We start from the raw sequence: 110,864 nt of genomic DNA, 5'->3' as shown, positions 1-110,864 counted from the left end.
GCGCCTCGGCGGGCTGGGCTCGCGCCAGCGCGAGGACCTGCGCCAGTTCCTCGACAGCCGGTGGCCCGAGTCCGAGCCCCGCGCCGGCCGCAGCCGGCTCGTCGTGCTGGCCGGTCCCACCGCCGTGGGCAAGGGCACCGTGGCCGCGTACATCAAGGACCACCACCCCGAGATCCTGCTGTCGGTGTCGGCCACGACGCGGGCGCCGCGCCCGGGCGAGGTCGACGGCGAGCACTACTTCTTCGTCGACGACGCCGAGTTCGACCGCATGATCGCCGACGGCGAACTGCTCGAACACGCGACCGTCCACAACGCGTATCGCTACGGCACACCGCGCGGCCCGATCGAGAACGCCCTCGCCGAAGGGCGCACGGTGCTCCTCGAGATCGACCTCCAGGGCGCGCGCCAGGTGCGCGAGGCGGATCCGTCGGCCACCCTCGTGTTCCTCCTGCCGCCGAGCTGGGACGAGCTCGTGCAGCGCCTCGTCGGCCGTGGCACGGAGGACGCCGCAGAGCGCGCCCGGCGCCTGCGCACCGCGAAGACCGAGTTGGCCTCGCAAGGCGAGTTCGACTACCGCGTCGTGAACGACGACGTCGCCCATGCTGCCGACGAGGTCGCCCGTCTCGCGCGCTGAGGGCGTCCCGTCACGTAGAATGGTGGGATGCCTCGGCACCCCGAGGCTCCGCAGACTCTCTTTTCCATCCGATCCAGGAGGTTTCGCCATGGCCGGAACGAACCAGGGCATCATCGAGCCCCCCATCGACAGCCTGCTCGAGAAGGTCGACTCGAAGTATCAGCTCGTGATCTTCGCGTCCAAGCGCGCGCGCCAGATCAACGACTACTACTCCGACCTCCACGAGGGCAACCTGTTCGACAACGTCGGCCCGCTCGTCGACTCGACCGTCGAGGACAAGCCGCTCACCATCGCGATGCACGAGATCCACGAGGACAAGCTGCGCCTGCGTCGCGCGGAGTAATCCGTCACATCCTCGATGCCCCCGAAGACGGCTGTGTCCGTCGTCGGGGGCATACTGGTGTCCGCCTCTCGGCGCCCGGACATCACGACGACCGGAGCCACGACAACTGGAGTACCGATGACCGACCTGCGTCTGTTCACATCCGAATCCGTCACCGAGGGTCACCCCGACAAGATCTGCGACCAGATCTCGGATTCGATCCTGGACGCGATCCTGGACGCCGACCCGAACGGGCGCGTGGCCGTCGAGACGCTCGTCACCACCGGTCTCGTCCACGTCGCCGGCGAGGTCTCGACCTCCGCGTACGTCGAGATCCCGGCGATCGTCCGCAACGTCGTCAACCGCATCGGCTACACCTCCAGCGAGACCGGATTCGACGGCGACTCGTGCGGCGTGAGCGTCTCGATCGGCGCGCAGTCCTCCGACATCGCCGCCGGTGTCGACAAGGCGTTCGAGCGCCGCGAGGACGGCTCCGAAGATCCGCACGACCTTCAGGGCGCCGGCGACCAGGGCATCATGTTCGGCTACGCGACGACCGAGACGCCGCAACTCATGCCGATGGCCGCGTGGACGGCGCACCGCATGGCCGAGCGCCTCGCCGAGGTGCGCCGCTCCGGCGCGCTGCCGTTCCTGCGACCCGACGGCAAGACCCAGGTCACGCTCGGCTACGACGGCGTGATGCCCAAGACCGTCGAGTCCATCGTCCTGTCGACCCAGCACCACCCCGACATCTCGCAGAAGGCGCTGCGCGCCGCCGTGCGTGCCGAGGTCATCGATCCCGTGCTCGAGGCGACCGGTCTCGAGCTGCCGGACGTGGAGTACTACATCAACCCGGCCGGTCCGTTCGTCATCGGCGGCCCCAAGGGCGACGCCGGCCTCACCGGCCGCAAGATCATCATCGACACGTACGGCGGCGCGTCGCGCCACGGCGGCGGCGCGTTCAGCGGCAAAGACCCGTCGAAGGTGGACCGCTCGGCCGCCTACGCCATGCGATGGGTCGCCAAGAACGCCGTCGCCGCAGGCCTCGCGGACCGTCTCGAGGTGCAGGTCGCGTATGCCATCGGCAAGGCGAAGCCCGTCGGGCTCTATGTCGAGACGTTCGGCACCGGCCGCGTGGCCGACGACGCGATCACCCAGGCGATCCTCGACGTGTTCGACCTGCGCCCGAAGGCGATCATCGACCAGCTCGACCTCCTGCGGCCGATCTACGCGCAGACCGCGGCGTACGGCCACTTCGGCCGTGAGCTTGCCGACTTCACGTGGGAGCGCACCGACCGCGCCGACGCGTTGCGCGCGGCAGCCGGGCTCTGACGCCGCCGCGTGACCGCGGTGCACGACGACGAACCCGGCTCCGGCGATCGGTCGCGGCGCCCCCGCCGGGTCGCACGCGTGCTGATCGACTCGCCGCTGCCGCAGCTCGACCGTCTGTTCGACTACGCGATCCCCGAAGAGCTCGCCCCCGACGCCGTGCCCGGCGTGCGCGTGCGTGTGCCCCTGCGCAGCGCCGGGCGGATGGTCGACGCGCTCCTCGTCGAGGTGGGGGAGCCGAATGCCTCCGACCGCCCGCTCTCGCAGCTCGAGGCCGTCGTGTCGCCGGTGCCGGTGCTCACGCCGCCGCTGTACGCGCTGGCCCGCCGCGCCGCCGACCGGGCCGCCGGGTCGGCGGGCGACGTCCTGCGCCTCGCGATCCCGAAGCGCATGGTGCGTGCCGAGAAGGCGTGGCTCGCCAGCGACCCGCCGGCGCGCCCGGTGATCCACGACGCGGATCGTGCGTGGGCCGACGGCGTCCTGGCCGTCTATCCGGGCCTCGCCGACGCCCTCGACCGCGGCGAACGCCTCGCGCTGGACGCGCCGCCCGTACCCGCGACGCTCGACGACGGCACCGTCGTCGGGTCCTGGGCGATCCTCCTCGCCGCGGCCGCGACGCACACCATCGCGGCGGGGCGCAGCGCCCTGATCGCCGTGCCGGATCACCGCGACCGTGCGCAGCTCGAAGCCGCGCTGGCTGCCCGCATCCCGGCCGATGCGCTGGTCCGCGACGACGCGAAGCAGAGCGGCCCGATCCGGTACGCCGCGTTCCTGCGCACCCTCGCCGAGGCCCCGTGCGTCGTGATCGGCAATCGCTCGACGGTGTACGCGCCCGTGTCCGACCTCGGACTGGTCGCGCTGTGGGACGACGGCGACCCGCTGCTGGCCGAACCGCTCAGCCCCGGCGTCCACGCCCGCGACGCCGCACTGCTCCGGCAGGAGCTGCACGGCGGGGCCCTCGTGTTCGCGGGGCACACCCGCACCACCGACGTCGAGCGCCTTGTGGCCGTGGGCTGGGTGCACGACCTGCCCGCGGCACGGCGCGTGAGCCCACGCGTCGTGCTGAGCGCGAACCGTGAGGGGGAGTCGCGTGCCGCGCGGGTGCCGTCGTCGGCGTTCGCCGCCGCGCGCGAGGCGCTCACCCTCGGGCCCGTCCTGGTGCAGGTCGCGCGCCCGGGGTACGCCCCCGTGCTCGTGTGCGCGACCTGCCGCCACCCCGCGCGCTGCGCGCATTGCGGCGGGGCGCTCCACGCGGCCCGCCAGGGCGCCGTGCCCACCTGCGCGTGGTGCGGCCGCGCGGCGAACGCGTGGGCGTGCCCCGAGTGCCGCTCGACACTGCTCCGCATGGCCTCGTCCGGCAGCGAGCGCACCGCCGACGAACTCGGGCGCGCCTTCCCGGGCACGCGCGTGATCGTCGCCGACGGCGATCACCCGGTGACCGAGGTCGATGCTCGCCCCGCGCTCGTGGTCGCGACACGCGGCGCCGAGCCGCTCGCCACAGGCGGGTATCGCGCGGTGATCCTGCTGGACGGGGATCGGATGCTGATGGCCGACGACCTGCGCATCGGCGAGTCGTGTCTGCGCTGGTGGTCGAATGCGGCGGCCCTGGCCGCTCCCGGTGCCCCCGTGCACCTCGTCGGCGTCGGTGGAGAGGTCGCGCGCGCTCTCGCGACATGGACGCAGGCCGCGTACGCGCGCGCCGAGCTCGCCGACCGTGCCCCGCTGCGCATGCCGCCGACCGTCCGCGTGGCGTCCCTCGACGGCCCGCGTCGCGCGGTCGAGAACGCCGTCGCCGCGTTGCGCACCGCCGTCCCCGAGCTGGACGGCGACGCCGTGCTCGGCCCGATCGCACAGGAGGAGTCGGTCCGCGCTCTGGTGCGGTTCGACTACAGCCTCGGCTCCCGCGTGACCGAGAGCCTGCGCGCGTCGGTGGTGAGTCAGGCGATGAAGGGACGCCGCCCCGCGAAGGGTCGCACAGCCGGACCCGCCCATACACTGAAGGTTCGGGTCGACGTGCCCGATCTCGATCTCTGACCCTCGACCTCCAGGAACGTCATGCGTCTCGTCTTCGCCGGCACACCGGCGCCGGCTGTGCCGTCGCTGCGCCGGCTCGCGGCATCCGCTCACGACATCGCCGCGGTGATCACCCGCCAGGACGCCCCCTTCGGGCGCAAGCGGGTGCTGACGCCGTCGCCCGTCGCGGCTGCCGCCGAGGAGCTCGGGCTGGCGGTGATCCGCGCGGACCGGCTCGATGCCGCCGTCACGGCCGAGATCGCTGCCCTCGAACCCGACCTCGGCGTGATCGTCGCCTACGGCGGACTCGTGCGCGAGCCGCTCCTGTCGACGCCTGCCCACGGCTGGATCAACCTGCACTTCTCGCTGCTGCCCCGCTGGCGCGGCGCCGCGCCGGTGCAGCACGCGCTCATCGCCGGCGACGCTCGCACCGGGGCAAGCGTCTTCCAGCTCGTGCCCGAACTCGACGCGGGCGACGTGTTCGGCGAGCTCGCCGTCGACGTCCCGGCCGACGCCACCGCGGGCGATCTCCTCGCCGCGCTGGCCGACGACGGCGCGGGACTGCTCTGCGACGTCGTCGATTCGATCGCCGCCGGCACCGCCGTCGCGCGCACCCAGCAGGGAGAGACCACGTACGCGTCGAAGCTCGGCGACGCCGACGGCCGCATCCGCTGGGACGAGCCGGCCGGGGCTGTGCTCGACCGCATCCGCGGCGTCACGCCCGAGCCTGGCGCGCACACCACCATCGACGGGGCCCGGTTCAAGATTCTCGCCGTCGCGACCGCTCCCGGCGACGCTCCTTCGCTCGCGCCGGGAGCGCTCGCGCTGCACGGCAAGCATGTCATCGTCGGGACCGCATCCTCACCGATCGTGCTCGCGACCGTCCAGCCCGCCGGCAAGGGCGCGATGCGCGCGGCCGACTGGTGGCGAGGGCTCCGCGAGGCGACCCCGGTGGCGGGATCGTGAGCCGCACAGTCGCGGCGCGCCGCGTCGCGTACGACACCCTCCGGGCCGTCCACGAGTCGGACGCGTACGCCAACCTGCTGCTGCCGACGGCGATCTCCCGCGCCGGACTCACGACGGCCGACGCCGCGCTCGCTACCGAGCTCACCTACGGCACTCTCCGGCGCCAAGGCACGTACGACGCGGTGATCGCGATCGCCGCCGATCGCCCGGTCTCCGACATCGATCCGGCCGTTCTCGACGCCCTGCGGCTCGGCGTGCACCAGCTGCTGTCGACGCGGGTGGCCTCCCACGCCGCGGTGAACGAGTCCGTCGAGCTCGCTCGGGGGGCGGGCGGACGCGGCGCCGCCGGGTTCGCGAACGCCGTCCTGCGGCGGGTGTCGCGCGATACTCCGGGCGACTGGATGACCCACGTCGCCGCGAGCGCGCGCTCCGACGACGAGCAGCTCGGCCTGCTGTTCTCGCACCCCGTGTGGGTGGTGCGCGCCTTCCGGCGGGCGCTGGCGGCGGAGGGTCGCGTCGAAGAGCTCGAGGCGTTGCTCACCGCCGACAACGCGTCGCCCCGCGTCACGATGGCGGCCCTTCCCGATCTGGCGGGCGTCCCCGACGACGCGCGCCGCACACCGTTCTCGCCGATCGGCTTCCGCCTCGGCGGCGGCGATCCCGATTCACTGGTGCGCGGTTCGCGCGGCCGCATCCGCGTCCAGGACGAGGGCTCGCAGCTCGCCGCACTCGCGCTGACGCGCGCCCTGCCGGTCGCCGAGGGCGAGCGCTGGCTCGATCTGTGCGCGGGTCCCGGTGGCAAGACCGCCGTGCTCGCCGCCGAGGCGCGGGTGGGCGGGGCCATCCTCGAGGCGAACGAGATCTCGCCGGCACGCGCCGGGCTCGTCCGTCAGGCTCTCGCCGGCGTGCCGCTCGAGGTGTCGGTCTCGGAGGAGGACGGCCGAGTCCGCGCGCAGGAGGCGCCCGAGACCTACGACCGCATCCTCGTCGACGCCCCCTGCACCGGGCTCGGCGCGCTGCGCCGTCGTCCCGAGGCGCGATGGCGCAAGGCACCCAGCGATGTGCCGGCCCTCACCGAGCTGCAGCGCGAACTCCTCACCGAGGCCGTCGGCGCCCTCAAACCCGGAGGTGTCGTCGCGTACGTGACGTGCTCGCCGCACCTCGCCGAGACTTCCGGCGTCGTCGCCGACATCCGGCGCGAATGGGGCGCAGCGCTCGAGGAGATCTCCGCCCGCGACGTGATCACGTCCCTGTCGGACGCGGACCCCGTCCTGCCGCCGCAGACCGACGGCAGCGGGCGCGCTCAACTGTGGCCCCACCGTCACAACACCGACGCGATGTCGATCTCGCTGCTGCGTCGAGTCTGAGTCGTCGAGTCGGGTGGGGACCGCAGCATCCGTCTCCGCTGTGTCGTCACTCCCGCAGCCGGATGCCGTGGGGCATCTGCTCGAACTCGACGCGCAGTGCGACGAGCGCGGCGCTGTGCGCGCGGGCGAGGTCGCGCGCGTCGACGATGACCTCGGCGCCCTCGGGGAGAGCGTCCGCGATCTCGCGCAGCACGGCGACGACGCGCTCCGTGCCGGCCAGGCCGAGCTCTCCCGCGAGTCTCAGCACACGCCCCTGGTCGGTGTCCTCGACGGTGAACGCGGGCACCGCCACGCTCTCGTGCGATTCGAGCAGGTGCATGCCGAACCGCTCGCCGAGCGTCTCGAGGAGCGCGATGGCGCGCACCGAGTTGCCGTGCGCATCCAGGCGCGGGCTGAACGCCGCGATGCCGAACTGCGACGGGGCGACGGCGAGGAGTCCGCCGCTGACGCCGCTCTTCGCCGGCAGGCCCACGCGCAGCAGCCACTCGCCGGAGTAGTCGTACATGCCGCAGCTGGCCATGATCGACAGCACATCGCGGGCGACGGCCTCGGAGACGACCCGCTCGCCGGTCACGGGATTGACTCCGCCGAAGGCGAGCGTCGCCGACATCACGGCGAGGTCGCGCACCGTCACGAGCAGCGAGCACTGCCGGAAGTACGTCTCGACCGCGATCTCGACCGACCCCTCGATGACGCCGTGCGAACGCAGCAGGTACGCCAGCGCGCGGTTGCGATCGCCCGTCGCGGATTCCGAGGCGTACACCTGCTCGTCGACCCACAGCGACCGCCCGGCGAACGCGGAGAGCCCGTCGACGATGCGCGTCATGCGGTCGTCGACCCTGTCGCCGGGAATCAGGGCGGACGTCGCGATCGCTCCGGCATTGACCATGGGGTTCGCCGGCCGCCCGGTGCCGGGTTCGAGGCTGATCGCGTTGAACGGCTCGCCGCTGGGCTCCACGCCCACCTTGCGCAGCACCGAGTCGCGACCGCGGTCGGCGAGGGCGAGCGCCAGCACGAACGGCTTCGAGATCGACTGGATCGTGAACTCGTGTGCGACGTCGCCGACCGCGCGCACCCGCCCGCGCGGTCCGACGACGGCCAGCGCCAGACGGTCGGGATCCGCGGCGGCGAGTTCGGGGATGTAGCCCGCCGGGGCGCCGTCGTCATGCGGTCGGATGTCTTCGAGGACGTCGTGCAGCAGCGCCGTGATCGGATCCACGGCTCGACCATAATGGACGCGTGCCACCGATCGACGACACCGCCCGCCAGACCGGCATCCGCATCAATCCCAGCATCCTCGCCGCCGACTTCGTCAACATGCAGGCCGAGCTCGCCCGCATCGCGACGGCGGACTTCGTCCACGTCGACGTCATGGACAACCACTTCGTGCCCAACCTGACATTCGGTCCGCAGATGGTCGAGCGCATCCAGGCGACCAGCCCCGTGCCTCTGGACGTGCACCTGATGATCACGAATCCCGACCGCTGGGCACCCGGGTACGCCGAGCTCGGAGCGGCCTCCGTCACCTTCCACCTCGAAGCCGCGAAGGAGCCGGTCGCGCTCGCCCGCCGGCTGCGCGGCATCGGCGCGCGCGCCGGGGTCGCCGTCAGGCCCACGACCCCCGTCGAGGGCCTGTTCGACCTTCTCGACGACTTCGACCAGATCCTCGTGATGACCGTCGAGCCCGGGTTCGGCGGTCAGTCGTTCATGCCCGAGACCCTGCCGAAGCTGCGGCGCCTCGCCGACGAGGCCCGTCGGCGGGGATCCTCGGTGTGGTTGCAGGTGGACGGCGGGATCGGCGAGTCGACGATCGCGCAGGCCGCGGAGGCGGGCGCCGACACCTTCGTCGCCGGCTCCGCCGTGTTCGGCGCGGGCGACCCCTCGAACGCCATCGCGGGTCTTCGCGCGACCGCCGCCGAGCACCACGTGCACTGAGCCTCGCGTCACGCGGCGCCGAGGCATCCGCTCGGTTCGATACCCTGGCATGGTGAAGACGTTCGACACGCTGTACGCCGAGCTCGCTGCGAAAGCGGCTGAGCGCCCCGAGGGCTCGGGAACCGTCGCGCAGCTGGACGCGGGCGTACACGCGATCGGCAAGAAGATCGTGGAGGAGGCCGCCGAAGTCTGGATGGCGGCCGAGTACGAGTCGACGGATGCCGCAGCCGAGGAGATCTCGCAGCTGCTGTACCACCTGCAGGTGCTGATGCTCGCGAAGGGGCTGGGCCTCGAGGACGTCTACCGACATCTCTGAGCGCGCGCTGCCACCTGTCCTCGAACCCGAAAGCCCCGCTGCCATGCTGCGAATCGCCGTGCCGAACAAGGGCTCGCTCGCCGAGACCGCCTCTGAGATGCTCCACGAGGCGGGCTACATCGGTCGTCGCGACCCCAAGGACCTCCACGTCATCGACCCTCAGAACGAGGTCGAGTTCTTCTATCTCCGCCCGAAGGACATCGCCACCTACGTCGGCTCAGGCGCGCTGGACGTCGGCATCACCGGCCGCGATCTGCTGCTCGACGCGCGCATGCCGGGCGCTCGCGAGATCGAGGCGCTCGGCTTCGGCGACTCGACATTCCGCTTCGCCGGCCCTCCCGGACGCTTCACGTCCGTCCAGGATCTCAACGGCTCGCGCGTCGCGACCGCATACCCCGGCCTGGTCGACGCGTTCCTCGACGAGCACGGCGTCGCCGTGGACCTGGTGCCGCTCGACGGCGCGGTCGAGTCCGCGGTACGCCTGGGAGTGGCGGATGCCGTCGCCGACGTCGTGTCGACCGGCACCACGCTGCGCCAGGCGGGTCTGGAGATCTTCGGTCCGGTGCTGCTGCAGTCCGAGGCCGTGCTGATCACGTCGCCCACCCAGGCGGAGGGGACCGACACGTTGCTGCGGCGCCTCCGCGGCGTGATGGTGGCCCGGCGGTACGTGATGGTCGACTACGACCTGCCCGCCGACCTCGTCGACGACGCGGTCAAGATCGCCCCGGGCATCGAGTCCCCGACGATCGCCCCGTTGCGCGACCCGGCGTGGGTCGCGGTGCGCGTCATGGTCGCCCGCAAGGGTGTGAACCAGGTCATGGACGCGCTGTACGCGATCGGCGCCCGCGCGATCCTCGTCACCGCGATCCACAACGCGAGACTCTGATGAGTCTGGTCTGCCGCGTCATCCCGTGCCTCGACGTCGCCGCGGGGCGAGTCGTCAAGGGCGTGAACTTCCAGAACCTGCGCGACATGGGCGATCCCGTCGAACTCGCGCGGGAGTACTTCCGCCAGGGCGCCGACGAGATCACGTTCCTCGACGTCACCGCCACGGTCGACGAGCGCTCGACGACGTACGACGTCGTCCGGCGCACGGCCGAAGAGGTCTTCATTCCGCTCACCGTGGGTGGGGGAGTGCGGTCGGCCGACGACGTCGCACGGCTGCTGTCGGTCGGCGCCGACAAGATCGGAGTGAACTCGGCGGCTATCGCACGTCCCGCGCTCCTCGACGAGATCGCCGACCGGTTCGGTGCGCAGGTGCTCGTGCTGTCGCTCGACGTCAAGCGCTCGCCCTCGACCGACTCCGGCTTCGTCGTCACCACGCACGGCGGCCGCACCGAGACGACCCTCGACGCGCTCGAATGGGCGCGCGAAGCCATCGAGCGCGGTGCGGGGGAGCTCCTCGTCAATTCGATCGACGCGGACGGCACCAAGCAGGGCTTCGACCTCGAGCTCGTCGGCCTCATGCGCGAGGTCGCCAGCGTGCCGGTCATCGCGTCGGGCGGCGCCGGCCGCGCCGAGGACTTCGGACCCGCCATCGAGGCGGGCGCGGACGCCGTGCTCGCAGCATCCGTCTTCCACTCCGGCCAGCTCACCGTCGGCGACGTGAAGGCCGCGATGCAGGCAGAGGGGATCGCCGTGCGGGAGGTGGCGGCGTGATCGGGACGCTCGACGAGCGCATCGCGCGCGTGACCTTCAACGGCGACGGCCTCGTCGCCGCGATCATCCAGCAGTGGGACACCCGCGAAGTCCTCATGCTCGGATGGATGGATGCCGAAGCCCTCCGCCGCACGCTCACCGACGGCCGCGTCACCTTCTGGTCGCGCTCCCGGCAGGAGTACTGGCGCAAGGGGGATACGTCGGGGCACATCCAGCTGGTGCGCGGAGCCAGCCTCGACTGCGACGGCGACACCATCCTCGTCGAGGTCGAGCAGGTAGGCGCCGCGTGCCACACCGGCACCCGCACGTGCTTCGACGGTCGCGACCTCGGCGCCGTGCGCGGCCCGGAGCCGGACGCGTGATCCGCAGGGCGCGACTGCTCTCCGTCGTGATCGTCGTGCTATGCGGCGCGCTCGGCGTGATCTCGTCGACGCAGACGTGGCTCACGGTCGAACTGCAGGACGCCGCCCATCACGTCCTCGACGTGCCGGGCGCGTCGGCGGTGCCGGTTCTGGCGCCGCTGAGCCTCGCCGTGCTGGCGCTCGGCGCCGCGCTGTCCATCGTCGGGCCCGCACTGCGCTACGTGTTCGGCGCGCTCGCGTTCTTCATCGGGACCGTGCTCGCCTGGCTGACCGCTCGGGTCGTGTTCGAGCACCCGGTCTCGGCCGTCGCATCGGTCGTCACCGAGTCGACCGGCATCGCCGGAGAGGACTCCGTCGCGAAGCTCGTCGCGTCGATCGCTGCGACCGCGTGGCCGGCCGTCACCCTCGTCGTGGGGGTCGTGCTCGTCGCGGCCGGCGTGTTCGTGCTCGCGACGGCGCACTCCTGGTCGCGCACCGGCCGTCGCTACCGCACCGACGAGGCCGCGAAGGCCGCCCCCGCGACCGGATCCACGGCGCGCTCCGGCGACGGCCCGCGCCCCCACGACGCCGCCGGATCGCGCGCCATCGACGACTGGGACGACCTGTCGCGTGGCGAGGATCCGACCGCCTGACCGCTAGACTGGCGGCATCCCGCCCAGGTTCCACGAGGAGACATCCATGAGCAACAACATCGGCGACCCCGGCCACGGACACTCGCCCGCAGCCTGGACGGCCGTCGTGATCATGCTCATCGCGGTCTCGATCGGCACCTTCTTCTTCTTCCTCGACATGCCGATCTTCGTGTGGGCGTCGGCGGTGCTCCTTGTCATCGGCCTTCTCGTGGGCTGGATCATGAAGCGCGCCGGCTACGGCGTGGGCGGCTCCAAGGTCGCCGCGAAAGAGCACTGAGCATGCTCGCCGACCTCACGGCCGGCGCGGTTGAGGATGCCGAGGCACGCGCCTCGGTGCGACCCCTGGCAGAGGTGGAGTCCGCGGCGCTGGCGCAGCGTCCCACCCTGGACGTCGTCACCGCGCTCGCCCCGTCCGACCGCGTGAAGATCATCGCCGAGGTCAAGCGCGCGAGCCCGTCGCGCGGCGACCTCGCCGCCATTCCCGACCCGGCCCTGCAGGCACGTCGCTACGAGGAGGGCGGCGCGTCGGCGATCTCCGTCCTCACCGAGGGCCGAAAGTTCAAGGGCAGCCTCGCCGACCTCGAGGCCGTCAAGGCCGCCGTGACGCTCCCGGTGCTGCGCAAGGACTTCATCGCGACCGAATACCAGGTGCTCGAGGCCCGCGCGTCCGGCGCCGACCTGGTCCTCCTCATCGTCGCCGCGCTCGAGCAGGACGTCCTCGCCCGCCTCCACGCGTTCGTCCGCGAGCTGGGAATGACGGCGCTCGTCGAGACCCACTCGGCCGACGAGGTCGATCGCGCCGCGGATCTCGGCGCACAGCTCATCGGTGTCAACGCCCGCGACCTGTCGACCTTCCAGCTCGACCGCGACCTCTTCGGCCGCCTCGCGGAGCGCATCCCGGCGGGGGCGATCAAGATCGCCGAGTCCGCCGTGCTCGTGCCCGAGGACGTCGCCCACTACCGTCGTGCCGGCGCGGACGTCGTGCTCGTGGGCGAGGCCCTGGTCACGAACGATCCCGTATCCACCCTGCGCGCATTCCTGGAGGCAGGCGCATGAGTCTTCGTGAGGCTCCCGGACCACTGTTCGGCGAGTTCGGCGGGCGGTACATGCCCGAGTCCCTCATCGCCGCGATCGACGAGTTGACGGCGGAGTACGAGGCGGCGAAGGCCGATCCGGCGTTCCAGGCCGAGTTCGTGCGGCTGCTGCACTCCTACGCCGGCCGCCCGTCGCCGATCACCGAGGTGGCCCGGTTCGCCGAGCACGCGGGCGGCGCGCGGGTATTCCTCAAGAGGGAAGACCTCAACCACACCGGGTCGCACAAGATCAACAACGTGCTCGGCCAGGCGCTGCTCACCCAGCGCCTGGGCAAGACCCGGGTGATCGCAGAGACGGGCGCCGGCCAGCACGGCGTCGCGACCGCGACCGCCGCGGCGCTCTTCGGCTTCGAGTGCACGATCTACATGGGCGAAGTCGACACCGAGCGCCAGGCGCTCAACGTCGCCCGCATGCGACTGCTCGGCGCCGAGGTGATCCCGGTCAAGACCGGCTCGCGCACGCTCAAGGACGCGATCAACGACGCCTACCGCGACTGGGTCGCGAGCGTCGAGACGACGAACTACATCTTCGGCACCGCAGCGGGCCCGCACCCGTTCCCCGCGATGGTCCGCGACTTCCAGAAGGTCATCTCCGAAGAGGCGCGCGCCCAGCTCCTCGAGGAGGCGGGCCGCCTGCCGGACGCCGTCCTCGCGTGCGTCGGCGGGGGCTCGAACGCGATCGGAATGTTCGACGCCTTCCTCGACGACGAGGGCGTCAAGCTCTATGGCGTCGAGGCCGCCGGCGACGGCGTCGACACGCCGCGGCACGCCGCATCGATAGAACGCGGGCGCCCCGGCGTGCTGCACGGCGCGAAGACCTTCGTCCTCCAGGACGAGGACGGCCAGACGATCGAGTCCCACTCGATCTCGGCGGGCCTCGACTACCCGGGCGTCGGCCCCGAGCACGCGTGGCTCGCCTCGATCGGCCGCGCCGAGTACATCCCCGCGACCGACGACGAGGCGATGCAGGCGCTGCGCCTCCTCTCCGAGACCGAGGGGATCATCCCCGCGATCGAATCGGCCCACGCCCTCGCCGGCGCGCTGCGCATCGGCCGCGAGCTCGGCCCGGATGCCATCCTCGCCGTATGCCTCTCGGGCCGCGGCGACAAGGACATGGACACCGCCGCGCGCTACTTCGACCTTTACGACACGGGGACGGATGCTGCGGCCGCCGCCTCGGCGCCCCACGACGACGCCGCCCACGGCGAAGGGGAGAAGCTATGACCTCGCGCGTCGCCGCGGCGATCGACGCCGCCCGCGCCGAAGGGCGCGGCGCGTTCGTCGGCTACCTCCCGCTCGGCTTCCCCGACCTCGAGGCGAGCATCGACGCGGCGGTCGCCCTGGCCGAGAACGGCGCCGACATCCTCGAACTCGGCCCGCCGTACTCCGATCCGGTGATGGACGGCACAGTCATCCAGGAGGCGACGCAGGCGGCCCTCGCCGGCGGATTCCGCCTCCGAGACACCTTCACAGCCGTGCGCGAGATCACGCGCCGCGTCGACGTGCCCGTGCTCGTCATGACCTACTGGAACCCCGTGCTGCAGTACGGTGTCGACCGCTACGCCGACGACCTGCTCGCCGCCGGAGGAGCAGGCCTCATCACGCCCGACATCACACCGGAGGCGGCGCCCGAGTGGATCGCCGCCAGCGAGCGCACCGGCCTCGACCGGGTCTTCCTCGCCGCGCCGACCTCGACAGACGAGCGGCTCGAGCTCATCGCACAGAACTCCACCGGCTTCGTCTACACCGTCTCGACCATGGGCATCACGGGGGAGCGCGCGCAGTTGGATGCTGCGGCCCGCACTCTCGTCGCCCGCCTGCGTGAGCACGGAGTCGAGCACGCGTGCGTGGGCATCGGCATCTCCAACGCCGAGCAGGTCGCCGGCGTGCTCGAGTACGCCGACGGCGCGATCGTCGGCACGGCGCTCGTGCGCGCGCTGCGCGAGCGGGGCCTCGAGGGCCTCGCCGCGACCGCGCGCGGCCTCGCCGCGGGAACCGCCCGCGACGCGAACTAGACTTCTGAGGTCGGCGGCCGCCGCCGCCACGCCCCGCACGGATCCAGCAAGGACACGGTTCTCCCATGATCAACGCCGCCCTGAGCGTCGTCGCCAGCATCCCGAGCCCGTCGATCAGCTACTTCGACATCGGCCCCCTGCGGATCCACATCTACGCGCTGTGCATAATCACGGGCATCATCGTCGCGGTGCTGTGGACCAACGCCCGCCTCACCAAGCGCGGCGCCGAGCCGTGGGTCGTCATCGACATCGCCCTCCTCGCCGTCCCGCTCGCGATCATCACGGCGCGCATCTACCACGTGCTCACCCACTGGAACTTCTACTTCGGCGAGGGCGCGAACCCCTGGTCGGCGCTCTTCATCTGGGAGGGCGGCATCGCCATCTACGGCGCTCTCATCGGCGGCGCCGTCGGTGCCTGGCTCGGGTGCCGGTGGACCGGCATCCGCTTCTGGACGTTCGCCGACGCCCTCGCCCCGAGCCTCCTCCTCGCCCAGGCGATCGGCCGCTTCGGCAATTGGTTCAACCAGGAGCTGTTCGGTCTTCCCACCGATGTGCCGTGGGGCCTCGAGATCGACTACCCGAACCCGGCGTGGCCGATCGGTCTGCCCGAGGGCACGCTCTTCCACCCGACCTTCCTCTACGAGGTCCTCTGGAACACGCTCGGCGTGCTCTTCCTCGTGTGGGCGGGTCGGCGCTTCACGCTGCAGTGGGGCCGCCTCTTCGGCCTCTACCTCGTCTGGTACAGCGCCGGCCGCATCGTTTGGGAATCGATCCGCATCGACCCGAGCGACATCTTCCTCGGACTTCGCACCAACGTCTGGGCCGCGATCTTCGGAGTGATCATCGGTCTGGCGATCTTCTTCGTGCAGAAGAGCCGTCACCCCGGCCTCGAGCCGTCGCCCTATGTGTCCGGCCGCGAGTGGAAGGCCGGACAGGCTGTACAATCTCAGGAGACCGACGACTTCGTCGACGTCAGCGAACCCCCGACGTCCGAAGCCGAAGGGGTCAGCGCCACAAGCACTCCTGCCAACAAGTAACGCAGCTCTCCCCCGCAGAGCGCGCCCAGGGCCGACGTCGTCCCATCTTGACTATCAACGTGAGGACGGTAGGTATGGCTTCGAGCCCCCGTTCCGTCGCCTCTGCGGAGGCGAACTTCCCCGCTGCGTCCGGCCGTGCCGGATTCCCGCAGAAGCAGGGGATGTACAACCCTGCCTTCGAGAAGGACGCCTGCGGCCTGGCCATGGTGGCGACCCTCCGCGGTGAGGCCGGGCACGACATCATCGATCTGGCCCTGACCGCGCTGCGCAATCTCGAGCACCGCGGTGCGATCGGCTCCGATGCCGGCACCGGCGACGGCGCAGGCATCCTGACGCAGATGCCCGACACCTTCCTGCGCGCCGTGGCGGGCTTCGATCTGCCCCCCGTGGGCGAGTACGCCGCCGGCCTGGTGTTCCTGCCGCGCGACGCCGAGGCGCGCGAGACCCAGAAGAGCGGGATCGAGCGGATCGCAGCATCCGAGGGGCTCACCGTGCTCGGCTGGCGCGAGGTCCCGACCGCCGAGGAGAACCTGGGAAAGCTCGCCTTCGAGGCGCGCCCGGTCTTCGAGCAGCTCTTCATCTCGCGCCCGGCCACGGGCGACGCCGCCGCGCTGTCGGGCATCGCCCTCGACCGCCGCGCCTACCGCCTGCGCTCTCGCGCGCGCACCGAGCTCGACGCCTACTTCGTCTCGCTGTCGTCGCGCACGCTCGGCTACAAGGGCATGGTCACCACGCTCCAGCTCGAGCCGTTCTACCCGGACCTGCAGGACGAGCGCTTCGCCTCCGAGCTCGCGGTCGTGCACTCGCGCTACTCGACGAACACGTTCCCGTCGTGGCCGCTCGCGCAGCCGCTGCGCATGCTCGCGCACAACGGCGAGATCAACACCGTCAATGGCAACCGCAACTGGATGCGCGCGCGTCAGTCGCAGCTCGAGTCCGAGCTGCTGGGCGACATCCAGCCGCTGCTGCCGATCTGCACGGCCGGTGCGAGCGACTCCGCCTCGTTCGACGAGGTGCTCGAGCTGCTCACCCTCACGGGCCGCAGCCTCCCGCACGCCATCATGATGATGGTCCCCGAGGCCTACGAGAAGCAGGCCGACATCGACCCGAAGCTGCGGGCGTTCTACGAGTTCCACTCGATGCAGATGGAGCCCTGGGACGGTCCGGCCGCGCTGATCTTCACCGACGGAACGCTCGTCGGCGCGACGCTCGACCGCAACGGCCTACGGCCCGGTCGCTGGACCGAGACCACCGACGGCCTGATCGTCATCGGCAGCGAGACCGGCGTGCTCGACTTCGAGCCCGCGCGCATCAAGCGCCGCGGCCGCCTCCGCCCCGGCCGCATGTTCCTCGTCGACACGGCCCAGCGCCGCATCATCGAGGACGACGAGATCAAGGCGCAGCTCGCCGATCAGGAGCCGTGGCAGGAGTGGCTCGACTCGGGCCGCGTGCGCCTCGCCGACCTCCCGGAGCGCGAGCACATCGTGCACCCGATCGCCTCGATCACCCGGCGTCAGCGCACGTTCGGGTACACCGAGGAAGAGGTCAAGATCCTCCTCACCCCGATGGGTCAGACCGGTGCCGAGCCACTCGGTGCCATGGGCTCCGACACGCCCGTCGCCGTGCTGAGCGAACGTCCGCGCCTGCTGTTCGACTACTTCACGCAGCAGTTCGCACAGGTCACCAACCCGCCGCTGGACTCCATCCGCGAGGAGGTCGTCACGTCGCTCGGCCTGGGCCTGGGCCCCGAGCGAAACCTCCTCGAGTGGGGCCCCGAGCACACGCGCGTCGTGACGCTCGACTTCCCGGTGATCGACAACGACGAGCTCGCCAAGATCCAGCACATCGACACGGCGCTTCCCGGCCGCACCTCGGTCACGATCCGTGGGCTGTACCGCGTCGAGGCCGGCCACAAGGGCATGAAGAAGCGCCTCGAGCAGATGTGCCAGGAGGTCGACCAGGCCATCGAGGACGGCGCCGAGTTCATCGTGCTGTCGGATCGCGACTCCAACAAGGACCTCGCGCCGATCCCCTCGCTGCTCATGCTCGCGGCTGTGCACCACCACCTCATCCGCAAGCAGACTCGCATGAAGTGCGGCCTGGTGGTCGAGGCCGGCGACGTGCGCGAGGTGCACCACATCGCGACGCTCATCGGGTACGGGGCATCCGCCGTCAATCCGTATCTCGCGATGGAGACCGTCGAGTACCTGGTGCGCGCCGGCTTCATCACCGGGATCGCGCCCGAGAAGGCCGTCAAGAACCTGATCTACGCGCTCGGCAAGGGTGTGCTCAAGATCATGTCGAAGATGGGCATCTCGACCGTGTCGTCGTATGCGGGCGCCCAGGTGTTCGAGGCCGTCGGCCTCTCTCAGGACTTCGTCGACACCTACTTCACCGGCACCGAGTCGAAGCTCGGCGGCGTCGGTCTGGACGTCATCGCGGCAGAGAACGCCGCCCGGCACGCGTATGCGTACCCGGAGGATGCCGCAGTCCGGGCGCACGAGCGCCTCTGGACGGGCGGCGAGTATCAGTGGCGCCGCGATGGGTCGCCGCACCTGTTCAACCCCGACACGGTGTTCCGCCTGCAGCACTCGACGCGCACGCGCCGGTACGACATCTTCCGCGAATACACGAAGCTCGTCGACGACCAGGCGAGCGAGGTGAAGACGCTCCGCGGTCTGTTCGCCCTGAAGACCGAGGGGCGCACGCCCGTGCCGATCGACGAGGTCGAATCGGTCGCATCGATCGTCAAGCGCTTCTCGACGGGTGCCATGAGCTACGGCTCGATCTCGCGCGAGGCCCACGAGACGCTCGCCATCGCGATGAACCGCATCGGCGGCAAGTCGAACACGGGCGAGGGCGGCGAGGACGCGGACCGCCTCCTCGACCCCGAGCGTCGCAGCTCCATCAAGCAGGTCGCCTCTGGTCGCTTCGGCGTCACGAGCCTGTACCTGACCGAGGCGGACGACATCCAGATCAAGCTCGCCCAGGGCGCCAAGCCTGGCGAGGGCGGTCAGCTGCCGCCGACCAAGGTCTATCCGTGGGTCGCCCGCACGCGTCACGCGACCGCCGGCGTGGGCCTCATCTCGCCGCCGCCGCACCACGACATCTACTCGATCGAAGACCTCAAGCAGCTGATCTTCGACCTCAAGCGCGCCAACCCCGCAGCGCGGGTGCACGTGAAGCTGGTGAGCCAGTCGGGCATCGGCGCGGTCGCCGCGGGCACCGCCAAGGCGCTGGCCGACGTCATCCTCGTGTCGGGTCACGACGGCGGCACCGGCGCCAGCCCGCTGAACTCGCTGAAGCATGCCGGCACGCCGTGGGAGCTGGGACTCGCCGAGACGCAGCAGACGCTCATGCTCAACGGCATGCGCGACCGCGTCGTCGTGCAGGTCGACGGCCAGCTCAAGACCGGCCGCGACGTCATCATCGGCGCGCTGCTGGGCGCCGAGGAATTCGGCTTCGCCACGGCGCCGCTCGTGGTCTCGGGCTGCATCATGATGCGGGTCTGCCACCTCGACACGTGCCCCGTGGGCGTCGCGACGCAGAACCCCGTGCTGCGCGAGCGCTTCAACGGCAAGCCGGAGTTCGTCGTGAACTTCATGGAGTTCATCGCCGAAGAGGTGCGCGAGTACCTTGCGGCACTGGGCCTGCGCTCGCTCGATGAGGCGATCGGCCGCAGCGATCTGCTCGACGTCGACGGCGCAGTGAACCACTGGAAGGCGAACGGCCTGGACCTCCGCCCCGTGCTCGACGGCCCGGTCTTCGCCGAGGACGAGCCGCGCCGCAACACCACCGCGCAGCTGCACGAGCTCGACGAGCACTTCGACGTCGGCCTCATCGAGCGCGCGCAGAGCGTCATCGCGAACGGCGGCGAGATCACGGTCGACCTGCCGATCCGCAACACCGAGCGCGCCGTCGGGACACTCCTCGGCCACCACGTGACCAAGGCGCGCGGCGAGAACGGCCTGCGGTCGGGAAGCATCGTCGTCAACCTCACGGGCTCGGCCGGCCAGTCGTTCGGCGCGTTCATGCCCGCGGGCATCACACTGCGCCTCGAGGGCGATTCGAACGACTACGTCGGCAAGGGTCTCTCGGGGGGCCAGATCGTCGTCCGGCCGCCGCGCGGCGCCACATTCGACGCGTCCAAGAACGTCATCGCGGGCAACGTGATCGGCTACGGCGCGACGCTCGGGACGATGTTCCTGCGCGGCGTCGTGGGCGAGCGCTTCTTCGTCCGCAACTCGGGCGCGACGGCCGTCGTCGAAGGCGTGGGCGACCACGCGCTCGAGTACATGACCGGCGGGCTCGCGGTCATCCTCGGCGCTACCGGTCGCAACCTCGGGGCTGGGATGTCGGGCGGCACCGCCTACGTCTACAAGCTCGACCGAAAGCTCGTGAACCGCGAGGCGCTCGCGTCCGGCGAGCTCGAGCTCGGCGAGCTGGGCTCCGGCGACGCCGAGATCCTCCGCGACCTGCTCGAGCAGCACGTCGCCGAGACCGAATCGACCCTCGCCCAGGCTCTCCTCGACGACTTCGAGACCGAGCTGGCGAACTTCGTCCGGGTCCTGCCGCGCGACTACGCCGCGGTGCTGCAGACCCGCCAGGCAGCGGTTGCCGAGGGGCTCGACCCCGACGGCGACGTCGTCTGGAACCGCATCCTGGAGGTGACGGGTGGCTGACCCGAAGGGCTTTCTGAAGGTCACCGAGCGCGAGCTGCCCCCGCGGCGGCCCGTGCCGGTGCGCATCATGGACTGGAAAGAGGTCTATGAGCCGGGTGACGCGGCGGTGCTGCGCCGGCAGGCCGGACGCTGCATGGACTGCGGCGTGCCGTTCTGCCACAAGGGCTGTCCGCTCGGCAACCTCATCCCGGAGTGGAACGACCTGACGTGGCGCGGAGAAGGCCGCGCCGCCAGTGAGCGTCTGCACGCGACGAACAACTTCCCGGAGTTCACCGGGCGGCTGTGCCCCGCGCCGTGCGAGAGCTCCTGCGTGCTGGGAATCAACCAGCCGGCCGTGACCATCAAGCAGGTCGAGGTCTCGATCGCCGACGAGGCGTTCGGCAACGGCTGGATCGAGCCGGAGCCCCCGGGGCGGCTCACCGGCAAGACCGTGGCCGTCGTCGGCTCGGGACCCGCGGGTCTCGCCGCCGCGCAGCAGCTCACACGCGCAGGCCACACCGTCGCCGTGTTCGAGCGCGACGACCGCATCGGCGGCCTGCTGCGCTACGGCATTCCGGACTTCAAGATGGAGAAGAAGCACCTCGAGGCGCGTCTTCGCCAGATGCAGGATGAGGGGACGCGCTTCCGCGCCGGCGTCGAGATCGGCAAGGACATCTCCTGGGCAGACCTTCGCGCGCGCTACGACGCGGTCGTCATCGCCACCGGATCGACGGTGCCGCGCGAGCTCGCGATCCCCGGCCGCGACCTGGCCGGGGTGCATTTCGCCATGGAGTACCTTGTCGAGTCGAACAAGGCCGTCGCAGGCGACGCGGTGCCCAACCAGATCAGTGCCGAGGGCAAGCATGTCGTCGTCATCGGCGGCGGCGACACCGGCGCCGACTGCATCGGCACGGCGCACCGCCACGGTGCGCTGAGTGTGACGAACCTCGCGATCGGCCGCCGCCCTCCCGGCGAGCGGCCGGAGCACCAGCCGTGGCCGATGGACCCGCTCGTGTTCGAGGTGCAGTCCGCGCACGAAGAGGGAGGCGAGCGTGCCTACCTCGCCTCGACCGTCGAGTTCCTCGGGAACGACGCCGGCGAGGTGCGCGCGCTGCGCGTGGCCGAGACCGAGTTCGTCGACGGCCGCCGCGTGCCCAAGAGCGGCACCGAGCGGGAGATCCCCGCGGACCTCGTGCTGATCGCGATGGGCTTCACCGGCCCGGAGCGCGCCCTGCTCGAAGACCAGCTCGGCGCCCGCTTCACCGACCGAGGCAACGTCCGCCGCGAGGACGACTACCAGACGACCGCCCCTGGCGTGTTCGTGGCCGGCGACGCCGGCCGCGGCCAGTCGCTCATCGTGTGGGCGATCGCCGAAGGACGCGCCGTCGCAGCCGGCGTCGACCGCTTCCTCATGGGTGAGACGGAGCTGCCCGCTCCGGTCCGCCCGACCGATGTCGCCATCGGCCTGCAGCCCGCGTAGGCTGGCCGAGGCACTCGCCACCTTCAACCCACCCGGAGAAACCACGGATGAGACGCGCCAAGATCGTCGCCACCCTTGGGCCCGCCACGTCGTCGTATGAGATGGTCCGCGCGATCATCGATGCCGGCGTGGACGTCGCCCGCTTCAATCTGAGCCACGGGGACTACTCGGTCCACGACAACAACTTCGCCAACGTGCGCAAGGCCGCGGAGGACGCAGGACGCGCGGTCGCGATCCTCGTCGACCTGCAGGGTCCGAAGATCCGCCTCGGCAAGTTCGAGAACGGACCACACGAGCTGGCGGTCGGCGACATCTTCAAGATCACCACCGAAGACATCCTCGGCACCAAGGAGATCGTCGGCACGACGTTCAAGGGTCTCCCGAACGACGTCAAGCCGGGCGACTTCCTCCTCATCGACGACGGCAAGGTCCGCGTCGAGGTGACCGAGACGGATGGCACCGTCGTCACCACCAAGGTGGTCGTCGCGGGTCCCGTCTCGAACAACAAGGGCATCAATCTCCCCGGCGTCGCGGTCAACGTCCCCGCGCTGTCGGAGAAGGACGAGGCGGACCTCCGCTGGGGTCTGCGCGCCGGTGCCGACATCATCGCCCTGTCGTTCGTGCGCGACGCGAAGGACGTCCAGCGCGTCCACGTCATCATGGCCGAGGAGGGGCGCCATGTCCCCGTCATCGCCAAGATCGAGAAGCCGCAGGCCGTCGACAACCTCGAGGAGATCATCGACGCGTTCGACGGCATCATGGTCGCCCGCGGCGACCTCGGCGTCGAGCTGCCCCTCGAGGCGGTGCCGATCGTGCAGAAGCGCGCGGTCGAGCTGTGCCGCCGCATGGCCAAGCCCGTCATCGTCGCGACCCAGATGCTCGAATCGATGATCGACAACCCGGTGCCCACCCGCGCCGAGACGAGCGACGTCGCCAACGCCGTCCTCGACGGCGCGGACGCGGTCATGCTCTCGGGCGAGACCAGCGTCGGCAAGTACCCGGTCGTCGTCGTCGAGACCATGGCGCGAATCGTCGACTCGACCGAGGAGCACGGCCTGGACCGCATCCAGCCGCTCACCACCAAGCCCCGCACGCAGGGTGGCGCGATCACGCTCGCGGCGATGGAGGTGGCCGAGTTCGTCGACGCGAAGTTCCTCTGCATCTTCACCGAGTCGGGGGACACCGCGCGCCGCATGTCGCGCCTGCGCCCCCGCATCCCCATGATCGGATTCGCTCCGGAGCCGGCGATCCGTCGCCGCATGGCCATCACCTGGGGGGTGCAGTCGACGCTCGTCGAGCACGTCGCACACACCGACCTGATGTTCATCCAGGTCGACGACTACCTGCTGTCGAACGACCTCGCGAAGGTCGGTGACAAGGTTGTGGTCATCTCGGGGTCCCCTCCCGGAATCATCGGCTCGACGAACGACATCCGCATCCACAAGGTGGGCGACGCGGTGCACGGCAAGGCGCCGATCTACAAGACACGGGACTGACGCTTCTCTCCTCCGTACGGCTGCGACCACTACTGTGGTCGCAGCCGTACGGATCTTTTCGAGAAAGGTGTGACGCCGATGTTCTTTGGTGACTTCTGGTGGTTCCTGTTGTGGAGCTTCTACTTCATCGCGTATCTGTACGTGGTGATCGTGATCATCACGGACCTGTTCCGCGACGACAATCTCAACGGCTGGCTGAAGGCGCTGTGGATCATCGCCCTCGTGTTCCTGCCGTTCCTCACCGCGTTGATCTACATCATCGCCCGCGGCAAGGGCATGGCGGCGCGTGCGCAGACCGCGCGCGGGGGAGTGGTCGCCGAGGCCGACGATTACCGCCCTGCGGCGTCGTCGAGTCCCGCCGAGGACATCGCGAAGGCGAAGGCGCTCCTCGACGCCGGCACCATCTCGCAGGGAGAGTTCGACGCACTCAAGAGCAAGGCGCTCGGCAACCAGTACTTCGGCGCGTAGCCCTTCGACAGCGCACGAGCGGATGCCTCGGATTCGAGGCATCCGCTCGTGCGCTGTCGCGGCGTGTCGACGTCAGCTGATCTTCTTCCGGTAGATCGCCATCGACGCGATGTACGCGACGACGAGGATGCCGACCAGCCACGCCATGGCGACCCAGATTTCGGTGCCGACCGGCTCGCCGGCGAACAGTGCGCGCATCGAGTCGACGATCGAGGTGACGGGCTGGTTCTCGGCGAACCACTGCACCGGTCCCGGCATGCTCTCGGTCGGGACGAACGCCGAGCTGATGAACGGCAGGAAGATGAGCGGGTACGAGAACGCGCTCGCACCGTCCACCGTCTTCGCCGTGAGGCCCGGGATCACCGCGAGCCACGTCAGCGCCAGCGTGAACAGCACCAGCATGCCGATCACACCCATCCAGGCAGCGAAGCTCGCACCGGTGCGGAAGCCCATCAGCAGTGCCACGCCGATGACGAGCGCCAGCGAGACGAGGATGGACACCAGCGACGTCAGCACGTGCGCCCAGAGCACTCCCGATCGCGCGATCGGCAGCGACTGGAACCGCTCGAAGATGCCGCTCTGCATGTCCAGGAACAGCCGGTACGCCGTGTAGGCGATGCCCGACGCGATCGTGATGAGCAGGATCCCTGGGAGCATGTAGTCGATGTACGACCCCTTCGCCCCGCCGGTGTCGATCGCCCCGCTGAAGACGTAGACGAACAGCAGCATCAGCGCGATCGGGGTGACCGCGGTGGTGATGATGGTGTCGGGGCTGCGGAGGATGTGCCGCAGCGACCGGCTGGTGAGAACGGCGGTGTCGCCGATGATGTGCGTGGTCATCGTCCTTCCTTCCGTGTCGTGGCGGCGCGCTTTCGCCCGGAAGCGTCGGTGGCGTCGCCGGGTTCTGTGGTGTCGTCCTCGCCGGTCAGTGCGAAGAACACGTCCTCGAGGCTGGGCTGCTTCTCGACGTACTCGACCTTCGCCGGCGGCAGCAGCTGCTTGAGCTCGCCGAGCGTGCCCTTGACGATGATGCGGCCCTTGTGCAGGATCGCGATGCGGTCGGCGAGTTGCTCCGCCTCTTCGAGGTACTGCGTGGTCAGCAGCACGGTCGTGCCGCCCCGCGCCAGCTCCCGGACCGCGTCCCAGACCTCCAGGCGGGCGGCGGGATCGAGCCCGGTCGTGGGCTCGTCGAGGAAGATCACCGGCGGGTCGCCGATGAGGCTCATCGCTATGTCGAGCCGGCGCCGCATACCGCCGGAATACGTCGACACCTTGCGGGTGCCGGCATCCGTCAGTGAGAAGCGGGCGAGCAGCCCGTCCGCGATCGCGCCGGGGTCGGGCAGGTGGCGCAGCTGCGAGATGAGCACGAGGTTCTCCCGTCCGCTCAGCACCTCGTCGACCGCGGCGAACTGCCCCGTGAGGCTGATCGTCTCGCGCACCTTCTGCGCCTGAGCGGCGACGTCGAACCCTGCGATCGCGGCGGTGCCGGCATCCTGCTTCAGCAGCGTCGAAAGAATGCGGACGACCGTGGTCTTGCCCGCGCCGTTCGAGCCGAGCAGCGCGAAGATGCTGCCTCGCGCCACGTCGAAGTCGACGCCCTTGAGCACATGCAGGTCCTTGTAGGACTTCTCGAGTCCCCGCACCCGGATGGCGGTGTCGGTGGTCATTTCTGGTCTCCTCGTTCCGCGTCGTCGATCGCCTTGTTGAGGCGCGCGCGCTCCTTGTCGATCCACTGCTTGCCGGAGTATGCGGCGGTGAACTCCTCCGCGAACGCCGACGCGTCCTCGCCGACGATGTCGCGCACGGGGGTGCCGTCGGCGGCCGCGCGCTCCCAGAGGTCGGCGGAGTCGCCGAGCATCTGCATCATCGTCACGCCGTCGGTCATCCCGCCGACGGTCATGAAGTAACGGTCGAGTGCCTTGGCGGCGCCGCGGTAAGGCTCGGGCAGCGCCTCGATGCGCGTTTTGTACTGCCGGTACTGCTTCTTCTGCTCGAGCGAGCCGGTGACGACTTCGTACCACTTGGCGGCCATGATCAGTCCTCTTCCTGGGGGTTGGCGTTGCTGTCTACGTGTTCGCGGTGGAGCTGCTCGATGCGCTCTGCGAGGAAGCTCCACGTCCTCCAGAACTCCGCGAGCTGGTCGCGGCCCTGCGCGTTGAGGGAGTACACCTTGCGCGGCGGCCCCTTCTCCGACGGAACCTTCTCGACGTCGACGAGGCCGCGCTGCTCGACCCTGACCAGCAGGGCGTAGACGGTGCCCTCGGCGATGTCGGAGAAGCCCTGGTCCCGCAGCCACGAGGTGATCTCGTAGCCGTACGCGGGGCGGGAGGAGAGGATCGCGAGCACGATTCCCTCGAGCGTGCCCTTGAGCATCTCGGTCTCCTGCTTTCCCATGGCGCACCTCCTTCTCTACTACTCAGTGATGTTGACTACCACTAGAAAGTAACACTAGGTACCGCTACTTAGCAACACCGAATACAAGGATTCTTCGGGTGAAGACGACGAAGAGCGGATGCCTCGAATCGAGGCATCCGCTCTGAGGGATGTCGGGGAGTGCCGGTGGTGGGAGTCGAACCCACACGCCCTTGCGGGCAACCGAGTTTGAGTCGGTCGCGTCTGCCATTCCGCCACACCGGCCCGCGCGCCGTACCGCACGTCCGCGATTGACCATACCGTAGGATTCAATGGTGACTGAGCAGGAGCAGACCGCCGCATCGACGGCATCCACCCCCCGCCGCGTCGTGGTCGCCGAAGACGAGTCGCTCATCCGGCTCGACATCGTCGAGATCCTCCGCGACAACGGATTCGACGTCGTCGGCGAAGCCGGAGACGGAGAGACCGCGGTGGCCCTTGCCACCGAGCTGCGTCCCGACCTCGTGATCATGGACGTCAAGATGCCGCAACTGGACGGCATCTCGGCCGCCGAGAAGCTCAGCAAGAACCACATCGCCCCGGTCGTGCTGCTGACCGCCTTCAGCCAGAAAGAGCTCGTGGAGCGTGCGAGCGAGGCCGGTGCCCTCGCGTATGTGGTCAAGCCGTTCACGCCGAACGACCTGCTTCCGGCCATCGAGATCGCGTTGGCCCGCTACGAGCAGATCATCACGCTCGAGGCCGAGGTCGCCGACATGGTCGAGCGGTTCGAGACCCGCAAGCTCGTCGACCGCGCGAAGGGCCTCCTCAACGAGAAGATGGGCCTTTCCGAGCCCGAGGCGTTCCGCTGGATCCAGAAGGCGTCGATGGACCGCCGCCTCACCATGCAGGACGTCGCCAAGGCGATCATCGAGCAGCTGGCGCCCAAGAAGGGCTGATCCCAGGACTTGCAGAGAAGCGGATGCCTCGAGCCGAGGCATCCGCTTCTTCCTTTCCCGCCGGATGTCAGACCGGCGGCAGGTCCTTGATGTGGTTCGTGATGCGCACGGTCGAGCACCGGCGACCGTTCTCGTCGGTGACGACGATCTCGTGCACGGCGAGGGTGCGACCGAGGTGGACGGGCGTGCAGACGCCGGTCACGATGCCGGAGGTCGCCGAGCGCGTGTGCGTCGCGTTGATGTCGACGCCGACCGCGAGGCGGCCTGGACCCGCGTAGAGGTTCGCGGCCATCGAGCCGAGCGATTCGCCCAGCACCACGTACGCGCCACCGTGGAGGAGGCCGACCGGCTGGGTGTTGCCCTCGACCGGCATCGTGGCCACCGCGCGCTCGACGGAGAACTCGGTGAAGACGATGCCCATCTTCTCGGCGAGCGCGCCCATGCCACGGTTCGCGGCCCACGCGAGGCCGTCGACGGGGGAGGGGGAGTGCTCGGGCATGCATCGCCTTCGGGGGTGCTCAGGGCGGGAGATTCGGTGTCGTCGGCCCTGACTAGGCTTGCAGGGTGACGGACTCCGCAAAGCCTACCCTTCTCGTCGTCGACGGCCATTCTCTGGCATATCGGGCCTTCTACGCCCTTCCCGTCGACAACTTCTCGACGAAGGACGGGCAGCACACGAACGGGATCTACGGGTTCCTCGCGATGCTGATCAACCTGATCAAGGCGGAGAAGCCGACCCATCTCGCGGTGGCCTTCGACACCTCCCGGCAGTCGTTCCGCACGCGCGAGTACACCGAGTACAAGGCCAACCGCTCCGAGACACCGTCCGAGTTCAAGGGGCAGATCCCGCTCTTGCAGGACTGCCTCGCCGCCATGAGCATCCAGGTGCTCCAGCAGGAAGACATCGAGGCCGACGACATCCTCGCGACCCTTGCCACGCAGGGCGCCGCCGAGGGGTTCCACGTGCTGGTCTGCTCGGGCGACCGCGACACGATCCAGCTCGTCAACGACGACATCACGCTGCTCTACCCGAACGTGCAGGGCGTCTCCCAGCTCAAGCGCTACGACCGCCAGGCGGTGATCGACCGTTACGGCGTGCCGCCCGAGCAGTATCCCGACATCGCGGCGCTCGTGGGCGAGACCAGTGACAACCTGCCCGGTGTGCCCAAGGTCGGCGAGAAGACCGCCGTGAAGTGGCTCACCCAGTTCGGCTCGCTCGACGCGCTGCTCGAGGGAGCCGACTCCATCAAGGGCGTCGTCGGCGGCAACCTGCGCGACCACGTCGACGACGTGCGCCGCAACCGCCGCCTCAACCGGCTGCTCACGGACGTCGAGCTGCCGCTCGCACCCACCGACCTCGAGGTGCAGCCGATGGACGCGCAGGCGGTGCGCGACATCTTCTCGCGACTCGAGTTCAAGACCCTCATCCCGCGCGTGGCCGAGCTCGCAGGCATCGAGCAGCAGATGGCGGCGGTCACGTCGGCGGCGGCCGAACTGGCGCCCGTCGCGAAGGAGCTGGCTCCGGCGGAGTTCGCCGCGTGGCTCGACGGCGCGACCGGCGAGCTCGGCGTGACGATCACGGTCGAGGGCGGCCTTCCGGCTCGCATCGGGGTCGCCACGACGGATGCCGCGGCCGAGGCGTCCTGGACCCCCGAACTGGCGGCGGCGATCGAGCCGTGGCTCACCTCGGACGCACCGAAGGTCTTCGCCGACGCGAAGCCGCAGGTGAAGGCGCTCCGCCGGGCGGGGCTGCGCCTCGGCGGACTCGCGTTCGACGTGATCCTCGCCGGCTGGCTGCTGCGCCCGAGCTTCCCGGACAAGAACCTCGCGCACCTCGTCGACCGCTACCTCGACGAGAAGCTTCCCGAGTCCGATCCGTCGCAGCTCGTTCCCGAGACGGAGGGGGCGACGACCGGTCAGCTCTCGTGGTACCTCGTGCGTGTCGCGGCCGCCGTCCGTGCGGACCTCCCCGAGAGTGTGGGCGCTGTCCTCATCGACATCGAACTGCCGACCCTGCACACCCTTGCCGACATGGAGCTCGCAGGTGTCGCGGTGTCGCACGCGACGCTGTCGCAGTTCTCCGGCGAACTCGGCGCCCGCGCCGATGCGCTCGCGCAGGAGGCCTACGCGGCGATCGGCCGTGAGGTGAACCTCGGCTCGCCGAAGCAGCTGCAGGAGGTGCTGTTCGAAGAGCTGCAGCTGCCGAAGACCCGCAAGACCAAGACGGGTTACTCGACGGATGCCGCGGTCCTGGCCGATCTGCAGGAGACCAACCCCCACCCGTTCCTCGACCTGCTCCTCCAGCACCGCGAGGCGACGAAGCTCCGGCAGATCATCGAGTCGCTCGACAGCGCCATCGGCGGCGACCGGACGAGTGGATCCGACGGCCGCATCCACACGACCTACGTCCAGACCGGCAGCCAGACCGGGCGCTTGTCGAGCACCGATCCGAACCTGCAGAACATCCCGATCCGCACCGAGGAGAGCCGCCGCATCCGGTCGGCGTTCACCGTCGGCGAGGGCTACGAGACGCTGCTCACGGCGGACTACTCGCAGATCGAGATGCGTATCATGGCGCACCTCTCCGAGGACCCGGGGCTCATCGAGGCCTTCAACTCCGGAGAGGACACGCACCGATTCGTCGGCTCGCGCGTCTTCGGCGTCGCCCCGGAAGACGTGACCCCGGCGATGCGCACGAAGGTCAAGGCGATGTCGTACGGTCTCGTCTACGGGCTGTCGGCGTTCGGCCTGTCGAAGCAGCTGCGCATCGAGCAGGCCGAGGCGAAGCAGCTCATGATGGAGTACTTCGCCCGTTTCGGCGCCGTGCGCGACTACCTGCGGTCATCGGTCGAGCAGGCGCGCATCGACGGCTACACCGAGACGATCTTCGGCCGCCGGCGTCCGTTCCCCGACCTCGCCAGTCCCAACCGGGTCCTCCGTGAGAACGCGGAGCGAGCCGCACTCAACGCGCCGATCCAGGGCAGTGCGGCCGACATCATGAAGATCGCACTCTTCCACATCCACGACGACTTCGCCGCACAGCAGCTCGGCTCGCGCGTGCTGCTGCAGATCCACGACGAGCTCGTGATCGAAGTGGCACCGGGGGAGTGGGGGGCGGCCGAGCAGATCGTACGCAGCCGCATGGGCGACGCCGCGAAACTGTCGGTGCCGCTCGACGTGCAGATCGGTCGCGGCGACGATTGGGACGTCGCCGGGCACTGATCGAGGAACCGGCGAAGCGTCTCCCGGCACCGGGATCCTCGTTTGTCGGCACCGCGTCCCATGCCTAGGCTCGGTGCTATGACAGACGAAACCCGCACGCCCACGCAGATCGACAAGATCGCTGATGCGTGGGTCGACACCCTCGCCGAACTCGAGCCGACGCTCGCGACCTACATCGGTCGTTTCGAGTACAACGACCAGTTCGGCGACTACAGCCCGGCCGGTCAGGAGCGGTTGGTCCAGGAAGGCCGCAAGACCCTCGCCGCGCTCGACGCCGCGACCGCCGACGACGATGTCGACGTCGTGACGAAGGAGGACCTCTCCCGCGAGATCCAGCTGGAGCTCGACCTGCACGACGCGAGGTGGCACCTTCGCGATCTCAACGTCATCGCCTCGCACGCGCAGAACATCCGCTCCGCGTTCGACCTCATGCCCACGGCGACGAGCGACGACTGGTCCGTCATCGCGAAACGTCTCGGCGCCGTCTCGGGCGCGGTCGGCGGTTACATCCAGACGCTCCGCGAGGGCATCTCGCAGGGCGTGGTGCCGGCTCGCCGGCAGGTCACCGAGGTGGCGACGCAGATCGCCCGCTATACCGCCGACGGCGGCTTCTTCGCGAGCTTCGCCGCCGACGCCGCGCCGGAGGAAGGGCAGCTTCCCGCCTCCCTCGCGCGCGACCTCGCCGACAACGCCAATGCCGCCCGCGTCGCCTACGACGAGCTGTCGGCGTTCCTGACGACAGAGCTCGCTCCCGCCGCCACGGAGAAGGATGCGGTGGGCCGCGAGCTGTACGCGCTGCACTCGCGGCGCTTCCTCGGCGCCACGATCGACCTCGATGAGACGTACGAGTGGGGTGTCGAGGAGCTCGCGCGCATGGTCGCCGAGCAGGAGGCCATCGCGGACGAGATCAAGGCGGGGGCCACCGTCGAGGAGGCTGTCGCGTTCCTCGAGCAGGACGCGAGCCGCAAGCTCTACGGCACCGACGCGCTGCAGAAGTGGATGCAGGAGACCAGCGACCGCGCCGTCGCCGAGCTCGGCCAGACGCACTTCGACATCGCGGAGCCGATCCGCAAGCTCGAGTGCATGATCGCGCCAACCAAGGAAGGCGGGATCTACTACACCGGCCCGACCGACGACTTCTCGCGTCCCGGCCGCATGTGGTGGTCGGTGCCCGAGGGCGTCGAGGACTTCGACACCTGGCGCGAGCTCACGACGGTGTACCACGAGGGCGTCCCGGGCCACCACCTGCAGATCGCCCAGGCGGTGTACAACCGCGCGCAGCTCAACACCTATCGCCGGCTCCTGGGCGGCACCTCGGGTCACGCCGAGGGCTGGGCGCTCTATGCCGAGCGCCTCATGGAACAGCTGGGCTACCTGTCCGACCCCGCCGACCGCCTGGGCATGCTCGACGGCCAGCGGATGCGCGCCGCCCGCGTCGTGCTCGACATCGGCGTGCACCTCGAGAAGCCGCGCCCCGATGGGCGGGGCCCGTGGGACGCCGACTTCGCCCTGGAGTTCATGCTGCGCAACGTCAACATGCCCGACGAGTTCGTGAAGTTCGAGGTCAACCGCTATCTGGGCTGGCCCGGCCAGGCGCCGTCGTACAAGGTCGGCCAGCGCATCTGGGAGCAGCTTCGCGACGAGGTCGCCGAGCGTGAGGGCGACGCCTTCTCGATCAAGCAGTTCCACAAGCGCGCGCTCGACCTCGGCGGCGTCGGCCTCGACACCCTCCGCTCCGCGCTCTCGCGCTGATCAGTCGCCGGGGTCGTGGCGCAGCAGCGCCACGACCTCGGCGTCGGTCGTCTGACGGAAGTCGTCGTAGTACTGCCCCACGGCCCAGAAGTCGGCCTCGCGGTACGGGCACACGAACGTGTCGACGGCGTCCGCCGGCGGCTCCCACCGCTCCGGGGCGACGGGAACCGCCAGCACGATCTGGCCCGGGTCGCGGGCGCGCAGCGCGCGGCACGCCGCGATGGCGGTCGCGCCGGTCGCGACGCCGTCGTCGACCACGATGGCGGTGCGGCCGGAGAGATCCACGGACGCCGAGCCGAAGGCATCCGTCCGCCGGGCCAGCTCGTCGCGCTCGGCCGCCTCGACGCGCTCGAGATCGCGCGACGACATGCCCGCCCACCGCATCGCGCCCGGAGTGACGATGCGCACGCCCTCGGCGATCGCCCCGACCGCGTACTCCTTGTGACCCGACGCGCCCAGCTTGCGCACGACGACCGCGTCGAGAGCGAGCCCGAGCGCCCCGGCGACCGCCGCGGCGACGACCACGCCGCCTCTCGGGATGCCGAGGACCACGGCATCCGTTCCCCGCCATTCTTCGAGCTCAGCAGCGAGCTCGCGCCCGGCGGCCCGGCGATCCGCGAAAGGGATCATGCCTCCACGCTACGCTCGCGTGGCGCGACCGTCTCGGGAATGCCGGTGCCACCCGACCGGTTCATGCAGATGCATAGAAGGAGAAGCACTTATGACCTCTGTCGATCCCGCCACGATCGAACTCGGACTCGACACCTTCGGCGACGTGACCCGCGACGCCTCCGGCGAGCTGATCAGCGGCGCCCAGACGATCCGCAACGTCGTCGAGCAGGCCGTTCTCGCCGACCGTGTCGGCCTGTCGTTCTTCGGGGTGGGGGAGCACCACCGCCGCGAGTTCGCCGTGTCGAGCCCCGAGATCGTGCTCGCGGCCGCGGCGGCGCGCACCGAGCGCATCCACCTCGGCACCGCGGTCACCGTGCTGTCGAGCGACGACCCCGTGCGTGTCTTCGAGCGGTTCTCGACCCTGGACGCGGTCTCGAAGGGGCGCGCCGAGGTCATCCTCGGCCGCGGATCGTTCATCGAGTCGTTCCCCCTGTTCGGGTACGACCTGCGCGACTACGAGGCGCTGTTCGAGGAGAAGCTCGACCTCTTCTCCCAGCTGCTGACGGAGAAGCCTGTCACCTGGAGCGGGACGCTCCGTGCATCGCTCGACGCCGCTGACGTGTTCCCGAAGACCGAGACCGGCCTGCGCGCCTGGGTCGGCGTGGGCGGAACCCCCGAGTCGGCCGTGCGCGCCGCGCGCTACGGGTACGGGCTCATGCTCGCGATCATCGGCGGACCCGCCGGGCGCTTCGCGCCCTTCGCCGAGCTGTACCGTCGGTCGCTCGACACCTTCGAGCAGCCGCAGCTGCCGGTCGGGGTGCACTCGCCGGGCCACGTCGCCGAGACCGATCAGCAAGCCTGGGACGAGGCGTACGACGGCTTCGAAGCGATGAACAACTCCATCGGCCGCGAGCGCGGCTGGCCGACGTACAGCCGGCTCCGCTTCCAGCACGATGTCGGGCCCGAGGGCGCGCTGTACGTCGGCTCTCCCGAGACGGTCGCCCGCAAGATCGCCGCCACTGTTCAGACGCTGGGTGCCTCGCGCTTCGACATGAAGTTCTCGACCGGCACGCTCTCGCACGAGAAGATGATGCGCTCCATCGAGCTGTTCGGCACCGAGGTGGCGCCCCGCGTGCGCGACATGCTGTCCTGAGCGCCACGTGGGCTGCGGCATCCGTACCATGACGCTATGACGGATGCCGCCACCCGCGCCTCGTCGACGCTCTCCGAGCGCCTCGACCGGTTGCCGCTCACCCGCAAGCACCTGCGCGTGCTCACCGGTTCGGGGATCGGATGGGCCCTGGATGCGATGGACGTCGGCCTCATCTCGTTCATCATCGCGGCACTGGCCGCGCAGTGGAGGCTCACCCCGACCGAGGCGAGCTGGATCGCCTCGGTCGGCTTCGTGGGCATGGCGATCGGCGCCAGCGTCGGCGGTCTGCTCGCCGACCGGTTCGGGCGCCGCCAGGTGTTCGCCCTCACGTTGCTCGTGTACGGGCTCGCGACCGGCGCCAGTGCGCTCGTGGGCGGGCTCGCCGCGCTCCTGGTGCTGCGGTTCCTCGTGGGTCTGGGATTGGGCGCCGAACTACCGGTCGCAAGCACCTACGTGAGCGAATTCGCTCCCGCGCGCATGCGGGGTCGACTGATCGTGATCCTCGAGGCCTTCTGGGCGGTCGGCTGGACCGTCGCCGCGCTCATCGGCTACTTCGTGATCCCCGCCTCCGAGGACGGCTGGCGCTGGGCCTTCGTGCTCGGCGCCGTCCCCGCGGTGTACGCCCTCATCGTGCGGTGGGGCCTGCCCGAGTCGGCGCGCTGGCTCGAGCGACGAGGGCACGTCGGCCAGGCGGAGTCCGTCGTGCGCGCGTTCGAAGACGCGGCCGGCGTGCCTCCCCTCGCCTCCACGGGCCGGACGACGGCGCCACCCGCCGCCGCGACCTCGCTGGGGCAACGACTTCGCACACTGTGGTCTCCCGAGTTCCGTGTCCGCACCGCGTGCCTCTGGCTGGTGTGGTTCTGCGTCAACTTCTCGTACTACGGCGCGTTCATCTGGATCCCGTCGATCCTCGTCGCCCAGGGGTATGACCTCGTGCGATCCTTCGGCTTCACCCTGATCATCACGCTGGCGCAGCTGCCCGGATACGCGGTCGCGGCCTGGCTCATCGAGGTGTGGGGGCGTCGCGCGACGCTTTCGGTCTTCCTGGTGGGCTCGGCGGTGTCGGCGATCTTCTTCGGCACCGCATCCGGACCCGGCGCCATCATCGTGGCCGGCATGGCGCTGTCGTTCTTCAACCTCGGCGCATGGGGCGCGCTGTACGCCGTGACTCCGGAGATGTACCCGACGTCGCTGCGCGCCACCGGCTCGGGCTGGGCGGCCGGGGTCGGGCGTATCGCGTCGATCGTGGCACCCCTTGTCGTGCCGCCGCTGCTCGTGGCCGGCGGCGCACCCGTGCTGTTCGTCGTGTTCGCGGTCTTCTTCGCCGTGGCTGCGGCCGCAGCGTGGGGACTCGTGGATCGGCGGGGGATCGCGCTCGACGACCGCTGAGTCGGGCCGGACGCGCTCCCTGCCGGTCGTAGGCTTGAGCGCGTGGCATCCGTTCGATACGTCGCAATCGGCGACTCGTTCACCGAGGGCGTGGGCGACGAGCTGCCCGACGGACACGTGCGCGGCTGGGCCGACCTCGTCGCGCAGGGTTGGGCGAACACCACCGGCGAGGGTGTCGAGTACGCCAACCTCGCGATCCGCGGCAAGCTCGTCTGGCCGATCGTCGAGCAGCAGCTCGAGCCGGCGCTCGCGCTGAAGCCGACGCACCTCTCGTTCAACGGCGGCGGCAACGACATGCTGCGGCCTCGCACGAGCGTCGCGCACGTGCTGGCGGCCTTCGAGACGGTGCTGCGCCGCTGCGACGAGGAGGGCGTCCAGCTGATCGTGCTCTCCGGGGCCAACCCGACTGCGCAGCTGCCGCTGAAGCGCGTGATCCAGCGGCGCGGCGACCTGCTGTCGTACGCCGTCGAGGCGCGTCTGGCCGAGCGCACCGACGTCGTGCAGGCGTACAACTGGTTCGACGAGGAGCTGGCGACGCCGCCGTACTGGTCGGACGACCGCCTGCACATGAACTCGCGCGGGCACCATCGCGTCGCCGCGCGCGTGCTGAGCTCGCTCGGCGTCGAGCCGGTGCCGGAGTGGTGGTCGCAGCCGCCGCTGCCCCCGATGGGACCGCGCGGCGCGGCCTACTACCGCGAGCACGTCGGCCCGTGGGTGAGGCGCCGCTTGGCGGGCACCTCGTCGGGCGACGGACGCGAGCCGAAATTCGGTCAGTGGACCGAGATCTTGCCGACCGCCCACTGAGCAGCCATCATGGCGGGGTCATGCGGACTCGCGCATACTCCGACCGCGATCGACGATCCACCGCAGCAGCTCGTCCCGAACGCCCCGCTGCCAGCGTCCGCTCATGCCGCGCCGCCCTTCACCGCGTAGGTCAGCTCGGCGAAGGCGCCCGCCTGTCGAACGGCGGTCAGCTCCAGACGGTCGGCACCGAGGCTACGGGGGAGGAGGGGCTTTCCCGACGGCAAGGTCGCCGGGGCGATCGAGACGCGGATCTCGTCGAGCAGTCCCGCGTCGGCGAACTGGCCCGCGAGGTCGCCACCACCCACGATCCACACGTCGCGGTCGCCGGCCGCCTCCCGGATCATCGGCCACGTCTCGCGGACGTCGCCCGCGGCGAACCGGATGTCGACGCCCGGCACGACTGGCTGATCCTTGCTTGTGAACACCCACGTGGGGCGGTCGCCGTAGTAAGAGGGCCACTTCTCGGGGTGTGCGACCAGGTCCTCGTGCTCGAGCACCCACCGGTAGGTCGACGAACCCTGCACGAGCACGCCGATGCCCGAAAGGAATCTCTGGAAGTCCTCGTCGCCTCCTTCGCCGCCAGGTGCGGCGAAAAGCCACTCGAGCGAGTCGTGATCGTCGGCGAGAAAGCCGTTGAGCGTGGAGGCGGTGTAGTAGACGACGCGGGCCATGCGGTCACGCTAGCGCGCACGTCGGACACATGCCTTGACAAGATATTCAACCATACGGTACTGTACCAATTGGTTGAGTACAGGAGGCGCGATGACCGATGCACTGAGCCGCACCTTCGCGGCACTCGCCGACCCGACGCGTCGCGCGATGCTCGCGCGGCTCAGCGAAGGCGAGGCGACGGTGGGCGAACTCGCCGAGCCGTTCGAGATGACCTTCGCCGCGGTATCGAAGCACCTGCGCGTCCTCGAGGGGGCGGGGCTCGTCACCCGGGGCCGCAACGCCCAGTACCGCCCGGCCCGGCTCGACGCCCGGCCCCTGGCGACGGCGTCCGAATGGATCGGCGGGTACGCGCAGTTCTGGGAGGACAGCCTCGGTGCCCTCGATCACTACCTCAACGCCCTGCAGCAGTTCGGGGCGCCCCGCACACCGACCGGCGGCACCGCCGCACCCACCGAGAAGGAGAACGACCATGACTGAGTACTTCACCGTCACGCGCACCCTGCGGGCGCCGCGCGAACTGGTGTTCGAGACCTTGACGAAGCCCGAGCACTTCGCCGTGTGGTTCGGTACGGCCGCCGTCGAGGTGCCGCAGGACAGCCTCATGATGGACGTGCGGCCGGGGGGCGTCTTCCGCGCTGTGATGCTGCTGCCCGACGGCAACCGCATCGACTGGGCGGGGGAGTACAAGGTGGTCGAGCCGCCGTCGCACCTCGCGATGACGCTGACCGACCAGCCCGGCGACGACGCGGGCCTCCCGGTGCTGTTCGACCTCGAGGAGTCCGGCGACGGCACGGTTCTCACGATCCGCCAGGACCGCAGCGACTTCTCCGACGAGCAGGTCGCCGCGACCATCGCGGGCTACAACTCGTTCATCGACGATATCGAGGGCGTGCTGGAGCGCCTTCAGACCGTCTGAGCGCCGTCACAGAGCGCCCGGCCGGCGCAGCGCCCTCATCGCGAGCACGCTGCCCGCCCGGGCGCTCTCGCGCGGGTCGGCACCCTCCAGCGCCGCCACGATGAAACCCGCTGCGAAGGCGTCGCCCGCACCGGTCGAGTCGACGACGTCGTCCACCCTTTCGACGGGCACCTCCGTCGTCGCCCCGTCGGCGGAGACCAGCACGGGCTCGGCGCCCCGTTTGACCACGTACACCCCAGTGCGCTCCACGCCGAGTTCGCGGGCCAGACGCGCCTCGTCATCGTTCGCGAACACGACTTCAGGGCGAAGCTCCGCGAGGACGCGCCGGAGCCTCTCACCGCCGAGCGCGCGCATCGTCGCCACGCTCGACAGGTCGAGGCTCACCTGGGCACCCCGCGCGGACGCCCGGGTCGCAGCATCCGTCACCGCCCGCGTCGAGCGCACCGTCGCGAAGCCGTACAGCGGCACGTGGACCCAATCGGCGTCGGCGAGCCACGCCGGGTCGATGTCGTCGAGCTCGGCCGCGGCGCCACGGTCGGTGATCATGGTGCGCTCGCCCACGGCGTCCACGAGCACGACGATCGAGCCGGTGCGACCGTGCCGCTGCACCTTGGCGTCGACGCCGGCGGCCTCGAGTTCTCCGACGAGCGCGAGGGCGAGGGTGTCTTGGCCGACACGGCCGATGAAGCGGGACGGATGCCGCACCGCAGCCGCCACCGCCACGTTCGCGGCGCTTCCTCCCCGCGTCAGGCGCACCTCGGCGGGGTTGTCCGTGCCGCGCTCGAGCGCCGTGCCACCGAGGACGATCAGGTCGGCGACGAGATCGCCGATCACGACGAGCATCAGGAGTCGCCGGCGAGCGCCTGCGCGATGCGCGCGCCCAGGTCGACGTTCCCGCGGTAGACGGACACGTTGACGTCCAGGCTGCGCCCGCCCGTCTCGCGCTGGAAGAAGTCGAGCAGGAACGGCGTCGTGGAGTGCCCTGAGATGCCCTTGGCCTCGGCCGCAGCGAGCGCTCTCGAAAGCACGTCGTCATGCAGCGCCGGGTCGAGCTGGCGATCCGCGGCCACCGGATTGGCGACCAGCAGCGTCGACGTGATGCCCAGGGCATCGCGCGTGCGGGCGATCGCGGCGATCTCGGCGGGGGAGTCCACCGAGTACTCGACGTCGTGGCCGGAGTCGCCTATGTAGAAGCCGGGATAGTCCGTGGTGCGGTAGCCCACCACGGCGAGGTTCAAGGTCTCGAGCCGCTCGAGGGTCAGCGCGATGTCCAGGATCGATTTGACGCCCGCACTCACCACCACGAGCGGGAGGCCCGCGAGAGTCGGCAGGTCGGCGGACTCGTCGAAGGTCCGCGCGGCGCCCCGGTGCACCCCGCCGAGTCCTCCGGTCGAGAAGACCCGTACACCCGCCCTCGCCGCGAGGTGCGCCGTTGCGGCGACAGTGGTGCCGGCGCTCAGCCCCTTGACCACCGCCACCGGCACATCGCGCACACTCGCCTTCACGACGCCCTCGATCGTCGAGAGGCGCTCGATCTCATCAGGCGAAAGACCGACGGTAGGCCGGCCGTCCACGATGCCGATCGTCGCCGGGACGACGCCCAGCGCCCGTACGCGGGCCTCGGCTTCGAGGGCGACCACGACATTGCGGGGCCGCGGCAGGCCGTGCGTGATAATCGTGGACTCGAGTGCGAGCACAGGATCGCCCGCTGCGACGGCGTCGCGCACCTCCGGAGCGATGACGAGGGGATCGGACACGGGCATCCTTTCGATCCGGGCAGCTCTTCCTCCCCGGACAGGGACACAGTATCGAGCGAATGCCGCCATCTCACGGATGCGGGCTCGAGTCGCGCGGCTCCGGCGCTCAGCCGCGTGGGAGACGCGGCGGCCTCGGCGGCTCCATTCCCAGACGGATGCGTGTGCGCTTGCGCTCGACGACGATGAAGGTGCTGCCGAGCGCCCACAGCGGCACCTGCATGAGGAACGCCAGGCGGAACGCGTCGAGGTTGTACGTCGCCGGCGTGCCGGCGCCCTGCAGGTCGAGCGCGAGACCTATGAGGAGGATCGCGACCAGCGCCGCGAGGAAGCCGCCGGCATTGGTCACCCCCGTCGCTGTGCTGAGTCGATGCGACGGGTTGTGGGTGCGGGCATGGTCGAACGCGATCATCGAGGCCGGTCCGCCGGTCGCAAGGGCGACGGCGAGCGCGATCAGCAGCCACAGCGGAGCAGGACCGGGGTACGCGATGACGGCGAGCCAGGCGAGCGCCTGTACGGCGACGGTGGGCAGCACCAATGCGCGTGAGCGCAGATGCGGGTTACGCCGCGACAGCTCGCCCATGATCGGCCCGAGCGCCATGCCCACGACGACGTACAGCGACATGATCGACGCGGCTCCGGCTGTGCTGAGGCCTTCACCGGCGGTGAGGAACGGCATGCCCCACAGGAGGACGAAGGCGGTGCCCGCGAACGGCGTCGTGAAGTGCGACCAGAACGCCAGGCGCGTCCCCGGGTGCGCCCAGGCCGCGCGGATGCCGACGCCGGTGTCGACCGACGACGTCACGACCCGGATCGCGCCGGTGTCGGTGTCGACCGACACGTCTTCGTCGCGGTCCGCCGGGTGGTTGCGGATCAGGAGGAACACGAGGATCGCGAACAGCACGCCGAGTCCGGAGATGCTGCCGAACGTGATCGTCCAGGACGTGGCGTGCAGCAGCGCCGCGAGCGGGATCAGCGCCACCAGCTGGCCGGCCTGCCCCACGATGCCGGTCAGCTGCACCATGATCGGGCCGCGCTGCGCGGGAAACCACGTCGCGATGAGTCGCAGCACCCCGGGGAAGATCGCGGCGTCTCCGGCTCCCAGCAACATGCGCGCGAGGATCGCCACCCCGACACTGGGCGAGATCGCCATGGTGAGCTGTCCCACCGCCATCAGCAGCATCCCGACCGTCATGATCGGCCGGGCACCATACCGGTCGAGCAGCACGCCGATCGGGATCTGCATGCCGCCGTACACCGCGAGCTGCACCACCGCGAAGAGCGACAGCGTGGCGGCGTCGGCGTCGAAACGCGCCGCCGCGTCGACGCCCACCGCGCTCAGGGACGAGCGGTTCGTGATCGCGAGGACGTATCCGGCGACGCCGACCGTCCAGATGATCCAGGCATATGCTCGCGGTCCCGTCGTGCGAGGACGGGACAGACTGTGCACCCTTCCACAGTAGTCACCGAGACGGATGCTGCCGCCCGCCGCCGCCCCACAGGCGGGCGGACACCGGGCGCCGCGCGTACGCGTTGCGGCAGCATCCGTGTCATGTCAACCCCCTCCCGCGAGGGGCCGTCCCTGCGGGACCGTACGGGTGGGACTTCTCGTCCCGAAGCAGGGGAGGGCTCATCGCCGCGCCCCGGAAAGGACACCTCGCATGAGTATCGGAGCAGGCATCGCCCTCTTCGCCATCGGAGCGATCCTCGCGTTCGCGGTGAACGTGGAGGTCGACTGGGTGAATCTCGACATGATCGGCTACATCCTCATGGGTGCGGGAGCCGTCATCTTCGTGGTCGGCATCGTTCTGCTGGCGCGCCGTCGGCGTTCTGAGTCCGTCACGCGCACCGCCGTCGACCCGAACGTCAACGAGCAGGTCACGCGCCGGAGCACGAGCACGACCGACGACGCCGCCGGCCTCTGAACCATCGTCCGGCCGCGGACGCTCCGGCGTCCGCGGCCGATTCGTCAGTGCCCGGCGCTCGATGGCTCGATCCGGGTGCGAGGCCCTTCAATTCCCCGCAGCTCGACCGGATCGCCCAACCGGGTGGCGTGCTCAGCAGTCCGCGAGACGGCGTCGGGGGAGGCCATCACGATGAGGGGGCTGACGGGTCGAGCACCGCGTAAGATGGGCGTCCGCCCGTTCGAGTGGGCGCGCGCCCATAAGGAGGAGTCGTGCCGACTGGAAAAGCGCTTGACGACGCGCGCACCCTCCTGCTGGACGCGGGACGTCGCGTGCTGTCGTCGGACGGCGCGTCCGCACTGACCTCCCGGGCGGTGACAGACACCTCTGGCGTCGCGAAGGGGGTGTTGCACCGCCATTTCGCCGACTTCGACGACTATCTCAGCGCGCTCGTCGCCGAGGAGAGTCGGCGGATCGAGAGCATCGAGCCTCTCGTCGCGGACTCAGCCTCCGCGGCGGTGACAGATGTGCTCGAACAGGCGTTCACTCCGACGACGCTGGGCCTTGCGAGCATCCTGATCAGCCGCGGGGGATTGCGCCGCAGACTGCAACGCGACAGATCCCCTGAGGTCCCGCTGTTCGCCGACACCACGTCGGTGGTGGCCGACGTCCTCGCCTCGGAGCGTGAGGTCGGCTGGATTCCCGAAGACGCCGACATTCCCGCGCTGGCGCTCAGCCTGGTGGGGAGTGCGCACCTCCTCTACGTGAGCGCAGGAGACCTGAGGCCGACGCGCGATGCCCTCGACCGGATCGTGCAGTCGATCCTGCCTTAACCGGGATGGAGCAGTTCCCCCAACCGGCTCCGCCGCCCTCTGCGGGTGGATCGGGGGAGACCATGTCCGCGTCACCGACGGTCATGAGCGTCGGTGACGCGATCGCGCGAATCTCAGCTTCCGTGCGATGCGCCGTCGGCGGCGCCATGGACTTCCTCGTACATGCGAAGCTCACCGAGTGCGACGTAACCGGTCTCGGCGGCGGATGCGGGGGCTGTCTGATCGGTCGTGCCAGGAGTCGAAGAGACCCGTCGGCACATCAACCTCGTGCTCGTCCTGCCGGCGCCGGCATCGAACGAGGCGGCGCGTGGTGGTCGATGCCTGCGACCACCTCACGCCGCCCGCTCCGCTGCCGCTCCGGCTACTCGCGTTCCACCGGCAGCCACAGCTCGCACGTCGCGGAGCTGAAGTCGGGGGATCGATCGAGCACCGCCACGATGGAGGGGCCCGGCCGAAGGCGCCAGGGGTTCGACGGGAACCAGTCGCTCGCCGTCGCCGCCCAGGTGGACTGCAGTGCGGCGGGATAGGGCCCTTCCGTGCGGAAGACCGCCCACGTACCTGCCGGGACGTCGATCACGTCCAGATCGTCGGGAGGAGACTCGTCACCACCCACCGCGACACCGTGAAGATAGGTCAGCTGCGTGCCCTCGGCATAATCGGGATCGACGTCGGCGCTGACCTGCAGGAGCCCGGCCGGCTCGGTGCTGCTCAGGCTCTTGAGCCGGGCGTGCTCGATGACGGGGAGCGCGGCGATGTGCGCCTGGATATGCGGATTGACCCCCTCGTGGATGAGGGGCACGCGTGCGGCATGGCCGACGAGCTGGAAAGCAGGCCTTTCGACGATACGGGTGTCCATGGGTGTATTCCCTTCTACGGTCAGGCGGAACCTGAGCTGCGGTTGCGATCGAAGGGGACCGCCGTCGCGGCGCACGTCAGCGGGGCTGACGCCATGGACCGACCGGAACGCGCGACCGAACGCCTCCGTGGAGCCGTAGCCGTAGCGCACAGCGATGTCGAGCATCTCGCCGTCGCCGAGCAGGTCGCCTGCGGCGACGGACATACGCCGACGTCGGATGTACTCCGACAACGGCATGCCAGCGAGCGACGCGAACATGCGGCGCACGTGGTACTCGGTGGTGCCGAGGTTTCCGACGACATCGGCGAGATCGACGACATCGGCCAGGTCGGCCTCGACGAGCTCGATCACCCGGTTGAGAATCGCGATCACGGTCCCTCCTTCGACATTCAGCCTCGTCGGGCGCGCAAGGTCGCGCCCGACTATCGCGGTTCGATTCGATCGTGCCGCACCTGATGTCAGAAGGGCGGGTTCTCCTGCGGATCTGCGATCTGGTCGAGAGGAGCTCTGACGCGCTCGCGCAGATCCGCGAACGGGTTCCGGGTCCGATACCCAGTGCGGAACTCGACCTCGATGCTGCCGTCCTCTCGCCGCCGATGTCGGAGCAGCGTGGTGCCTGTGAGGGCATGGTCGGGGTCGCACAGGGGACCGAGGTTCGAGATGTCGGTCTCGCCGCGGCTCGGGCCGTGAGACGCGCAGTGGTGATCGATATCAGCGTCGATCGCCAGGTTGTCGCAACCGTCGCGCGCGCACACCGTCCCACCACCGCATCGTTCCCGATCCGTCGTCGTACCAACCTGCCGGCGTGTCAGCCACTGGCGCTCCATTGGCTTGTCTTGACTTCTACAGATGACGCGCCACTCCGTGACGCAAAGCCCATCCAACCGTCCGCTGCGGCGTGACTGTGCGCATGCGCTGTTCCGTATTCAGGCGTTCACACTGCTGACGGCCGACGCGCCGACGACGAAGAGGACCCAGAACGCGGTGGTGAGGACGATGATCCCAAGGGTGATGTACCCCGTGACCAGCCCGGCCACCGTCAGCCACCGGGGCAATCGCAGGTGCTGCCGCTGTAGCAGGCGCACCCGAGCGGCGACGCTGGTTCGTCCGGCTCATCATCCTCGTACCGCGAGATCTTGTGGTACTTGGTGCCCACCGTGAGGGTCACGACCAGCGGTGTCGTGTTTGCCTGCAGCGCTGCACGATCGAAGGGCGTCTGCTCGATGACTTCTTCGCCGCCGAAGGCGAACAGGAGCGCGTCGCCCTTCACGCCGGCGGCCGTTCCGAACCGGAGGGATACCCGCCGTCTGTCCTCACCGCAGGTCGCGAAAACATCAGGCAACGAATCCACGGTGTACGGTTCGCCGTGCGCGTTCTCCCCGGCGACCCTCATCGTTGCCCAGTAGTCGGCGGCCATGCCGAACGAGGGTTCGTCAGGTTCGCATCCGATGGATTCCAGGTGCGCACGGTACGCAGCGATGATGAGTACGGGGTCTGGCTGTGGTTCGGGAACGACCCAGTAGGTGACGTGGGAGCAGATCCAGTAGTACGAGTCGTGGATCTTCCAGCTGTCCTCACCGGCGTCGCATGAGTCCGACGCTGCCGCGGTGATAGGCGGCTGCATCGCAGCACGCTCGAGGAGCGCTTGCTCCTCTTCCACTCCGGCAGCACGCGCTGCCACGGTTGCGGGGTCCTGGGATCCGGAAGGCGGGAACTCCTTACCTGCTCCGAGACACCCGGTTAGCAGTAGGCTCAACGCAGCGAGGCTCGCAGCTGCAGCGGCGGTTCTACCTCGGACCATGACCTTGAGCATAGGGTTGCCGGCGTCACGAGGACCTCCACCGCAGTCGCTCAATCCCATGGGGACTCGTGCGCCCGGCCATTATCGGCATCGCCCCTTCCACCGGCGCGCATCCAGCCTTTGACGGTCCGCCCGCGGCCGTGTTCGAAGTGATCACACACGAAGCGAAGTGCGCCTAAGCGGACCCTCCTCGAGCGTCCGCTCGCTAGCGTGGGTGCATGACGCGGGTGTGGCTGACGGAGTGGGAGTGGGCATGCTGCGGCGACGCGTTCGCGGTCGGCGACGAGGTCGACTTCGGCATCGAATCGCGACACCCAGATCCCTCGCTCGATGAGCTGCTCGGTCCCTCGCTGGTCACGACCGTGGACGCGGTCGAGTCACATCATGAAGAGGAGTTTGCCGATCGCGTTCATGGTCGCGTGATCGCTGTCCATGCCGTGACGCACGAAGTCGCGGAACGTCGCTCGCTGCGCCGCCCAGGTCACGGCGCGCCGCCGGACGCCGTAATGCCTCCGGACGGCGAGGAATGGCCGATCGTCCGCCACGAGCTCGCTGGTGCCGTATCCATGGGTTCGCGGCCGTCTCGCTATGTGATCGAGGTCACGCCGGTGCACGGCACCGCCTTGCTCGAACCCGCTCGCGGCGTTCGGCTGCCTCCTGCTCAGAATGAAGCTGAGCCGCCAGCAGTTCTCCCCGAGATAGGCGATCCGCCCATCGAGCGGAGAAGGCGCTCACTAGCGGGCTGGCTGGTCGACATCGAGGACCGCTGAGCCGTGGGGGTTGACGCAACGACCGGTCTGCCCTTTCGTGGCCCCCTCGCCCTGTTGGGGGAGTGCTCCATATCGGGTCGCGGATCGGCGTCATACCTGGCTCCACTGACCGCTGCATCCCACGATGGAACCTTCCGCCTGGATGCACCGGTCGATGGTGGTCGTGGTCAGTGTCAGTAGCACCGGATGTTGTCGGTGGGGCTGTACACGTTGGCGAAGTTGCCGGCTGACGTTGATGCCACGACTGTGGTGCTGAGTCGTGCTTGCACTGTTCCGATTGAGCGGGCGTTTGCGACGGAGCCGACGGATGCGAGCGCGGTCGTTGCGAAGGTGCTGCAGCTTCCCCAGGACAGGCGGGCGCCGCCCTCGTTGGCTGACTGGAACGCGCAGATGGTGCCTGTGGGGCACTTCGACGACAACCCGAACGGCGTGATCGTGGAGGGGATGGTCAGCTGCGCGCCGGTGTCCGGCCAGACGACGGTGGTCGAGTTGATCAGGATCCCACCGGGTTGCGCGTCGAGCGCGTAGGAGATGCGCGGATCGAGCGGCTCGTTCGCATTCGCGGCGGGGCCGATTCCGATGGTGAGGGCGAGCGCGATGGTGAGGACGGTGGTGAGGGTGGTGGTGCGGTGCTTCAACGTGTTTCCCAGAGTGTGTAGGAGGTGACGGCCCCGGCGGGGAGGAGGTCTCCGAGCGGGGTCAGGCGGACATCTTCGGTGCCGACGATGCGGCCGGTCTCGTTCGAGATCAGCAGCAATTGTCGGAAGTCGGGGTTGGTGGTGGAATCGGCGGCGATCACAGTGACGTCACGTCCTGCACGGTCTACGGCTGCGCCCGCGACGGTCGCGCCGGGGGCGCTGGCCAGCATGGTGAGGATGTGTGCGTGCTGTTCATCGGTGAGGGTCCAGGACCCGAAAGCGTTAGACACTGCGGTAATGATGTCGGACGCTGACGGGTCTGCTGCCACGGGGGACCAGTACGCCGACAGCAGCTCCCGCACATCTGCCTCGGTGTTGCCGGGGATGTGATCGATGGGCGATCCAAACCCTCCAGCGGGGTAGGTCGTCTCGGACAGCTGCGAACCTACCGCCGGTGCGAGGTCGGGGTCCGGAGGTGTGGAGCCGTCGGCGAGGTACGGCACCCCGGCAGTGATGACCTCGTGCCCCGACCCATCGGCCTGCCAGGTGAGGTCAATGATCTGAGGTGCAATCACCGAGCTGGTCCCGCCTGAGGGGAGGTGGTCCATCTGGAGGTACCACCCGAGGGACGACACCTTGCGTTCTGCGGCTGGGGCGCTGTGATGGCCGTTCGTGAGCATCCGTTGTGCCATGCTGACGACCTCTCCGATGGGCTGGGACGAGCTGGAGAACTGCAGCGGCGGTGGGGTGAGGGCCACAGCGCGAGGTGTCGCCGGCGGCCACACCAGAACGATCGCGATCATGGCGACGACCGCCGTGACCGCCATCGACAGGACAAGTGGGAGGTTCCTGCGGGCTGAGACCGAGGCTGGTGACGAGGCGCGCTGCTGCGGCTGCGCCATGATCCGCTGCAGCGTTGCCTGCTCGCGGAGGGTGAGCGGCTCGTCGGTCTTGAGCTCACGGAGAGGATCTAGCCCCCGGATCAGTGCGTCCATCTGGGCGTCGTTCACGGCGTCGGGATCGTGTCCCATGACCGACCTCCCTCGGCGGTGTCATCGGTTTCTGTCGGCCATACGTCTCGGAGTGCCTGTCGTGCCCGGCTTGCCCGCTTCCAGACCGACTGTTCCGAGCAGCGCAGCACAACGGCGGCATCTGCCGCGCTCAGCTGGTCCCAGATCAGCAGCTGGAGCACTTGTTGGTGACGGTGGGGGAGCCGCTGCCAGGCTTCGGCGAGCTGCTCGAGCCGCGGGTCCTGCCAGTCAGCCGACGTATGCAGGACTGCGTGGTCACGGAACGCTTGGAATTCACGTCGTCGACGACGTGAATTCGCCTGGATGATGTGGGTCGCGGTGAGGATGAGCCACCCCGCCGGGTTGGGGTGGGAGGGATCGAGCTTTCGGTAGGCGAGCTCGAACACCTCGGCACAGATGTCGTCGCAGGCACTCTCGTCATCGACTCTTCGTCGCACGAACCTCCACACGGTACGCCGATGCTCGCGATAGAACTCTGCAAAGTCCTCTGCCGCGAACACCGTTCTCCTGTACTTCCACCCGGGGGCACATCGTGACGCCCTCACCTTGTATATGTCAGGAGGCGTCACTTCCTGACATCGAGGTTGTTCTCCGCTGCGACCGGCCCCAGAGCCTCCGCGATGTCAGGAATCGCTGCTTCTTGACACAGACGATTGACGGCGTCCAAACGCGCCGCATCGGTTGAATACACGGGAGGCGGCATGGCCATCGAGATCACCCACGTTCGGTTCGGTAGCAGCAAGAAGACCGAAGAAGAGATCGTCCGCTACAGGTGGAAGACCATCAGCAACGGCCCGATAGGGGAGAGTGACCGGCCTTCGCTCGTGAGGTGGATTGAGAGCAGCGAGGGTGAGGCATACGTCGCCAGCGGAGCAGGGCGTATCGAGGTCGGTGTCGTCGGGTTGGCGAAGGGCCGGGCGTACCTTCGCGCGCGCGCCGATGGGCAGTGGACGAATGATCTCGTTGACCTCCCGACCTTCTAGATGGATCGTCGCGGGCTATGTGCCCGCGGTCGTTCTCCTCTGGATGGGGGTGTCGCAGGTGGCTTCGCTCGCAGGGGAAGTGCCTGTGTACGGGCCGACCGCGAGCGAAGATGCTGTGTGGACCTGGGGTCGAATCCTGGGCTGGACAGGCGCGATCGCGCTCATCGCCTGGGGTGTCCTGGTTGCTGCTTTCTGGAGGCGCAGTGGATACACCCGCGGTGCCGTCATTCTGGTGATCATGGTTGGCTTCTTCCTCGCCATCGTGGGCAAGTTGGTTGTCTGGATGGTGACGTTGCCACCGCTTCTCGAGAGCTAGCCCGGTCGCGCACCGTCTGTATTGGCAGCGGCAGACAAACCGGTCTCGTGCCGGAAAGGAAATTCCAAACCTTCGACGGACTCGCGGACACTATGGGGTGTGAGCGAGGACGAGCGATCGGCCGGCCGATGATTGAGCTCGTGCGGCGCCCATACAGCGGAGGCCGAGGGGAGCGGCCTATTCGCACTAGACGCGAAGACGATGCGCTTTGCTGGGGAACTGCGTTACCCGGTTTCTCACTATTGGGCTCGTCGCCTGGGCGAGCGTTTACGGCGCGCTGAGCGCGCAGAGGACCGAACAGGGTAAACGGGCATCGCACCGCTGTCGGCAGGGGAGTGGCGTGCAGCGGAGCCCCGTCACGCGGTCGGTCCGATAACGGACCGGCAAGCGGGCGGCGGCTGTCTGCTACACGAAGAGGCGATACCTTGTCGACATGAGCGCCTCTCAGGACACGTCGCCGAAGATCCGCGTCCGACGTGAGATACCGCCTGGGGTGTTTCTCGTTGTGGGCGTCTTCGTGGTGCCGGGGTTGATCATGCTCGCGAGTCCGCGCGGCTTCGAGCCTGGTACGGACACGTTCGTGTACGTGGCGTTCGCCGTTGTGGCCGGTCAGACTGTCGCTGTTCTGACGGCAATAGGGGTGCTCGTCGCGGCGATCGTGCGAGGAAGCAGTGTCGGACGCGTCGCGGTTTTCGGAATCGTCGCTGCGGGTGTGCTCGCAGTGGCGCTCAGCACTGTCGGCTCGTTTGCGGAGCAGATCACCGGAGCGTTCCCGTAACGATCCGGGCGCCGGGGCAGGCATAGACAATGACAGCGCACGGCGGACGACCGGCTACGGGGCTGGCCAAGCTGTCGGCATGTGCTCGTCCGGCGCCAGCTCGACGAGCCCTTGGACCGGGCTAATAGTCCTCCAGTCGAGATCGTCGCCCACGAGGAAGAGCGCTGTTGGGCCGTGCCTGGAGGCCGTCTCGAGCGGGTCCCCCTCGTCGAGGTACGGATCTGTGTTGGGACCACAGGTGGACGGCGGCGAGAGGACCTTGATGCGGTCGGGGCCGTCGCCCTTTATCCAATCGGCGACCTCGACAGACCAGACGTTCGCGCTTGCTCCATTGAAGTCTGTCGTCGAGACCTTCTCCACGACGCGCCCTACTACGACGGCATCGGCGCTGTCGGCGGCGTCGTCGGGCTGTCTCGTACCCTGCCCAGCCGGGACAACTCTGCACCGAGACACACCCCGCTAAGGCCGGCGCTAGACAGACCAACGCCCCGATAGCCGCAGGCATCCGCGTTGGTCGCATGCGCCAATGGTGAAGCAACGCCGCTTCAAGGGAGAGCTTCGTTACGTAGTTGATGCGCGAACGCCGGCAGGAACCCGGAACACCCACTCATGCGCGGGGAAGGACCGTCAGGGGCGCTTGACGGGTACTCGGCTGGTCGCGTTCGACGCGGGACAATGGGTAATGCATCTTCCGCGCGTTCCGCACGGTAAACGCGTTATCGGCTTTCTCGCTTTTGGTCTGGCGGCGATTCGCTGGCCTCTGCGAGCACCCAGGTGAGGTCAATCTGGAAAGTCGGTGGGAGCGATACGTCTGCCGGGGTGATGCCTCGAAGGGTGGCGTCGACCTTCATGGGATGCCTTTATCTGTGGCTTCCGCAGAGCGCGGTGTCGGTGGGGGCTGCGTCGGCGACGGTGGTTGTCACCGCGGTCGAAGCCATGATGGTGTTCCCGGGGACGCCTGGCCAGCCGTCGACGGCTATTTCTCGCTCGCCGATGAACCGCCCGGTGGCGGGATCGATGATGATGTCCCGGCGAGTGTTGGATGACGGTTCCAGGCGGCCGATCGCAACGCCTGTCTTGCCGTTCAGGGTGGCCTGGCCTTCTGTGACTGTCACATCAGGGATCTCCGCGGTCGCCTTATAGAGGGCAGCGCGGAACTCGGCGGGTACGGTTCCACCGCGCAGTGTGGTGACGATCCACTCGAACGCCTGCCCGTCGCGCGACGGGCCGGTCTCGCCGTTGACCTCGTAGATTGCCTGGAGCAGCTGCGTCGGGTCGCTGGGAAGAGCGTCGTAGTCGTCGCTGGTGGTGGTCCCGTTTCCGTAGCCGTTAATCAACCCGCTGGGCGCGACGCCTGCGGGGAATCGGCGGATGATGTCGGCGTCGTACTTGGCTTGGTCTTCCGCGACCTGCGCGGCGAACGCCTCGGATTCCGGTCCGAAGGTTTCGGCGAGGGTGCGCACGCACCGAACCCAGACCCACTCGTCCTCCTGGTTCGCGGGCACGTAGAGCTCGTCGTGGGCGTTCTCGAGGAACGCGGCAGGCGTCTCGGGATCGCCGGGGACGTTGCCTTGCCCCAGGTAGAGAGCGTCGGTCTGCACGCGCATGTACTGACCGGCGCCGACCACAGGGTCACTGAACTGGAGCGTTGCGGCTGCCGCCGATCCCAGCACACTCGCAGCCGCCGGGTCGGCACCGACCTCCACCCCAGGGACTCCGACCACGTTGACCGCGACGAGCGTGATGGTCAGCGCGCTCGCTCCCAGGACGGAGAAACTCGTCCACGCGGCGACGCGGCGACGCCGGCGCTTGACCGGCTTCACCGTCGCTGTGGTCGCTGCGCGCTCAGCCGGGTCGACGATCCCGAACGGGGACTCGTCCTCGATGGCGGTGAACAGCGCCGCCCGTCCGTGAGCGATCTGGTCGGGGGTGCGTTCGGGGATATCAGTCCGCGCTCGGCGCAGGAGCGAAAGTTCGTCCATGGGTCTCTTCCTTGTCGTCTTTGAGTGCCGGGGCGATCGCGGTTTGCAGCTTCTGGCGTGCGCGGTTCAGTCGTGAGCGGACCGTGCCGATGGGAATGCTCAGTGCTTCGCTGATGCCGGCGTAGTCGAGGTCGGCGAAGGTGTTCAGCAGGAGCACGTTGCGGTCGCCGGCCGGAAGCCGTGCAAGCGCCTGGCCGAGTCGACGGGCGAGGGTTCGCGCGTCGAGCCGGGCCTCGGCTTGCTCGATGTGGTCGATATCGACGCGGGCCAGATCGGACGCGAGCATTCCCTTCCACGCTCGGGCTTCCTGCCGGGCGTGTTTCTGCATGAGAGTGGTGGCGATGCCCAGTAGCCATGGGCGTGCATCTGGGCCACCGGAGAAGGTCTCGCGTCGGCTGAACGCGACGAGGAACGTCTCGGAGGTGATGTCGTCAGCATGTGTGGCCCCGAGCCGCCGAGCGGCATAGCGATACACGACTCGCTCGTGCCGGTCGTACAGCTCGGCGAACGCGGCCCGCTGACTCAGGGAGCGGGCAATGATCGCGCCGTCGTGGTTAGTCACACTGGGTATTGTCCGATTCGGCCGAGTGAGTTCACGTCAATCTTCAACGTGGGGGTTCAAGTGCCCGCACACCCACCGACGAAACGCGCGGCACGTGAACGCCGCAGTTGTCTGCCCGCCGACCTCTTGTCGATACTCTCATCGACAGAATATGCTCGTCGCATGAGTTCGGATCTCCGCGAAGTGGCCAATGAGGTGTCGTTCTGGATCCTGGTGTCACTCGCCGAGGCCAGCAAGCACGGATATGGAATCCTGCGCGACGTCGAGTTGCTGAGTACGGCAGGCGGCGGCCGAATCGTCTCGCTGAAGGTTCCCACCCTTTATGCCGCGCTCGAGCGACTTGAACGCGGACGCCTGGTCGATGTGGATCGCGAAGAGGTCGTCGATGGCCGTGCGAGACGCTACTACCGCCTCACCGAGTCCGGACGCCATGCACTCACGGAAGAGACCTCCAACCTAGAAGGCAGAGCGCGCGCCGCACGTCGCGCCCTTGCAGGGACGCGGGTCATCACGACCCCCGTCGCGGCCCGATGAAGCCGCCGAACCAGCGCAAGTACGAGAGGTTGCTGCGCTGGTATCCCCGCTGGTGGCGAGACCTGCACGGCAGTTTCGTGTTGACCACGCTGCTCGACGTCGATGACGCGCGAGGCGGCGCGGGTCCGACTCCGGGCGAGGCTTGGATGCTGCGGCTTGACGGATTACGTCACCATTGGCGCCGACCGGTCTCCGCACACCCGAGCGGCAAAGAATCCGCCGCCGCTCGCCGCCGGTGGGCACGAACCACGGCGGTCATTGGCGCCGCGTCGCTGCTCACGGTTGCCGCCGGCGGGTGGGTGGTCGTGCGGGCACAGGAAGAGCGTCTCGCCGGGCCAGGCAGTGGACGGACGCTCGACGTTCTGCTGCAGGATGCCTCCGAGTACCAGCGCGCCATCCTCAGCGACGGAGTCGTTTCGACCACCGAGTATGAGCAGGCTCTGCTCGACTGGCGGGACTGCGTAACCACCGCCGGAGCGCAGCCCAGCGCGATATACGCAATCCGCGACAACCAACGCACGTTCGACTACGAAATCACCGCGCCCACCGATGAAGCCCGTGTCGGCCTTGAGGTCACGGCTGAGAGCTGCCTCCCTGAGTACTTCGAGTCAGTCGGCGCGTGGTGGGTCGAGCAGGATCCTCAGCCTCTGCCGCACATCCCTCTCACGTCCGGATAGCGCGAGTACTCACCGCCGCGCGGGACGCGCGCGTTGGAGGACCGGCAATCGCGCTAACTCCGAATAGCAGCGCCGGCTTTACGGGTGGCTGGACGAGGCTGCGGGGGAACCCTCAGCGGGATTGGCGTTGAGACCGCGACGACCCCGAACCCATCGGATGAGCGCAGAGATTCCGATGATCAATCCTGCAGCGACGCCGAGTAGGAATGCCACGGCGCCGATCGTGAAGACCACAAGCATGACAAATAGCACTACCTGGGTGAAGACCTGCTCCGGCTCCCGGCCGAGCATCTGGGAGATTGAGAGAGGCACGTACATGAGAAGTAGTCCGCCGAAGATCACATACATGACCAGATCTGCTAGGGCGATCTGACCTCGCCGCGCGAAGTTCAATGCGAGCCTGCTTCGTCGCTCCTTGAGCGCCGATCTCTCTTCGCCCTTGGGCATGTCCTTGATGATCGCGTTGAGTGCTTGCAGTTCCTTTGCCAGCCGTGGTTCGCCGCGCGTTGCGAGAACCCCGACCAGGGCTAGCAGCGACGCCCCCACCAGGAAGAGCCCGTTCACCAACGAATCCGTCATACAACCCCCAGGTCATCACACTTTCGGCGAATCCAACTTAGGGTGACGGTTCTGAGGGGAGGCGAGGCGCGCGGAGCGGACGCGGCGACCTCGCTGATCGACCTGCCGGCGTCCGCAACGGGACGGGCAATTGAGCGCCGGAGAAGTACCGCACCGCCAAAGCAATGTTGGATCGTCCTCCGCCGACCCGACTCCAACGGGCTGCCACGCTTCACGAGGTTGTTGCCCGACGAACGGTGCGGGACTTAGGCGACGACGTGCTCACCTTACTCATCCATGGCGTACGTTGAGTCCCTTCATCGAAGCCGCGGGCGAGGCGAGTACGCCGCGGACGAGGGAGTTTGCGGTACCTGGGTGCTTCGACTCCAAGGCCGGCCTGAGCTGCCCCTCGGTGATGCGGGAGAGCACCCGTCCGATCCGTTCGTCCTGCTCCTTAGGGTCGTACGCGACTGTGATCCACTGCGGCAGAAAGGGCCAGGGGCCGCCGCGCTTAGTTCGACTCCTGCTTGGTCAGTGTTCCCGGCGCTTCCACATCGACTTCTTCGCGGGGGGAACCTCGCCCTCATCGGTATCGCTTGGTTGAGGAGTCGTGCCTGCCTGAATCCGCTTCTCCAAGGCCACATCTGGCTCTCGTGCGACCCCAGCGGCGGCGAGGACCGGCTCTAGGTAGTCCGTGACCGCACTGCTCTCGTGGACACGCAGCTCCAAGGCTTCTGACACCCACAGGCTTTTCTGCGATTTGGTTCCTCGGTAGAACCCTTCCATTTCACCTGATGGCACAACAAGCACGCCGCCCGCCCGGAGCGCACCCAACAGACGCTCCGCCGCGGCAAACGGCTCGCCAGGAGGGACAGCAGCTAAGCCTGAGTTCTTGACTGCCTCCCAACGGACGCCGTCGTTGATCGCTCGCGTCAAGGTGACGTAATCGTCGTTCATTTGCTGGGTCCAGGTGGCGCCAATGCCCTCGACCATGGACTTGAGCTCGTCGCGGTTGCGGATGACGTCGAAGTCGGGGAGCGCCCACGCACGCACGCCGAGCGTCGAGAGGACCCGCACGAGCGGCGAAACCTGACCCTTTCCGCCCGAAGGCACAAAGAGCGTGTCATCCGCAAGAGAGCGTTTGCCTAGGGCGCTCCCCATGGCGTCAAGAGCGGCCCCGTAGAAGCGGCAATCAGCGTCACCTTCGCATACCACTACCTGCGAATGAAACAACCCTTGCAGGACGTTTGAGTATCGGAGGACCGGCTTGGCGAAGACATCTGCGATCTCATCAGGCGACACTTGAGTCAAGTGCGACGCGTCACCTTCCCTCGCCACGCGCACGACCGAGACTCTCGCGCCGTCCTCCGCCGATAGAAGGCCCAGGAGAAGGTCTCGATCATGCGTCGCGACGAACACCTGGAGATTCCTGTCTGTCGCTACTCGTGCAAGCCACCGTCCGAGCACACGGGCCTGGCCTGGGTGAAGAAAGGCTTCAGGCTCGTCGACCAAGAAGACGTCCATCGGGTGCGTCAGCACCTGCCCGACGATTCCGACAAAGCTGCGCAAACCGTCGCCTTGATCATCCAGCAGCGGAAGTTCTGACAACGCTCTCGCGTACTCGCGTGTCGGCCGGTTCAGAGGTGGTACCGGGGTACTGACTTCGCCCACCCGTAGCCGCGTTTGAGCATCCAGGCGGTCAAGTATCACCGGGCTGCCGAATGCCTCCCGCGTCACGTCAGAGATCGCCGCTTCAAGCTCGCCTGACATCCGAAGTTTTACCAGAGCAACGTTGCGAGGGTTGTAGCTCTTTGAGTCGATCGCGCCGCCCATGTAGGCCGACAATTCGCCGGCACGAGCGTGCTCTACAAAGAAGGGGGCGGCGTTGCCAAGGTACGCACCGCCCTGACCGGTGGCAGCGAACCATTGATGGAAGTCATCTGCATGGTGGCCATTCCCACCCACTCTCGCCGCGAACTTGCGCCTCTCTCCAGGCACCGTCTGCTCATCGGCGTGCAGTTCTAGCCAGGCCTCGGCGTCCTCAACAGTCCCTGAAGGTCGCTGGACGGTGACGCTCGACAGCACCAAGGGCTTCAGTTCCCGCGCCGTGGTCGTGGCAAATCCATTTAATTCACGAAGCAACTGGGACTTTCCCACGTTGTTGCCTCCGACGACGCAGACAACCCCTCCGGTCGGGAGGATGATCTCCTCGCCGGCTACGGATGTCATCGAGCGAAACTTGTACTCCACTGTCATGCCGCGAGTGTCGCATGGTTATGCCCTAAGACCGCCTATTCCACCAACCATGCTTGGAGACGGATCTGCTTCAGACAGTCGGTGACTCCCCGGTGAGACGCGGCGCCAGGAGTTCGCTCAGACCGGCGGTACCGGACCACTTCGACCCACCTGCCAGCCGGATGCTCGGTACGCGTCCCGCATAGTGCCGGCGCTCGCGGGGGGATCGGCAGCACGTAGAGGGCGGTCCGGGGGGACTTACGTGGGCCGTAGTGATGATGCGGCGGTCATCGCTCCGGTGCTCTGGCAGACTCGAGGTCGTGGATACTGTGGCGATCGCAGTTGTCGCCCTGATTGCGATCTGCGCACTTCTACTTTCAGTCTTCAACGCCGTCGAGAATGGAACGGGTGCGCGTCGGTACAGCGGAACCATTCGTGTACGACTGCGACGCAGGGGACATACATACGTGGCGGAGCTCCGACCTGTCAGACTCGCGGGCGCGCGAGTTACAGAACATGGTGTGGCGTGGCTGGACGACGAGGATCGGCCCCAATCGGGAGATCCGCTGTGGTTCAGGGAATCCCCACCGATGCAGCCGCTCCGTGTGAGGTTCGTACCACGATCCGACAACTTGCGATCGTCCGAATTCTCGGAGCACGATCGCCAGATTGATGTGGCTCCAAACGAGGGCGTCGCCGCATGGCTGCAGTGGGACGTCCGCACCGCGTCCCGGTCACTCGTGCTGCTCTGGAACCTGCGGCGACGAGCCCAATATAGGGGGCCAATGGTCCTGCGCGGCGCCCAAGCTGCCGCCTGGATCGACCGGTCGTTGGGCCGAGCCGCGCCAACGATTCCGCCGTCCCCTTCGGAGAGGCTTCGGGCTTGGCTGCGTGACCGGCTCCGAACAAATACGGAAGGATCAGGTGAGCCTTTGGCCGTCTTTTACCGAACCCTCGATATCGCTGGTTTGAGGGGCTTCGGGGCGATGGAGACCGTCGAACTTGCCGTACCTGATGGGCAACTGGGCAGTGGACTGACGATTTTGGTGGGCGCCAACAACTCGGGAAAGTCGTCGGTCATCGAGGCATTCGATGCGGTCTACCGAGCAACAAGGCAGTCGGCAGTCAGTTTTGCGGCGGACCGCCGGCACGGCGGCGAGGACCGAGAGGTACAGATCCGCCTGAATCGTCTCGATGGTCGCTCGATCGGCGTTGAAACGCTGCGTGCTGGCACGAGCGAAGCTCGCGTCGTATGGGACGGGGATCGATCTTCGACTGATCGGGTGCCAATAGAGGTTACGGTGCTTCCATCTCGTCGGCAGTTTGCAGCCTACTTCTCACGCTATGGCGAGGCTGATCGCGGCTGGGCCTCCACAGGAGGAAATGAGTTCTCGCGTTCGCAGAATCGTGATGCGTTTGTGGCCCGTCTCTTCGCTCTGCACGAGAACGAGGATCGCCTGACGACGTTCAACCAGTTGCTTCGTGAAGTGACGGGGCGTTCGCTGACGTGGTCGATTGACCTAGGCGCCCAACAGCAGTATTTCCTTCGCTTCTCGGAAGCTGGTGGTGGCTCTCATACCAGTGACGGCCTTGGCGACGGACTGATCAGTCTGCTGTTCATCCTTGATGCGCTCCACGATTCGACGCCTTCATCTCTCATCGTGATTGACGAGCCGGAGCTATCACTCCACCCGCAGTATGTTGCGCGTCTCGGGGCGTTGCTAGCTCGGTTCGCCGCGGATAGGCAGATTGTGTTTGCGACGCACTCACCGTCTCTCGTCGACTGGATGTGTATCGCGAACGGCGCTCGTGTGGCCCGCATATACAAGGAGGACGGCCGATCGATCATTGCTCAGCCGCGCCGGGAGACGCTGCAGGCCATCGCCTCAGGCCACCTCACGAACACTCACAACCCGCACGTGTTCGGACCCAGGGGGAATGAGGTCTTCTTTCAGGAAGATGGGCTTCTGGTCCTGGAGGGGCAAGAGGACGTCATCTACTTACCAACAGTTCTCAGGTCCACGGGCCTGAACTTGGAAGGGTCAGTATTCGGTTGGGGGGCTGGTGGCGCGGCCCGCGTTGCGACCGTGCTCACCTTGTTCAGAGAGCTGGGTTTCAGGACGGTCGCGGTTCTTCTGGATGGTGACACACAGACTTTGAAGATCAGGTCGGAGCTGAAGTCGGAGTTCCCCGAGTACTGCATCGAGAGTCATCCGGGCGACGACATTCGAACCAAGCCTGCGCAGCGAGAACGCGCTACGAAACCCGGTCTTCTTACCGACGACGGAAAGTCAGTGCGTCCAGAGCACGTCAAAGACACGACTGCGACGCTCACGCGCATCGATACCTACTTGCGGTCTCGTTAGACGCAGTTCGTTGTCCCCACGCTGAGCAGCGGATCGACAAGTCGGGAGGCACTGACGCTCACCCTCTGCAAAGCGCCGAACCACCGGCTCATGCACGGTAGGGGCCGCCGATCGCGCACGACGCTCCTCGTTGCGACCATGCACGACCGCGGCGACGCGACCCCGCATCGCCTCCGCGAGGTGCCTGATGCGCGACGCGCGCTCCGCTTCCGAGCGACGCCCGCATGAGGATGGGCATCCGTGGTGGCCAGCTCTGTTGCTCGCTGCGACCTTCGCTGCGATCGCTGTCGTCGCCTGGGGCCAGAGCGCGGCGACGGCGTACACTCTCGCGAATCCCTGCATCACAGGGTGGGAAGTACCGTGGACGATTCCGTTCACGGTATTCCACTCGCTGGGCCTACCGGGGGCCGTCGCTGCTGTCGCTGCCGCCTTCGCCCTGCGAGGTCCGAAGACGCGAGCGGCAGCCATCATCTGCCTACTCGTGGGCTTCGTGCTCTGGATCTACGCCGCTGGCCTCATGAGCGCTCCGTACGGATGGCACTGCGATAGGTAGTGAGCACGGCGGCAACACCGCCGCGTCCACGGCATCGGCGGCTTCACCAAATATGGAAACTCACAGGAGCGCCTGTCGCTCGAAGACCCACCGGCTACTGCACGGCCGCAACTGGGCCTTCACGGTGGCCATGGTCTGCGAGGATCGCTGTCGTGGCTGACGATTGGTTCCGGTCTCCGCTGTGGACGGAGACGGCTCGTACGGACTTCGAGTCCCGGCTTGCGCGCGCTCGCGCGCGCAACCGGGCCCAGTATCTGCGGATCAAAGGACTCGCGCTGGCTGACGCCGGGGAGGTAGTCGCCGCTCGAGCACTGTGGCAACGGGTCCTGACCGACGAAGGCGAGTTCGCTCATCTGGAGAGTGCCGGTGCGCTGGAACATCTCGGAGACTCCTACGCCCGCGAGGACCCAATCCGGGCTGAGCACTACTACCGCCGGCTAATCGGTGAGCACCCGAGCCTGAACGGCACGACCGCGATGCAACACGTCAAGCTCGCCGAACTCCTCATCCGCCGACGCCAACCGCGGGATCTCCACGAGGCGGCCCTCCTCCTAGATGTGATGTCCAGGGACGTTGTTCCGGGGACGCGTCTCTGAGGTGCTGACGGCGAAGGCCTCCCCGGTGTGAAGTGGAGCTGTTCAAGGAACCGCTTCACGAGCCAAGGGAGGCCTTGCAGCCGCGGTGGCGTCCTCGAGACGACTCCCGCCTTTCCGGCTTGGGCGAACTCGGGCTTTGCGGTGCTTCCCACACGCGGTGGGGTGCGAGGCCAGCTCCGGCTAGAGTCGCGTCCGTGACTGAAACGCGTGCGCCGGATCCGCACGCAGCTTACGACCTATACATGGAGCGGCAGCGTCGATGGGGCGCGTGGTGGCGTCGGCTCGGTCAGCTCCTGGGCTACGTGCTCGGCGGATGCTTGGCGGTCATCATCGCGGCGCTCTTTGTTGCCAGCGTGCTTGACCTCGCCCAGCCACGGATCTGGGGCACGTTCACACAGACGGACTGCGAGCCGCGACCGCGCGGTGACTGTCGTCCGGTCGGGACGTGGGTCAGCGACGATGGAGACATCGTCAAGCGCGAGGTCTACTTGGACGGTTGGACCGACGGTACGGGCACAACGCGGGCCAGCTACCAGCCCACCGCGATCATCAGCGACGAGTCCAACAACATCGTCCACACCCCAGGGCTGACCGGCGCAGGGCCCTGGCTCTCGGGAGCCCTCCTGCTGGGGTGGGTCGGCTACATGCTCTTCAAGGCGGCCTCGTGGGGAGACATCACCCTGCCGAGTCATCGACGCTGGCGCGGTCGCCGCCGACCGGCGAGGCAATCGACCATCCCGGCCACTCGCGGGTCGCTTCGACGCCGCTACCGACGATCGCTCGAAGAAGGGACCGCATCGAGCGCCGGGGACGAAGGCGGCTCCGACTGAGCCATTTGGCTGGAGTGGCCAACCCGTCCTGGCTCACGCCGAATGCGCGATGGGGTGTGGCTTCCGCCTCCCGCCCGCAAGCGGATCCGACTGCAGCGCAGCGGCGCCTTAAGTTGCCGGTCGCTGAATCCGGTTTCAGCCACCTTCTTGCTTTGACGAGTTCCGCTCGTTATCGTCGAGTTCCCCGACGGAAGGACGTTGATCATGAGCACCTACAACCGTTGAATTACCAAAGCGAGCCCCCGCCCGACCTAGTCGTGCGGGGGCATCGTCGTTTCGGCGTTGGCCTAGGCCCCAGGCTCGCCGGCGGCGCCACTTTCGTTCCCCGCCCGCCCCAGGATCGTCACCCACGAGCCTGATTGATGGCGTTGATCAGGTATGAACTCTTGGTCGCGAGGGCGTACTTCTTATCTGCAGAGAGCGCCTGCGGGGCTTGCAACGCGAGCTCGAGGTCGTGGACGTCGAGTCCGGTCAGCCCGGCGATGTTCTCGAGTGTGAGGTGGCACTCGATTGTCAGGGACTCTACGATGCCCTTCAATCGCTCGTCGTCACCGATTTGCATTCCGTCGGTGAGTTGAGCGGTGAGGATCGAGAGTCGCCTGTTCTCGTTGGCCGCAAGAGCCGCCGACTTCGGGCTGAGTCCCGCCGCCACGAGAGGAGCCTGTCCGAGCAGAGCGCGCACGCTGTCGGCGGGGACGCCGGTGATGACGTGCAGAGCCTCTACCGAGATGTGCCCTTCCGCGACGAGGCGTTTCAGCTCGTCCACCACGCTCTGTCCGTGGGATGTCATGGGTTCATTGCACACGAGGGCACCCCTTGCGCACACTAACGGCACGCGAATCCGCCGCGCCGGGTTCTGGAGCCTCGAGAAAGCGCGGCCCAAGGTGAGTCGTATGCCCGGCGGAGGTCCCTCCCCGCCACTGCACGCAGGGGGATCCCAAGCGCGCATCGGCGCGCTGAAGGACCCTCAAGCGGTCGCCGCCGCGGCATCAGCTCGGTCTAGAACATCCGTCGGTACCGTCAGCGTGCAGATCAAGCTGGACTCCCGTTCGCCGTGATCTACCTCGTAGACGCATTCGCCGCAGCCGCCGAGATCGCGGGCCTCTGGGAGGGCAAGGAGATACTCGGCCCATGGGTGCCGGCAATGGCCGCAAGGCTCCATCATCACGAAAGCTCTCGCGCGACCACTTCGTCTGCTTCTCCGCATATCGCGCCACCAACTCGTCGCCACGTCATCGACGATATAGTCCAGCTGCCTCCGTCGAGGTACCGCGTCTCGCTATGCGTGGTCGTCCTCGGTAGACCGAGATCATGTATGCCCAAGGACCCTTCTACGGGGCTGTGTCAACGCGCGTCGTGCTGTTGACGACGTTTGACGAGCACGGCGGTCACGATCACGACTGCGACCATCGATCCCATCCAGATCCAGATACTCGATGGAATCCCGACGATGGAATGCTCTGACGAGCCGCAGGTCGAAGTCCCGTCCTCAACACCGTCGGCGCACCATCCATAGGTGAGGATCGGCGCGAACAGCACGCTGACGCCGAGCGCTGCGATAACGCCCCACCCTAAGGTGCCGACGGCGGATCTCCGAGCAGCCATGGTGACCAGCAAAGCAGTCAGGGCCGTGGCTTTGGGTGACTGTCATCGACTTGTGATGGCTAGCCTTCCCCGTTCCGAGAGAGTGTGAGCGGCCGAGCGGCTCCGTCGCAGCGAGGGACCGCTCTTCGCGCGCCGAGCCACGTCGGTCTGACTGCGGTCTGAGGGTGCTGCGGAGTGTGTCACGATGACACCGTGACCGCGGACCCCACCCTCGCCCCTGGGGAGGAGGTCCTCTGGACCGGTTCCCCAGATCCGAAACGGATACTCACCGGCTGGGATGGATTCCTCATTCCGTTCAGCGTGTTCTGGGTAGCTGTCGGCATCGATCTCTCGCTTGACGCACAGCGCGGACCGCAAGTAGTGACTCTTGTGGGGGTGACCGTCACCGGGCTGTATCTCGTTGTCGGACGCTTCCTCGTGAAGACATACCGGAAACGTCGGACCCGCTACGTCCTGACCGACACGCGAGCCATCATTTGCGGACCGCGCAGAACCTTCTCCTTTAATCTCGCGGACAGGAACCCGCGTGTTCAGGTCATCGGAAGGCGAGGCCACCGCACCCTGAAGTTCACGTCGGACGACCCTCGCTCCTACGGCAAGTTCAGTAGCGAGTTGTTCGTCAACACAGGGTTGGACTTCCTGCTGAGACCGGGGCTCGACGCCCGCTTCTCGTTCTACGACGTCCTGCGAACTGATGCGCTCCATTCGGCCGTAAGTGACATGGTTACCTCCGGCAAGGTTGCCGAAGGGATCGCATAGCACCAGCGACTCACCGAACGCATTCGTTCCGATGCGCGCCGTGAGGGACCGCGATGCGTGCGGTCTCGTTGCCTCTCAGTAGTCGGTTGGGAAGGGGCGGGTGATCGGCTCGAATGTCGGCTGCTCTTCTAGATGACACTGTTTCAGCGGTTCGATGCTCGTGATGATCAATCCGTGGTCGTACCCCACCAGCCGCTTTGCGATGCCGGACTGCTCGTCGATCACCAGCGTCTGCCGGACTGCGGGGTCGTCGACCTGCTCAAACGTGAAGAGTATCGAGCGCGTGCCGACACGTTGCACCAACACCGGGTAGAAGCTGCCATGCGGATTGGCCCAGTGAGCAATCGGGTGGGCCACAGCATCTGGAGTGCTTGCGGCATCGGGCGGAAGAACTCGGCGGGCTGTGACTCATCGGTTCGCCGGCCGCGGGAGGTGTAGATCCCGTCGCGGTATTCCTGTCGCTCACCGTCGTCGAAAACGATCGTCCAGCACTGGTTCGGCTCGTCTGCGGCGAACCGGAACTGACGCAGACCATCTCGCGAATGCGCGGCACCCTGGCCGGCCAGTCGGCGTGAGCTCTCCAATTCCCTTACGGCTGCGACAACCGCGTCTGCGTCGCTGCGCGTCAAGACAGTGTCGAGAGGAAGGGGACTCGTTTGCTCGATGATTCGGGCCGACTCAAACCGATTTCCGCCGCGGCGCCAGTGCATCCGGCGGAAGCCCCTTCACCGTGTTGCCGGCGTGCTCTGAGCGACCCACATGCGGGCGGGGGAGAGGCGATGCAGCTTTCGCAAACGGGTAACGCAACTTTTGCTGGGAAGGCGCGTCACCCGTTTTCTCACTAATGCCCGGGCCCGAGCCTCGTGCGCCGGCACTCTTCGCGGATTTGATGGGACGCTTTGGCGTCCGTGGGACATGTACTTTGTGGGCGGTGCGAAGGGAGCGGGCATGGATATCAGCGACGAGCTCGCGGCGGCAGACCCTGCGACGCCGAGCGACCCCAAGGTTCGCGAATTCGTCCGCAGCACGTCTGCGGAAGCCGAACGGGAGATCCGCAACAACCGGAGGCCGTTCTGGCGGCGGCGTCGGGCCATCGTTCCGACGCTGGTTGTCGGTGCGCTGGCGTTGGCCGGTGCCGCGGTGGTGGTTCCGCTCAGCCTGTGGGTCAACGGCACGCAGGTGGATGTCGTGAACATCCCGATCAACTACACGACCGACACCGGCGTCCAGGTGAGATGTCGATACGGGATTTATTTCGGCGACCCCGCGAACCGAACCGAAGCCGACGAGGAACTGACCAGGTTTGTCGAGAACCACGACTGGGACGGCATCGGTCAGCGCATCTATGACGAAGCGATGGCCGATCCGTTCGCCCCAGGCCCCAACGACGACTGGGAAGTGGACAATCAGGAGCTCCGCGACAACTTCTCCTTCCACCGTGCGCTCTCCGTCATCTGGACCGAGATTCCCCAGGAGCTGCGGAAGCCCAATCAGTCAGCCGGCGGAACCACCGACTGTAAGGGGCAGCTGCGCTGATGAGCCGACACCCGACGCCTCCAGAGCTGCGCGACTGGATCGAGATCGTCGTCCACGACAACGGCGAAGACCTGCTGCACTACCTGCAGCCCCGCACCCTCAACCGCGAAGACGCCGCCGACCTTCTCGGCAAGACACTGCTCACGGTTTGGGAGCACGCCGCCAAGGTGCCCACCGTTGATGAGGACGCACGAATGTGGTGCTTCGGCGTCGCCCGAAATGTGCGGCGCAACTACCGTCGACGCGGAATCGCTCAGTTCGCTCTCGCAGACAAGCTCAGATATGAGCTTCTCGTGCGGGCGACGGTCGACACCCCAGACGTCACCATTGAGACAGAGCTGCGCGCCCAGGAGGTCCGCGACGCTGTATATACGCGCTCGACGAGCGTCCCGTGAGCTGCTCATCCTGATCCACTGGGATGGGTTCAACATCGCCCAGGCAGCCCGCGTGATGGGTCTCAACCAGTCGAGTGCTCGCACCCGCTACTCCCGCGCGAAACAACGGCTCACTACTCAGCTCGAGCACCTCGGACCGCCGGAACCGGGAGCGACCCATGTTCCACACGCCACCAGGGGAGTGTGAGAAGCCGTTCTCACTAATTGCGAGATTCGCACATAGTGCAAGTTCAAACTGACATAATGTGCATTATCGGCGCTCTCATGAATGGGCCGAAGACCCCCTTCCCAGCCCTTCTCATCAGAACGGGGTTCCCGAAGGGGCACCCGTGAGCGTGCCGCGACAGAACGTGCACACGACGCACGCGCACTCGCAACAATGCGGCGGAGTCAACCGGATGACTTTCCCCGCGCGTGTTACACCGCTGTAGTTCCGCTGCGCACCCAGGCTCACAGCATCCGTCATCCGTTCGGGCGTCAGCGACGCGAGTCAGACGACCCACTCGCCATCGCGCATGAGCACCCGGCCGGCCAGCTCATTCGACTCGCGCCACGCCTGTATCCGCGTCGGTCGCAGCACCAGGAACACGTACCCGGCCAGCCCGCGGGGGTCCCAGTCCGCCTGCGCCGCGTACGCTTCGCCGAGCGACGCGTCGTCGTCCACACCGACGGACCGTTCCAGCACGACGTCGATCATCCCGACATCCCGCGTGGACCCGGCCGCGAGTCGTGCGACGCGGGACGCGCCGAGATTTCGCGCGGTCACCGACAGACCCTCCAGCGCGATGACGGCGCGGTCTGCGATCCACGCGAGGGACAGCGGCACGAGATGCGGCGCGGCCTCCGGGGATGCCGTCGCGACCCAGACGTCGGCCGCAGGACCCGTCAGCGCCGCGAGCAGATCGGCCTTGCGGGTCACGCGGTCACGAGGTTCAGGCATCCGTTGCTCCCTTGGGTCGGAGCGTGCCAGTCTGCCACCCGACGGCAGGCGATTCGCTCCCCAGAGAACGATTTTCTAGGCTCGGAGCATGCTGGAGTCGCTCACCGGGTTCGTCGTGGTGGGTGTGGCGATCCTCGTGGGCTGGATCCTCGGGCGCATCGACCTGCTCGGCGAGCACGCACGGCCGGTGCTCGCACGTCTCACGTTCTTCGTCCTCTCGCCCTGCCTGCTGTTCGTCGTGCTGGCCCAGGCCGATGTCCATACCCTGTTCTCGGCCCTTCTGCCGGTGTCGGCCATCGCCGCGGTGGCCGTGATCCTGGTCTACGCGGTCATCGCCCGGCTTCTGTGGCGGCGCTCCGCGGGCGAGACCGTGATCGGCGCCCTCAGCGCGGGTCAGGTCAACTCGAACAACATCGGCATCCCGCTCTCGCTGTATCTCCTCGGTAGCGCAGCGTATCCCGCACCGGTGATCCTCATGCAGCTGCTGGTGTTCACCCCCATCACGATGGCGATCCTGGATGCTGTCACCACCGCCCGCGCATCCCTCTGGCGCACCGTGGCCCGGGTGGCGACCAACCCCATCGTGGTCGGCTCGGCACTGGGCACACTCGTCTCTGTGCTGGGAATCGAACTGCCGCCCGTCGTGATGGATCCCGCGATGCTCATCGCGAACGCCTGCGTACCGATCCTCCTCATCGCCTACGGCATCTCGCTCCACGGGCGACGCGTGCTGGGAGCGTCGGGTCGCCGGCGCGACATCGTCCTGGCGACGACCCTGAAGCTCGTCGCCATGCCGGTGATCGCCTGGGCGGTCGCCGAGTTCGTGTTCGACCTCCCGGCGCACGACGTACTCATCGTGACCGTGCTCGCCGCACTTCCCACGGCGCAGAACGTCTTCAACTACTCGCAGCGCTTCGACGTCGGCGAGACGATCTCGCGCGACACCGTGTTCCTCACGACGATCGGCTGCGTCCCTGTGCTGATCCTCATTACCCTGCTTCTGGGCTGACCCTCATCACGGGGTGACTGGTTGCGCGATCTCGCGCAGCAGGCCCAGCACGAGCCGCACCCGCTCGCGGTCCCGCAGCACGGTGAACAGCGTGTGCGTGCAGGAGCGGCACCGGACGATCGCCGCGGTCTCGTCGAGCTCGACAACGGCCTCGGCGAGCGGCGAAGCGTCACCGCACCCACCGCACACGCCGACGAGCACGGTGACGTCCGCGCCGAACACGTCCCACAGCATCCCCGCCGCGGCGTTGCCGTCGACGACACTTGCGGCGTTCTCGGCACGCATCATGCACCTCCGAAACGTTCGGTCCTGATCCGAGCGGACGCGTGCCCCAGCCCGACGAGCGCGTCGGCGACATGCTCGACGAACCCCGTCGGTCCGCACACATAGACGATGGGCTGCCGATCCGGCGCCCACACCGCCGTTCGCAGCAGCTCGTCGTCCACGCGACCGACGACGTCCGGCCACCCGTCCGGTGCCGCGCGGGTGTAGCGCCAGGTCAGCCCTACTCCCCCGTCTCCCGCCCGCAACTCCAGCTCATCGCGATATATCGCGTCCTCCGGCGTGCGGACCGAATAGAGCAGGCGGACGGCGGCCGCGGCACCGGCATCCGTCGCGGCACGCACCATCGCCATCATCGGCACGATGCCGGACCCTCCGGCGATCAGCTGCACCGGCGCCTCTCCCCCGGGTCGCCACACGAAGTAGCCGCCGAGCGGTCCCTTGACCTCGAGCTCGTCACCAGGAAGGACGTCCTCCACGAGGTACGGCGACACCTCACCGTCGGGGATCTCGTCGACCGCGAGCTCGACGGTCTCGGAGGCGCCGTACGAGCCGAGCGAGTACGACCGCACCGCCTGATAGCCGTCCTCCGCCGTCAGTCGGATGTCGACATGCTGCCCGGCGTCATTGCCCGGCCAGCCGGGCACCTCAAGCCTCAGGATGCGTGCGGACCGCGTCGCGGAGATCGCCTCGACGACCCTCCCGGGCCGCCAGCCGCCGACGGTCACCAATACCGCTCCTCGGTCCACGGGTCGCCGTGCATGTTGTAGCCGTTCTGCTCCCAGAACCCGGGCTCGTCATCGGCCATGAGCGTCAGCCCGCGCACCCACTTCGCGCTCTTCCAGAAGTACAAGTGCGGAACCAGCAGCCGAGCCGGGCCACCGTGCTCGGGGTCGAGGGGCTCCCCCTCGAACTCGAACGCCACCCACGCCTTCCCGCCCAGCAGATCCTCGAGCGGCACGTTGGTGGTGTAGCCGCCGTAGGAGTGCGCCATCGCGTATTCGGCGTCCGTGTCGACCGTGTCGAGCAGAGTATCGAGCGACACGCCGCGCCACGACGTGCCGAGCTTGGACCACCGCGTCACGCAGTGGATGTCGGTGTGGACGTCCTCGATGGGCAGAGCCATGAATTCGTCCCACGTCCAGGAGACCGCGTCGCCGCCTTCGGTGCGGATCCCGAAGCGCCACTCATCCTGCTCGATCCTCGGCGTGGGCCCGGCCGACAGCACCGGGAAGTCCTCCGTCAGGTACTGCCCGGGAGGCAGCCGCGGATCGCTCTCACGGCGACGCGCCCCGAACCCTCTCGACACGACGGCCATCGAAACCTCCTCCTGCATCCCGCCTGGGGACGCGCACGCTCGCGGGAACGGACACGCACACGCTAGCGCGGCGCGGCCCTCCGGGGCGATGGGCATCGGGCAACACACGTTCACGCTCGCGTGCATGTTCGATCTGGGGTCTAAGCTTTAGCCGCATCACGTACAGGGAACTCTCAGAAAGGCCCCTCATGTCCACTGCATCCGAAGCCGAGAAGTCGGCCGTCAACGGAATCCGCACGGCGCTCGGCGTCGGCGGCGTCCTCGCCATCATCGTCGGCATCCTGATCCTGGTCTGGCCGGGCAAGACCGCCGCGGTGATCACGGCGATCATCGCGATCTACGCGATCGCCGCCGGACTGGTCTACGCCGGTCTCGGGATCTTCTCGAAGACCAAGGGCGGCTGGGCTCGCGTCGGCCACATCGCGCTCGGCATCCTGTTCATCATCGCCGGCGTCGTGGCGCTGTTCAACCTCGGCCAGACGACCGCATGGCTCGCGCTGTTCCTCGGCATCCTCATCGGAATCATGTGGATCGTCGAAGGCATCGTGGCCCTGTCGACGCTCGGCGACGCCGCATCGAAGGGCTGGTCGATCTTCTTCGCCATCCTGAGCATCATCGCCGGTATCGTCGTGCTGTTCGCACCGGTGTGGGGCGTCGCGATCCTCTGGTGGATCCTCGGCATCTCGCTCGTGGTGCTCGGCGTGATCAACATCGTGCGCGCCTTCACCTTCAAGGGCGACATCTGACCCGCGCCTGAAACGGAGTCGGCCCCGGGAGCGCACGCTCCCGGGGCCGACTCATGTCGAGGATCGGATCAGCCGACCGGAAGATGCCGGCTCCACCAGGCGAGCACCGCGTCGAAGCGCTCGACGCGATGGCGCGGCTGGCCCGAGCGGGTGAGCTCGTGGTTCTCGCCGGGAAACACCAGCAACTCGGCCTCGGTGCCCTGGCGCTTGAGCGCCGAGTAGTACCGCGTGGCCTGGTCCAGCGGGCACCGGAAGTCGAGCTCCGAGTGCATCACGAGGGTGGGTGTCGTGACCTGCCCGACGACGGCCATCGGGCTCTGGCGCGCGATGTCCTCCACCGAGATGCCGACGTACTCGTCGCCGAAGAACGAGCCGATGTCGCTCGTGCCTTGGAACGAGAGCGGCTCCAGGAAGCCGCGCTCCACGATCGCGCCGGCGAAGCGGTGGTCGTGCGCGATGACCCACGCCGTGAGGTAGCCGCCGTACGAGCCGCCCTGCACGCCGACTCGGGCGCCGTCCAGACGCCGGTCGTCGGCGATCGCGCCCTCGAGGAAGTCGATGACGTCGGCGAAGTCGACCGTGCCCATCTGCTGACGGATGCTGCGCCCATGCGCCCGCCCGTAGCCTGCCGAACCGCGGGGGTTCGAGTAGACGACGGCGTACCCGGCATCCACCAGCACTTGCGTCTCGTCGAAGAGATGCACGCCGTACGAGGCGAAGGGCCCGCCGTGGATCTGCAGGATGACGGGGAACGGCCCATCGCCCTCCGGCGTCGCGACCCACCCGTGCACGGGGTAGCCGTCGCGCCCCGCGACGGTCAGTTCGCGAGGGAGGACGGTTCCGGATGCTGCGGCCGAAGCTCCGAACGCGGTGAGCGTGCGTGCCACACCGCCTTCGATGAGCACGAGCTCGCCGAAGGAATCCGGCTGGGACACGGCGGCCACGACACGGCCACCGCCGGTCGCGTGCCCGCCGACCTCGACGTCGCCGCCGAGCAGCTCGCTGACCGCGCCGTCGCGCGTCACGCGTACCAATCGGACGCGCCCGCGAGCGGCAGCCTGCACGAGGAAGCCGTCGCCGTCCACGCGCAGGTGGCCCTCGCCGAGGTTCACGGCATCGGCGTCGGTGACGCGGCGTGCGACCCCGTCCTCCACGAGCCAGAGTCCGACGCCCGGAGCGATGAAGTCCACGCCGTCGCCGACCTCGTGCGCGAGGAGGGCGATCGTGCCGTCCAGGGCGACGAGCGCTTCGTAGATCGCGATCCCCGCGGCGGTGCCGAGCACCTCGCGCTCCCCCGAACCGTCCACCGCGAGGGCGATGATGCGGTCGCGCAGGTCACGGCGATCCGTCTCGATCTCGTCGGGAACGGTGAGGATCTCGCGGCCGTCGGCGGTGAAGACGACGCCGCCGTGCGACGCCGTTCCCCCCGTCAGCTGGCGCGCCTCGGCTGCGACCAGCGTCTTCTTGGGCGGCGTCTCGTCGTCGGGGCGCACGGCGGCGGCGGGCTCGTAGAACGGCTCCGCGTCGACCTCGGGCGCGGCGATCACGAAGACGTGCGCCGGGCGGTCGCCGATGTAGCCGAGGCCGTTCGCATGCCAGCGCACGCCGGTGATGTGCCGCGGCGCCTCGGCCGCGGCATCCAACCCTTCCACGCTGCCGTAGCGACCCTTCTCCGGTATGCGGGCGACGAACGCGAGGATCGTTCCGTCGGGCGACCAGGCGAAGTCCTCGACGCCCAGCACGGCGTCCGTCGCCTGCACCGGCTCGCCCCCGACGGCCGCGACCACATGCACCTGCGGCTTGCCCTTGGCGTCGCCGCGCACGAACCCGATCCTTGTGCCGTCGGGCGAGAGTTTCGGCGCGGTGTCGGCAGTGCCGCGCGTGAGGCGGCGCGGCGTCCCCTCGGGAAGATCGACGCGCCACACCTGGCCCACGTTGCGGTTGGCCGCGAGATCCGGGCGCGAGGTCGCGAAGACGGCGAAGGAGCCGTCGGCGGCGATCTCGGGACGCCCGACCGAGACGAGCGTCTCGATGTCGGTCGCCTTCATCGGGTCACTCCGCGCCGAACGACGACACGTCGCCGACCAGGCGGGTGTTGTCGGCGGGCACCGGGTCGAGTGCCGCCTGGGCGACCTCGGCGGCGAACTCCGACACGTTGTAGAGCTTGCCCGCGTCCTCGCGGCGGGCGGCGATCGCGCCCGGGTTGGCCCGCTCGAGCAGCGTCGCCGTGATCGTCCCCTCGATCATGTCGCCCGACACGACGACGAACTCGACGCCGCGCTCGGCCAGCGCGGGGATGCGCTCGCGCAGGGCGTCCTCGCCGGCGCGCTTGGACAGCGCCACCGGCTCGTACTCCGGCATCGTCGGGGTGGTGCGGATGAAGTGCGCCTGGTGGCTCGTGACGAAGACGACGCGCGAGCCCTCGCCGAGGATCGGCAGCGCGGTCTCGAGCACGTTCACCTGCGCATCGCGGTTGAGAAGGAGCGCGTAGTCCTCGGCCATGCCGGACTCCATGCCGCCCGACGCGTTGAGCACGAGGATGTCGAGCGAGCCGAACGTGTTGGCGACCTCGTCGAACATCGCCTGCACGGATGTCGGGTCGGTGAGATCCGCGCCGACGACGAGCACCTGCACGCCGAGTTCGCGCAGTTCGGTCGCGAGCTTCTCGGCGCGCGGAGCCTTGTTGCGGTAGTTGATGACGACGTCCGCTCCGGCCTGTGCGAGGTAGCGGGCCGTGTCGGCGCCGATGCCGCGGGACGAGCCCGTCACGAGTGCGGTCCTGCCGCTCAGCGAGCTCTCGGGAAGCGGGTTCAGAGTCTGAGTCACGTGTAGACCCTACCTGCTAGGTTCGAGCTGAGGAGGCGCACCGTGGAGCTCATCGAGGTCGTCGAACAGTGGGCGTGGATCGGCTGGCTGGTGCTGATCCTGGTGTTCCTGGTGATCGAGATGCTCACTCTCGACTTCACGTTCCTGATGCTGAGCATCGGTGGCCTCGCAGGCCTCATCACCGACCTTCTCGGAGCACCGATCTGGCTGCAGGTCATCATCGCCGCCGGCGTGGCCGCGGCGCTCGTCCTCCTCCTGCGCCCTCCGCTCCTGCGACGCCTGCGCCGCGGCGAAGACCCGACGCCGTCGAACGTCGACGCGCTCATCGGTCTCGGTGGCACCGTCGTGTCGTCGGTGGGCGCACACGGCGGACAGGTCAAGCTCGCCAACGGCGACATCTGGACCGCGCGCACCGATTCGGGCGATCTGCAGCCCGGGACGCCCGTGCGCGTCAGCCGCATCGAGGGCGCGACCGCCGTCGTCCGCTTCGACTCCCCCGAATCCCTCGCCCCCGCACCAGAGGACCCGCTCGCATGAACGACTTCACCTCGGCCATCCCGACGGCGATCGGGTGGATCCTCGCGATCGCCGTCTTCATCTTCGTGCTGGTGGTCATCTTCCGGTCCATCCGGATCATCCCGCAGGCGACCGCGGGCGTCGTCGAGCGCCTCGGCCGATACCACAAGACCCTCGCCCCCGGTCTCAACCTGCTCGTGCCCTTCATCGACCGCCTGCGCCCGCTTCTCGACATGCGCGAGCAGGTCGTGTCGTTCCCGCCGCAGCCGGTGATCACCGAGGACAACCTCGTCGTCTCGATCGACACCGTCGTGTACTTCCAGGTGACCGACGCCCGGGCCGCGACCTACGAGATCGCCAACTATCTCAGCGCCGTCGAGCAGCTGACGGTGACCACACTGCGCAACGTCGTCGGCGGCCTCAACCTCGAGGAGGCGCTCACGAGCCGCGACGAGATCAACGGTCAGCTGCGCGTCGTGCTCGACGAGGCGACCGGCAAGTGGGGCCTGCGCGTGTCGCGTGTCGAGCTCAAGGCCATCGACCCGCCGCACTCGATCCAGGACTCCATGGAGAAGCAGATGCGCGCCGAGCGCGAGCGTCGCGCCACGATCCTCACCGCCGAAGGCTCGAAGCAGTCGCAGATCCTCGAGGCCGAGGGCCGCCGGCAGGCCGAGATCCTCAAAGCCGAGGGCGACAAGCAGGCTGCGGTGCTGCGCGCGCAGGGCGAGGCCGAAGCCATCCAGACCGTCTTCGACGCGATCCACACCGGCAACCCCGACGACAAGCTGCTGGCCTACCAGTACCTGCAGACACTGCCGAAGATCGCCGACAGCGCGTCGAGCAAGCTCTGGATCATCCCGAGCGAGTTCACCGAGGCGCTCAAGGGCCTCTCGGGCTCCTTCGCAGGTGTGATGGCGGATGCTGCGGCCAGGGGCCGCACGTCCGCGGCGGGTGGCATTGCCACTGGCGGCGCCTCCTCGGCCGGCAGCGCGTCGGGCGGCGCGTCCTCCGGCGGCCCCGCGATCGGCGGTCCGCCACCCGCGGTCACTCCACCCACCCCGTGACCCACCCCTGGTTCGAGGGCGTCTCAACGCCCCGTGTTCTCGCGCACCGGGGTCTCGTCACGCCCGACGCCGCGCACAGCGGCATCGTCGAGAACTCCTTCGCCGCCGTCGCCGCCGCGCACTCGGCCGGGGCACACTACGTCGAGTCGGACTGTCACCGCACGGCCGACGGGGTGGTCGTGCTGTTCCACGACGACGACCTGTCGCGCGTGACCGGCGACCCGCGCAAGATCGCCGACGTCACGGTTCGCGAGCTCGAGCACCTCATGGCCGGCCGGGGCGGACTCATCACGCTCGCGCAGGCTCTGACCGCGTTCCCGACCGTGAGGTTCAACCTCGATGTGAAGGCGACGGATGCCGCGTCCGCGGTCGGCACCACGATCGCGCCGTTCGCCGACCGGGTGCTGGTGACCAGCTTCTCCGACGAACGGCGTCGCGCCGCACTCACCGCGGCGCGGGCCGTGAGCGAGGCGTCGGGCCAGAGCATCCGGCCCGCCACATCAGGGGGTCGCGGCACCATCGCACGCGCGATTGCGGCCGTGTCGGCGCGGTCGGACCGGCTGGTCGCACGTGCCCTGGCAGGTGTCGATGCCCTTCAGGTTCCCGAGCGGCAGGGCCGCGTGCGCATCGTGACATCCCGGCTCATCGCGGCCGCGCACCGGCACGGCGTCGAGGTCCACGTGTGGACCGTCAATTCCCCCAGCGATATGGCGCGACTCGTCGAGATGGGAGTCGACGGCATCGTCACGGACAGGGCCGACGTCGCGATCGCCGCCCTCCGCTAACACCCGACGGTGACGGGGCGAGGCTTCCGCTGTGCATCCACTGTGAAAGGTCGATGAACAGGGTCCCTTCGGATGATCCGCACAGGTCACTTCGTTATACCTGTACAGCGACGAGAGGACCACAAAATGGCAGACCGCAGCCTGCGCGGCATCCGACTCGGCGCCCAGAGCCTACAGAGCGAAGAGGGCGTCGTGTTCCATGAGCGCGCACAGCACATCTACTCGTGCACGTCGTGCGGACGTGACACGACTTTGACTTTCGCGGCCGACGCCGAGATCCCGCCCGCCTGGGAGTGCCGCACGTGCGGTGCCGAGGCGCTGCTGCGAGTGGGCGACGGCACCGCGACCGTCGATCACTCCGGTGACAAGACGCCTCGCAGCCACTGGGACATGCTCCTGGAGCGCCGCACCATCCCCGAGCTGGAAGAGCTGCTCGAGGAGCGCCTCGCGTACGTTCGCGCCCGTCGTGGAGCCGGCGAGGCCGTGACGGTGGACAAGCTCAGCGCCTGACCCGCGCTCCGTGCGACGCCGGCCCTATGGGGCCGGCGTCTTCGCGTGTCCGCGCATGCGCCGGCGCACGGCGATGCCGACCCCCGCGAGCGCGACGACGCTGCCCCACGCCGCGAGGGCGTTCAGCCACGGCCCGATGATGACGGCCGGTGTGAGGCCGGTCCGCAGCGGGACGTCGGTGAGCATGTGTCCGGGCTCGTCCGCGGGGAGCCCGTCGATGGTGGACCCGTCGGGAGCGATCACCTGGCTCGTGCCGACTGTCGAGAGGTTCACGACCGAGCGCCCGGTCTCGATCGCGCGCAGTCTCGCCACGGCCAGCTGCTGCAGGTTCTCATCGGTGCCACGGAAGTCCGCGTTGTTCGTCTGGAAGAGGTAGATCTGCGCCCCCTCGCGCGCGCCTTCCCAGATCAGGGCGTCATAGATGACGTCGAAGCAGATCGCGAGCCCCGCGATGGTGCCGTCGATGTCGAACACCGGCACGGTGGTGCCGGGCGTGTAGTCGCGGCCGATCATGCCGATGAGGTCGGGCGCGATCGACGCGTAGAACTCCCGGTCGGGCACGTACTCGCCGAACGGCACCGGGTTGCGCTTGTCGTAGGTCTGCTCGATACCGGCGCCCTCGCGCCAGAGGAACGACATGTTGAAGTACTCGTCGCCGCGCTTGTCGATGCGGTTGGCGACCAGCGGCGCGCCCACCTGCCCCGCGACGCGGTCGAGGGCGGCCGCGACGACCGGCGATCCGTCGGGGTCGACATCCACGCTCCCCTCCGGCCACAGCACCACATCGACGCCCTCTGCCCCGAACAGCGGCTTCGTGGCCTCGTACTGGGACTCGAGGATGTCTCCCGCCTCCCGATGGTCGAAGTAGCCCGCCGGGCCGTTGCCCTGCACGCTCGCGACGCGCATCGTGCCCGCCGGCGTCGTCGCCCACGCGGGGACGAGGAGGAGCGCGGTGGCGACGAGCGCCAGCACCGCGACCGGGAGGAGGGGGCGGATGCCGCCTGCCCGCGTGCGTCGCGGGGACCGGGCGAATTCTACTGCGGCAGCGACGAGCGCAACGATCAGGAACGTGAGTCCGGCAGTCCCCGTCCACGAGACCACCTCGGCGAACGGCCCGTTCACCTGCGACGTGCCGACGCGCCCCCACGGGAAACCGCCGTACGGGAAACCGCCGATCACCGCCTCTTTCGCGGTCCACAGTCCCGCGATGAGCACCGAGGTGACCAGGAGGCGGCCGCGGCGCGGTACCACTACGGGAACCCACCGGTAGGCGAGCGAGATGAGCACCGCGCCGCCCGCGACGAACAGCGCCTCGAGCAGGGAGAGCGCGAGCCACGGAAGCGGTCCGACCCATTCGGCGGTGAAGTCGACGTTGAGCAAGTAGAACGCGAGGCCGAAGGCGAGTCCCGTCACGAATGCGCCGCCGACGCGGCGCCCGATGAGGGTCACGAGCGCGAGCGCGACCGACATGAAGGCCATCGGCCACCACGCGACCGACGGAAAAGCCAGGTCGAACAGCACCCCGGCCAGAACCGAGAGCGGAACCGCCGCCCACAACGGGAGGATCGGGCGAGGTGGCACGGGTTCAGCCTAAGCGAGCCGAGCGGCGTTCCTTCGCCGCGTCGGCGGCCCTAGACGCCGGAGTACGCGACGATGCCACGGCGCACGGCATCCAGCGCCTTGCGTGCCGTGCCCGCGATCGGCGGATCGGCGACGATCGACAGCTGGTCGAGCAGATCGATCGTCTGCTTCGACCAGCGCACGAAGTCGCCGGCTGCCATGTCGGCCTCGATCAGCACGCGATCGAGCATGCCCCCGCGTGCCCACGTGTGCATCGCCTGCGCCAGGCCGGCCGAGACCGGCTCGGTGCCCGGCAGCCGGTGCTCCTGCTCGAGGTCGTCGAGCTCCTGCCACAGCGACAGCGTCGCCTCGAACGCCGGGCGGAACGCGCCGCGCGGCAGCCCCCGCTCCCCCGGGCCACCGTCGTCCCGCCGCGGCTCGTACACGAGCGAGCAGGCGAGTGCGGCGAGGGAGGGGGCATCCAGGTCCTTCCAGATGCCGCGCCGCAGCGACTCGGCGACGAGGAGGTCCCGCTCGCCGTAGATGCGGCGCATCGTTCGACCCGCGGGGGTCAGCGTCGTCGTCCCGTCGTCCTGGATCGACACGTACTCGAGCGCGCCCAGCACGTCGACGACGCGGTCGAAGATGCGCGCGACCGTGCCGGTGCGGGTCTCGATCTGCCGCCGCAGCTTGTCGACGTCGCGCTTGAGCTTCCAGTACCGCTCGGCCCACCGCGCGTGGTGCTCGCGGTCGGGGCATTGATGGCACGGATGCCGCTGCATCTGCTTGCGCAGGCCCGCGATGTGCCGCTGCCGCTCGTCGCGGGTCCGGCGGGACGCGCTCACGTCCTTGCGGTTGAGCTTCTCGACGTCGCTCAGCTCGCGGCGGATGCGCGAGTACTCGGCGAAGTCCCCGCGGTCGCACGCCATCGCCTTCGCATAGCCCGCGAGCGAGTCCTCATGTTCCTTCACCTGCCGGGCGAGCCCGACGACGGCGCGGTCCGCCTGGAACTGGGCGAACGAGGACTCGAGGATCTCGCGCGCCTTGGCGCGGCCGAACTGATCGATGAGGTTGACCGCCATGTTGTAGGTCGGCCGGAAACTCGAGTTGAGCGGGTACGTGCGCCGGGAGGCGAGGGCGGCCACGGCCTGCGGGTCGAGACCCTCTGTCCACTGGATGACCGCGTGTCCTTCGACGTCGATGCCACGGCGGCCTGCACGACCGGTGAGCTGCGTGTACTCCCCCGACGTGATGGCGACGCGGGCTTCGCCGTTGAACTTCTCGAGCTTCTCGAGCACAACGGTGCGCGCGGGCATGTTGATGCCGAGGGCGAGGGTCTCGGTGGCGAACACCACCTTCACCAGCTTGCGCTGGAAGAGCTCCTCGACGACCTCCTTGAACGCCGGCAGCAGCCCCGCGTGGTGCGAGGCGACGCCGCGTTCCAGATTCTCGCGCCACTCCCAGAACCCCAGCACGGCGAGGTCTTCCTCGAGGAGGGTACGCGTGCGCTCTTCGATCACAGCACGGATCTCGCGCCGCTCCTCCTGCGAGGTCAGCCGCACGCCGGCACGGCGCACCTGCTGCACGGCCGCGTCGCAGCCCGCTCGGCTGAAGATGAAGAAGATCGCGGGGAGCAGGTTGGCGCGCGACAGCAGCTCGACGACGTCGGGGCGGTCGAGACGCTCGATCCGCTGTACGTTCGCGGACCGCACCGGCCGCTTGCCGCCGCGGTTCGGGCGACGACGGGTTGCCTCGTATCCGGCCTGCCGCGCACTGTTGGACGCCTGCACCCGATGATTGCGCTCGAAGTTCTGGCCTTTGAAGGAGCGGATGCGCATGAGCTCCTGGTTGACCTGCGCCGTCGCGATGCCGGCGCGGTCGTCGAAGAGCGGGAGCAGATCGCCGCGCACGAGCACGTGCTGCTCGAGCGGCACCGGGCGGGTCTCGGAGACGATGACCTCGGTGTCGCCGCGCACCGTGTCGAGCCAGTCGCCGAACTCCTCGGCGTTCGAGACGGTCGCCGACAGTGAGATCAGCCGCACGCTCGGAGCGAGGTGGATGATGACCTCCTCCCACACCGCGCCGCGGAAGCGGTCGGCGAGGTAGTGCACCTCATCCATGACCACGTAGCGGAGGCCCCGCAACGCCGGAGAATCGGCGTACAGCATGTTCCGCAGCACCTCGGTCGTCATGACGACGATGCGCGCATTGCCGTTGATGTTGGTGTCGCCGGTGAGGAGACCGACCTCGCCCTCGCCGTAGACGTCCTGGAGCTCGCGGAACTTCTGGTTCGAGAGCGCCTTCATCGGCGTCGTGTAGAACGCCTTGTCGCCAGGTTCGCGCATCGCGAGGTGCACCGCGAACTCGCCGACGATCGTCTTCCCCGCCCCGGTGGGTGCGGCCACCAGGACGCTCCGGCCCTCCTCGAGGGAGCGGCATCCCTCGATCTGGAACGGATCGAGGGTGAACCGCTGGGAGTCGGCGAAGGCGGCCGTGATCGGGTGCGTCCGATCGAGACGCGCGGAGGCGCTCGCGCGCGCATAGCGGTCGGCGGGAGCGGGCTCGCTCACGAGACCTCGGGCGGCAGGAGGCCGGCCGCGCGGTCCCGCTTGGCCTTGCGGCGGTCGAACAGCATCGAGAGGCCGACTGCGGCGAAGTACAGCACACAGAGGATGCCCGCGAGCAGCAGCATCGAGGTGACGTCCGCGGCGGGGGTCGCGGCGGCCGCGAACACGGTGATAACGATGATGGCGACGCGCCACCCCTTGAGGATGCCGCGACCCGACACGACGCCCGCCAGATTGAGCGCCACCAGGAAGACCGGCGTCACGAACGAGACCCCGATGACCAGCAGCAGCTTGAAGACGAAGTCGTAGTACGTGGCGTAGTCGTAGAACTGCGCGATGCCCTGGTCGTTCGGCACGAAGTTGGCCATGAGCACGACCATGTGCGGCATGATCAGCCAGCCCACGTACAGCCCGGCGACGAACAGCGGGATCGCGGCCGCGAGGAAGCCGACCGTGTAACTGACCTCTTTGCGCGTGAGCCCGGGCATGATGAACGCCCAGATCTGCCAGAGCCAGATGGGCGCCGAGATCAGCAGTCCGATCGCGAACGCGATCCGCATATGCAGATCGAAACCGCTCGACACCGTCGTGAAGTTGAGCGCGATGTACTGGTCGCCGCGCTCGCTCGCGATCTGCACGATCGGCTGCGACAGCAGGTCGATGACCCAGCCGCTGATGACGAACGCGACGATCATTCCGACGACGAGGCCGGCCGCGGCGATGAAGAAGCGCCTCCGGAGCTCGCGCAGATGCCCGCCCAGGGACATGCGCTTGTCGCGCCGAGGCTGGTCAGGCTCCTCGATGCGCGGTGGATCCGTGGTGACCACGGTAGGTCAGGATGAAGGGTCTGCGGTGCTGCTCGAGCTCGCGGGGGTGTCGGCCTTGGGAGTCTCGGACGCCACGTTCTCTGCCTTCGGCTTCGCCGTGGAGTCGTCTTCCTTCATCGCCTTCATCTCGCCCTTGAAGACCCGGGCGGACTGACCGAGGCTCTTGGCCAGAGCCGGCAGTTTCGCCGCCCCGAACAGAAGCAGGATCACCGCGAGGATGATCAAAAGGTGCGGCCATCCGAATGCGCCCATGCGGAGTCTCCTTGTCGGTGCGGATGTGCGTCCAGTGTAACCCGACGGCGAGCGGCCAGAACTGCCCTCACCGGTATTGCGCCAAGCCCGCTTCGGCCCAGTCCGCGACGGCGCGGCGTGCGGCCGCAGGCTCGACCACCTCGACGAGTCCGCCGCGGCGCGCCGCGAGGCGGCGGAGGCTCAGCTCATCGGCGACCCGCATGGTCGCGACAGTGACGCCATCGGCGGTCTCGAGCGTGGCGCGATCGAGGTAGTCCCCCAGCAGCGGCGCGACATCCTCCGCGAAGCGGATGCGCGCGACCACCTCGCCCGCGTCGGTGTCGAACCAGTCCGGTGCCTGGTCGCCCGCGTGCGTGCTCGGGATGCCGGTGAGCTCGAGGTCGCTGACGCGGTCGAGGTGGAAGGTGCGCATCGCCTCGCGCAGATGGCACCAGCCCTGCAGGTACCACTGCCCGCTCGCGATGTGCACCTTCACCGGGTCGACCGTGCGCGTCGTGGGCGCGGCGTCCGGCGCCTTGTACGTGAACGACACGGCGACGCCTCGCCGCAGCGCGTCGGACACGAGGTCGCGCACGGCGTCGACGGGCTCCGTGGCGAGGATCACCTCGGCGGGAATCCCCGACGCACCCCGCGCGAGCTTGGCGAGCAGCCCGGCGTACAGCGCGGTGTCGCCCACGCCCGGGATCGATCGCGCCAGCTGCAGGCCCGCCAGAAGCGCCGCCGCCTCGCGCGCCGTGAGCTTGGGCGCGCGCTCCAGACCGACGGAGTTCGTGATGAGGATGAGATCGCGCTCGTCGAGGAGGTCCCAGTCGATGTCGAACAGGTCGTTCGCCATCTGCCAATAGCCGCGGTCGCCCGGCAGGCCGATCACGGTGAGCCTCTCGACCATCGACCGCATCTGCTCAGGTGACACATCGAACTCGTCGGCGGCCTCGGCCAGCGACACCTCGCCCTTGCCGATCAGGTACGGGACGAGCTGCAGCATGAGCGCGGCGCGGTCGGTCGCCACGAGCTGGCGCCGGACGCTCATGAGGTCCCTCCGTGGAGATCGCGTGTCGCCGCGAGCCGGTCGATGACGCGGTCGCGCAGGTCCGCGGGCTCGACGACCCGCACCTCGGGACCGTAGGAGGCGAGCTCGTCGGCGAAGATGTGCGCGTCGACGTACGGCACCCGGATCCCCTGCTCGGCGGGCTGCGCGCGACGCGCGAGACGCAGAGCCGCCTCGGTGCCGGGGTTCACCTCCAGCAGCGCCGAATTGCGCGCAGCGACGTCGTCGAGACCCGCGAGTGCGCGGTCGCCTGCACCCTCGCGCAGCGCCGCGTCGAAGGACGCGCGGGTGATGGAGACCGGACCGACGATGCGCGCGAGAAGGAACGTGCGGTCGGCACGGACGTCGAGGTCGATGCCGAACACGTGCCACCGGCCCTCGTACTCGACGAGGGCGAGCGGCTGCACGCGCCGCGTGCGAGGTGCCGCCTCCCCTGGCTTGAGGTACGGGAAGGTGACGACGCGGCTCGACTCGATGGCCTGCTGCAGCGCCGGGAACGCGGGATCGCGCAGGCTGAGGCGCGGCGAGAAGCCGATGATGGGCTCGTCGACGAGATCCCCCAGGGCGCGGATCTTGCGCAGGCCGCTCCGGGCGTCGTCCGACATGGAGCTTTCGCTCCAGACACCACCGGCGAGGGTGAGCAGCGCCAGCTCGGCGGGGGTGAACTCGATGTCCTCCGGGAGTTCGTACTCGGCGCTCGGCACGCGGTACCGCGCCTCGCGCAGGTCGTCGGGGTCGGCCCAGTCGCCGATCGTCTCGATGGGAACGCCCAGCCCGCGCAGCGACTCCTTGTCCCGCTCGAACATCTTCTCGAGCGCGTCCTTCGACGCCCCCGCCTCGCTTTGCTCGCGGTAGCCCGCGACCGAGGTCAGGATGGTGTCCTTCGTGAGGCCCTGATCGGTCGCGATGAGCGCCACCACGAGGTTCACCAGGCGCTCCTCGGGCGGGATCTTCGCGGCGGCAGTGGCAGGCACCCGCCTATCCTATGACCGCCCGTGTCGAGGTCGTCGAACCCCGGCGCTACTCGGCCGGCACCGCGTCGAGGCCGAGGATGTCGATGACGAAGACCAACGTCGAGCCGGCCGGGATGCCGGCCTGCGCCTGGTCACCGTAGCCCTCGGCGGGCGGCACGACGACGAGCACCTGCGAGCCGACGGTCTGTCCTTCGAGCGCCTTCGCGAAGCCGGGGACCACGGCGTCGAGCGTGAGGGATGCGGGCTCGCCGTCCCACGTCGAGTCGAACGGCTCGTCTTCACCCCACACCACGCCGGTGTAGTGGACACGCACCGGCCGCTCGCCGCTGACCTCGTCGCCGTCGCCCTTCTTGAGCGTCTGGATCGTCAGATCGCCCGGCGCCGCACCGTCGGGGATGATGAGGCCGGGGCGTCCGTCGGGCGCGCGCACGACGGACGGCAGCCCGAAGCCGCTGTTGAACTGATTCTGGCCGTCGGCGGCCGCGAGGTACACCTTCCGCAGGTCGATGACGGCGACGAGCGCGTCTCCGTCATCGAGACCGGCCTGCTCGGCGACGCCATCGCCGAGGTCGTCGGGTGACAGCGCGACGGCGACGCGGGATCCCTCGGTGGCGCAGTGCAGCGCCTCCTCGAAGCCGGGGAAGTTGGCGAACTGCGCGACCGAGCCCACGCGTGACAGGTCGCCGTCGTACGGCGTCGCGGCGAGCAGTTCGCCGGTCGTGCCGCTGAACAGTGCGACGTCGAGCACGAGAGGCTGGGCCGCGGACGTGATCGCGGTGCCGTCACCCGTCACGACGTCCTCGTACGCGAGCTCCGGTGCCTTCACCGGCGTGTACAGGTCGACCTCGGGCTCGTCCTCGGTGTCACCGGTGACGGTGATGAGGTCCATCACGTCGGGGTTCGATACCTCGGGACGCGAGCAGTCGGAAGCGGACGAGCCGGGCAGCGAGCATCCGGCCAGGCCGACGGTCACCAGTCCCAGGACAACCAGGGCAGCGGGGATCTTGCGCACCGGGCTAGTTTAGGCGGACTCGTCGGACGCGTCGGACCGTCCCGCCGCCTGGCGCGCGCCCTCGGCGGCGCGCTCGGCCTCGCGCACCCGCTTGCGCAGGTTCTTGTCGGTGATCTGCCGGTCGCCGACGGCGCCGGGCGTCCACAGCTCCACGTCCTCGTCGCCGTAGCTCGACTTCGACGCACGGCGCTTCACCTCGGGCGGGATGGCTCCGGGCGCCAGCCGCCGCGCCCACACGAGAAACCCGGTGTGCGCGATCATGCGGTGATCCGGGCGTACGGCCAGGCCCTCGACGTGCCAGCCGCGCACCATGGTCTCGTTCGCGTCGGGGTCGGTGAACAGCCCTGTCCCGCGGATGTACTCCGCGACGCGGCTGAGCTGGGTCGCCGTCGCGACGTAGCAGACCACCACACCACCGGGGGTGAGCGCCTCGGCCACGGCGTCGATGCACTCCCAGGGGGCGAGCATGTCGAGCACGACCCGATCGACGGATGCCTCGGCAACCGTGTCGTTCAGCTCCTCGGCGAGGTCGCCCACCACCACGTCCCAGTTCGCCGGAACGTGACCGGTGAACGTCTCCACGTTCGCCCGCGCGACTGCGGCGAAGTCGTCGCGGCGCTCGAAGGAGACGAGCCGCCCTTCGCTCCCGATCGCACGCAGGAGCCACAGCGACAGCGCCCCCGAGCCCACGCCGGCCTCGACGACCGTGGCGCCGGGGAAGATGTCGGCTTCGGCGAGGATCTGCGCCGCGTCCTTCGGATACACGATCGCCGCACCACGCGGCATCGACATCACGAAGTCGCGCAGCAGCGGCCGCAGCGCCAGGTACTCGTGCCCGCCGCTGTTGGCCACGACGGACCCGTCGGGCTGGCCGACGAGCTGCGAGTGGCGCAGGACACCGTGGTGGGTGTGCAGCTCACCGCCCTCGCGGAGCGTGATCGTGTGGAGGCGGCCCTTGGGTCCGGTGAGCTGCACGCGGTCGCCGAGGCGGAACGGACCGCTCGGACGGGAGCCCGCGGTCTCCAGGTTGTCGTCGGTCATCGGGCGGTCTCCTCGGCGGGGTGCGGGGCGTGGGCGCGGGCGCGGTGCGCCGCGTGGAACTCGGCGACATCTGCGGCCGTGCGCCCTTCGAGGCTCTGCCACAGCGTGTGGGCGCCGGCGCCGGTGAGCGACACCATGAGCGGCACGCCGATGACCGACGCGCCCGACGCGACGGCTGAGCGCAATCCATTGGGCGAGTCCTCGATGGCGACCGTCTCGTCGGGCGTGACTCCGAGCGCCTCGCACGCCTGGAGGTACGGGTCGGGGAAGGGCTTCGGGCGCGTGGCGTCGTCGCCGGCGATGACGACGTCGAACGCGTCGAAGTCGATGAGGTCCACGACGGTCTGCGCCATACGACGCATCGACATCGTCACGAGTCCCGTCTTGACACCGGCCTCACGCAGGCTCGCCAGCAGCTCACGGGCGCCCGGGCGGAACGGCACGCCCGTGGCGGACAGCTGGCGCATGACGTCCTCGGTGAGGTGGTCGATGATCGCGTCGGCGCTCATGCGCACGCCCGTGCCCTGCAGGATGCGGGCGGAGTCCTCGAGCCCGAGGCCGACCAATCCGAGCGCCTGCTCGTGCGACCACGTGCCCCCGAAGCTCTCGATGAGAGGCGTCTCCGCCGCCATCCAGTACGGCTCGGTGTCGACGAGGGTGCCGTCCATGTCCCACAGGACGGCGGCGAGTCGGGGCGCATTCACCGTGCAATCCTACCGAGCGGTCTCCGGCCCTCCCCGGGGGCGGGGGCCTATCCTGGAAGGAACCCGCAGCAGATGCGGGCGAAAGGGGTCTCGTGGACGGATTGGGTCGTCGTGTTCTCGTCGCAGCGTTCGACGGTTGGAACGATGCGGGCGAAGCCGCGTCGTCCGCCATCACCCAGCTGCGCGACGGCGGCTCGTACGAGACGGTGTTCTCGGTCGATCCCGAGCTGTACTTCGACTACCAGTACACGCGTCCGCACATCGCCGCCGACGGCGACGGACGCCGCACCCTCCGCTGGCCCGAGGCGACGCTCCTGCGCCCCGCGCAGGCGACGCGCGGGACGCAGCTGTGGCTGCTCACCGGCGTCGAGCCGGCGCGCGCGTGGCAGGCGTTCTCGTCGGAGTTCATCGACGTGGCCCTGCGCGAGGACATCACCGGGTTCGTCGCCATCGGCTCGATGATGTCGGACGTGCCGCACACGCGGCCGATCTCGGTCTTCTCCGGCAGCGACAACGAGAACCTGCGCACGGCGCTCGAGCTCGAGCGCAGCACCTACGAGGGCCCGGTCGGCATCCTCAGCGTCCTCGGCGACGCCGCGGAGCGCGCGGGCATCCCGACGGCGAGCTTGTGGGCGAGCGTGCCGCACTACGTCGCCGGCCACACGCCCTCGCCCAAGGCGACGCTGGCGCTCCTCGACAGACTCGAAGACCTCACGGGCGCCCCCGTCCCCCGCGGCGACCTCGCCACGGAGGCTGCGGCGTGGGAGGCGTCCATCGACGCGGCGGCCGCCGACGACGAGGAGATGACCGAGTACATCCACCAGCTCGAGCGCACCCGCGACACGTGGGACTCCCCCGAGGCTTCGGGCGACGCGATCGCCCAGGAGTTCGAGCGGTACCTGCGCCGCACCGATGGCAAGCCGGGCGACGGGCCGAGCAAGCCCGGCCGCGACGATCCGCGCCGCTGAGCGGCCTCCGTCCCCGCGTCAGGGGTTGATGACGCCCATGCTCAGCAGCACCAGCAGCAGTGAGCCGACCGCCACGCGGTAGACCACGAACGGCAGGAAGCTGTGCTTGGAGATCCAGTTCATGAAGAACGCGATCACCCCGAGCGCGACGATGAACGCGACGGCGGTGGCCACCGCCGTCTCGCCGAGCGTGAACACGCCGGGCTCGTCGAGGCTCTTGAACAGCTGGAAGAAGCCGCTTCCGAAAACGGCGGGGATCGCGAGCAGGAAGGCGTAGCGCGCCGCGGCGGCCCGCTCATAGCCCATGAAGAGGCCGGCGGTGATCGTCCCGCCCGAGCGCGACACGCCCGGGATCAACGCGAGCGACTGCGCGAAGCCGTAGATCACGCCGTGGCCGATGGTGATGTCCTGCAGCTTGCGCTTCTTCGCGCCGACGTGGTCGGCGATGCCGAGCAGCACGCCGAAGAAGATCAGCATGCCCGCGGTGATCCAGAGCGACCGCAGCACCGTCTCGATCTGGTCCTGGAACAGCAGGCCGAGCACCACGATGGGGATCGAGCCGACGATGATCAGCCAGCCGAGCTTCGCGTCGGGGTCGTTGCGCGGGATGCGGCCGAACAGCGCCCGGAACCAGTGCCCGATGATGCGCACGATGTCACGCCAGAAGAACACCACGACGGCCGCCTCCGTGCCGATCTGGGTGATCGCGGTGAAGGCCGCGCCCGGGTCCTCGGCGGAGGGCAGGAACTCGCCGAGGATACGCAGGTGCGCACTCGAGGAGATGGGGAGGAATTCGGTCAGTCCCTGGACGAAGCCGAGGATGATCGCTTCGAGAAGCATGGGCGCCTTTCAGCCGTGCCATGACGGATGCAGCGGGTCGCGGCATCCGTTCGGTTCTCAGTAGGTGCGGAGCAGATCTGTGAGGACGGCCTGGCCGAACACGAGGGCGTCGATCGGGACGCGCTCGTCGACGCCATGGAACATGCCGGTGAAGTCGAGGTCGGACGGCAGGCGCAGCGGCGCGAAGCCGTACCCGGCGATGCCGAGGGAGGCCAGCGCCTTGTTGTCGGTGCCGCCGCCCATGAGGTACGGCACGACGGGCGCGCCCGGGTCGTGGCGGCCGAGGGCGGCCACCATCGCGTCGACGAGGTCGCCCGAGAACGGGACCTCCAGACCGATGTCCTGATGGACGACCTCGACCTCGACGCCGTCGCCGACGATGCGGCGGATGGCGGCGAGGGCCGCCTCCTCGGTGCCGGGGAGGGCCCGCACGTCGATGAGAGCCTCGGCACGGTCAGGGATGACGTTGTGCTTGTAGCCGGCCATGAGACCCGTCGGGTTGGTGGTGGTGCGCAGCGTCGAGCGGAGGAATCCGGATGCTGCGCCCGTGGCTGCCGCGACGGCGTCGGGGTCGTCCGCGTCCCGGCCGGTGAGCTCGGCGAGCCGCTCGCTCATCTCGCGCGACGTGTCGGTGAGGGTCACGGGCCACGCGGTGCGACCGAGCGCCGCGACGGCCTCGGCGAGACGCGTCACGGCGTTGTCGTCGTGCAGCTTGGATCCGTGCGCGGCGCGACCGCGTGCGACGAGGCGGATCCAGATGAGCGCCTTCTCCCCCACCTGCAGGAGATACGCATGGCGGTCGCCGAGGGGAATGGAGTAGCCGCCGACCTCGCTGATCGCCTCGGTGGCGCCGGTGAACCACTCGGGGCGGTCGCGGACCACCAGCGCCGAGCCCTCGACACCGCCGTTCTCCTCGTCGGCGAAGAACGCCAGCACGAGGTCGCGCTCGGGCTGCTGGCCCGATCGCAGGACATCGGCGACCGAGGTGAGGATCATGGCGTCCATGTCCTTCATGTCGACCGCGCCGCGGCCCCACAGCATCCCGTCCTTCACGACACCCGCGAACGGGTCGACGCTCCAGTCCTCGGCCATCGCCGGAACCACGTCGAGGTGGCCGTGCAGCACGAGTGCGGGCTTGTCGCTGTCGCGGCCGGGAACCCTCGCCATGACGTTGGTGCGACGCGGGATGGGCTCGAAGTACTCGGGCTTCAGGCCGAGCGTCTCGAGGAAGGCGCCGACGTACTCCGCGGCCTCCCGCTCTCCGGCGGCCCGGCCGCCGCCGTGGTTCGTCGTGTCGAAGCGGATGAGATCCCGCGCGAGCGCGGCGACTTCGGGGAGTTCGGCATCGGATGAGGGCACGCGTTCCAACCTAGCCGTCACTGGTTTCCCGTCCGTTTCCGAATGCCGTGGTCGACCCGCGAGGACTCGCAACGACGAAGGCCCCCTTTCGGGGGCCTTCGTCGTACTGTGCGCGAGGGGGGACTTGAACCCCCACGCCCTATACGGGCACTAGCACCTCAAGCTAGCGCGTCTACCTATTCCGCCACCCGCGCAGGTGGTTTTCAGTTTCGCAACCGAGGAATGACATTACCACGTCACCGGAGGTTCAACGAATCGCACGGCGCCCGGGCGCGTCATCCCATCGAGACGCCGAACAGCAGGCCCAGGACGTAGGTGACGGCGGCCGCGCCGAAGCCGATGCCGAGCTGGCGCAGGGCGCGGCGCAGCGGCGGGGCGCCCGACAGCAGGCCCACAGCGGCACCTGTCGCCATCAGCGCGATCCCGACCAGCACGAGGGCCACCACGACCGCGGTGAGGCCCGACAGGCCGAAGATCCACGGCAGGACCGGGATGATCGCGCCGGACGCGAAGAACAGGAAGCTCGACAGCGCGGCGGACCAGGCGCTTCCCACCACCTCCTCGTGATCGGCGACGGAGATCGGTCCGGTGTCGGTGCGTCCCTGGCCGAGAGCGTGCGCGGCTTCGACGACGCGGCGGGCGCGCGCGGATGCCTCGGCCTCCGGCATCCCGCGGGTGCGGTACACGAGCGCCAGCTCGTTCGCGTCGATGTCGAGGTGCGGGATGGCGCCGTCGGCGTAGTCGCTCGGCTCCGTGGCCGCGAGGAGCTCCCGCTGCGAACGGACCGACACGTACTCCCCCGCGCCCATCGACAGCGCGCCCGCGAGCAGACCGGCGATGCCGCTGAAGAGCACGAACTGGCTCGAGACGCCGGTGGCGCCGATGCCCATGACGAGCGCGAGGTTCGAGACGAGCCCGTCGTTGGCCCCGAAGACGGCGGCGCGGAACGTGCCCGACAGGCGACGGCGGCCTCGGGCGGCGAGCCCGCGCACGACCTCGTGGTGGATCCGCTCGTCGGCTGCCATCGTCGGCGTCGCGAACGGCTCGTCGTCATAGGGCGAGCGAGCCTCGGCGTTCTGGGCGAGGGCGAGCACGAAGATCGACCCGAAACGCCTGGCCATCCAGCCGAGCATGCGCGTGCGCACATCGGCTGGGGGCAGTCGCGCCGGTTCGCTGCCGAGCAGCAGCAGCCAGTGAGCCTCGTGACGCCCCTCGGCCTCGGCGAGGGCCAGGAGGATCTCGCGCTCCTCCCCCGAGCGTCGTCCGGCGAGCTCGCGGTAGACGTGCGCCTCCGCGCGCTCATTCACGAGGTACTGCGCCCAGCGGCGTCGATCGCGGTCGGTCGGTGCGGCGGGCGTGCTCACTCGGGCCTCCAGTCGGGGTGCGGGACCCGTCAACGCTAGCCATCGCTGCGGGCACTGCTGCGGCGCAATCGGGGATTGCCAGCATTTCGGGGATCCGAACGTCCCCGGTCCCGTCAGGAGCGGACGCGCTTGCGAAGCACGTCGATGCGCGACTGCAGCTGGGTCACGGTGGCGTGCGACACCGCCGGGCCGCCGCAGATGCGGCGCAGCTCGGCGTGCACGAGGCCGTGGGCCTCGCCCGTTTGACGGGCGTAGAGGCCGACGAGGCTGTTGAGCAGCTGGCGCTGCTCCTTGAGCGTCCGGTGCAGCGCCTGCGGCAGCGCAGGCTCCTCCTCGGGCGCCGTGGACTCCTGCGCCTCGCGCGCGCTCCGGTGACGCGACTGCCGCGACACCCGCGACATGAGCACATCGTGCACCTGGTCGGGCTCGAGCAGACCCGGGATGCCCAGGAACTCCTCCTCCTCGGGGGTGCCGGGCACCGCGAGCTGGCCGAACTCCTTGCCGTCGAAGAGGACGCGGTCGAAGTGCGCGAGCGAGCCCAGCGCCTGGTACGTGAACTCCTCCTCGAGCGCGTCGGACGCCTTGTCCTCGCGCTCCGCCGCGTCCATGAGGTCTTCTTCGGCGTTCCACTCGTCCTCGCCGTCGGAGTCGCGGTCCAGAGCGTGGTCGCGCTGGCGCTCCATCTCGTTCGCGAGCGCGAGCAGCTGAGGCACATTCGGAAGGAACACGCTCGCGGTCTCGCCGCGACGCCGGGCGCGCACGAAGCGTCCGATGGCCTGCGCGAAGAACAGCGGGGTCGACGCGCTCGTCGCGTACACGCCGACGGCGAGCCGCGGCACATCGACGCCCTCCGACACCATGCGGACCGCGACCATCCACCGGGAGGTCGACTTCGAGAACTCCTCGATGCGGCCCGACGCCTCGGCCTCGTCCGACAGGACGACGGTCGGGGCCTCGCCGCTGATGTTCTGCAGGATCGCGGCGTAGGCGCGCGCGGCGGTCTGATCCGTCGCGATCACCAGGCCGCCCGCATCCGGAACGTGCTCTCGCACCTCGGTGAGCCGGCGATCGGCCGACCGCAGCACGGCGGGGATCCAGTCGCCTTCGGGATCGAGCGCGGTGCGCCACGCCTGCGACGTGATGTCCTTCGTGTTGTCCTGGCCGAGCTGCGCCTCCATCTCTTCGCCGGTCTTCGTGCGCCACCGCATCTGGCCCGCGTAGACCATGAAGAGCACCGGACGCACGACGCCGTCCTCGAGTGCGCGGCGGTACCCGTAGGCGTAGTCGGTGCGCGAGACGCGGATACCCTTCGCGTCGGGGTGGTACTCGACGAACGGGATGGGAGCCGTGTCACTGCGGAACGGCGTTCCGCTCAGGAGCAGCCGGCGGGTCGCCCGCGCGTACGCCTCGCGCAGCGCGTCGCCCCAGCTGAGTGCGTCGCCGCCGTGGTGCACCTCGTCGAGGATCACGAGCGTGCGCGCATCCATCGTCAGCCGCTGATGGACGGATGCCTTGACCGCGACCTGCGCGTACGTCACGGCGACGCCGTGGTACTGCCGTGCAGGCGCGAAGTGCCTGTTGCTGAACGCCGGGTCGAGACGGATGCCCACGCGGGCCGCGGCGTCGGCCCACTGCGTCTTCAGGTGCTCCGTCGGCGCGACGACGACGATGCGGTTGACGACGCGGCGCCGCAGCAGCTCACTCGCGAGTCGGAGGGCGAACGTCGTCTTGCCGGCGCCCGGCGTCGCCGCGGCGAGGAAGTCGCGGGGTCCGCCGCCGGGGCCGTCCGGGCCGTCCAGCCCGAAGTAGAGGTCGAGCGCCTCGGCCTGCCACGCACGCAGACGCTGCGCGGTCCCCCACGGCGCGCGCTGCGGGTAGGTGGGCGACAGGTGCTCGGCGGCGAAGCTGCCGATATGCGGCTCGGCGCCGTGGGGGCCGGTGCTGAGGCGGCCGTCGGCGAGCGGCGCGGCGACGAGGTTCTCGGGGAGGGAGGGCGGCGATTCGATCGTCGTTTCGTCTGTCACCGATCACACCTCCCCCGTAGACAACGAGTCACCACGATAGACGACCTGGACGACATCGAGGGTCGACGAGTCGTGGGTCCGCAGCATCCGCGGATGTCCCCTGCCGCGATAGCCTGACTGTCGGTCACGAGCCGAGAGACGGAAGACGGATGTCCACGAGAGAAGATCCCCGCAGCCCCTACGTCGGGAACTCCCAGCCGCATCCGTGGCGACGCTACGTTGCGCTCGGCGATTCGTTCACCGAAGGCGTGGGCGACCCCGAGCCGGCGTCTCCTCACGGGCTCCGGGGCTGGGCGGACCGCGTGGCCGAGGTGCTGTCGGAGCAGGTCGACGACTTCGCGTACGCGAACCTGGCGATCCGCGGCCGCCTCATCGGTCAGATCGTGCACGAGCAGGTGGAACCCGCGATCGCGCTCAAGCCCGACCTCGTGACGTTCTCGGCGGGCGGCAACGACGTCATCCGACCGAACGGCGACCCCGACCACGTCGCGCAGCTGTTCGAGGACGCCGTGGTGCGCCTCTCCCGCGATGGCGCAACCGTCGTGGTCTTCACGGGCATCGACACGGCGTTCACTCCGGTGTTCCGCGGCATCCGCGGCAAGGTCGCCATCTACAACGAGAACATCCGCGCGATCGCCGACAGGTACGACTGCATCGTCGCCGATCAGTGGGCGCTCAAAGAGGTGCAGGACATGCGCTTCTTCGACGACGACCGGCTGCACTACAACTCCCTCGGCCACCACGAGATCGCGCGCATGGTGCTGCGCGCGCTGAACGTGCCGAACGACCTGCAGCCCATGCAGCCCGACCCGCTCCCGATCCGCACGTGGCGGGAGGCCCGGGCGGTCGACCTCGTCTGGGCACGGGAGTACTTCGTGCCGTGGGTGCTCCGGCGCCTGCGTCACCAGTCGTCCGGCGACCACGTCACCGCGAAGCGTCCCGACCCGCTGCCGGTGATCACGCTGGCGCCCGGGCAGGATGCCGCGGCCCCGCGCGGCGAGGAGGCCTGACGTGGCGACCCACCTCGTCACCGGCGCGGGCTCGGGCATCGGCGCGGCCCTGGCCGAGGTGCTCGCCGCGCGCGGCGACGCACTCTGGCTGCTCGTGCGGGATGCCGGCCGGGCGGCGCAGCTGCGCGAGCGCTTCCCCGGCGCACAGACGCTCGTCGGCGACCTCGCCGACCCGGCGCGCCTGTCGTGGGCGTTCAGCCATCAGAGCGTGCCGCCTCGGCTCGATTCGCTCATCCACGTGGCCGGCGTCGTGGAGCTCGGCGCGGTCGGCGAGACGCCCGTCGCGACGTGGCAGCACCAGCTCAACGTCAACGCCGTCGCGCCGGCGGAGCTCACACGCCTGATGCTCCCCGCCCTGCGCACCGCCCGCGGACGCGTCGTGTTCGTCAATTCCGGGGCCGGCCTGCGCGTGAGCCCCGAGTGGGGTTCGTACGGTGCGAGCAAGTTCGCGGTGCGTGCGGTCGCCGACGCCCTCCGCGAGGAGGAGCGGGCGAACGGCGTGCGCGTGACGACGGTGTACCCGGGCCGCGCGGCGACGCCGATGCAGGAGAAGGTGCACCGGCAGGAGGGCGCCGACTACGACGCGTCGCAGTGGATCGACCCGGCATCCGTCGCGTCGGCGATCCTGGCAGCCCTCGACCTGCCCCGCGACGCGGACCTCACCGAGCTGACCGTCCGTCCCGGCGCCTGAGCCGCGGCGTCGCGGGATCGGGTCAGCGCGCCCGCAGCTCCCACAGCGCGACCGCACTCGCCGCGGCCACGTTGAGCGAGTCGACGCCACCCGCCATGGGGATCGTGACGACGGTGTCGGCGGCCTCGAGCGCGCGGCGCGACAGGCCGTCGCCCTCGGCGCCGAGCATCAGGGCGACCCGCTCAGGGCGGCGCTCGCTGAACGCGTCGAGCGACACGGCGTCGTCCGAGAGCGCGAGCGCCGCGAGCTCGAAGCCCGCGTCGTGCAGCACTCCGCGCGCCTCGCCCCACTCCGGCAGCCGCGCCCACGGCACCTGGAACACGGTGCCCATGCTCACCCGCACGCTGCGCCGGTACAGCGGGTCGGCGCACCTCGGGCTCACGAGAACCGCGTCGGCGCCGAGCCCGGCCGCCGCGCGGAAGATCGCCCCCACGTTGGTGTGATCGACGATGTCCTCCAGCACGACGACGAGCCGCGCGCCTCGGACGACGTCCACCACGGGTGGAAGATCGGGCCGATGCATCGATGCCAGCGCGCCCCGGTGCACGGAGTAGCCGGTGAGGGACTCGGCGATCGCGGGCGTCACGACGTACGTCGGCACCGCAGCATCCGTCACCAGCTCCTCGATGTCGGGGAGCCACTTCTCCTGCACCAGCACCGACCTCGGGCGATGGCCGGCGGCGATCGCGCGCCCGATGACCTTCGCCGACTCGGCGATGTACAAGCCGCCCTCCGGCTCGATCACGCGCCGCAGCGCGACATCGGTGAGGTCGCGGTAGTCCGTGAGCCGCTCGTCGGAGGCGTCGGTGATCGGGATCGCGTGCATCGCGTCCCATCGTCGCACGGCGCTCAGGCCCGAGTGCCGACCGCGGTCCAGGCCCGCGCCGTCGACGTGAACGCCTCCTCGCCGAGCTCCTCGCGCAACGCCGCCTCCAGTCGCGAGATCTCCTTCCCATCGAGCGTGGCGATGTACCGGCCGGCCGGCCCGACGCCGAGGAGGAACGGGTCCCACCAGTCGGCGAAGTCGCGGAATGACACCGTGCACTCGACCACCGTCTGCGCGACATCGGCGAGACCCGCGCGGCGGAAGATGTCTACGAGCTGCCCCGGTGCGGCGCCGCTCAGACCGGCCTCTCCGCGCACGTCGTCGTCGAGTCGGCGGGCGACGCGCCAGAACGTCGAGAGCGGGCCCCCGTCGCCGGCGTGGTCCCACACACAGGCCGAGACTCGGCCACCCAGCGCCGTCACGCGGCCCATCTGCGTCACCCCGCGCACCGGGTCCGACATGAAGTGGACGACGAGCTGGGCGAGCGCCGCTCCGAACTCCCCGTCGGCGAACGGCAGATGCTCCGCTTCGGCGAGACGCACGTCGACGCCCGGGCACAGCTGCCCGGTCGCGTCGACGAACGCCGGTTCCGGATCCGCGGCGCTGACCGCCGCGGGCCCGCGGCGCTTCACGAGCTCGAGGGTGAGCATCCCCGGTCCGCAGCCGACGTCCAGCACGCGGGCGTCCGCGCCGACGCCGTCGAGCCCCACGTTCGCGAACCCGACCGCGAGGGGGGTCGAGAACCGGCCCATGAATCGCGCGTACTGCTCGGCGCTGACGCCCCCGAAGCTGCCCACGCGCTCATCCTGGCACGCCGCGCCGCTCCGTAACATCCCGGAAAACCGCGGGGCCTACACTCGACGCGAAGGGGGTGCGCCGTGACGACGATCGCGACCGGAATGGACGCCCGGACGACGGATGCCGTGGCCCAGGCCGTCGCCACGCTCTCAGGCCGGCGCATCGCCGTGCTGACGGGCGCGGGAATCTCGACCGACTCGGGCATCCCCGACTACCGAGGTGCGGGGTCACCCGTGCGAACCCCGATGACCGTCGAGCAGTTCCTCTCGAGCGACGCGTCGCGCCGCCGCTACTGGGTGGGGAGCCACCTCGGCTGGCAGGCGTTCGCGTCGGCCGAGCCGAACCCGGGGCACCGCGCCCTCGCCGACCTCGAGGCCCGCGGGCTCACGACCGGGATCGTCACCCAGAACGTCGACGGGCTCCACGTGCGCGCCGGCAGCCGCCGCGTCGTGGAACTCCACGGCACGATGCGCCGCATCTTCTGCACCCACTGCGGCCAGGTGTTCGACCGGCGCGACCTCGCGCGTCGCGTCGAGGACGACAACCCGTGGATCCGCGTGCCCGAGAACGTCGCACTCGGCCCCGACGGCGATGTCCTCCCCGAGAGCACCGAGGGCTTCCGCATCCCCGACTGCAGCGTGTGCGGGGGGATGCTGAAGCCCGATGTCGTCTTCTTCGGCGAGTTCATCCCCGCCGAGAAGTTCCGCGAGGCCGAGCAGCTCGTCCACGCCAGCGAGGCGCTCATCGTGGCGGGGTCGTCGCTGGTGGTGAACTCCGGCATCCGCCTGCTCGAGCGAGCACGCCGACGCCGCCTGCCCGTCGTCATCGTGAACCGAGGCGCGACGCGCGCCGACACCCGGGCGACGGTCAAGATCGACGCGGGCACGAGCGAGGTGCTGCGCGCACTCGCCGACGGGTTGCCCGCTCTCGTCTGAGCGGCTGACGCCCGGGCGGCGCGGGTAGGGTCGAGAGCATGACCGCGCTCACCCTGATCCGCCACGGCGAGACCGATTGGAACCGCGACCGGCGCATCCAGGGCAGGGCCGACATCCCTCTCAACGAGGCCGGGCGGGCGCAGGCGCGCGCGACCGCGCAGGTGCTGCGCGAGCGCCTCGACGGCGTCATGCCGATGACGATCGTGTCGAGCGACCTCGCCCGGGCTCGCGAGACGGCGGAGATCATCGCCGCCGAGCTCGGCCTCGCCGCTCCCCGCACCTGTGCGGGGCTCCGCGAACGCGCATACGGCGAGGCCGAGGGTGTCGGCATCGAGGAGTTCCGCGGCCGCTGGGGCGACTGGTACACGGCGGAGGTGCCTGGTGCCGAGCCGTGGGCCGATCTGCGCACCCGAGCGATCGCCGCCCTGGGCGCCGTCGTGCGGGAACACCGCCGCGCGACCGCCCCCGCCGCGGCCTCGCTCATCGTCGTGAGCCACGGCGCGCTCATCCGCGAGGTGATGCGCCACGCGACGGCCGGCGAGCTGCCGCTGGAGGGCGAGCGCCTGGCCAACGGCGCCACCCACGACTTCGTCTACGAGCGCGATCACCTGCGGCTCGTGACCTACGCGGGCCTGGTGGCCTAAGCATCGGCCACGTCGCCCGCGAGATCGCAGACGAGCGCGTCCGTCAGTCGGCGGTCGACTGGATCGTCCCGGGTGCGCGGTCAGCCGTCGGTGCGTGCCAGCACGCCACGCGCGTGGCGCAGCACCGGCTCGTCGACCATCCGCCCCTCGTACGAGAACACGCCGCGCTCGCCGTCGGCCGCCGCGAGGACACCGCGCGCCCACGCCACGGTCTTCTCATCGGGGCGGTATGCGGCACGGATGACGGCCACCTGGCTCGGGTGGATGCATGCGGTGGCGCGGAAACCGGATGCCGCAGCATCCGCCGTCTCGACCGCCAGTCGCTTCCCGTCCTCGATGTCGAGGTGCACGGCGTCGATCGCGGCCTTGCCGCGCGCGCCGGCCGCCAGCAGCACGCGGGATCGCGCATAGCGCGCGATGTCGCGGTAGCGGCCGTTGGGCTTGCGGCTGGAGGTGCCGCCGATGCTCGCGACGAGGTCCTCCGCGCCCCACATCAATGCGACGACGTTGTCGAGGGCGGCGATGCGGTCGGCCTGCGCGACGCCCTTCGCCGTCTCGCAGAGCGCGACGACCTCGAACCGGGCGTCGATGCGCCGGATACGCTTCGGGGACTCGGACTTGGCGACCATGATGCGCCGATAGTCCGTCTGCGACAGCGTGGCGAGGTCGGCGGCGAAGGCGTCGGTCTCGGGCGGGTTCACCCGGACGATGACCCGCGCCGGGTCGAGCTCCGACTCGATGAGGTGACCGCGCGCCGAAGTCTTGTCGGCGGGCGCCACGGCGTCCTCGAGGTCGAGGATCACCGCATCGGCTCGGTCGTACGCCTTCGCGTAGCGCTCGGGCCGGTCGGCCGGGCAGAACAGCAGTGCGGGGCCGAGATCGAAGCTCACGACGTCTCCTCCGGGGTCTCCGATGCGCCCCACATGAGCGCCGTCCGGGTGGCGAGGGCGACGACCTCGCCCCGCTGGTTGCGGCCGGTGTGGCGCAGGGTCACGATCCCCTGACCAGGGCGCGACGCCGAGAGCCGCTTGCCGAGGACCTCGGTCTCGGTGTACAGCGTGTCGCCATGGAACAGCGGTGCCGGGAACGACACGTCCGTCATCCCGAGCTGGGCGACGAGCGTCCCCTGCGTGATCTGCGAGACGGATGCCCCGACCATCGTCGAGAGCGTCCACATCGAGTTCATGAGGCGCCGTCCGAACGGCTGCGACTCGGAGAACGCGGCATCCAGGTGCAGCGCCTGGGTGTTCATCGTGATCGACGAGAACAGCACGTTGTCGGCCTCGGTCGCCGTGCGGCCCGGCCGGTGCAGGTACCGTGCACCGACCTCGAGCTCGTCGTAGGAGAGCCCGCGCTGCACGATCTCGTGCGCCGCGCCGGCGGGGAAGGCGTGCTCGGGGGCGTCGGGGGTCACGTCTGTCACGCTACCCTCACGCCACGCCGAGCGCCCGTGCGATCACGAGGAGCTGCACCTCGTTCGTGCCCTCGCCGATCTCGAGGATCTTCGAGTCGCGGTAGTGGCGCGCGACGGGGTACTCGTTCATGAAGCCGTTGCCGCCGAAGATCTGGGTCGCGTCGCGAGCGTTGTCCATGGCGGCGTCGCTCGCGGTGAGCTTCGCCATCGCCGCCTGCGTCTTGAAGGGCTTGCCCGCGTCGCGCAGGCGCGCAGCGTGGTGCCACGCGAGCCGGGCGATGTGCACGCGCTGCTGCATGCGGGCGAGGAGGAACTGGATCCCCTGTCGCGTCGAGAGCGGGTCGCCGAACACCGTCCGCTTCTTGGCGTAGTCGACGGCGGCGTCGAGGCATCCTTCCGCCGCGCCCGTCGCGAGCGCGGCGATCGCGATGCGTCCCTCGTCGAGGATGTGGAGGAAGTTCGCGAACCCGCGTCCCTGGGTGCCGAGCAGGTTCGCCACGGGCACGCGCACGTCCTGGAACGTGAGCGGGTGCGTGTCGGACGCGCGCCAGCCGACCTTGTCGTAGCCGGGCCCGACGGTGAAGCCGGGTGTGCCGTGGGGCACGACGATGGTCGAGATCTCCTTGCGGTCGTCGGTCTCACCCGTCACCGCGGTGACCGTGACGAACCGAGTGATGTCGGTGCCCGAGTTGGTGATGAACTGCTTCGAGCCGTTGATGACCCACTCGCCGCCGTCCCGGCGCGCGGTGGTGCGGGTCGCCCCCGCATCCGATCCCGCCTCCGGCTCGGTGAGCCCGAAGGCGGCGAGCGCCGTGCCGGCGAGGAGGTCGGGCAGGAGCTGCTGCTTCTGCTCCTCGGTGCCGAACCGGAACACCGGCATCGCGCCGAGGCTGACGCCCGCCTCGAGGGTGATCGCAAGCGACTGGTCGACGCGGCCGACTGCCTCGATCGCGAGGCAGAGCGCGAAGTAGTCGCCGCCCTGTCCGCCGTACTCCTCGGGGAACGGCAGGCCGAACAGCCCCAGCTCCCCCATCTGCGCGACGACGTCCATCGGCAGGGTGTGCGTGCGGTCGGCCTCGTACGAGACGGGCGCGACGACCTCGTCGGCGAACTGCCGCACCAAGGCTGCGAGTTCCCGCTCGTCGTCGCTGAGGTCGTAGGTGTCGTAGCTGTCCATTGCTGCTCCTCGGGTGTCAGGAGGTCGGCGCGGACGCCTCGTGGGCGTCCGCGGTGGATTGTTCGTCGGGAGAATCGGATGCCGCGGCCGGCGCGTCGGCGAGCGAGACGTGCGCGAGCACCTGGTCGCGGCGCACCTGCTCCCCGACGGAGACCTCGACGCGCGCGACGCCGTCATGCGGGGCGAGGACGGGGTGCTCCATCTTCATCGCCTCGATGGTCACGATGCGATCGCCCGTGACGACGGCCGCACCGTCCGTGACGTGGACGGCGACGACCGCGCCCGGCATCGGGGCGCGCAGTTCCGGATCGGATGCCGCGGCCGCGCGCTCTCGGGCCGCCAGGCGCCGCTCCATCGCGGCGCGGCGGCTGAGAGGGCGGAGGCGATGCGTCGCGCCGTCGGCGTGCACCCAGACCCAGCCGTCGGCGTCGACCGCCGTGCGCGCGGGCGAGGTCGCCGAGGTGGCAGGCGTGGTCGCGTCCGGCGCTCCGAGGCGCCCCGACGCGTCGCCTCCGTCGGCTGAAACGGCGTGCACGTCACCGGCTTCGTCGAGGAGCCGGAGCGTCGCCGGCACGGCGGGCGCACCCGCCCGCCATCCCTGGAGCTCCCGCCAGGCCGCGCCGCTGCGCACAGCCCGCGGTGCACCTGCGCGGTGGGAATCGCTGGAAGCAGCGGCGCGCAACACCGCCGGTGTCGGCGGCTCGCCCGTGTAGGCGGGCATCCGGTCGATGAGCCCGGTGTCCATGTCGCCCGTCTGCACGTCGGCCTCAGCCAGCAGCGCGCGCAGGAAGCCGATGTTGGTGTCGAGTCCGAGCACCATCGTCTCGGCGAGCGCGGCGTCGAGCCGTGCGAGCGCCTCCGCGCGGTCGGCTCCGTGTGCGATGACCTTCGCGATCATCGGGTCGTAGTCCGCTGTCACGACGCTCGCGGTCTCGACGGCCGAGTCCGTGCGGACGCCCCCGGCGGCCCGCCACGCCAGCACCTCGCCGGTGGCGGGCAGGAAGCCGCGCTCCGGTGACTCCGCGTACACTCGCGCCTCGACCGCGTGGCCGTCGAGGCGCACGTCGTCCTGCGAGAACGAGAGCGGCTCCCCCGCGGCGATCCGCAGCTGCTGCTCGACCAGGTCGAAGCCGGTCACCAGCTCGGTGACCGGGTGCTCGACCTGGAGGCGCGTGTTCATCTCGATGAAGAAGAACTCGTCGGGCCTGGAGGCGGCGACGAGGAACTCGACGGTGCCCGCCCCCCGATAATCGACCGATGCCGCGGCCGCGCACGCGGCCGCGCCCAGGCGCGCGCGGGTGCGGGCGTCGACCGCAGGCGACGGCGCCTCCTCGATCACCTTCTGGTGCCGGCGTTGCAGCGTGCACTCGCGCTCGCCGAGGTGGACGACCGTCCCCTGCACATCGGCGAGCACCTGCACCTCGATGTGGCGCGGGCGCTCGATGAGTCGTTCGAGCAGGAGGGTGTCGTCACCGAACGCGGCCGCGGCGACGCGGCGCGCGGTGGCGAGGGCGTCCGGCAGCTCCGCGGCCGACCGGACCACCTGCATGCCCTTGCCGCCGCCGCCGGCCGACGGCTTCACCAGGAGGGGGAAGCCGGTGCGCTCGGCGGACGCCGAGATCTCAGCATCCGTCATTCCCGCCGCACTGAAGCCGGGCACGGTCGGCACGCCATAGGCGGCGACGTGCTCCTTCGCGCGGATCTTGTCGCCCATCACCTCGAGCGCGCGCTCGCCGGGACCGATGAAGACGACGCCCGCCGCGGTGCACGCCCGGGCGAAGGCGACGTTCTCCGACAGGAAGCCGTACCCGGGGTGCACCGCCTGCGCACCGCTCGAGACGGCCGCCGCGACGACGGCGTCGATGTCGAGGTACGACTGCGCGGCCGCGGCGGGACCGATGCGCACGGCGTCGTCGGCCTCGCGCACGTGCGGCGCGTCGGCGTCGGCGTCGCTGTATACGGCGACCGATCGGATGCCGACGCGCCGGAGAGTGCGGATCACCCGGCGGGCGATCTCGCCGCGGTTGGCGACGAGGACGGTGTCGAATCCTTCGGCGGGGTCGGGCGGAGGCATTTCGTCTCGCTTCGCTCGCTCGATGACCGGGGGCATGCTTCGCACTTCTCCTTCTCACATCCGGAAGACGCCGAAGCGGGGTTCGGGGAGGGGGGTGCGCGAGACGACGTCGAGCGCGAGGCCGAGAAGGTCGCGGGTGTCGAGAGGGTCGACGACGCCGTCGTCCCACAGGCGGGCCGTCGCGTAGTACGGGTCGCCCTGCTCCTCGTATCGCGCGCGGATCGGCGCCTCGAACGCCGCCTGGTCGCCGGCGGACCACTCTTCGCCGCGCGCCTCGAGCTGGTCGCGCTTGACGGTCGAGAGCACCGACGCCGCCTGGTTGCCGCCCATCACCGAGATGCGGCTCGCCGGCCACGTCCAGAGGAACCGCGGCGAGTACGCACGGCCGCACATCGAGTAGTTGCCGGCGCCGAACGACCCGCCGATCACCACCGTGAGCTTCGGCACCCGGGTGGTGGCGACGGCCGTGACCATCTTCGCGCCGTCCTTCGCGATGCCGCCGGCTTCGGCATCGCGCCCCACCATGAACCCCGAGATGTTCTGCAGGAACAGCAGCGGCACGCCGCGCTGATCGCACAGCTCGATGAAGTGGGCGCCCTTCTGAGCGGACTCGCCGAACAGCACGCCGTTGTTGGCGACGATGCCGACCGGGTGCCCGTGGATGCGCGCGAACCCGGTCACCAGCGTGTCGCCGTACTCGCGCTTGAACTCGTGCAGCTCGCTGCCGTCGACGAGTCGGGCGATGACCTCGCGGACGTCGTACGGCTGATTCACGTCGACGGGCACGACGCCGTACAGATCGGATGCCGCCACCACCGGTTCGACGGTCGGCACGACCTCCCACGCGGGCTCGGCGGGCACCGGGAGCGTCGCCACGATGTCGCGCACGATCTCGAGGGCGTGCTCGTCGTCCTCCGCGAGGTGGTCCACGACGCCGGAGCGGCGGGCGTGCAGCTCTCCCCCGCCGAGTTCCTCTGCCGTGACGACCTCGCCGATCGCCGCCTTCACCAGCGGCGGACCGCCGAGGAAGATCGTGCCCTGGCCGCGCACGATCACCGTCTCGTCGCTCATCGCCGGCACGTACGCGCCCCCGGCCGTGCACGAGCCGAGCACCGCGGCGATCTGCGGGATGCCGGCGGCGGAAAGCCGCGCCTGGTTGAAGAAGATGCGGCCGAAGTGGTCGCGGTCGGGGAACACCTCGTCCTGCATCGGCAGGAACGCGCCGCCGGAATCGACGAGGTACACGCATGGCAGACGGTTCTCGAGAGCGATCTCCTGCGCCCGGAGGTGCTTCTTGACGGTGAGCGGATAGTACGTCCCGCCCTTGACCGTCGCGTCGTTGCACACCACCATCACGTGCCGGCCGTGCACCAGCCCGATGCCTGCGATCACGCCCGCGGCGGGGGCGTCGCCGTCGTAGAGGCCCTCCGCGGCGAGCGGCGCGACCTCGATGAACGGGCTCCCCTCGTCGAGCAGGCGCGTGACCCGGTCGCGCGGCAGCAGCTTGCCGCGCGCGACATGCCGTTCGCGCGACGCGGCGGGTCCGCCGGCGGATGCTGCGGCCAGCCGCGCGCGCAGCCCCTCGGCCAGCTCCCGCTGGGCGTCGCGCGTGCGCGCGAAGGTCTCGTCGTGCACTGCGGCGGTGCTCAGCACGCTCATCCGGATCTCCCGCGCATCTTCCTCGACGTCACGATCGGATCACGTCCGTTGTCGGGACGCGATCGGATTGGTTAGTGTTCACTAACTGAGGTTCAGGTTAGCGAGCCTTAACTGGATTGACAAGCGGAGCAGCAGATGACGAACGGTGTCACCGACCGCGATCGCGCGAAGGCCGACCGCCACGCGGCGATCCTCCACGAAGCGGCCGCGCTCTTCGCCGAGCGCGGGTTCAGCGGCGTCAGCCTCGAAGACATCGGCGGGGCCGTCGGGGTCAGCGGTCCCGCGCTCTACCGTCACTTCGCCAACAAGCAGGCCCTGCTCGGCGCCATCCTCGTCGAGGTGAGCGAGCGGCTCCTCGCCGGCGGGCGCGCAGTGATCTCGAATCACGACGAGGCCTCCGAGCAGCTGGACGCGATCATCGCCTTCCACGTGGAGTTCGCGCTGCGCGACGCCGACGTCATCCGAGTCCAGGACCGCGACCTCGCGAGTCTCAGCGACGACGACCGCCACACCGTGCGGCGCCTGCAGCGCGAGTACGTCGAGGTGTGGATCGGCATCCTCTCCACCGTCCATCCGGAGCGCGACGAGGACGACCTCCGCGTGCGTGCGCACGCCTGCTTCGGCCTCATCAACTCGACCCCCCACACCGTGCGGGCGTCCAGGTCGCGCCCCGGCGAGCGCGACGTGCGCGGCATCCTCCGGACGATGGCCCGCGCTTCGCTGACCGCCTGATCCCCTGCCGAGGGCCTAGTCTGGACGGACCATGACGGGGCATGGCCAGCACGACGACGCCGAGGCGGGGCGCGTCGACGGCACCGAGACGTCCGGCGACTCCCGCGCGCCCGGGAACGCGGACTCGAGCTCGCGTCGCGACTTCCTCAAGCTCGGCGGGGTCGCCGCCGCCGGCCTGGTGGTCGGGGGCGCAGTGGGAGCCGCGGCCGGCGCGGCCATCGGCCACACGATCGGCTATCGCGAAGGATCCGTCGACTTCGGCGCCCTCCCGCCGCGTTCGGAGCCCGGCTTCGACCACGTCGTCGTCCTCATGGGCGAGAACCGGTCCTTCGACAACCTCCTGGGGTGGCTCTACACCCCCGAGAACCTGCCCGAGGGCGCCGCGTTCGACGGGCTCGCGTTCGGCGACTACGCGAACACGGCACCCTCCGGCGAGCGCGTCGCGGTGCACGCGTACACGGGGCCGACAGATGACGTGATGGCGCGGCCCGACCCGGATCCCGGCGAGGAGTTCCCGCACGTCAACACGCAGCTGTTCGGCGTCGTCGATCCGAGCGACAACGCCGCGAGCCAGGTGGGCGACATGGCCGCGCCGTTCAATGCGCCCCCGTCCGGCACCGCGCCGACGATGGCCGGCTTCCTCCACGACTACTGGAACAACCTGACACGGCTGCGCCACGGCAACCAGCCGACCATCGACGAGGCGTCGCACATCATGGGCGGCTTCTCCCCCGAGCAGCTGCCGGTGCTGTCGACCCTCGCGAAAGGATTCGCGGTCTTCGACGCCTGGTTCGCCGCCGTGCCGTCGCAGACCTACTGCAACCGGTCGTTCTTCCACGCCTCCACATCGCACGGCTTCGTCACCAACAAGCACGGGGGCGGCTACGTCAAATGGCTCGACGCGGCGCCGGTGCCGACGATCTTCAACCGGCTCGAGGACGCCGGCATCGCGTGGAAGGTCTACTTCGACGAGCTGCAGCTGGTATCGCTCACAGGGATCCTGCACGCCCCGGTGCTGGAGAAGTACTGGCGGACGGGCCGCTTCGGGCATATGACGGAGTTCTTCGACGACGCCAAGGCGGGCACCCTCCCTGCGTACGCCTTCATCGAGCCGCGGCTGGTCTACAACCACAACGACTTCCACCCGCCGTTCGGTGCGCTCCGCGAGAGCGAGGTCGACGGCTCGGTCGTGGTCGACTCCGCCGTGTCGGACGTGCGGGCCGGCGAGAAACTCGTGGCCGACGTCTATGACGCGATCAAGGCCAGCGCGACCCCGGATGGCTCGAACGCGATGAACACGCTGCTGCTCATCACGTTCGATGAGCACGGCGGGACGTACGACCATGTGCCGCCGCCCGCGGCGACCCCGCCTGTCGCCGACGACGAGCCGGGCGAGATGGGGTTCGCTTTCGACCGTCTCGGCGTTCGCGTCCCGACGATCGCGGTGTCGGCCTACACGCGAGCCGGCACGATCGTGCACGACGAGATGCATCACGCGGCGGTCGCCGCGACGCTCGCTCGGCTGCACGGGCTGCGCCCGCTGACCCGGCGCGACGCCGAGGCGCGCGATCTGTTCTCGGTCGTGAACCTCGACACCCCCCGCGACCCGGCGACGTGGCCGGCGGTCCACCCGATGTACGTGCCGCCCAACCCCGACGAGGACGAGCTGAGCGACCTCAAGCACGGTCCCCACAAGGACAAGCCCCTCAGCCAGCCCGGACGCGGACTGCTCGGACTTCTGCTCGCCCGGTACGCGGCGGCCGGCGCCGCGGAGCCGGAAACGTATGCCGAGGCGTATGACGTGCTACAGAAACACGGCCTCGGGCTGTTCTATCCGAAGAAGGACTGACCGGCCGGGAGCCAAAGTACCGGCCGGAAACGGCCTCCTCAGCGCAGCAGCATCGCCCGCCCCGGCTCACGGAGGATGTCCGCGACGTCCACGAGGAACCGCGATCCCTGCTCGCCGTCGACCAGCCGGTGGTCGAATGACAGCGCGAGAGTCATGACGTCGCGCAGCGCGATCTCGCCGTGATGCTCCCATGGCTGGCGCCGTACCGCACCGAGCGCGAGGATGCCGGCCTCCCCCGGATTGATGATCGGCGTCCCCGCATCCACGCCGAACACGCCCACGTTGGTGATCGAGAAGGTGCCGCCCATCATGTCGGCCGGCGCCGTCCTGCCCGCGCGGGCGGTCTCCGCGAGACCGCGGATGGCGTCGGCCAGCTCGACCAGGGTGAGGTCGTGGGCATCGCGGATGTTGGGCACCACGAGACCGCGCCCCGTTGCCGCAGCGATGCCGAGGTTCACGTAGTGGTGCTCGACGATCTCACCCGCCTCGTCGTCCCACTTCGAGTTGAGGCCGGGATGGCGCCCCAGCGCGAGGCACACCGCCTTCGCGGCGACCGCCATGATGCCGATCCGGTGCTCCTGCAGGTGGCGGTCGCGCTTCAACGAGGCGATGAGCTCGCTCGTGGCGGTCACGTCGACCGTCAGGAAGGTCGTGACGTGCGGCGCCGTGAAGGCGCTGCGCACCATGGCGTCGGCGGTCATGCGCCGCACCCCGCGGATCGGCGTTCGGGTCGTGCGCTCCCCCGCCACGGCCGGCGTCGGCATCTCGAACGTCTCGACAGGCTCGGCCGCAACGGGTGCGGTCGTCGTCGCCGCACCCACGCGAGTGGCGTACGCCTCGACGTCGGCGCGGGTGATGACGCCCGACGCCCCGCTCGCCTCGACGAGCGCGAGATCGATGCCCAGCTGCTTCGCGAACTGGCGCACCGGAGGCGTCGAACGCGGGCGCTCCACCGGACGCTCCACCACATCCGCGAACTGGATCGCATCGTGCGGAGCCGCCTCGAGGACGGCGGTGTCGGATGCTGCGGCCACGGCGCCTGCGACACGGGCGCGACGCTGCGGGCGCCCGGCCCCCGTCGGCGCGGCGCCGTAGCCCACGAGGTTGGGCTCGGACTTCGCCGATTCGGACGGCGCGCTCGAGGAGACCTCGGTAGCGGAGCTCCGAGCCTCCGCGGCGGGCGCCGAGGGCGCAGCATCCGTACCGCCGATGTCGAAGGAGATCAGCACCGAGCCGACCGCGACGACGTCGCCCGCTTCTGCGTGGAGCGCCGTGATGGTGCCGGCGTACGGCGACGGCAGCTCGACGACGGCCTTGGCCGTCTCGACCTCCGCGATCGTCTGGTTGAGGGTGACCTTGTCGCCGACGGCGACAAGCCACTGCACGAGCTCGGCCTCGGGGAGGCCTTCTCCGAGGTCGGGGAGCGTGAAGTCCTGCACCACCATCAGTCCAGCACCCCGCTCAGGCTGTTCGGCCGGTCCATGACGCGGTCCACGGCGTCGAGGATCCGGTCGAGGTCGGGCAGGTGGTGCTTCTCGAGCTTCGCCGGCGGGTACGGGATGTCGTGCCCGGTGACGCGCTGCGGCGCCGCCTCGAGGTAGTTGAAGCAGCGCTCCGTGACGCTTGCGATGAGCTCGGCGCCGACGCCCGCCTCGCGCGCGGCCTCGTGGGTGACCACGACGCGGCCGGTCTTGCGGACGGAAGCGGTCACCGTACGGTAGTCCACGGGCGAGATCGAGCGCAGGTCGATGACCTCGATCGAGACGCCGTCGTCCTCGGCGGCGGTCGCGGCATCCAGCGCCGTCAGCACCTGCGAGCCGTAGGTCAGGAGCGTGACGTCGCTGCCCTCTCGGGCCACGCGGGCGAGCCCCATCGGCGGGGCGTCCGCAAGCTGGACATCCAGGTCGACCTCGCCCTTGGCGTGGTAGAGCCGCTTCGGCTCGAAGTAGACCACCGGGTCGTCGGACGCGATCGCCTGCCGCAGCATGACGTAGGCGTCCTGCGGGTTCGACACCGCGATCACGCGCAGTCCCGACGTGTGCACGAAGTACGCCTCCGGCGACTCCGAGTGGTGCTCGGCGGCGCCGACGCCGCCTGCCCACGGGATGCGGATCGTGATCGGCATCTTCACGTTGCCGCGCGTGCGGTAATGCAGCTTCGCGACCTGGCACACGATCTGGTCGAAGGCGGGGTACACGAAGCCGTCGAACTGGATCTCTACGACGGGACGGTAGCCGCGGAACGCGAGTCCGACCGCGGTGCCCATGATGCCCGCTTCGGCGAGCGGGGTGTCGATCACGCGCTGGGCCCCGAACTGGTCGAGCAGGCCGTCCGTGATGCGGAACACACCGCCGAGCTTGCCGATGTCCTCCCCCATGACGAGGACCTTGTCGTCGTCCGCCATCGCGCGGCGGAGTCCTTCGTTGATGGCCTTCGCCATCGTCAGCTGCGTCATCGTCACACCCCCTCGGCGGCCGGGGCGAACCCGTCGAGGTACGCGCCGAACCGCTCGCGCTGCTCGGCGAGGCCCGAATGGGGTTCGGCGTAGACGTTGTCGAGCACGGTGAGGGGGTCGCGGGTGCGGGCGGTCATCGCCGCCTCGCGCACCGACGCCGCGAGGGCGTCTGCGTCGGCCTCGACACTCGCCACGAACGCCCCGTCGAACTCGCCGCGCGACCGCAGCAGCGCCTCGACGCGCGCGATCGGGTCGCGGCGGCGCCACTTCTCGACCTCCTCCTTGTCGCGGTAGCGCGTCGGGTCGTCTGACGTGGTGTGCGGGCCCATGCGGTACGTGACCGCCTCGATGAACGCGGGGCCGTTGCCGCGGCGCGCGTTGTCGAGGGCCCAGCGCATCGCCGCGAAGCACGCCAGCACGTCGTTGCCGTCGACGCGCATGCTGGGAATGCCGAAACCCGGCGCCCGGCCGGCGATCGGGAACTTCGCCTGCACAGTGACGGGCTCGGAGATCGCCCACTGGTTGTTGGTGCACACGAACACCACGGGAGCGCGGAAGGAGGATGCGAAGACCATCGCCTCGTTGACGTCGCCCTGGCTGGATGCGCCGTCGCCGAAGTAGGCGACCGACACCTGGTCGGTGCCGTCGCGCTGCACACCCATCGCGTAACCGACCGCGTGCAGCGCCTGCGCGCCGATGATGATCTGCTGCGTCGCGGTGTTGATGTCGTAGGGGTTGTAGGTCGAGTGCTCCTCGCCGCGCCACGCCAGCACGAAGTCGGCGGGCTTGCCGCCGCGGGCGTACACGACGCCGGTCTCGCGGTAGCTCGGGAACGCGAAGTCGTCGGCGCGCATGGCGCGGACGGTGCCGATCTGCGTCGCCTCCTGGCCCTGACACGGCGGCCACAGGCCGAGCTGGCCTTGACGCTGCAGCGCGACACCCTCGGTGTCGATGCGCCGCAGGAGCACCATGTCTCGGTACAGGCCGCGCAATGTCGCGGCGTCGACGTCGGCCACCCAGCGATCCAGCTCGGGGTCGGCGACGCGCTCGCCGTCGGGGGTCAGCAGTCGCGCGACATCCTCGATGTCGGTCGCGAGATCCGCTGGGGGTGTCAGGGTGTGCGTCATCGTCATCACTCCTCTTCGCCGACCCCCTCGTGAGGGGCCGCTTGGCGTGCGCCGGCCTCTTCGCCGGCTTCCTTCAACGGTACGTCCGCATCGCACCTCGCTCAAGCATTCGAAGACTTCTTGAGCATGTTGACAACTCATGTCGGTCGATTGCGTGCTAACGTTTCGCACTATGAGTGCCCTCGATCACGTCGACCTGGAGCTGCTCGCAGCGCTCTCCGCCGACCCGCGCGCGACCGTCGTCGCACTCGCCGAACGACTCGGCCTCTCGCGCAACACCGTCCAGGCGCGCATGTCGCGGCTGGAGAAGGCGGGGGTCTTCCTGTCGTACGAGCGAGCCATCTCGTCCGCCTCTCTCGGGTTCCCCATCGAGGCCTTCATCAGCGTCATCGTGCGGCAGGCCGACCTCCCCCGGATCGCCGTCGAGCTCGCCCGCGTCCCCGAGGTCGTGCAGGCCCACGGACTCTCGGGTCAGGTGGATCTGCTGGTGCGGGTCGCGTGCCGCGACACCCAGCACCTGTTCGACACCGACGCCCGAATCCTCGCCATCGAGGGCGTCGAGCGCACCGAGACGTCACTCGTCATGGGCGAGGTCATCGCCCACCGCGTGACGCCGCTCATGGAGCTGGCGCGGCGGGACTCATAGCCGCCGGGCCTTTCGGGTTGCCGGTCGATGATGCGTCCGCGCGCACGAGCACCACGCCGACCAGGATCAGCGCGCCGCCGGCGATCTGGATGGGCGCGGGCACCTCGGCGAGGAAGATCCACGCGAACATGAGCGCGAAGAGCACCTCCGACAGCCCGACGAACGACGCCACGCGCGAGCCGATCCGCGGGACCGCCATCACGCCCAGGGCGTAGCCGAGCGTCGTCGCGATCGCGGCGACCCAGCCGAGCGGCATCCACCACGGGACCGTCACCCCGGCGAGCACCACGTCGACCGCGGGAGCCTGGAACGGCATGATCCCGGCGAAGCACAGGACGCCCATGACCATCGCACCCGTGAGCAGTCCGCTCGCGGCCAGCGCGAGCGGCGGCAGGTCGTCGCCCGTCCGCTCGGAGATCACGAAGTAGGCGCAGACGCATACGGCCGCGGCGAGGGCGAGCAGCGTGCCGATCAGGTCGAACGAGGCGCCCGAGATGTCGACGACGAGCACCAGGCCGACCATCGCGACCGCGGATCCCCACAGCACGAGCGCCGACGGCCGTTTGCGCGTGCGCGCCCATACCGCTGCCACGAGCATGACCGGCGCGAGATATTGGATCAGCAGGGCCACGGCCACCGGCATCCGCTGCATCGCAGAGAAGAAGAAGAGCTGGCAGCCGAGCACCGGCATCAGGCCGAAGCCGACGATGAGCCGCCAGTGCCGCGTCAGGAAGCCGCGCTGCCGCTTCATCGCCAGGAACAGGGCCGGCGAGAGCACCAGCCCCGCGATCCCCATGCGCACGAGCAGGGCGGCACCGAGCGACCACCCGGCCTCGAGGAGCGGCTTGATGAACGGTCCGCTCGACGAGAACGCCAGCGCCGAGGCCACGCCCATCACAAGTCCGGTCGTGCGCATTCGCGCGCTCCTGCCGAAGGCCGCGCCGGGAGCGAGGACGGGCAGGGACGTGGTCGAGGCGGTCATGGGCGGAATCCGACTGTCAGGAGTGAAGACTGCTTACACTGGTGACAGTAGCGGAACGGCATGTCAGGAGTCAACGTGGTTTTCATTCATGACACGGAGCAGAATCTGCGCGCCGCGTCGTACCTCGTCAACACGATGCCCGGCTTCGACGGCGAAGACACCCTGGCGACGCTGGAGGACTTCGAGGACTACCTCAGGGTCAACCCCTACACGGGCACGATCCGCCGCGACGAGACGGAGCTGGCAGCCGTCCGCGCCGTCCGGCCGCGGCTGCGCCAACTGTGGGAGGTCGACCGGGAGGGCGCCGTCCCGCTGGTGAACGAGATGCTCCGAGACGGGCAGGCGCTCCCCCGCCTCGTGATCCACGACGACTTCGACTGGCACATCCACGCCACGAGCGACGACGCGCCGCTGGCGACGCGCATCCTGGTGGAGGCGGCGCTCGCCTTCGTGGACGTCATCCGCGCCGACGAATACGGCCGGGTGCGCGTCTGCGCGGCCGACGACTGCGACGGGGTGTACGTCGACTTCTCGAAGAACGGCTCCAAGCGCTACTGCGACACGGGCAACTGCGGCAACCGCATGAACGTCAACGCGTATCGGCGTCGGAAGGCGCGAGAAACCGCGTGATCGCGTCGGCGGCAGGCGCCGGCGTCTCGTAGTGGATGAGGTGGCCGACGTCGGGGATCTCGACGAGCTCCGCGTGCGGGAACATCGTCGCGAGCTCCCGCTCGGCCTCGATGGGCGTGATGTCGTCCCTGACGGCGGCCACCAGCAGCGTCGGCTGTGCGATGCGCGGAGCGAACGCGCGCACGTCGTTCGACACCGACGCGACGAAGGCGT

General features: G+C 69.2%; 114 protein-coding genes, 2 tRNA genes and 1 pseudogene (2 of these 117 running past the window's edge). 59 read left to right on the top strand and 58 right to left on the bottom strand.

The window, feature by feature from the left end:
• From gmk to MRBLWH3_RS12085, 6 genes and pseudogenes are all read left to right on the top strand, one after another.
• Positions 1 to 634: pseudogene (gene gmk / locus MRBLWH3_RS12110) on the top strand (guanylate kinase) (its annotated part extends 245 nt beyond the left edge of the window); the annotation flags it as partial.
• A gap of 88 nt (positions 635 to 722) precedes the next feature.
• Complete coding sequence (rpoZ, locus tag MRBLWH3_RS12105; RefSeq protein ID WP_018170775.1) at positions 723 to 977, top strand: DNA-directed RNA polymerase subunit omega; 255 nt, start codon at positions 723 to 725, stop codon at positions 975 to 977.
• A gap of 117 nt (positions 978 to 1,094) precedes the next feature.
• Positions 1,095 to 2,288, top strand: coding sequence for a methionine adenosyltransferase (metK, locus tag MRBLWH3_RS12100; protein ID WP_363432179.1), 1,194 nt, complete (start codon positions 1,095 to 1,097; stop codon positions 2,286 to 2,288).
• 9 nt (positions 2,289 to 2,297) lie between these two features.
• A complete protein-coding gene (locus tag MRBLWH3_RS12095; RefSeq protein WP_363432177.1) occupies positions 2,298 to 4,319 on the top strand; it encodes a primosomal protein N' in 2,022 nt (673 codons plus the stop codon).
• A 21-nt stretch (positions 4,320 to 4,340) separates the two neighbouring features.
• Positions 4,341 to 5,264 carry a methionyl-tRNA formyltransferase gene (gene fmt / locus MRBLWH3_RS12090; protein ID WP_363432175.1) on the top strand — a complete coding sequence of 308 codons (924 nt, stop codon included), beginning with the start codon at positions 4,341 to 4,343 and terminating at the stop codon, positions 5,262 to 5,264.
• A complete protein-coding gene (locus MRBLWH3_RS12085; protein ID WP_363432173.1) occupies positions 5,261 to 6,631 on the top strand; it encodes an RsmB/NOP family class I SAM-dependent RNA methyltransferase in 1,371 nt (456 codons plus the stop codon). Before fmt ends, MRBLWH3_RS12085 begins: the two co-directional genes overlap by 4 nt.
• 46 nt (positions 6,632 to 6,677) lie before the next feature.
• Here the strand turns inward: MRBLWH3_RS12085 and glsA are convergent, their stop codons facing one another.
• Entirely contained in the window at positions 6,678 to 7,850 is a 1,173-nt protein-coding gene (gene glsA, locus MRBLWH3_RS12080) for a glutaminase A (RefSeq protein ID WP_363432170.1), read from the bottom strand.
• A 20-nt stretch (positions 7,851 to 7,870) separates the two neighbouring features.
• Between glsA and rpe the strand changes: the two genes are divergently transcribed.
• From rpe to MRBLWH3_RS12005, 15 genes are all read left to right on the top strand, one after another.
• On the top strand, positions 7,871 to 8,566 hold the full coding sequence (rpe, locus tag MRBLWH3_RS12075) for a ribulose-phosphate 3-epimerase (RefSeq protein ID WP_363432168.1): 696 nt from the start codon (positions 7,871 to 7,873) through the stop codon (positions 8,564 to 8,566).
• A gap of 52 nt (positions 8,567 to 8,618) precedes the next feature.
• Positions 8,619 to 8,882, top strand: coding sequence for a phosphoribosyl-ATP diphosphatase (locus tag MRBLWH3_RS12070; protein WP_363432165.1), 264 nt, complete (start codon positions 8,619 to 8,621; stop codon positions 8,880 to 8,882).
• A 43-nt stretch (positions 8,883 to 8,925) separates the two neighbouring features.
• Positions 8,926 to 9,768, top strand: a complete 843-nt coding sequence (hisG, locus tag MRBLWH3_RS12065) for an ATP phosphoribosyltransferase (RefSeq protein ID WP_116193524.1) — start codon at positions 8,926 to 8,928, stop codon at positions 9,766 to 9,768.
• Positions 9,768 to 10,541, top strand: coding sequence for an imidazole glycerol phosphate synthase subunit HisF (gene hisF, locus MRBLWH3_RS12060; RefSeq protein ID WP_341999597.1), 774 nt, complete (start codon positions 9,768 to 9,770; stop codon positions 10,539 to 10,541). The genes hisG and hisF overlap by 1 nt, the downstream gene beginning before the upstream one ends.
• On the top strand, positions 10,541 to 10,903 hold the full coding sequence (hisI, locus tag MRBLWH3_RS12055; protein ID WP_414685403.1) for a phosphoribosyl-AMP cyclohydrolase: 363 nt from the start codon (positions 10,541 to 10,543) through the stop codon (positions 10,901 to 10,903). The genes hisF and hisI overlap by 1 nt, the downstream gene beginning before the upstream one ends.
• A complete protein-coding gene (locus tag MRBLWH3_RS12050; RefSeq protein ID WP_363432158.1) occupies positions 10,900 to 11,535 on the top strand; it encodes a Trp biosynthesis-associated membrane protein in 636 nt (211 codons plus the stop codon). Before hisI ends, MRBLWH3_RS12050 begins: the two co-directional genes overlap by 4 nt.
• Positions 11,536 to 11,581: 46 nt before the next feature.
• Positions 11,582 to 11,812: a DUF6704 family protein gene (locus tag MRBLWH3_RS12045; protein WP_116193528.1), complete on the top strand. Its 231-nt coding sequence runs from the start codon at positions 11,582 to 11,584 to the stop codon at positions 11,810 to 11,812.
• 2 nt (positions 11,813 to 11,814) lie between these two features.
• Entirely contained in the window at positions 11,815 to 12,591 is a 777-nt protein-coding gene (gene trpC, locus MRBLWH3_RS12040) for an indole-3-glycerol phosphate synthase TrpC (RefSeq protein ID WP_363432155.1), read from the top strand.
• Positions 12,588 to 13,853, top strand: a complete 1,266-nt coding sequence (trpB, locus tag MRBLWH3_RS12035; RefSeq protein ID WP_363432152.1) for a tryptophan synthase subunit beta — start codon at positions 12,588 to 12,590, stop codon at positions 13,851 to 13,853. Before trpC ends, trpB begins: the two co-directional genes overlap by 4 nt.
• On the top strand, positions 13,850 to 14,644 hold the full coding sequence (gene trpA, locus MRBLWH3_RS12030) for a tryptophan synthase subunit alpha (protein ID WP_363432150.1): 795 nt from the start codon (positions 13,850 to 13,852) through the stop codon (positions 14,642 to 14,644). The genes trpB and trpA overlap by 4 nt, the downstream gene beginning before the upstream one ends.
• 65 nt (positions 14,645 to 14,709) lie before the next feature.
• On the top strand, positions 14,710 to 15,681 hold the full coding sequence (lgt, locus tag MRBLWH3_RS12025; protein ID WP_363432147.1) for a prolipoprotein diacylglyceryl transferase: 972 nt from the start codon (positions 14,710 to 14,712) through the stop codon (positions 15,679 to 15,681).
• A 74-nt stretch (positions 15,682 to 15,755) separates the two neighbouring features.
• Entirely contained in the window at positions 15,756 to 20,363 is a 4,608-nt protein-coding gene (gltB, locus tag MRBLWH3_RS12020) for a glutamate synthase large subunit (protein WP_414685366.1), read from the top strand.
• Entirely contained in the window at positions 20,356 to 21,822 is a 1,467-nt protein-coding gene (locus MRBLWH3_RS12015; protein WP_363432144.1) for a glutamate synthase subunit beta, read from the top strand. Before gltB ends, MRBLWH3_RS12015 begins: the two co-directional genes overlap by 8 nt.
• A 47-nt stretch (positions 21,823 to 21,869) precedes the next feature.
• On the top strand, positions 21,870 to 23,318 hold the full coding sequence (gene pyk, locus MRBLWH3_RS12010) for a pyruvate kinase (protein ID WP_363432141.1): 1,449 nt from the start codon (positions 21,870 to 21,872) through the stop codon (positions 23,316 to 23,318).
• Positions 23,319 to 23,396: 78 nt separating this feature from the next.
• Positions 23,397 to 23,786, top strand: coding sequence for an SHOCT domain-containing protein (locus tag MRBLWH3_RS12005; protein WP_363432138.1), 390 nt, complete (start codon positions 23,397 to 23,399; stop codon positions 23,784 to 23,786).
• Positions 23,787 to 23,858: 72 nt separating this feature from the next.
• Here the strand turns inward: MRBLWH3_RS12005 and MRBLWH3_RS12000 are convergent, their stop codons facing one another.
• From MRBLWH3_RS12000 to MRBLWH3_RS11980, 5 genes are all read right to left on the bottom strand, one after another.
• Positions 23,859 to 24,626 carry an ABC transporter permease gene (locus MRBLWH3_RS12000; RefSeq protein ID WP_363432135.1) on the bottom strand — a complete coding sequence of 256 codons (768 nt, stop codon included), beginning with the start codon at positions 24,624 to 24,626 and terminating at the stop codon, positions 23,859 to 23,861.
• The gene (locus MRBLWH3_RS11995) at positions 24,623 to 25,453 is read right to left on the bottom strand and encodes an ABC transporter ATP-binding protein (protein ID WP_363432132.1); all 831 of its coding nucleotides are present in this window, start codon (positions 25,451 to 25,453) and stop codon (positions 24,623 to 24,625) included. The genes MRBLWH3_RS12000 and MRBLWH3_RS11995 overlap by 4 nt, the downstream gene beginning before the upstream one ends.
• Complete coding sequence (locus MRBLWH3_RS11990; protein ID WP_363432129.1) at positions 25,450 to 25,818, bottom strand: DUF1048 domain-containing protein; 369 nt, start codon at positions 25,816 to 25,818, stop codon at positions 25,450 to 25,452. Before MRBLWH3_RS11990 ends, MRBLWH3_RS11995 begins: the two co-directional genes overlap by 4 nt.
• 2 nt (positions 25,819 to 25,820) lie before the next feature.
• Positions 25,821 to 26,180 (bottom strand): PadR family transcriptional regulator, encoded by a 360-nt coding sequence (locus MRBLWH3_RS11985; RefSeq protein WP_363432126.1) that lies wholly within the window; start codon positions 26,178 to 26,180, stop codon positions 25,821 to 25,823.
• 160 nt (positions 26,181 to 26,340) lie between these two features.
• A tRNA-Leu gene (locus MRBLWH3_RS11980) sits at positions 26,341 to 26,423 on the bottom strand.
• A gap of 47 nt (positions 26,424 to 26,470) precedes the next feature.
• On the opposite strand from MRBLWH3_RS11980, the gene MRBLWH3_RS11975 reads away from it, so the two are divergent.
• The gene (locus MRBLWH3_RS11975) at positions 26,471 to 27,094 is read left to right on the top strand and encodes an ANTAR domain-containing response regulator (RefSeq protein WP_109209425.1); all 624 of its coding nucleotides are present in this window, start codon (positions 26,471 to 26,473) and stop codon (positions 27,092 to 27,094) included.
• 67 nt (positions 27,095 to 27,161) lie between these two features.
• On the opposite strand, the gene MRBLWH3_RS11970 is transcribed toward MRBLWH3_RS11975, so the two are convergent.
• On the bottom strand, positions 27,162 to 27,593 hold the full coding sequence (locus MRBLWH3_RS11970) for a hotdog fold thioesterase (protein ID WP_363432124.1): 432 nt from the start codon (positions 27,591 to 27,593) through the stop codon (positions 27,162 to 27,164).
• 65 nt (positions 27,594 to 27,658) lie between these two features.
• Between MRBLWH3_RS11970 and polA the strand changes: the two genes are divergently transcribed.
• Positions 27,659 to 30,316: a DNA polymerase I gene (gene polA / locus MRBLWH3_RS11965; RefSeq protein WP_363432122.1), complete on the top strand. Its 2,658-nt coding sequence runs from the start codon at positions 27,659 to 27,661 to the stop codon at positions 30,314 to 30,316.
• A gap of 78 nt (positions 30,317 to 30,394) precedes the next feature.
• Entirely contained in the window at positions 30,395 to 32,068 is a 1,674-nt protein-coding gene (locus tag MRBLWH3_RS11960) for a DUF885 domain-containing protein (protein WP_363432120.1), read from the top strand.
• Here the strand turns inward: MRBLWH3_RS11960 and MRBLWH3_RS11955 are convergent, their stop codons facing one another.
• Positions 32,069 to 32,698 (bottom strand): phosphoribosyltransferase, encoded by a 630-nt coding sequence (locus MRBLWH3_RS11955; protein ID WP_363432117.1) that lies wholly within the window; start codon positions 32,696 to 32,698, stop codon positions 32,069 to 32,071.
• A 91-nt stretch (positions 32,699 to 32,789) separates the two neighbouring features.
• Here MRBLWH3_RS11955 and MRBLWH3_RS11950 point away from each other — a divergent pair, with 91 nt between their 5' ends.
• The 3 genes from MRBLWH3_RS11950 to MRBLWH3_RS11940 are packed head-to-tail and all read left to right on the top strand — an operon-like array spanning position 32,790 to position 36,026.
• A complete protein-coding gene (locus tag MRBLWH3_RS11950) occupies positions 32,790 to 33,833 on the top strand; it encodes an LLM class flavin-dependent oxidoreductase (RefSeq protein WP_363432115.1) in 1,044 nt (347 codons plus the stop codon).
• Between the two features lie 36 nt (positions 33,834 to 33,869).
• Complete coding sequence (locus MRBLWH3_RS11945) at positions 33,870 to 35,222, top strand: MFS transporter (RefSeq protein ID WP_363432112.1); 1,353 nt, start codon at positions 33,870 to 33,872, stop codon at positions 35,220 to 35,222.
• Positions 35,223 to 35,264: 42 nt separating this feature from the next.
• Positions 35,265 to 36,026, top strand: coding sequence for an SGNH/GDSL hydrolase family protein (locus MRBLWH3_RS11940; RefSeq protein WP_363432110.1), 762 nt, complete (start codon positions 35,265 to 35,267; stop codon positions 36,024 to 36,026).
• Between the two features lie 101 nt (positions 36,027 to 36,127).
• On the opposite strand, the gene MRBLWH3_RS11935 is transcribed toward MRBLWH3_RS11940, so the two are convergent.
• On the bottom strand, positions 36,128 to 36,697 hold the full coding sequence (locus MRBLWH3_RS11935) for a dihydrofolate reductase family protein (RefSeq protein ID WP_363432108.1): 570 nt from the start codon (positions 36,695 to 36,697) through the stop codon (positions 36,128 to 36,130).
• 91 nt (positions 36,698 to 36,788) lie between these two features.
• Here MRBLWH3_RS11935 and MRBLWH3_RS11930 point away from each other — a divergent pair, with 91 nt between their 5' ends.
• Entirely contained in the window at positions 36,789 to 37,175 is a 387-nt protein-coding gene (locus tag MRBLWH3_RS11930; protein WP_363432106.1) for an ArsR/SmtB family transcription factor, read from the top strand.
• A complete protein-coding gene (locus tag MRBLWH3_RS11925) occupies positions 37,168 to 37,614 on the top strand; it encodes an SRPBCC family protein (protein ID WP_363432103.1) in 447 nt (148 codons plus the stop codon). The genes MRBLWH3_RS11930 and MRBLWH3_RS11925 overlap by 8 nt, the downstream gene beginning before the upstream one ends.
• 6 nt (positions 37,615 to 37,620) lie before the next feature.
• Here the strand turns inward: MRBLWH3_RS11925 and MRBLWH3_RS11920 are convergent, their stop codons facing one another.
• The 3 genes from MRBLWH3_RS11920 to MRBLWH3_RS11910 form a co-directional block, all read right to left on the bottom strand.
• The gene (locus tag MRBLWH3_RS11920; protein ID WP_363432100.1) at positions 37,621 to 38,457 is read right to left on the bottom strand and encodes a carbohydrate kinase family protein; all 837 of its coding nucleotides are present in this window, start codon (positions 38,455 to 38,457) and stop codon (positions 37,621 to 37,623) included.
• On the bottom strand, positions 38,457 to 39,377 hold the full coding sequence (locus MRBLWH3_RS11915) for a pseudouridine-5'-phosphate glycosidase (RefSeq protein ID WP_363432097.1): 921 nt from the start codon (positions 39,375 to 39,377) through the stop codon (positions 38,457 to 38,459). Before MRBLWH3_RS11915 ends, MRBLWH3_RS11920 begins: the two co-directional genes overlap by 1 nt.
• A 100-nt stretch (positions 39,378 to 39,477) precedes the next feature.
• Positions 39,478 to 40,818, bottom strand: coding sequence for an MFS transporter (locus MRBLWH3_RS11910; protein ID WP_363432095.1), 1,341 nt, complete (start codon positions 40,816 to 40,818; stop codon positions 39,478 to 39,480).
• Between the two features lie 211 nt (positions 40,819 to 41,029).
• Between MRBLWH3_RS11910 and MRBLWH3_RS11905 the strand changes: the two genes are divergently transcribed.
• The gene (locus MRBLWH3_RS11905) at positions 41,030 to 41,293 is read left to right on the top strand and encodes a DUF6458 family protein (protein ID WP_363432092.1); all 264 of its coding nucleotides are present in this window, start codon (positions 41,030 to 41,032) and stop codon (positions 41,291 to 41,293) included.
• Positions 41,294 to 41,544: 251 nt separating this feature from the next.
• Positions 41,545 to 42,105 (top strand): TetR/AcrR family transcriptional regulator, encoded by a 561-nt coding sequence (locus MRBLWH3_RS11900; protein ID WP_363432090.1) that lies wholly within the window; start codon positions 41,545 to 41,547, stop codon positions 42,103 to 42,105.
• A 361-nt stretch (positions 42,106 to 42,466) separates the two neighbouring features.
• Here the strand turns inward: MRBLWH3_RS11900 and MRBLWH3_RS11895 are convergent, their stop codons facing one another.
• From MRBLWH3_RS11895 to MRBLWH3_RS11885, 3 genes are all read right to left on the bottom strand, one after another.
• Complete coding sequence (locus tag MRBLWH3_RS11895) at positions 42,467 to 43,333, bottom strand: AraC family transcriptional regulator (protein WP_363432087.1); 867 nt, start codon at positions 43,331 to 43,333, stop codon at positions 42,467 to 42,469.
• An 86-nt stretch (positions 43,334 to 43,419) separates the two neighbouring features.
• Complete coding sequence (locus tag MRBLWH3_RS11890; RefSeq protein WP_363432085.1) at positions 43,420 to 43,788, bottom strand: hypothetical protein; 369 nt, start codon at positions 43,786 to 43,788, stop codon at positions 43,420 to 43,422.
• A gap of 212 nt (positions 43,789 to 44,000) precedes the next feature.
• On the bottom strand, positions 44,001 to 44,642 hold the full coding sequence (locus MRBLWH3_RS11885) for a hypothetical protein (RefSeq protein WP_363432083.1): 642 nt from the start codon (positions 44,640 to 44,642) through the stop codon (positions 44,001 to 44,003).
• A 338-nt stretch (positions 44,643 to 44,980) separates the two neighbouring features.
• Here MRBLWH3_RS11885 and MRBLWH3_RS11880 point away from each other — a divergent pair, with 338 nt between their 5' ends.
• On the top strand, positions 44,981 to 45,532 hold the full coding sequence (locus tag MRBLWH3_RS11880) for a DUF6578 domain-containing protein (RefSeq protein WP_363432081.1): 552 nt from the start codon (positions 44,981 to 44,983) through the stop codon (positions 45,530 to 45,532).
• A 173-nt stretch (positions 45,533 to 45,705) separates the two neighbouring features.
• On the opposite strand, the gene MRBLWH3_RS11875 is transcribed toward MRBLWH3_RS11880, so the two are convergent.
• From MRBLWH3_RS11875 to MRBLWH3_RS11865, 3 genes are read right to left on the bottom strand one after another with little or no spacing between them, the layout of a single operon-like run.
• Positions 45,706 to 46,170 (bottom strand): hypothetical protein, encoded by a 465-nt coding sequence (locus tag MRBLWH3_RS11875; RefSeq protein WP_363432079.1) that lies wholly within the window; start codon positions 46,168 to 46,170, stop codon positions 45,706 to 45,708.
• Positions 46,167 to 47,201 carry a hypothetical protein gene (locus MRBLWH3_RS11870; RefSeq protein WP_363432076.1) on the bottom strand — a complete coding sequence of 345 codons (1,035 nt, stop codon included), beginning with the start codon at positions 47,199 to 47,201 and terminating at the stop codon, positions 46,167 to 46,169. The genes MRBLWH3_RS11875 and MRBLWH3_RS11870 overlap by 4 nt, the downstream gene beginning before the upstream one ends.
• Positions 47,177 to 47,701, bottom strand: coding sequence for an RNA polymerase sigma factor (locus tag MRBLWH3_RS11865; protein WP_363432074.1), 525 nt, complete (start codon positions 47,699 to 47,701; stop codon positions 47,177 to 47,179). Before MRBLWH3_RS11865 ends, MRBLWH3_RS11870 begins: the two co-directional genes overlap by 25 nt.
• A gap of 201 nt (positions 47,702 to 47,902) precedes the next feature.
• Here MRBLWH3_RS11865 and MRBLWH3_RS11860 point away from each other — a divergent pair, with 201 nt between their 5' ends.
• The 3 genes from MRBLWH3_RS11860 to MRBLWH3_RS11850 all read left to right on the top strand — a co-directional run bounded on the left by MRBLWH3_RS11860 (position 47,903) and on the right by MRBLWH3_RS11850 (position 49,278).
• Positions 47,903 to 48,184: a DUF3892 domain-containing protein gene (locus tag MRBLWH3_RS11860; protein ID WP_363432072.1), complete on the top strand. Its 282-nt coding sequence runs from the start codon at positions 47,903 to 47,905 to the stop codon at positions 48,182 to 48,184.
• Positions 48,156 to 48,500, top strand: coding sequence for a hypothetical protein (locus MRBLWH3_RS11855; RefSeq protein WP_363432069.1), 345 nt, complete (start codon positions 48,156 to 48,158; stop codon positions 48,498 to 48,500). The genes MRBLWH3_RS11860 and MRBLWH3_RS11855 overlap by 29 nt, the downstream gene beginning before the upstream one ends.
• A gap of 433 nt (positions 48,501 to 48,933) precedes the next feature.
• Positions 48,934 to 49,278 (top strand): hypothetical protein, encoded by a 345-nt coding sequence (locus MRBLWH3_RS11850; protein ID WP_363432066.1) that lies wholly within the window; start codon positions 48,934 to 48,936, stop codon positions 49,276 to 49,278.
• Between the two features lie 54 nt (positions 49,279 to 49,332).
• Here MRBLWH3_RS11850 and MRBLWH3_RS11845 read toward each other — a convergent pair whose 3' ends face one another.
• The 3 genes from MRBLWH3_RS11845 to MRBLWH3_RS11835 form a co-directional block, all read right to left on the bottom strand.
• Positions 49,333 to 49,638, bottom strand: a complete 306-nt coding sequence (locus tag MRBLWH3_RS11845) for a hypothetical protein (RefSeq protein WP_363432063.1) — start codon at positions 49,636 to 49,638, stop codon at positions 49,333 to 49,335.
• Between the two features lie 500 nt (positions 49,639 to 50,138).
• Positions 50,139 to 51,260, bottom strand: a complete 1,122-nt coding sequence (locus MRBLWH3_RS11840) for a CU044_5270 family protein (protein ID WP_363432060.1) — start codon at positions 51,258 to 51,260, stop codon at positions 50,139 to 50,141.
• Positions 51,223 to 51,822 (bottom strand): RNA polymerase sigma factor, encoded by a 600-nt coding sequence (locus MRBLWH3_RS11835; RefSeq protein ID WP_363432057.1) that lies wholly within the window; start codon positions 51,820 to 51,822, stop codon positions 51,223 to 51,225. The genes MRBLWH3_RS11840 and MRBLWH3_RS11835 overlap by 38 nt, the downstream gene beginning before the upstream one ends.
• A 162-nt stretch (positions 51,823 to 51,984) precedes the next feature.
• On the opposite strand from MRBLWH3_RS11835, the gene MRBLWH3_RS11830 reads away from it, so the two are divergent.
• Both MRBLWH3_RS11830 and MRBLWH3_RS11825 read left to right on the top strand, forming a co-directional pair.
• Positions 51,985 to 52,356: a PadR family transcriptional regulator gene (locus MRBLWH3_RS11830; protein WP_363432054.1), complete on the top strand. Its 372-nt coding sequence runs from the start codon at positions 51,985 to 51,987 to the stop codon at positions 52,354 to 52,356.
• Positions 52,353 to 53,033, top strand: a complete 681-nt coding sequence (locus MRBLWH3_RS11825; RefSeq protein ID WP_363432051.1) for a hypothetical protein — start codon at positions 52,353 to 52,355, stop codon at positions 53,031 to 53,033. Before MRBLWH3_RS11830 ends, MRBLWH3_RS11825 begins: the two co-directional genes overlap by 4 nt.
• A 78-nt stretch (positions 53,034 to 53,111) precedes the next feature.
• On the opposite strand, the gene MRBLWH3_RS11820 is transcribed toward MRBLWH3_RS11825, so the two are convergent.
• Both MRBLWH3_RS11820 and MRBLWH3_RS11815 read right to left on the bottom strand, forming a co-directional pair.
• Positions 53,112 to 53,597, bottom strand: a complete 486-nt coding sequence (locus tag MRBLWH3_RS11820; protein WP_363432048.1) for a hypothetical protein — start codon at positions 53,595 to 53,597, stop codon at positions 53,112 to 53,114.
• Positions 53,598 to 54,122: 525 nt separating this feature from the next.
• A complete protein-coding gene (locus MRBLWH3_RS11815) occupies positions 54,123 to 55,847 on the bottom strand; it encodes an ATP-dependent nuclease (protein WP_363432045.1) in 1,725 nt (574 codons plus the stop codon).
• A 965-nt stretch (positions 55,848 to 56,812) separates the two neighbouring features.
• Between MRBLWH3_RS11815 and MRBLWH3_RS11810 the strand changes: the two genes are divergently transcribed.
• From MRBLWH3_RS11810 to MRBLWH3_RS11800, 3 genes are all read left to right on the top strand, one after another.
• Complete coding sequence (locus MRBLWH3_RS11810; RefSeq protein ID WP_363432042.1) at positions 56,813 to 58,192, top strand: ATP-dependent nuclease; 1,380 nt, start codon at positions 56,813 to 56,815, stop codon at positions 58,190 to 58,192.
• 705 nt (positions 58,193 to 58,897) lie between these two features.
• Complete coding sequence (locus MRBLWH3_RS11805) at positions 58,898 to 59,341, top strand: hypothetical protein (RefSeq protein ID WP_363432040.1); 444 nt, start codon at positions 58,898 to 58,900, stop codon at positions 59,339 to 59,341.
• A 194-nt stretch (positions 59,342 to 59,535) separates the two neighbouring features.
• Entirely contained in the window at positions 59,536 to 60,171 is a 636-nt protein-coding gene (locus tag MRBLWH3_RS11800) for a hypothetical protein (RefSeq protein ID WP_363432037.1), read from the top strand.
• Between the two features lie 343 nt (positions 60,172 to 60,514).
• On the opposite strand, the gene MRBLWH3_RS11795 is transcribed toward MRBLWH3_RS11800, so the two are convergent.
• Positions 60,515 to 60,961, bottom strand: a complete 447-nt coding sequence (locus MRBLWH3_RS11795) for an HTH domain-containing protein (RefSeq protein WP_363432034.1) — start codon at positions 60,959 to 60,961, stop codon at positions 60,515 to 60,517.
• Positions 60,962 to 61,515: 554 nt separating this feature from the next.
• On the bottom strand, positions 61,516 to 61,776 hold the full coding sequence (locus tag MRBLWH3_RS11790) for a hypothetical protein (protein ID WP_363432031.1): 261 nt from the start codon (positions 61,774 to 61,776) through the stop codon (positions 61,516 to 61,518).
• Between the two features lie 192 nt (positions 61,777 to 61,968).
• On the opposite strand from MRBLWH3_RS11790, the gene MRBLWH3_RS11785 reads away from it, so the two are divergent.
• Positions 61,969 to 62,535 (top strand): hypothetical protein, encoded by a 567-nt coding sequence (locus MRBLWH3_RS11785; RefSeq protein WP_363432028.1) that lies wholly within the window; start codon positions 61,969 to 61,971, stop codon positions 62,533 to 62,535.
• A gap of 75 nt (positions 62,536 to 62,610) precedes the next feature.
• On the opposite strand, the gene MRBLWH3_RS11780 is transcribed toward MRBLWH3_RS11785, so the two are convergent.
• Positions 62,611 to 62,892, bottom strand: a complete 282-nt coding sequence (locus MRBLWH3_RS11780) for a hypothetical protein (RefSeq protein WP_363432026.1) — start codon at positions 62,890 to 62,892, stop codon at positions 62,611 to 62,613.
• 591 nt (positions 62,893 to 63,483) lie between these two features.
• Between MRBLWH3_RS11780 and MRBLWH3_RS11775 the strand changes: the two genes are divergently transcribed.
• The 3 genes from MRBLWH3_RS11775 to MRBLWH3_RS11765 are packed head-to-tail and all read left to right on the top strand — an operon-like array spanning position 63,484 to position 64,653.
• Positions 63,484 to 64,071: a hypothetical protein gene (locus MRBLWH3_RS11775; RefSeq protein ID WP_363432023.1), complete on the top strand. Its 588-nt coding sequence runs from the start codon at positions 63,484 to 63,486 to the stop codon at positions 64,069 to 64,071.
• On the top strand, positions 64,071 to 64,466 hold the full coding sequence (locus tag MRBLWH3_RS11770) for a sigma factor (protein ID WP_363435643.1): 396 nt from the start codon (positions 64,071 to 64,073) through the stop codon (positions 64,464 to 64,466). Before MRBLWH3_RS11775 ends, MRBLWH3_RS11770 begins: the two co-directional genes overlap by 1 nt.
• Positions 64,354 to 64,653 (top strand): sigma factor-like helix-turn-helix DNA-binding protein, encoded by a 300-nt coding sequence (locus MRBLWH3_RS11765; RefSeq protein ID WP_363432020.1) that lies wholly within the window; start codon positions 64,354 to 64,356, stop codon positions 64,651 to 64,653. Before MRBLWH3_RS11770 ends, MRBLWH3_RS11765 begins: the two co-directional genes overlap by 113 nt.
• A gap of 303 nt (positions 64,654 to 64,956) precedes the next feature.
• Here MRBLWH3_RS11765 and MRBLWH3_RS11760 read toward each other — a convergent pair whose 3' ends face one another.
• On the bottom strand, positions 64,957 to 65,406 hold the full coding sequence (locus MRBLWH3_RS11760) for a pyridoxamine 5'-phosphate oxidase family protein (RefSeq protein WP_363432018.1): 450 nt from the start codon (positions 65,404 to 65,406) through the stop codon (positions 64,957 to 64,959).
• A gap of 88 nt (positions 65,407 to 65,494) precedes the next feature.
• On the opposite strand from MRBLWH3_RS11760, the gene MRBLWH3_RS11755 reads away from it, so the two are divergent.
• Positions 65,495 to 66,415, top strand: coding sequence for an AEC family transporter (locus MRBLWH3_RS11755; protein ID WP_363432015.1), 921 nt, complete (start codon positions 65,495 to 65,497; stop codon positions 66,413 to 66,415).
• A gap of 6 nt (positions 66,416 to 66,421) precedes the next feature.
• Here MRBLWH3_RS11755 and MRBLWH3_RS11750 read toward each other — a convergent pair whose 3' ends face one another.
• Genes MRBLWH3_RS11750 through MRBLWH3_RS11740 form a run of 3 tightly spaced genes read right to left on the bottom strand, consistent with a single transcriptional unit; the run spans position 66,422 to position 68,015 of the window.
• Positions 66,422 to 66,700 carry a DUF6510 family protein gene (locus MRBLWH3_RS11750; RefSeq protein ID WP_363432012.1) on the bottom strand — a complete coding sequence of 93 codons (279 nt, stop codon included), beginning with the start codon at positions 66,698 to 66,700 and terminating at the stop codon, positions 66,422 to 66,424.
• Positions 66,700 to 67,425 carry a ferredoxin reductase gene (locus MRBLWH3_RS11745; protein WP_363432009.1) on the bottom strand — a complete coding sequence of 242 codons (726 nt, stop codon included), beginning with the start codon at positions 67,423 to 67,425 and terminating at the stop codon, positions 66,700 to 66,702. The genes MRBLWH3_RS11750 and MRBLWH3_RS11745 overlap by 1 nt, the downstream gene beginning before the upstream one ends.
• Entirely contained in the window at positions 67,422 to 68,015 is a 594-nt protein-coding gene (locus MRBLWH3_RS11740; protein WP_363432006.1) for a sulfite oxidase-like oxidoreductase, read from the bottom strand. The genes MRBLWH3_RS11745 and MRBLWH3_RS11740 overlap by 4 nt, the downstream gene beginning before the upstream one ends.
• 188 nt (positions 68,016 to 68,203) lie before the next feature.
• Here MRBLWH3_RS11740 and MRBLWH3_RS11735 point away from each other — a divergent pair, with 188 nt between their 5' ends.
• On the top strand, positions 68,204 to 68,761 hold the full coding sequence (locus MRBLWH3_RS11735; protein WP_363432003.1) for an HdeD family acid-resistance protein: 558 nt from the start codon (positions 68,204 to 68,206) through the stop codon (positions 68,759 to 68,761).
• A gap of 68 nt (positions 68,762 to 68,829) precedes the next feature.
• On the opposite strand, the gene MRBLWH3_RS11730 is transcribed toward MRBLWH3_RS11735, so the two are convergent.
• Both MRBLWH3_RS11730 and MRBLWH3_RS11725 read right to left on the bottom strand, forming a co-directional pair.
• Entirely contained in the window at positions 68,830 to 70,809 is a 1,980-nt protein-coding gene (locus tag MRBLWH3_RS11730; RefSeq protein WP_363432001.1) for a S9 family peptidase, read from the bottom strand.
• Between the two features lie 4 nt (positions 70,810 to 70,813).
• Positions 70,814 to 71,587, bottom strand: coding sequence for an SDR family oxidoreductase (locus MRBLWH3_RS11725; RefSeq protein ID WP_363431999.1), 774 nt, complete (start codon positions 71,585 to 71,587; stop codon positions 70,814 to 70,816).
• A gap of 42 nt (positions 71,588 to 71,629) precedes the next feature.
• Here MRBLWH3_RS11725 and MRBLWH3_RS11720 point away from each other — a divergent pair, with 42 nt between their 5' ends.
• The 4 genes from MRBLWH3_RS11720 (at position 71,630) to MRBLWH3_RS11705 (ending at position 74,462) form a co-directional block, all read left to right on the top strand.
• Positions 71,630 to 72,124, top strand: coding sequence for an NfeD family protein (locus MRBLWH3_RS11720; protein WP_363431996.1), 495 nt, complete (start codon positions 71,630 to 71,632; stop codon positions 72,122 to 72,124).
• Entirely contained in the window at positions 72,121 to 73,167 is a 1,047-nt protein-coding gene (locus MRBLWH3_RS11715; RefSeq protein ID WP_363431994.1) for an SPFH domain-containing protein, read from the top strand. The genes MRBLWH3_RS11720 and MRBLWH3_RS11715 overlap by 4 nt, the downstream gene beginning before the upstream one ends.
• Entirely contained in the window at positions 73,164 to 73,952 is a 789-nt protein-coding gene (locus MRBLWH3_RS11710) for a glycerophosphodiester phosphodiesterase family protein (RefSeq protein WP_363431992.1), read from the top strand. Before MRBLWH3_RS11715 ends, MRBLWH3_RS11710 begins: the two co-directional genes overlap by 4 nt.
• Before the next feature lie 126 nt (positions 73,953 to 74,078).
• Positions 74,079 to 74,462, top strand: coding sequence for an RNA polymerase-binding protein RbpA (locus MRBLWH3_RS11705; protein WP_363431989.1), 384 nt, complete (start codon positions 74,079 to 74,081; stop codon positions 74,460 to 74,462).
• Positions 74,463 to 74,486: 24 nt separating this feature from the next.
• Here the strand turns inward: MRBLWH3_RS11705 and lnt are convergent, their stop codons facing one another.
• The 9 genes from lnt to MRBLWH3_RS11660 form a co-directional block, all read right to left on the bottom strand.
• Positions 74,487 to 76,043 carry an apolipoprotein N-acyltransferase gene (lnt, locus tag MRBLWH3_RS11700; protein ID WP_363431986.1) on the bottom strand — a complete coding sequence of 519 codons (1,557 nt, stop codon included), beginning with the start codon at positions 76,041 to 76,043 and terminating at the stop codon, positions 74,487 to 74,489.
• 50 nt (positions 76,044 to 76,093) lie between these two features.
• Complete coding sequence (locus MRBLWH3_RS11695) at positions 76,094 to 78,592, bottom strand: DEAD/DEAH box helicase (RefSeq protein ID WP_363431984.1); 2,499 nt, start codon at positions 78,590 to 78,592, stop codon at positions 76,094 to 76,096.
• Positions 78,589 to 79,356 (bottom strand): twin-arginine translocase subunit TatC, encoded by a 768-nt coding sequence (gene tatC / locus MRBLWH3_RS11690; protein WP_363435480.1) that lies wholly within the window; start codon positions 79,354 to 79,356, stop codon positions 78,589 to 78,591. The genes MRBLWH3_RS11695 and tatC overlap by 4 nt, the downstream gene beginning before the upstream one ends.
• A 66-nt stretch (positions 79,357 to 79,422) precedes the next feature.
• Positions 79,423 to 79,668, bottom strand: a complete 246-nt coding sequence (gene tatA / locus MRBLWH3_RS11685) for a Sec-independent protein translocase subunit TatA (RefSeq protein ID WP_116193575.1) — start codon at positions 79,666 to 79,668, stop codon at positions 79,423 to 79,425.
• A 67-nt stretch (positions 79,669 to 79,735) separates the two neighbouring features.
• Entirely contained in the window at positions 79,736 to 80,698 is a 963-nt protein-coding gene (locus tag MRBLWH3_RS11680) for a helix-turn-helix transcriptional regulator (RefSeq protein WP_363431981.1), read from the bottom strand.
• A complete protein-coding gene (locus MRBLWH3_RS11675) occupies positions 80,695 to 81,690 on the bottom strand; it encodes a helix-turn-helix transcriptional regulator (RefSeq protein ID WP_363431979.1) in 996 nt (331 codons plus the stop codon). Before MRBLWH3_RS11675 ends, MRBLWH3_RS11680 begins: the two co-directional genes overlap by 4 nt.
• Before the next feature lie 46 nt (positions 81,691 to 81,736).
• Positions 81,737 to 82,702 carry an FKBP-type peptidyl-prolyl cis-trans isomerase gene (locus MRBLWH3_RS11670; RefSeq protein ID WP_363431977.1) on the bottom strand — a complete coding sequence of 322 codons (966 nt, stop codon included), beginning with the start codon at positions 82,700 to 82,702 and terminating at the stop codon, positions 81,737 to 81,739.
• Between the two features lie 9 nt (positions 82,703 to 82,711).
• Positions 82,712 to 83,743: a tRNA (adenine-N1)-methyltransferase gene (locus MRBLWH3_RS11665; RefSeq protein ID WP_363431975.1), complete on the bottom strand. Its 1,032-nt coding sequence runs from the start codon at positions 83,741 to 83,743 to the stop codon at positions 82,712 to 82,714.
• Complete coding sequence (locus tag MRBLWH3_RS11660) at positions 83,740 to 84,447, bottom strand: HAD family hydrolase (protein ID WP_363431973.1); 708 nt, start codon at positions 84,445 to 84,447, stop codon at positions 83,740 to 83,742. The genes MRBLWH3_RS11665 and MRBLWH3_RS11660 overlap by 4 nt, the downstream gene beginning before the upstream one ends.
• 92 nt (positions 84,448 to 84,539) lie before the next feature.
• Here MRBLWH3_RS11660 and MRBLWH3_RS11655 point away from each other — a divergent pair, with 92 nt between their 5' ends.
• Positions 84,540 to 85,415: a PAC2 family protein gene (locus MRBLWH3_RS11655; RefSeq protein WP_363431970.1), complete on the top strand. Its 876-nt coding sequence runs from the start codon at positions 84,540 to 84,542 to the stop codon at positions 85,413 to 85,415.
• 18 nt (positions 85,416 to 85,433) lie between these two features.
• On the opposite strand, the gene MRBLWH3_RS11650 is transcribed toward MRBLWH3_RS11655, so the two are convergent.
• From MRBLWH3_RS11650 to MRBLWH3_RS11630, 5 genes are all read right to left on the bottom strand, one after another.
• Positions 85,434 to 86,255 carry an undecaprenyl-diphosphate phosphatase gene (locus MRBLWH3_RS11650; protein WP_159844374.1) on the bottom strand — a complete coding sequence of 274 codons (822 nt, stop codon included), beginning with the start codon at positions 86,253 to 86,255 and terminating at the stop codon, positions 85,434 to 85,436.
• A gap of 57 nt (positions 86,256 to 86,312) precedes the next feature.
• Positions 86,313 to 87,614, bottom strand: coding sequence for a M20/M25/M40 family metallo-hydrolase (locus tag MRBLWH3_RS11645; protein ID WP_363431967.1), 1,302 nt, complete (start codon positions 87,612 to 87,614; stop codon positions 86,313 to 86,315).
• A 109-nt stretch (positions 87,615 to 87,723) separates the two neighbouring features.
• Positions 87,724 to 87,808, bottom strand: a tRNA-Leu gene (locus tag MRBLWH3_RS11640).
• An 81-nt stretch (positions 87,809 to 87,889) separates the two neighbouring features.
• The gene (locus MRBLWH3_RS11635; protein ID WP_363431964.1) at positions 87,890 to 88,978 is read right to left on the bottom strand and encodes a VIT1/CCC1 transporter family protein; all 1,089 of its coding nucleotides are present in this window, start codon (positions 88,976 to 88,978) and stop codon (positions 87,890 to 87,892) included.
• Positions 88,979 to 89,091: 113 nt separating this feature from the next.
• On the bottom strand, positions 89,092 to 90,891 hold the full coding sequence (locus MRBLWH3_RS11630) for a DEAD/DEAH box helicase (RefSeq protein ID WP_363435478.1): 1,800 nt from the start codon (positions 90,889 to 90,891) through the stop codon (positions 89,092 to 89,094).
• A 260-nt stretch (positions 90,892 to 91,151) separates the two neighbouring features.
• Here MRBLWH3_RS11630 and MRBLWH3_RS11625 point away from each other — a divergent pair, with 260 nt between their 5' ends.
• Together MRBLWH3_RS11625 and MRBLWH3_RS11620 are read left to right on the top strand one after the other, a co-directional pair.
• On the top strand, positions 91,152 to 92,012 hold the full coding sequence (locus MRBLWH3_RS11625) for an SGNH/GDSL hydrolase family protein (RefSeq protein WP_363431961.1): 861 nt from the start codon (positions 91,152 to 91,154) through the stop codon (positions 92,010 to 92,012).
• 1 nt (position 92,013) lies between these two features.
• Positions 92,014 to 92,703, top strand: coding sequence for an SDR family oxidoreductase (locus tag MRBLWH3_RS11620; RefSeq protein ID WP_363431958.1), 690 nt, complete (start codon positions 92,014 to 92,016; stop codon positions 92,701 to 92,703).
• A gap of 22 nt (positions 92,704 to 92,725) precedes the next feature.
• Here the strand turns inward: MRBLWH3_RS11620 and MRBLWH3_RS11615 are convergent, their stop codons facing one another.
• Together MRBLWH3_RS11615 and MRBLWH3_RS11610 are read right to left on the bottom strand one after the other, a co-directional pair.
• On the bottom strand, positions 92,726 to 93,529 hold the full coding sequence (locus MRBLWH3_RS11615; RefSeq protein ID WP_363431956.1) for a TrmH family RNA methyltransferase: 804 nt from the start codon (positions 93,527 to 93,529) through the stop codon (positions 92,726 to 92,728).
• A gap of 23 nt (positions 93,530 to 93,552) precedes the next feature.
• Positions 93,553 to 94,326, bottom strand: a complete 774-nt coding sequence (locus MRBLWH3_RS11610; protein ID WP_363431954.1) for a class I SAM-dependent methyltransferase — start codon at positions 94,324 to 94,326, stop codon at positions 93,553 to 93,555.
• Positions 94,327 to 94,428: 102 nt separating this feature from the next.
• Between MRBLWH3_RS11610 and MRBLWH3_RS11605 the strand changes: the two genes are divergently transcribed.
• Complete coding sequence (locus tag MRBLWH3_RS11605; protein ID WP_363435476.1) at positions 94,429 to 95,262, top strand: Sir2 family NAD-dependent protein deacetylase; 834 nt, start codon at positions 94,429 to 94,431, stop codon at positions 95,260 to 95,262.
• A 38-nt stretch (positions 95,263 to 95,300) separates the two neighbouring features.
• A complete protein-coding gene (locus MRBLWH3_RS11600) occupies positions 95,301 to 95,906 on the top strand; it encodes a histidine phosphatase family protein (protein ID WP_363431952.1) in 606 nt (201 codons plus the stop codon).
• Positions 95,907 to 95,986: 80 nt separating this feature from the next.
• On the opposite strand, the gene MRBLWH3_RS11595 is transcribed toward MRBLWH3_RS11600, so the two are convergent.
• The 5 genes from MRBLWH3_RS11595 to MRBLWH3_RS11575 are packed head-to-tail and all read right to left on the bottom strand — an operon-like array spanning position 95,987 to position 102,230.
• On the bottom strand, positions 95,987 to 96,796 hold the full coding sequence (locus MRBLWH3_RS11595) for an HpcH/HpaI aldolase/citrate lyase family protein (protein ID WP_363431950.1): 810 nt from the start codon (positions 96,794 to 96,796) through the stop codon (positions 95,987 to 95,989).
• Entirely contained in the window at positions 96,793 to 97,320 is a 528-nt protein-coding gene (locus MRBLWH3_RS11590; protein WP_363431948.1) for a MaoC family dehydratase, read from the bottom strand. The genes MRBLWH3_RS11595 and MRBLWH3_RS11590 overlap by 4 nt, the downstream gene beginning before the upstream one ends.
• 16 nt (positions 97,321 to 97,336) lie before the next feature.
• Positions 97,337 to 98,497 (bottom strand): acyl-CoA dehydrogenase family protein, encoded by a 1,161-nt coding sequence (locus tag MRBLWH3_RS11585; protein WP_363431946.1) that lies wholly within the window; start codon positions 98,495 to 98,497, stop codon positions 97,337 to 97,339.
• A gap of 16 nt (positions 98,498 to 98,513) precedes the next feature.
• The gene (locus tag MRBLWH3_RS11580; protein WP_363431945.1) at positions 98,514 to 100,571 is read right to left on the bottom strand and encodes an acetyl/propionyl/methylcrotonyl-CoA carboxylase subunit alpha; all 2,058 of its coding nucleotides are present in this window, start codon (positions 100,569 to 100,571) and stop codon (positions 98,514 to 98,516) included.
• Positions 100,572 to 100,625: 54 nt separating this feature from the next.
• Positions 100,626 to 102,230 carry a carboxyl transferase domain-containing protein gene (locus MRBLWH3_RS11575; protein ID WP_363431942.1) on the bottom strand — a complete coding sequence of 535 codons (1,605 nt, stop codon included), beginning with the start codon at positions 102,228 to 102,230 and terminating at the stop codon, positions 100,626 to 100,628.
• Between the two features lie 135 nt (positions 102,231 to 102,365).
• Between MRBLWH3_RS11575 and MRBLWH3_RS11570 the strand changes: the two genes are divergently transcribed.
• Both MRBLWH3_RS11570 and MRBLWH3_RS11565 read left to right on the top strand, forming a co-directional pair.
• Positions 102,366 to 102,962 carry a TetR/AcrR family transcriptional regulator gene (locus MRBLWH3_RS11570; protein WP_363431940.1) on the top strand — a complete coding sequence of 199 codons (597 nt, stop codon included), beginning with the start codon at positions 102,366 to 102,368 and terminating at the stop codon, positions 102,960 to 102,962.
• A gap of 31 nt (positions 102,963 to 102,993) precedes the next feature.
• On the top strand, positions 102,994 to 104,811 hold the full coding sequence (locus MRBLWH3_RS11565) for an alkaline phosphatase family protein (protein ID WP_363431937.1): 1,818 nt from the start codon (positions 102,994 to 102,996) through the stop codon (positions 104,809 to 104,811).
• A 38-nt stretch (positions 104,812 to 104,849) separates the two neighbouring features.
• Here the strand turns inward: MRBLWH3_RS11565 and MRBLWH3_RS11560 are convergent, their stop codons facing one another.
• From MRBLWH3_RS11560 to pdhA, 3 genes are read right to left on the bottom strand one after another with little or no spacing between them, the layout of a single operon-like run.
• The gene (locus MRBLWH3_RS11560) at positions 104,850 to 106,253 is read right to left on the bottom strand and encodes a dihydrolipoamide acetyltransferase family protein (RefSeq protein ID WP_363435473.1); all 1,404 of its coding nucleotides are present in this window, start codon (positions 106,251 to 106,253) and stop codon (positions 104,850 to 104,852) included.
• A 2-nt stretch (positions 106,254 to 106,255) separates the two neighbouring features.
• Complete coding sequence (locus MRBLWH3_RS11555; RefSeq protein ID WP_363431934.1) at positions 106,256 to 107,266, bottom strand: alpha-ketoacid dehydrogenase subunit beta; 1,011 nt, start codon at positions 107,264 to 107,266, stop codon at positions 106,256 to 106,258.
• 2 nt (positions 107,267 to 107,268) lie between these two features.
• Positions 107,269 to 108,399 (bottom strand): pyruvate dehydrogenase (acetyl-transferring) E1 component subunit alpha, encoded by a 1,131-nt coding sequence (pdhA, locus tag MRBLWH3_RS11550; protein ID WP_363431931.1) that lies wholly within the window; start codon positions 108,397 to 108,399, stop codon positions 107,269 to 107,271.
• Positions 108,400 to 108,565: 166 nt separating this feature from the next.
• Between pdhA and MRBLWH3_RS11545 the strand changes: the two genes are divergently transcribed.
• Positions 108,566 to 109,039: an Lrp/AsnC family transcriptional regulator gene (locus MRBLWH3_RS11545; protein WP_363431928.1), complete on the top strand. Its 474-nt coding sequence runs from the start codon at positions 108,566 to 108,568 to the stop codon at positions 109,037 to 109,039.
• Here MRBLWH3_RS11545 and MRBLWH3_RS11540 read toward each other — a convergent pair.
• On the bottom strand, positions 109,011 to 110,021 hold the full coding sequence (locus MRBLWH3_RS11540; protein WP_363431925.1) for an EamA family transporter: 1,011 nt from the start codon (positions 110,019 to 110,021) through the stop codon (positions 109,011 to 109,013). The two genes, MRBLWH3_RS11545 and MRBLWH3_RS11540, sit on opposite strands and share 29 nt — an antisense overlap.
• Positions 110,022 to 110,096: 75 nt before the next feature.
• Between MRBLWH3_RS11540 and MRBLWH3_RS11535 the strand changes: the two genes are divergently transcribed.
• Complete coding sequence (locus tag MRBLWH3_RS11535) at positions 110,097 to 110,651, top strand: CGNR zinc finger domain-containing protein (RefSeq protein ID WP_363431923.1); 555 nt, start codon at positions 110,097 to 110,099, stop codon at positions 110,649 to 110,651.
• Here MRBLWH3_RS11535 and MRBLWH3_RS11530 read toward each other — a convergent pair.
• Positions 110,611 to 110,864, bottom strand: partial view of an alpha/beta fold hydrolase gene (locus tag MRBLWH3_RS11530; RefSeq protein ID WP_363431921.1) — the 3' portion only. It continues 646 nt past the right edge of the window; the window shows 254 of its 900 coding nt (coding positions 647-900); the start codon falls outside the window, past its right edge — the gene reads right to left on this strand; its stop codon occupies positions 110,611 to 110,613. The genes MRBLWH3_RS11535 and MRBLWH3_RS11530 overlap by 41 nt on opposite strands.

Source organism: Microbacterium sp. LWH3-1.2 (assembly GCF_040675855.1).
In the GTDB taxonomy this organism is placed as follows: domain Bacteria; phylum Actinomycetota; class Actinomycetes; order Actinomycetales; family Microbacteriaceae; genus Microbacterium.
The sequence above is the reverse complement of the archived record's forward strand: the minus strand, read 5'-3'. Positions and strand labels throughout refer to the sequence as shown.

Excerpts from the sequence above, each read along its gene's own strand:
- MRBLWH3_RS11585 (WP_363431946.1), bottom strand. The coding sequence starts at position 98,497 with ATGGACAGCTACGACACCTACGACCTCAGCGACGACGAGCGGGAACTC.
- MRBLWH3_RS11790 (WP_363432031.1), bottom strand. The coding sequence starts at position 61,776 with ATGGCTGCTCGGAGATCCGCCGTCGGCACCTTAGGGTGGGGCGTTATC.
- trpA (WP_363432150.1), top strand. The coding sequence starts at position 13,850 with ATGACCTCGCGCGTCGCCGCGGCGATCGACGCCGCCCGCGCCGAAGGG.
- MRBLWH3_RS11945 (WP_363432112.1), top strand. The coding sequence starts at position 33,870 with ATGACGGATGCCGCCACCCGCGCCTCGTCGACGCTCTCCGAGCGCCTC.
- MRBLWH3_RS11935 (WP_363432108.1), bottom strand. The coding sequence starts at position 36,697 with ATGGCCCGCGTCGTCTACTACACCGCCTCCACGCTCAACGGCTTTCTC.
- MRBLWH3_RS11730 (WP_363432001.1), bottom strand. The coding sequence starts at position 70,809 with ATGAAGGCGACCGACATCGAGACGCTCGTCTCGGTCGGGCGTCCCGAG.
- MRBLWH3_RS11960 (WP_363432120.1), top strand. The coding sequence starts at position 30,395 with ATGACAGACGAAACCCGCACGCCCACGCAGATCGACAAGATCGCTGAT.
- tatA (WP_116193575.1), bottom strand. The coding sequence starts at position 79,668 with ATGGGCGCATTCGGATGGCCGCACCTTTTGATCATCCTCGCGGTGATC.
- MRBLWH3_RS11995 (WP_363432132.1), bottom strand. The coding sequence starts at position 25,453 with ATGACCACCGACACCGCCATCCGGGTGCGGGGACTCGAGAAGTCCTAC.
- MRBLWH3_RS12000 (WP_363432135.1), bottom strand. The coding sequence starts at position 24,626 with ATGACCACGCACATCATCGGCGACACCGCCGTTCTCACCAGCCGGTCG.
- pyk (WP_363432141.1), top strand. The coding sequence starts at position 21,870 with ATGAGACGCGCCAAGATCGTCGCCACCCTTGGGCCCGCCACGTCGTCG.
- MRBLWH3_RS11905 (WP_363432092.1), top strand. The coding sequence starts at position 41,030 with ATGAGTATCGGAGCAGGCATCGCCCTCTTCGCCATCGGAGCGATCCTC.
- MRBLWH3_RS11850 (WP_363432066.1), top strand. The coding sequence starts at position 48,934 with ATGAGCGCCTCTCAGGACACGTCGCCGAAGATCCGCGTCCGACGTGAG.
- MRBLWH3_RS11680 (WP_363431981.1), bottom strand. The coding sequence starts at position 80,698 with ATGAGCGTCCGGCGCCAGCTCGTGGCGACCGACCGCGCCGCGCTCATG.
- MRBLWH3_RS11920 (WP_363432100.1), bottom strand. The coding sequence starts at position 38,457 with ATGCTCGTCGTGATCGGCGATCTCGTCGCCGACCTGATCGTCCTCGGT.
- MRBLWH3_RS11765 (WP_363432020.1), top strand. The coding sequence starts at position 64,354 with ATGAGCTTCTCGTGCGGGCGACGGTCGACACCCCAGACGTCACCATTG.
- MRBLWH3_RS11815 (WP_363432045.1), bottom strand. The coding sequence starts at position 55,847 with ATGACAGTGGAGTACAAGTTTCGCTCGATGACATCCGTAGCCGGCGAG.
- MRBLWH3_RS11760 (WP_363432018.1), bottom strand. The coding sequence starts at position 65,406 with ATGCCTGAACCTCGTGACCGCGTGACCCGCAAGGCCGATCTGCTCGCG.
- MRBLWH3_RS11975 (WP_109209425.1), top strand. The coding sequence starts at position 26,471 with ATGGTGACTGAGCAGGAGCAGACCGCCGCATCGACGGCATCCACCCCC.
- MRBLWH3_RS11705 (WP_363431989.1), top strand. The coding sequence starts at position 74,079 with ATGGCAGACCGCAGCCTGCGCGGCATCCGACTCGGCGCCCAGAGCCTA.
- trpC (WP_363432155.1), top strand. The coding sequence starts at position 11,815 with ATGCTCGCCGACCTCACGGCCGGCGCGGTTGAGGATGCCGAGGCACGC.
- MRBLWH3_RS11915 (WP_363432097.1), bottom strand. The coding sequence starts at position 39,377 with ATGCCCGTGTCCGATCCCCTCGTCATCGCTCCGGAGGTGCGCGACGCC.
- MRBLWH3_RS11870 (WP_363432076.1), bottom strand. The coding sequence starts at position 47,201 with ATGGGACACGATCCCGACGCCGTGAACGACGCCCAGATGGACGCACTG.
- MRBLWH3_RS11840 (WP_363432060.1), bottom strand. The coding sequence starts at position 51,260 with ATGGACGAACTTTCGCTCCTGCGCCGAGCGCGGACTGATATCCCCGAA.
- MRBLWH3_RS11890 (WP_363432085.1), bottom strand. The coding sequence starts at position 43,788 with ATGGAGCGCCAGTGGCTGACACGCCGGCAGGTTGGTACGACGACGGAT.
- MRBLWH3_RS11830 (WP_363432054.1), top strand. The coding sequence starts at position 51,985 with ATGAGTTCGGATCTCCGCGAAGTGGCCAATGAGGTGTCGTTCTGGATC.
- lgt (WP_363432147.1), top strand. The coding sequence starts at position 14,710 with ATGATCAACGCCGCCCTGAGCGTCGTCGCCAGCATCCCGAGCCCGTCG.
- MRBLWH3_RS11605 (WP_363435476.1), top strand. The coding sequence starts at position 94,429 with ATGGACGCCCGGACGACGGATGCCGTGGCCCAGGCCGTCGCCACGCTC.
- MRBLWH3_RS11950 (WP_363432115.1), top strand. The coding sequence starts at position 32,790 with ATGACCTCTGTCGATCCCGCCACGATCGAACTCGGACTCGACACCTTC.
- MRBLWH3_RS11570 (WP_363431940.1), top strand. The coding sequence starts at position 102,366 with ATGACGAACGGTGTCACCGACCGCGATCGCGCGAAGGCCGACCGCCAC.
- metK (WP_363432179.1), top strand. The coding sequence starts at position 1,095 with ATGACCGACCTGCGTCTGTTCACATCCGAATCCGTCACCGAGGGTCAC.
- fmt (WP_363432175.1), top strand. The coding sequence starts at position 4,341 with ATGCGTCTCGTCTTCGCCGGCACACCGGCGCCGGCTGTGCCGTCGCTG.
- MRBLWH3_RS11825 (WP_363432051.1), top strand. The coding sequence starts at position 52,353 with ATGAAGCCGCCGAACCAGCGCAAGTACGAGAGGTTGCTGCGCTGGTAT.
- pdhA (WP_363431931.1), bottom strand. The coding sequence starts at position 108,399 with ATGACGATGACGCACACCCTGACACCCCCAGCGGATCTCGCGACCGAC.
- MRBLWH3_RS11575 (WP_363431942.1), bottom strand. The coding sequence starts at position 102,230 with ATGAGCGTGCTGAGCACCGCCGCAGTGCACGACGAGACCTTCGCGCGC.
- MRBLWH3_RS11625 (WP_363431961.1), top strand. The coding sequence starts at position 91,152 with ATGTCCACGAGAGAAGATCCCCGCAGCCCCTACGTCGGGAACTCCCAG.
- MRBLWH3_RS11565 (WP_363431937.1), top strand. The coding sequence starts at position 102,994 with ATGACGGGGCATGGCCAGCACGACGACGCCGAGGCGGGGCGCGTCGAC.
- MRBLWH3_RS11665 (WP_363431975.1), bottom strand. The coding sequence starts at position 83,743 with ATGACCGACGACAACCTGGAGACCGCGGGCTCCCGTCCGAGCGGTCCG.
- hisF (WP_341999597.1), top strand. The coding sequence starts at position 9,768 with ATGAGTCTGGTCTGCCGCGTCATCCCGTGCCTCGACGTCGCCGCGGGG.
- trpB (WP_363432152.1), top strand. The coding sequence starts at position 12,588 with ATGAGTCTTCGTGAGGCTCCCGGACCACTGTTCGGCGAGTTCGGCGGG.
- MRBLWH3_RS11955 (WP_363432117.1), bottom strand. The coding sequence starts at position 32,698 with ATGATCCCTTTCGCGGATCGCCGGGCCGCCGGGCGCGAGCTCGCTGCT.
- MRBLWH3_RS11775 (WP_363432023.1), top strand. The coding sequence starts at position 63,484 with ATGGATATCAGCGACGAGCTCGCGGCGGCAGACCCTGCGACGCCGAGC.
- MRBLWH3_RS11740 (WP_363432006.1), bottom strand. The coding sequence starts at position 68,015 with ATGGCCGTCGTGTCGAGAGGGTTCGGGGCGCGTCGCCGTGAGAGCGAT.
- MRBLWH3_RS11855 (WP_363432069.1), top strand. The coding sequence starts at position 48,156 with ATGATCTCGTTGACCTCCCGACCTTCTAGATGGATCGTCGCGGGCTAT.
- MRBLWH3_RS11555 (WP_363431934.1), bottom strand. The coding sequence starts at position 107,266 with ATGACGCAGCTGACGATGGCGAAGGCCATCAACGAAGGACTCCGCCGC.
- MRBLWH3_RS11580 (WP_363431945.1), bottom strand. The coding sequence starts at position 100,571 with ATGCCTCCGCCCGACCCCGCCGAAGGATTCGACACCGTCCTCGTCGCC.
- MRBLWH3_RS12005 (WP_363432138.1), top strand. The coding sequence starts at position 23,397 with ATGTTCTTTGGTGACTTCTGGTGGTTCCTGTTGTGGAGCTTCTACTTC.
- MRBLWH3_RS11990 (WP_363432129.1), bottom strand. The coding sequence starts at position 25,818 with ATGGCCGCCAAGTGGTACGAAGTCGTCACCGGCTCGCTCGAGCAGAAG.
- gltB (WP_414685366.1), top strand. The coding sequence starts at position 15,756 with ATGGCTTCGAGCCCCCGTTCCGTCGCCTCTGCGGAGGCGAACTTCCCC.
- MRBLWH3_RS11970 (WP_363432124.1), bottom strand. The coding sequence starts at position 27,593 with ATGCCCGAGCACTCCCCCTCCCCCGTCGACGGCCTCGCGTGGGCCGCG.
- hisG (WP_116193524.1), top strand. The coding sequence starts at position 8,926 with ATGCTGCGAATCGCCGTGCCGAACAAGGGCTCGCTCGCCGAGACCGCC.
- MRBLWH3_RS11615 (WP_363431956.1), bottom strand. The coding sequence starts at position 93,529 with ATGCACGCGATCCCGATCACCGACGCCTCCGACGAGCGGCTCACGGAC.
- MRBLWH3_RS11735 (WP_363432003.1), top strand. The coding sequence starts at position 68,204 with ATGTCCACTGCATCCGAAGCCGAGAAGTCGGCCGTCAACGGAATCCGC.
- MRBLWH3_RS11600 (WP_363431952.1), top strand. The coding sequence starts at position 95,301 with ATGACCGCGCTCACCCTGATCCGCCACGGCGAGACCGATTGGAACCGC.
- MRBLWH3_RS11715 (WP_363431994.1), top strand. The coding sequence starts at position 72,121 with ATGAACGACTTCACCTCGGCCATCCCGACGGCGATCGGGTGGATCCTC.
- MRBLWH3_RS11750 (WP_363432012.1), bottom strand. The coding sequence starts at position 66,700 with ATGCGTGCCGAGAACGCCGCAAGTGTCGTCGACGGCAACGCCGCGGCG.
- MRBLWH3_RS11985 (WP_363432126.1), bottom strand. The coding sequence starts at position 26,180 with ATGGGAAAGCAGGAGACCGAGATGCTCAAGGGCACGCTCGAGGGAATC.
- MRBLWH3_RS11770 (WP_363435643.1), top strand. The coding sequence starts at position 64,071 with ATGAGCCGACACCCGACGCCTCCAGAGCTGCGCGACTGGATCGAGATC.
- MRBLWH3_RS11925 (WP_363432103.1), top strand. The coding sequence starts at position 37,168 with ATGACTGAGTACTTCACCGTCACGCGCACCCTGCGGGCGCCGCGCGAA.
- MRBLWH3_RS11755 (WP_363432015.1), top strand. The coding sequence starts at position 65,495 with ATGCTGGAGTCGCTCACCGGGTTCGTCGTGGTGGGTGTGGCGATCCTC.
- MRBLWH3_RS11880 (WP_363432081.1), top strand. The coding sequence starts at position 44,981 with ATGACGCGGGTGTGGCTGACGGAGTGGGAGTGGGCATGCTGCGGCGAC.
- MRBLWH3_RS11930 (WP_363432106.1), top strand. The coding sequence starts at position 36,789 with ATGACCGATGCACTGAGCCGCACCTTCGCGGCACTCGCCGACCCGACG.
- tatC (WP_363435480.1), bottom strand. The coding sequence starts at position 79,356 with ATGTCCCTGGGCGGGCATCTGCGCGAGCTCCGGAGGCGCTTCTTCATC.
- MRBLWH3_RS11540 (WP_363431925.1), bottom strand. The coding sequence starts at position 110,021 with ATGACCGCCTCGACCACGTCCCTGCCCGTCCTCGCTCCCGGCGCGGCC.
- MRBLWH3_RS11545 (WP_363431928.1), top strand. The coding sequence starts at position 108,566 with ATGAGTGCCCTCGATCACGTCGACCTGGAGCTGCTCGCAGCGCTCTCC.
- MRBLWH3_RS11810 (WP_363432042.1), top strand. The coding sequence starts at position 56,813 with ATGGAGACCGTCGAACTTGCCGTACCTGATGGGCAACTGGGCAGTGGA.
- MRBLWH3_RS11795 (WP_363432034.1), bottom strand. The coding sequence starts at position 60,961 with ATGACATCCCACGGACAGAGCGTGGTGGACGAGCTGAAACGCCTCGTC.
- rpoZ (WP_018170775.1), top strand. The coding sequence starts at position 723 with ATGGCCGGAACGAACCAGGGCATCATCGAGCCCCCCATCGACAGCCTG.
- MRBLWH3_RS12045 (WP_116193528.1), top strand. The coding sequence starts at position 11,582 with ATGAGCAACAACATCGGCGACCCCGGCCACGGACACTCGCCCGCAGCC.
- MRBLWH3_RS11650 (WP_159844374.1), bottom strand. The coding sequence starts at position 86,255 with ATGCTTCTCGAAGCGATCATCCTCGGCTTCGTCCAGGGACTGACCGAA.
- MRBLWH3_RS11860 (WP_363432072.1), top strand. The coding sequence starts at position 47,903 with ATGGCCATCGAGATCACCCACGTTCGGTTCGGTAGCAGCAAGAAGACC.